At 53.0% G+C, this 107,396-nt stretch carries 101 protein-coding genes, 2 tRNA genes and 1 other RNA gene (1 of these 104 only partly in view); 64 read left to right on the forward strand and 40 right to left on the reverse strand.

The annotated features are described in order from the left end of the window. Positions 1–717 carry the 3' portion of a 3'-5' exonuclease gene (locus tag IEW52_RS05160; protein ID WP_188629002.1) on the forward strand. The gene continues 18 nt to the left of window position 1, outside the view, so 717 of the gene's 735 nt are visible here — the last part of the coding sequence; its start codon lies off the left edge, out of view; its stop codon occupies positions 715–717. 83 nt (positions 718–800) lie between these two features. On the opposite strand, the gene IEW52_RS05165 is transcribed toward IEW52_RS05160, so the two are convergent. After that, on the reverse strand, positions 801–1,427 hold the full coding sequence (locus IEW52_RS05165; protein WP_188629003.1) for a DUF2726 domain-containing protein: 627 nt from the start codon (positions 1,425–1,427) through the stop codon (positions 801–803). Between the two features lie 171 nt (positions 1,428–1,598). Here IEW52_RS05165 and IEW52_RS05170 point away from each other — a divergent pair, with 171 nt between their 5' ends. The 4 genes from IEW52_RS05170 to rlmM are packed head-to-tail and all read left to right on the forward strand — an operon-like array spanning position 1,599 to position 4,585. Beyond that, positions 1,599–2,510, forward strand: a complete 912-nt coding sequence (locus IEW52_RS05170) for a transcriptional regulator GcvA (protein ID WP_188629004.1) — start codon at positions 1,599–1,601, stop codon at positions 2,508–2,510. Then, positions 2,507–3,121, forward strand: a complete 615-nt coding sequence (locus IEW52_RS05175; RefSeq protein ID WP_188629005.1) for an alpha/beta fold hydrolase — start codon at positions 2,507–2,509, stop codon at positions 3,119–3,121. The genes IEW52_RS05170 and IEW52_RS05175 overlap by 4 nt, the downstream gene beginning before the upstream one ends. Further along, entirely contained in the window at positions 3,111–3,494 is a 384-nt protein-coding gene (locus tag IEW52_RS05180; RefSeq protein WP_188629006.1) for a DUF423 domain-containing protein, read from the forward strand. The genes IEW52_RS05175 and IEW52_RS05180 overlap by 11 nt, the downstream gene beginning before the upstream one ends. After that, positions 3,494–4,585 (forward strand): 23S rRNA (cytidine(2498)-2'-O)-methyltransferase RlmM, encoded by a 1,092-nt coding sequence (gene rlmM / locus IEW52_RS05185; protein WP_188629007.1) that lies wholly within the window; start codon positions 3,494–3,496, stop codon positions 4,583–4,585. Before IEW52_RS05180 ends, rlmM begins: the two co-directional genes overlap by 1 nt. 97 nt (positions 4,586–4,682) lie before the next feature. Here the strand turns inward: rlmM and IEW52_RS05190 are convergent, their stop codons facing one another. The 7 genes from IEW52_RS05190 to queF form a co-directional block, all read right to left on the reverse strand. Beyond that, entirely contained in the window at positions 4,683–5,183 is a 501-nt protein-coding gene (locus tag IEW52_RS05190) for a hypothetical protein (RefSeq protein ID WP_188629008.1), read from the reverse strand. Positions 5,184–5,406: 223 nt separating this feature from the next. Continuing rightward, a complete protein-coding gene (locus IEW52_RS05195) occupies positions 5,407–6,414 on the reverse strand; it encodes an isocitrate dehydrogenase (RefSeq protein ID WP_188629009.1) in 1,008 nt (335 codons plus the stop codon). A 79-nt stretch (positions 6,415–6,493) separates the two neighbouring features. Further along, positions 6,494–7,276, reverse strand: a complete 783-nt coding sequence (gene xni / locus IEW52_RS05200; protein WP_188629010.1) for a flap endonuclease Xni — start codon at positions 7,274–7,276, stop codon at positions 6,494–6,496. Between the two features lie 15 nt (positions 7,277–7,291). Then, positions 7,292–8,647, reverse strand: coding sequence for a nucleotide 5'-monophosphate nucleosidase PpnN (gene ppnN, locus IEW52_RS05205; protein WP_188629011.1), 1,356 nt, complete (start codon positions 8,645–8,647; stop codon positions 7,292–7,294). 28 nt (positions 8,648–8,675) lie between these two features. Then, positions 8,676–10,178 (reverse strand): GGDEF domain-containing protein, encoded by a 1,503-nt coding sequence (locus IEW52_RS05210; RefSeq protein ID WP_188629012.1) that lies wholly within the window; start codon positions 10,176–10,178, stop codon positions 8,676–8,678. A gap of 39 nt (positions 10,179–10,217) precedes the next feature. Then, the gene (locus tag IEW52_RS05215; RefSeq protein ID WP_229667804.1) at positions 10,218–12,425 is read right to left on the reverse strand and encodes a nucleotidyl cyclase domain-containing protein; all 2,208 of its coding nucleotides are present in this window, start codon (positions 12,423–12,425) and stop codon (positions 10,218–10,220) included. A 144-nt stretch (positions 12,426–12,569) separates the two neighbouring features. Beyond that, positions 12,570–13,421 (reverse strand): NADPH-dependent 7-cyano-7-deazaguanine reductase QueF, encoded by an 852-nt coding sequence (gene queF / locus IEW52_RS05220; protein ID WP_188629014.1) that lies wholly within the window; start codon positions 13,419–13,421, stop codon positions 12,570–12,572. 54 nt (positions 13,422–13,475) lie between these two features. Here queF and IEW52_RS05225 point away from each other — a divergent pair, with 54 nt between their 5' ends. After that, positions 13,476–14,006 (forward strand): SecY-interacting protein Syd, encoded by a 531-nt coding sequence (locus tag IEW52_RS05225; protein ID WP_188629015.1) that lies wholly within the window; start codon positions 13,476–13,478, stop codon positions 14,004–14,006. Between the two features lie 97 nt (positions 14,007–14,103). Here the strand turns inward: IEW52_RS05225 and IEW52_RS05230 are convergent, their stop codons facing one another. From IEW52_RS05230 to IEW52_RS05250, 5 genes are all read right to left on the reverse strand, one after another. Next, complete coding sequence (locus tag IEW52_RS05230; RefSeq protein ID WP_188629016.1) at positions 14,104–14,877, reverse strand: Zn-ribbon-containing protein; 774 nt, start codon at positions 14,875–14,877, stop codon at positions 14,104–14,106. After that, positions 14,877–15,191: a hypothetical protein gene (locus IEW52_RS05235; RefSeq protein WP_188629017.1), complete on the reverse strand. Its 315-nt coding sequence runs from the start codon at positions 15,189–15,191 to the stop codon at positions 14,877–14,879. Before IEW52_RS05235 ends, IEW52_RS05230 begins: the two co-directional genes overlap by 1 nt. Before the next feature lie 14 nt (positions 15,192–15,205). Continuing rightward, on the reverse strand, positions 15,206–15,436 hold the full coding sequence (locus IEW52_RS05240) for a DUF2789 domain-containing protein (protein ID WP_229667805.1): 231 nt from the start codon (positions 15,434–15,436) through the stop codon (positions 15,206–15,208). Between the two features lie 102 nt (positions 15,437–15,538). Further along, positions 15,539–15,841: a DUF3301 domain-containing protein gene (locus tag IEW52_RS05245; RefSeq protein ID WP_188629018.1), complete on the reverse strand. Its 303-nt coding sequence runs from the start codon at positions 15,839–15,841 to the stop codon at positions 15,539–15,541. Continuing rightward, positions 15,838–16,872, reverse strand: a complete 1,035-nt coding sequence (locus IEW52_RS05250) for a DUF3549 family protein (protein ID WP_188629019.1) — start codon at positions 16,870–16,872, stop codon at positions 15,838–15,840. Before IEW52_RS05250 ends, IEW52_RS05245 begins: the two co-directional genes overlap by 4 nt. Before the next feature lie 87 nt (positions 16,873–16,959). Here IEW52_RS05250 and IEW52_RS05255 point away from each other — a divergent pair, with 87 nt between their 5' ends. The 3 genes from IEW52_RS05255 (at position 16,960) to IEW52_RS05265 (ending at position 18,606) form a co-directional block, all read left to right on the forward strand. Then, positions 16,960–17,295, forward strand: a complete 336-nt coding sequence (locus IEW52_RS05255) for a YqcC family protein (RefSeq protein WP_188629020.1) — start codon at positions 16,960–16,962, stop codon at positions 17,293–17,295. Continuing rightward, the gene (truC, locus tag IEW52_RS05260) at positions 17,292–18,035 is read left to right on the forward strand and encodes a tRNA pseudouridine(65) synthase TruC (protein ID WP_188629021.1); all 744 of its coding nucleotides are present in this window, start codon (positions 17,292–17,294) and stop codon (positions 18,033–18,035) included. The genes IEW52_RS05255 and truC overlap by 4 nt, the downstream gene beginning before the upstream one ends. Positions 18,036–18,165: 130 nt before the next feature. Beyond that, positions 18,166–18,606, forward strand: coding sequence for a flavodoxin (locus tag IEW52_RS05265; protein WP_188629022.1), 441 nt, complete (start codon positions 18,166–18,168; stop codon positions 18,604–18,606). Positions 18,607–18,726: 120 nt separating this feature from the next. On the opposite strand, the gene IEW52_RS05270 is transcribed toward IEW52_RS05265, so the two are convergent. Together IEW52_RS05270 and IEW52_RS05275 are read right to left on the reverse strand one after the other, a co-directional pair. Continuing rightward, positions 18,727–19,713 (reverse strand): diaminopimelate dehydrogenase, encoded by a 987-nt coding sequence (locus IEW52_RS05270; RefSeq protein WP_229667806.1) that lies wholly within the window; start codon positions 19,711–19,713, stop codon positions 18,727–18,729. Between the two features lie 231 nt (positions 19,714–19,944). Continuing rightward, the gene (locus IEW52_RS05275; protein ID WP_188629024.1) at positions 19,945–20,778 is read right to left on the reverse strand and encodes a CvfB family protein; all 834 of its coding nucleotides are present in this window, start codon (positions 20,776–20,778) and stop codon (positions 19,945–19,947) included. Positions 20,779–21,092: 314 nt separating this feature from the next. Here IEW52_RS05275 and IEW52_RS05280 point away from each other — a divergent pair, with 314 nt between their 5' ends. Both IEW52_RS05280 and IEW52_RS05285 read left to right on the forward strand, forming a co-directional pair. Further along, positions 21,093–22,976 carry an SLC13 family permease gene (locus IEW52_RS05280; protein WP_188629025.1) on the forward strand — a complete coding sequence of 628 codons (1,884 nt, stop codon included), beginning with the start codon at positions 21,093–21,095 and terminating at the stop codon, positions 22,974–22,976. A gap of 54 nt (positions 22,977–23,030) precedes the next feature. Next, entirely contained in the window at positions 23,031–23,312 is a 282-nt protein-coding gene (locus IEW52_RS05285; RefSeq protein WP_188629026.1) for a DUF3081 domain-containing protein, read from the forward strand. A gap of 141 nt (positions 23,313–23,453) precedes the next feature. Here IEW52_RS05285 and dbpA read toward each other — a convergent pair whose 3' ends face one another. The 3 genes from dbpA to glnD all read right to left on the reverse strand — a co-directional run bounded on the left by dbpA (position 23,454) and on the right by glnD (position 28,911). Further along, the gene (gene dbpA / locus IEW52_RS05290; protein ID WP_188629027.1) at positions 23,454–24,830 is read right to left on the reverse strand and encodes an ATP-dependent RNA helicase DbpA; all 1,377 of its coding nucleotides are present in this window, start codon (positions 24,828–24,830) and stop codon (positions 23,454–23,456) included. Positions 24,831–25,033: 203 nt separating this feature from the next. Then, positions 25,034–26,065 carry a 2,3,4,5-tetrahydropyridine-2,6-dicarboxylate N-succinyltransferase gene (dapD, locus tag IEW52_RS05295; RefSeq protein WP_188629028.1) on the reverse strand — a complete coding sequence of 344 codons (1,032 nt, stop codon included), beginning with the start codon at positions 26,063–26,065 and terminating at the stop codon, positions 25,034–25,036. Positions 26,066–26,259: 194 nt separating this feature from the next. Beyond that, positions 26,260–28,911 carry a bifunctional uridylyltransferase/uridylyl-removing protein GlnD gene (glnD, locus tag IEW52_RS05300; RefSeq protein WP_188629029.1) on the reverse strand — a complete coding sequence of 884 codons (2,652 nt, stop codon included), beginning with the start codon at positions 28,909–28,911 and terminating at the stop codon, positions 26,260–26,262. 182 nt (positions 28,912–29,093) lie between these two features. Here glnD and IEW52_RS05305 point away from each other — a divergent pair, with 182 nt between their 5' ends. Continuing rightward, a complete protein-coding gene (locus tag IEW52_RS05305; RefSeq protein ID WP_188629030.1) occupies positions 29,094–29,699 on the forward strand; it encodes a YqaA family protein in 606 nt (201 codons plus the stop codon). A 97-nt stretch (positions 29,700–29,796) separates the two neighbouring features. On the opposite strand, the gene cspD is transcribed toward IEW52_RS05305, so the two are convergent. Then, positions 29,797–30,006, reverse strand: coding sequence for a cold shock domain-containing protein CspD (gene cspD / locus IEW52_RS05310; protein ID WP_188629031.1), 210 nt, complete (start codon positions 30,004–30,006; stop codon positions 29,797–29,799). Positions 30,007–30,408: 402 nt separating this feature from the next. Between cspD and clpS the strand changes: the two genes are divergently transcribed. Together clpS and clpA are read left to right on the forward strand one after the other, a co-directional pair. Then, positions 30,409–30,726, forward strand: a complete 318-nt coding sequence (gene clpS / locus IEW52_RS05315; RefSeq protein WP_188629032.1) for an ATP-dependent Clp protease adapter ClpS — start codon at positions 30,409–30,411, stop codon at positions 30,724–30,726. 48 nt (positions 30,727–30,774) lie between these two features. Continuing rightward, positions 30,775–33,027: an ATP-dependent Clp protease ATP-binding subunit ClpA gene (clpA, locus tag IEW52_RS05320; protein WP_188629033.1), complete on the forward strand. Its 2,253-nt coding sequence runs from the start codon at positions 30,775–30,777 to the stop codon at positions 33,025–33,027. A gap of 168 nt (positions 33,028–33,195) precedes the next feature. Here the strand turns inward: clpA and infA are convergent, their stop codons facing one another. From infA to aat, 3 genes are all read right to left on the reverse strand, one after another. Continuing rightward, positions 33,196–33,414 carry a translation initiation factor IF-1 gene (gene infA, locus IEW52_RS05325; RefSeq protein WP_007419779.1) on the reverse strand — a complete coding sequence of 73 codons (219 nt, stop codon included), beginning with the start codon at positions 33,412–33,414 and terminating at the stop codon, positions 33,196–33,198. Between the two features lie 76 nt (positions 33,415–33,490). Further along, positions 33,491–34,198 (reverse strand): arginyltransferase, encoded by a 708-nt coding sequence (locus IEW52_RS05330; protein WP_188629104.1) that lies wholly within the window; start codon positions 34,196–34,198, stop codon positions 33,491–33,493. Further along, positions 34,183–34,887 carry a leucyl/phenylalanyl-tRNA--protein transferase gene (gene aat / locus IEW52_RS05335; RefSeq protein WP_188629034.1) on the reverse strand — a complete coding sequence of 235 codons (705 nt, stop codon included), beginning with the start codon at positions 34,885–34,887 and terminating at the stop codon, positions 34,183–34,185. The genes IEW52_RS05330 and aat overlap by 16 nt, the downstream gene beginning before the upstream one ends. Positions 34,888–35,155: 268 nt before the next feature. Here aat and dauA point away from each other — a divergent pair, with 268 nt between their 5' ends. Continuing rightward, positions 35,156–36,913, forward strand: a complete 1,758-nt coding sequence (dauA, locus tag IEW52_RS05340) for a C4-dicarboxylic acid transporter DauA (protein ID WP_188629035.1) — start codon at positions 35,156–35,158, stop codon at positions 36,911–36,913. Positions 36,914–37,103: 190 nt separating this feature from the next. Here dauA and trxB read toward each other — a convergent pair whose 3' ends face one another. Further along, complete coding sequence (trxB, locus tag IEW52_RS05345) at positions 37,104–38,057, reverse strand: thioredoxin-disulfide reductase (RefSeq protein ID WP_188629036.1); 954 nt, start codon at positions 38,055–38,057, stop codon at positions 37,104–37,106. A gap of 617 nt (positions 38,058–38,674) precedes the next feature. Between trxB and lrp the strand changes: the two genes are divergently transcribed. The 7 genes from lrp to purF all read left to right on the forward strand — a co-directional run bounded on the left by lrp (position 38,675) and on the right by purF (position 47,761). After that, positions 38,675–39,178 (forward strand): leucine-responsive transcriptional regulator Lrp, encoded by a 504-nt coding sequence (gene lrp, locus IEW52_RS05350; protein WP_239552505.1) that lies wholly within the window; start codon positions 38,675–38,677, stop codon positions 39,176–39,178. A 175-nt stretch (positions 39,179–39,353) separates the two neighbouring features. Continuing rightward, positions 39,354–41,942 (forward strand): DNA translocase FtsK 4TM domain-containing protein, encoded by a 2,589-nt coding sequence (locus tag IEW52_RS05355; protein ID WP_188629037.1) that lies wholly within the window; start codon positions 39,354–39,356, stop codon positions 41,940–41,942. Beyond that, complete coding sequence (gene lolA / locus IEW52_RS05360) at positions 41,943–42,551, forward strand: outer membrane lipoprotein periplasmic chaperone LolA (RefSeq protein ID WP_188629038.1); 609 nt, start codon at positions 41,943–41,945, stop codon at positions 42,549–42,551. Positions 42,552–42,766: 215 nt separating this feature from the next. Further along, positions 42,767–44,092 (forward strand): replication-associated recombination protein A, encoded by a 1,326-nt coding sequence (locus tag IEW52_RS05365; protein ID WP_188629039.1) that lies wholly within the window; start codon positions 42,767–42,769, stop codon positions 44,090–44,092. A gap of 108 nt (positions 44,093–44,200) precedes the next feature. Next, a complete protein-coding gene (serS, locus tag IEW52_RS05370) occupies positions 44,201–45,499 on the forward strand; it encodes a serine--tRNA ligase (protein WP_188629040.1) in 1,299 nt (432 codons plus the stop codon). Positions 45,500–45,731: 232 nt separating this feature from the next. Then, complete coding sequence (locus IEW52_RS05375; protein ID WP_188629105.1) at positions 45,732–46,220, forward strand: CvpA family protein; 489 nt, start codon at positions 45,732–45,734, stop codon at positions 46,218–46,220. Positions 46,221–46,240: 20 nt separating this feature from the next. Next, entirely contained in the window at positions 46,241–47,761 is a 1,521-nt protein-coding gene (gene purF / locus IEW52_RS05380) for an amidophosphoribosyltransferase (protein WP_188629041.1), read from the forward strand. Positions 47,762–47,821: 60 nt separating this feature from the next. On the opposite strand, the gene IEW52_RS05385 is transcribed toward purF, so the two are convergent. Beyond that, a complete protein-coding gene (locus tag IEW52_RS05385) occupies positions 47,822–48,427 on the reverse strand; it encodes a Yip1 family protein (protein WP_188629042.1) in 606 nt (201 codons plus the stop codon). A gap of 397 nt (positions 48,428–48,824) precedes the next feature. Between IEW52_RS05385 and IEW52_RS05390 the strand changes: the two genes are divergently transcribed. Further along, entirely contained in the window at positions 48,825–51,467 is a 2,643-nt protein-coding gene (locus IEW52_RS05390; protein ID WP_188629043.1) for an EAL domain-containing protein, read from the forward strand. 108 nt (positions 51,468–51,575) lie between these two features. Here the strand turns inward: IEW52_RS05390 and IEW52_RS05395 are convergent, their stop codons facing one another. The 3 genes from IEW52_RS05395 to smpB form a co-directional block, all read right to left on the reverse strand. Further along, positions 51,576–53,144, reverse strand: coding sequence for a sensor domain-containing diguanylate cyclase (locus IEW52_RS05395; RefSeq protein WP_188629044.1), 1,569 nt, complete (start codon positions 53,142–53,144; stop codon positions 51,576–51,578). 104 nt (positions 53,145–53,248) lie between these two features. Then, positions 53,249–53,608: a transfer-messenger RNA gene (ssrA, locus tag IEW52_RS05400) on the reverse strand. A 42-nt stretch (positions 53,609–53,650) separates the two neighbouring features. Beyond that, positions 53,651–54,136 (reverse strand): SsrA-binding protein SmpB, encoded by a 486-nt coding sequence (gene smpB, locus IEW52_RS05405; protein WP_188629045.1) that lies wholly within the window; start codon positions 54,134–54,136, stop codon positions 53,651–53,653. 174 nt (positions 54,137–54,310) lie between these two features. Between smpB and IEW52_RS05410 the strand changes: the two genes are divergently transcribed. Continuing rightward, positions 54,311–54,760, forward strand: a complete 450-nt coding sequence (locus IEW52_RS05410; protein WP_188629046.1) for an SRPBCC family protein — start codon at positions 54,311–54,313, stop codon at positions 54,758–54,760. Then, positions 54,741–55,088, forward strand: a complete 348-nt coding sequence (locus tag IEW52_RS05415; RefSeq protein ID WP_373286216.1) for an RnfH family protein — start codon at positions 54,741–54,743, stop codon at positions 55,086–55,088. The genes IEW52_RS05410 and IEW52_RS05415 overlap by 20 nt, the downstream gene beginning before the upstream one ends. A 39-nt stretch (positions 55,089–55,127) precedes the next feature. Here the strand turns inward: IEW52_RS05415 and IEW52_RS05420 are convergent, their stop codons facing one another. Continuing rightward, positions 55,128–55,466: an outer membrane protein assembly factor BamE gene (locus tag IEW52_RS05420; protein ID WP_188629048.1), complete on the reverse strand. Its 339-nt coding sequence runs from the start codon at positions 55,464–55,466 to the stop codon at positions 55,128–55,130. A 227-nt stretch (positions 55,467–55,693) separates the two neighbouring features. Between IEW52_RS05420 and udp the strand changes: the two genes are divergently transcribed. Beyond that, positions 55,694–56,452, forward strand: coding sequence for a uridine phosphorylase (gene udp, locus IEW52_RS05425; RefSeq protein WP_188629049.1), 759 nt, complete (start codon positions 55,694–55,696; stop codon positions 56,450–56,452). A gap of 51 nt (positions 56,453–56,503) precedes the next feature. On the opposite strand, the gene recN is transcribed toward udp, so the two are convergent. Both recN and nadK read right to left on the reverse strand, forming a co-directional pair. Continuing rightward, positions 56,504–58,174, reverse strand: coding sequence for a DNA repair protein RecN (recN, locus tag IEW52_RS05430; RefSeq protein WP_188629050.1), 1,671 nt, complete (start codon positions 58,172–58,174; stop codon positions 56,504–56,506). Positions 58,175–58,376: 202 nt separating this feature from the next. Next, on the reverse strand, positions 58,377–59,261 hold the full coding sequence (gene nadK / locus IEW52_RS05435; protein ID WP_188629051.1) for an NAD(+) kinase: 885 nt from the start codon (positions 59,259–59,261) through the stop codon (positions 58,377–58,379). A gap of 192 nt (positions 59,262–59,453) precedes the next feature. Between nadK and grpE the strand changes: the two genes are divergently transcribed. The 4 genes from grpE (at position 59,454) to greA (ending at position 63,964) form a co-directional block, all read left to right on the forward strand. Then, complete coding sequence (gene grpE, locus IEW52_RS05440) at positions 59,454–60,062, forward strand: nucleotide exchange factor GrpE (protein ID WP_188629052.1); 609 nt, start codon at positions 59,454–59,456, stop codon at positions 60,060–60,062. Between the two features lie 140 nt (positions 60,063–60,202). Next, positions 60,203–62,131: a molecular chaperone DnaK gene (dnaK, locus tag IEW52_RS05445; protein WP_188629053.1), complete on the forward strand. Its 1,929-nt coding sequence runs from the start codon at positions 60,203–60,205 to the stop codon at positions 62,129–62,131. Between the two features lie 91 nt (positions 62,132–62,222). Further along, the gene (dnaJ, locus tag IEW52_RS05450) at positions 62,223–63,356 is read left to right on the forward strand and encodes a molecular chaperone DnaJ (protein ID WP_188629054.1); all 1,134 of its coding nucleotides are present in this window, start codon (positions 62,223–62,225) and stop codon (positions 63,354–63,356) included. Positions 63,357–63,487: 131 nt separating this feature from the next. Next, positions 63,488–63,964, forward strand: coding sequence for a transcription elongation factor GreA (gene greA / locus IEW52_RS05455; RefSeq protein ID WP_188629055.1), 477 nt, complete (start codon positions 63,488–63,490; stop codon positions 63,962–63,964). Between the two features lie 46 nt (positions 63,965–64,010). Here the strand turns inward: greA and IEW52_RS05460 are convergent, their stop codons facing one another. Together IEW52_RS05460 and yhbY are read right to left on the reverse strand one after the other, a co-directional pair. Continuing rightward, positions 64,011–64,622: a PilZ domain-containing protein gene (locus IEW52_RS05460; protein ID WP_188629056.1), complete on the reverse strand. Its 612-nt coding sequence runs from the start codon at positions 64,620–64,622 to the stop codon at positions 64,011–64,013. A gap of 107 nt (positions 64,623–64,729) precedes the next feature. Then, positions 64,730–65,026, reverse strand: coding sequence for a ribosome assembly RNA-binding protein YhbY (yhbY, locus tag IEW52_RS05465; protein WP_188629057.1), 297 nt, complete (start codon positions 65,024–65,026; stop codon positions 64,730–64,732). Positions 65,027–65,110: 84 nt separating this feature from the next. Here yhbY and rlmE point away from each other — a divergent pair, with 84 nt between their 5' ends. From rlmE to pnp, 14 genes are all read left to right on the forward strand, one after another. Beyond that, complete coding sequence (gene rlmE / locus IEW52_RS05470) at positions 65,111–65,740, forward strand: 23S rRNA (uridine(2552)-2'-O)-methyltransferase RlmE (RefSeq protein ID WP_188629058.1); 630 nt, start codon at positions 65,111–65,113, stop codon at positions 65,738–65,740. Between the two features lie 42 nt (positions 65,741–65,782). Further along, positions 65,783–67,735 carry an ATP-dependent zinc metalloprotease FtsH gene (gene ftsH, locus IEW52_RS05475; protein WP_188629059.1) on the forward strand — a complete coding sequence of 651 codons (1,953 nt, stop codon included), beginning with the start codon at positions 65,783–65,785 and terminating at the stop codon, positions 67,733–67,735. 69 nt (positions 67,736–67,804) lie between these two features. Further along, complete coding sequence (gene folP, locus IEW52_RS05480) at positions 67,805–68,638, forward strand: dihydropteroate synthase (RefSeq protein WP_188629060.1); 834 nt, start codon at positions 67,805–67,807, stop codon at positions 68,636–68,638. Positions 68,639–68,642: 4 nt separating this feature from the next. After that, entirely contained in the window at positions 68,643–69,986 is a 1,344-nt protein-coding gene (gene glmM, locus IEW52_RS05485; protein WP_188629061.1) for a phosphoglucosamine mutase, read from the forward strand. 178 nt (positions 69,987–70,164) lie between these two features. Further along, entirely contained in the window at positions 70,165–70,512 is a 348-nt protein-coding gene (secG, locus tag IEW52_RS05490; RefSeq protein WP_188629062.1) for a preprotein translocase subunit SecG, read from the forward strand. A gap of 10 nt (positions 70,513–70,522) precedes the next feature. After that, a tRNA-Leu gene (locus IEW52_RS05495) sits at positions 70,523–70,609 on the forward strand. 58 nt (positions 70,610–70,667) lie between these two features. Then, positions 70,668–70,744, forward strand: a tRNA-Met gene (locus IEW52_RS05500). A 208-nt stretch (positions 70,745–70,952) separates the two neighbouring features. Beyond that, entirely contained in the window at positions 70,953–71,411 is a 459-nt protein-coding gene (gene rimP / locus IEW52_RS05505) for a ribosome maturation factor RimP (protein WP_188629063.1), read from the forward strand. Between the two features lie 14 nt (positions 71,412–71,425). Continuing rightward, complete coding sequence (gene nusA, locus IEW52_RS05510; protein WP_188629064.1) at positions 71,426–72,928, forward strand: transcription termination factor NusA; 1,503 nt, start codon at positions 71,426–71,428, stop codon at positions 72,926–72,928. 19 nt (positions 72,929–72,947) lie between these two features. Then, positions 72,948–75,638, forward strand: coding sequence for a translation initiation factor IF-2 (infB, locus tag IEW52_RS05515; protein WP_188629065.1), 2,691 nt, complete (start codon positions 72,948–72,950; stop codon positions 75,636–75,638). A 133-nt stretch (positions 75,639–75,771) separates the two neighbouring features. Further along, positions 75,772–76,188: a 30S ribosome-binding factor RbfA gene (rbfA, locus tag IEW52_RS05520; protein WP_188629066.1), complete on the forward strand. Its 417-nt coding sequence runs from the start codon at positions 75,772–75,774 to the stop codon at positions 76,186–76,188. A gap of 2 nt (positions 76,189–76,190) precedes the next feature. Then, the gene (truB, locus tag IEW52_RS05525) at positions 76,191–77,126 is read left to right on the forward strand and encodes a tRNA pseudouridine(55) synthase TruB (protein ID WP_188629067.1); all 936 of its coding nucleotides are present in this window, start codon (positions 76,191–76,193) and stop codon (positions 77,124–77,126) included. A 158-nt stretch (positions 77,127–77,284) separates the two neighbouring features. Continuing rightward, entirely contained in the window at positions 77,285–77,554 is a 270-nt protein-coding gene (gene rpsO / locus IEW52_RS05530) for a 30S ribosomal protein S15 (protein WP_188629068.1), read from the forward strand. 243 nt (positions 77,555–77,797) lie between these two features. Further along, entirely contained in the window at positions 77,798–79,978 is a 2,181-nt protein-coding gene (gene pnp, locus IEW52_RS05535; RefSeq protein ID WP_188629069.1) for a polyribonucleotide nucleotidyltransferase, read from the forward strand. Positions 79,979–80,132: 154 nt separating this feature from the next. Here the strand turns inward: pnp and trhP are convergent, their stop codons facing one another. From trhP to IEW52_RS05555, 4 genes are all read right to left on the reverse strand, one after another. Then, positions 80,133–81,503: a prephenate-dependent tRNA uridine(34) hydroxylase TrhP gene (gene trhP / locus IEW52_RS05540; RefSeq protein WP_188629070.1), complete on the reverse strand. Its 1,371-nt coding sequence runs from the start codon at positions 81,501–81,503 to the stop codon at positions 80,133–80,135. 150 nt (positions 81,504–81,653) lie between these two features. Further along, positions 81,654–82,001, reverse strand: coding sequence for a YgiW/YdeI family stress tolerance OB fold protein (locus IEW52_RS05545; RefSeq protein WP_188629071.1), 348 nt, complete (start codon positions 81,999–82,001; stop codon positions 81,654–81,656). Between the two features lie 191 nt (positions 82,002–82,192). Beyond that, positions 82,193–83,188 carry a type I glyceraldehyde-3-phosphate dehydrogenase gene (gene gap, locus IEW52_RS05550; protein ID WP_188629072.1) on the reverse strand — a complete coding sequence of 332 codons (996 nt, stop codon included), beginning with the start codon at positions 83,186–83,188 and terminating at the stop codon, positions 82,193–82,195. 164 nt (positions 83,189–83,352) lie between these two features. After that, positions 83,353–84,150, reverse strand: coding sequence for a DUF2989 domain-containing protein (locus tag IEW52_RS05555; RefSeq protein ID WP_188629073.1), 798 nt, complete (start codon positions 84,148–84,150; stop codon positions 83,353–83,355). A gap of 159 nt (positions 84,151–84,309) precedes the next feature. Here IEW52_RS05555 and IEW52_RS05560 point away from each other — a divergent pair, with 159 nt between their 5' ends. The 13 genes from IEW52_RS05560 to IEW52_RS05620 all read left to right on the forward strand — a co-directional run bounded on the left by IEW52_RS05560 (position 84,310) and on the right by IEW52_RS05620 (position 95,460). Then, positions 84,310–85,740 (forward strand): glyceraldehyde-3-phosphate dehydrogenase, encoded by a 1,431-nt coding sequence (locus tag IEW52_RS05560; RefSeq protein WP_188629074.1) that lies wholly within the window; start codon positions 84,310–84,312, stop codon positions 85,738–85,740. A 131-nt stretch (positions 85,741–85,871) separates the two neighbouring features. Continuing rightward, positions 85,872–86,150: a YeaC family protein gene (locus tag IEW52_RS05565; protein ID WP_188629075.1), complete on the forward strand. Its 279-nt coding sequence runs from the start codon at positions 85,872–85,874 to the stop codon at positions 86,148–86,150. 242 nt (positions 86,151–86,392) lie between these two features. Then, positions 86,393–87,346 carry a YbgA family protein gene (locus tag IEW52_RS05570; RefSeq protein WP_188629076.1) on the forward strand — a complete coding sequence of 318 codons (954 nt, stop codon included), beginning with the start codon at positions 86,393–86,395 and terminating at the stop codon, positions 87,344–87,346. Further along, the gene (locus tag IEW52_RS05575; protein ID WP_188629077.1) at positions 87,336–88,199 is read left to right on the forward strand and encodes a MerR family transcriptional regulator; all 864 of its coding nucleotides are present in this window, start codon (positions 87,336–87,338) and stop codon (positions 88,197–88,199) included. Before IEW52_RS05570 ends, IEW52_RS05575 begins: the two co-directional genes overlap by 11 nt. Continuing rightward, positions 88,177–89,592: a deoxyribodipyrimidine photo-lyase gene (gene phrB / locus IEW52_RS05580; RefSeq protein ID WP_188629078.1), complete on the forward strand. Its 1,416-nt coding sequence runs from the start codon at positions 88,177–88,179 to the stop codon at positions 89,590–89,592. The genes IEW52_RS05575 and phrB overlap by 23 nt, the downstream gene beginning before the upstream one ends. Continuing rightward, the gene (locus tag IEW52_RS05585) at positions 89,589–90,011 is read left to right on the forward strand and encodes a nuclear transport factor 2 family protein (RefSeq protein ID WP_188629079.1); all 423 of its coding nucleotides are present in this window, start codon (positions 89,589–89,591) and stop codon (positions 90,009–90,011) included. The genes phrB and IEW52_RS05585 overlap by 4 nt, the downstream gene beginning before the upstream one ends. Beyond that, on the forward strand, positions 90,008–90,736 hold the full coding sequence (locus tag IEW52_RS05590; protein ID WP_188629080.1) for an SDR family NAD(P)-dependent oxidoreductase: 729 nt from the start codon (positions 90,008–90,010) through the stop codon (positions 90,734–90,736). Before IEW52_RS05585 ends, IEW52_RS05590 begins: the two co-directional genes overlap by 4 nt. After that, positions 90,733–91,980: an NAD(P)/FAD-dependent oxidoreductase gene (locus IEW52_RS05595; RefSeq protein ID WP_188629081.1), complete on the forward strand. Its 1,248-nt coding sequence runs from the start codon at positions 90,733–90,735 to the stop codon at positions 91,978–91,980. Before IEW52_RS05590 ends, IEW52_RS05595 begins: the two co-directional genes overlap by 4 nt. After that, the gene (locus IEW52_RS05600; protein WP_188629082.1) at positions 91,977–92,696 is read left to right on the forward strand and encodes a DUF1365 domain-containing protein; all 720 of its coding nucleotides are present in this window, start codon (positions 91,977–91,979) and stop codon (positions 92,694–92,696) included. Before IEW52_RS05595 ends, IEW52_RS05600 begins: the two co-directional genes overlap by 4 nt. Positions 92,697–92,707: 11 nt before the next feature. Then, positions 92,708–93,961: an SAM-dependent methyltransferase gene (locus IEW52_RS05605; protein WP_188629083.1), complete on the forward strand. Its 1,254-nt coding sequence runs from the start codon at positions 92,708–92,710 to the stop codon at positions 93,959–93,961. Further along, entirely contained in the window at positions 93,931–94,419 is a 489-nt protein-coding gene (locus IEW52_RS05610; RefSeq protein ID WP_188629084.1) for a DUF2878 domain-containing protein, read from the forward strand. The genes IEW52_RS05605 and IEW52_RS05610 overlap by 31 nt, the downstream gene beginning before the upstream one ends. After that, entirely contained in the window at positions 94,416–94,928 is a 513-nt protein-coding gene (locus IEW52_RS05615) for a chalcone isomerase family protein (RefSeq protein WP_188629085.1), read from the forward strand. The genes IEW52_RS05610 and IEW52_RS05615 overlap by 4 nt, the downstream gene beginning before the upstream one ends. Before the next feature lies 1 nt (position 94,929). Next, positions 94,930–95,460 carry a DUF3833 domain-containing protein gene (locus IEW52_RS05620; RefSeq protein WP_188629086.1) on the forward strand — a complete coding sequence of 177 codons (531 nt, stop codon included), beginning with the start codon at positions 94,930–94,932 and terminating at the stop codon, positions 95,458–95,460. 73 nt (positions 95,461–95,533) lie between these two features. Here the strand turns inward: IEW52_RS05620 and yfbR are convergent, their stop codons facing one another. Continuing rightward, positions 95,534–96,127: a 5'-deoxynucleotidase gene (gene yfbR / locus IEW52_RS05625; RefSeq protein WP_188629106.1), complete on the reverse strand. Its 594-nt coding sequence runs from the start codon at positions 96,125–96,127 to the stop codon at positions 95,534–95,536. 100 nt (positions 96,128–96,227) lie between these two features. Between yfbR and IEW52_RS05630 the strand changes: the two genes are divergently transcribed. Next, complete coding sequence (locus IEW52_RS05630) at positions 96,228–96,524, forward strand: DUF1244 domain-containing protein (RefSeq protein WP_188629087.1); 297 nt, start codon at positions 96,228–96,230, stop codon at positions 96,522–96,524. 88 nt (positions 96,525–96,612) lie between these two features. Here IEW52_RS05630 and purU read toward each other — a convergent pair whose 3' ends face one another. From purU to IEW52_RS05645, 3 genes are all read right to left on the reverse strand, one after another. Continuing rightward, positions 96,613–97,449 (reverse strand): formyltetrahydrofolate deformylase, encoded by an 837-nt coding sequence (gene purU / locus IEW52_RS05635; protein ID WP_188629088.1) that lies wholly within the window; start codon positions 97,447–97,449, stop codon positions 96,613–96,615. 46 nt (positions 97,450–97,495) lie between these two features. Next, entirely contained in the window at positions 97,496–97,972 is a 477-nt protein-coding gene (locus IEW52_RS05640; protein WP_188629089.1) for a YchJ family protein, read from the reverse strand. 116 nt (positions 97,973–98,088) lie between these two features. Continuing rightward, positions 98,089–99,042: an OmpA family protein gene (locus IEW52_RS05645; protein ID WP_188629090.1), complete on the reverse strand. Its 954-nt coding sequence runs from the start codon at positions 99,040–99,042 to the stop codon at positions 98,089–98,091. Positions 99,043–99,455: 413 nt separating this feature from the next. Between IEW52_RS05645 and IEW52_RS05650 the strand changes: the two genes are divergently transcribed. From IEW52_RS05650 to carB, 6 genes are all read left to right on the forward strand, one after another. Continuing rightward, positions 99,456–99,716: a helix-turn-helix domain-containing protein gene (locus tag IEW52_RS05650; RefSeq protein ID WP_188629091.1), complete on the forward strand. Its 261-nt coding sequence runs from the start codon at positions 99,456–99,458 to the stop codon at positions 99,714–99,716. A gap of 207 nt (positions 99,717–99,923) precedes the next feature. Continuing rightward, positions 99,924–100,844, forward strand: a complete 921-nt coding sequence (locus IEW52_RS05655; RefSeq protein WP_188629092.1) for an ROK family protein — start codon at positions 99,924–99,926, stop codon at positions 100,842–100,844. Between the two features lie 62 nt (positions 100,845–100,906). Then, positions 100,907–101,518, forward strand: a complete 612-nt coding sequence (bamJ, locus tag IEW52_RS05660; RefSeq protein ID WP_188629093.1) for a BamJ family beta-barrel-assembly machinery protein — start codon at positions 100,907–100,909, stop codon at positions 101,516–101,518. 120 nt (positions 101,519–101,638) lie between these two features. After that, on the forward strand, positions 101,639–102,451 hold the full coding sequence (gene dapB, locus IEW52_RS05665; RefSeq protein ID WP_188629094.1) for a 4-hydroxy-tetrahydrodipicolinate reductase: 813 nt from the start codon (positions 101,639–101,641) through the stop codon (positions 102,449–102,451). A 402-nt stretch (positions 102,452–102,853) separates the two neighbouring features. Next, positions 102,854–103,990, forward strand: a complete 1,137-nt coding sequence (gene carA / locus IEW52_RS05670) for a glutamine-hydrolyzing carbamoyl-phosphate synthase small subunit (protein ID WP_188629095.1) — start codon at positions 102,854–102,856, stop codon at positions 103,988–103,990. A 17-nt stretch (positions 103,991–104,007) separates the two neighbouring features. Beyond that, positions 104,008–107,235 (forward strand): carbamoyl-phosphate synthase large subunit, encoded by a 3,228-nt coding sequence (gene carB / locus IEW52_RS05675; protein ID WP_188629096.1) that lies wholly within the window; start codon positions 104,008–104,010, stop codon positions 107,233–107,235. Positions 107,236–107,396 lie beyond the last annotated feature (161 nt).

A 107,396-nucleotide genomic window follows, 5' to 3' on the forward strand; every position in this document is an offset into this window, starting at 1 on the left:
CAGGATATACAGCACTCAGAACAGGTACCGCTATGGCCGGAGTTGTTCGGCGAACTGGCCCGTCATGCCCGAGACTACCGACTGGAGCGGTTTTATCGGGCCGGTGCCGTTGATGCCACTACGCCTCTGGCCCAGGTGCCGTTTGTGGCGATGGACTTTGAAACCACAGGATTAAACCAGAAAAAAGATGCCATTGTCAGCATTGGTCTGGTGCCTTTCAATGTGCAGCGTATTCGTTGCAAGGAAGCCAGACACTGGATTGTGAATCCCCATAAGCCGATGGCCGACGAAGCTGTGGTGATCCACGGCATTACCCACTCGGAGGTGCAGTCTGCCCCCGATTTGCTATTGGTGCTGGATGAATTGCTGACGGCGCTGGCCGGTTGTGTGGTGGTGGTGCACCATAAAGACATAGAGCGCGGGTTTCTGGCCGCGGCACTCAAGGCTAGGCTCAACGAGAGTATTGTGTTTCCGGTGGTGGATACCATGGAGTTGGAAGCCCGCCTGCACCGAGCCAGGCCCCTGGGGTTATGGTCTCGGCTACGCGGTAAAAAGCCGGTGTCTATTCGCCTGGCCGACAGCCGGGACCGATATCATCTGCCTTTTTATCAGCCTCACCATGCGCTGACCGATGCTCTGGCCACCGCCGAGTTGTTGCAGGCGCAAATTGCGCACCATTACTCACCCGATACCCCCATTGGCGATATCTGGGGGTAATACAAAAGACAGCGATACGCCATACGCCGTCCGTAAAGAGACGGGGTTTGTCTGTTTTTAACGTACGGCGGTTAGCGTACGGCTTACAGCTTTATTCGGGGTTCGTTGTCCGGTTCGTCGGTTTGCTCTTCGTCCGGCAAGTTGAGCACCGGCTCGACGCGGCCCTGACCGCTGGTCAGGCGCTGGGGAGCGGCAGCGGGTTTGCAGGCGGCAATAATGTCGTCTTGCAGCGCCCGGGCATCCGGCCATGCTTTTGGCGATAATTGAATAACCGGCAGGCCTGCATCTTGGATCTGCTGCAAGAGCTGTTGCTGTTTTTTGCCGTCGGTCTTGCTCAGGCTATCGTCGGCCAACACCACGGCGGCTCTGGGCTTCAGATCTTTGGGCGAGCAAAGCACAAAGTCCAGCGTTTCGCCGTAAATGGCGTGCCAGGCTTGTTCGCGCTGACTTTTTTTCAATTTGGGATTGAGTGTGATCAACTCGCTGATATTCACGGCCGCAAATATCCGCAATTGTTTGCCAATGGCGTGATCCAGCAGCCGCAGAGCGGTGGCGCCTTCCGGGCTGAATAGCAGCTTTTGCTGGTAGGGTTGTTTGGGTTTTCCACGCCATAGCTTGCGTAGCAAACTTAACAGCACCAGCAGTACCAGTAACAGCACTATGCTGAACACCAGCCAGTCGAGCATGGAAACGGGAAGCATCTTGATCATCACACGCCTGAAGAGTAGGAAATAAATCGGTGCTTAGTGTATCAGAGGCCAGGACATAAAATGAATATATGCCATCATCACAGCCAGGAGCATTCTCTGGCTTGATGGAGCTGGCTTGTGATTCGTGAGCCATTTATAATTGCGCCATTAGAAAAGCTTATCGAGGTTACTATGTCTCGGCGTCTTCCCCCGCTTAATGCATTGAAAGCGTTTGAAGCCGCTGCCCGCAATTTGAGTTTTACCCGGGCGGCAGAAGAGCTGTTTGTTACTCAGGCGGCCATAAGCCATCAAATCAAGGCGCTTGAAGAGTATCTGGGGATCAAGCTGTTTCGTCGGCGTCATCGTTCTTTGTTGCTGAGCGAAGAAGGGCAACGCTATTTTTTGGATATGAAAGATATTTTTTCTAATATAGCCGACGCCACCGAACGGGTGCTGGCGCTGAGTGCCAAGGGTGCCTTGACGGTGAGTCTGCCGCCCAGCTTTGCCATTCAGTGGCTGGTGCCGCGCCTGGTTCGCTTTAGCGAAGCCTGCCCCGAGATTGATGTGCGGATCAAGGCCGTGGATCTGGACGAGGGCTCGCTGACCGATGATGTGGATGTGGCCATTTATTACGGCAAAGATAACTGGCCTGGGTTGCGAGCCGACAAGCTGCACGCGGAATATCTTATCCCGGTATGTTCGCCCTTGTTGTTGCATGGGGCCAAGCCCCTGGTTACGCCCGAAGATCTCACGCGTCATACGCTATTGCACGATACCTCGCGACGGGACTGGAAAGCCTGGTTCAAACAGCAGGGCATAGTGGCGGCCAATGTCAATCAAGGGGCTATATTCAGTCATTCGTCCATGGTGATTCAGGCGGCAATTCATGGCCAGGGAGTGGCGTTGGGCCACAGTGTACTGGCCCAGCCCGAGATTGAAGCCGGGCGCCTGGTGTGTCCGTTCGAGCAGGTGTTGATGTCGAACAATGCCTATTATCTGGTGTGTCATGAATCTCAGGCGGCATTGGGTAAAATAGCCGCCTTTCGCGAATGGATGTTGGCCCTGGTGGCAAAAGAAGAACAGCAAAAGGCGTTAACCCTATGACCCGAATATTAAGCAACGGAGCCGATAATGCTCCCAATCGCGTACTGCTCGCCCACGGTGCCGGTGCAGGCATGGAGCATGCGGTGATGGAGAGTCTGGCGCTGGGCTTGGCCGATGAGCAAATTCAGGTGATACGCTTTGAATTTCCGTTTATGCAGAAAACACGACTCGACGGACGTCGTCGCCCACCGGATCGTGAACCGGCGTTACTGGCATGCTGGCGGGAAGTGGCCGCAGAGTTTGCCCATCCGCGTCTGTTTCTGGCGGGCAAGTCGATGGGCGGGCGCATGGCCTCTTTGGTGGCCGACGACCTGGCACCGGCCGGACTCATTTTGCTGGGTTTTCCCTTTACGCCACCGGGCAAGCCGGATCGGTTTCGTGGACAGCATTTGGCCACACTGGCCACGCCGGGGTTATTGATACAGGGTGAGCGAGATAATTTTGGTAATAAAGAAGCGGTACTCGGTTATGATCTGGCGCCCGGCATGCAGACTTTATGGGTGAAGGACGGCGATCATGGTTTTAGTCCGCGCAAGGCGTCAGGCACCACGCTCGATCGTAATTTGTCGGCCATCGTTGCGGGTATGAGGAGGTTTATTCTTGCTGGTTAATATCTGGTTTTATGTAGCGGCCCTGTTGGGGCTGACCGGCACTGGGCTGGGCGCCTATGGCGCTCATGGTCTGGCTGCCAGTGGTGTGTCTGCGACGCAGGTCAGCGCCTTTAATACCGGGGTACAGTATCAGTTTTATCATGCACTGGCGTTATTGCTGATGGTACTGGCATTACGAGTCAAGCCGGTAAAAACGCTGCATCTGGCTGCCGCTTTCTTTACACTGGGCACTTTGCTGTTCAGTGGCAGTATTTATGCCTTGGTGCTTTTGGGCACCAAGGGTATTGGCTTTATTACTCCCCTTGGGGGAGTCTGTTTTATGGCGGGATGGTTGAGCTTGTTGCTGGCCGGTCGCACTTGGTTGAGGTCTTGATGAAACACTTATTACTATATTGTCGCCCCGGATTCGAGAAAGAGGCGGCTGCGGAAATTCAGGACAGAGCAGGGCAGTTTGGCTGCCCCGGGTTTGCTCGCACCAAGGACGACAGCGGCTTTGTTATTTATGAATGCTTTCAGCCGGACGATGCAGATTTAATGGCGCGAAAATTGTTGTTTAGAGAGCTGATTTTTGCCCGGCAAATGGTGGTGGTGTATGCCGAAGTAAAAGATTTGCCGCTGGATGACCGCATTACCCCCTTGCTGGCTGCAGCCGAGGGCATGGAGCTGTGTGGGGATATTCGCGTAGAAACGCCAGATACCAATGACGGAAAAGAGCTGTCGCGTTTTTGTCGCAAGTTTACCGTTCCCATGCGCCAGGCCCTGCGTGGCAAGGGCTTGCTGACGCGTAACGAGTCGCACACCAAGCCGGTGCTGCACTTGTTTTTTATGGCCAATAATCACGCCATACTGGGATATTCCTATACCTTCAATAATTCGCCTTTTCACATGGGGATCCCGCGGCTGCGTTTTCCTGCCGATGCGCCCAGTCGTTCGAGCCTGAAACTGGAAGAAGCATTTCATGTGTTTATTCCCCGCTATGAATGGGATATGCGGCTGACATCGGGGCTGCGTGCGGTCGATCTGGGCGCGGCGCCCGGCGGCTGGACCTATCAGCTGGTAAGCCGCGGCATGATGGTGACCGCCATCGATAACGGCCCCATGGCTCAGACCTTGATGGATACCGGGCAGGTAAAGCATTATCGCGAAGACGGTTTTACCTGGCGTCCGGCACGTAAAAATACCTATTGGCTGGTGTGCGACATGGTTGAAAAGCCGGCACGGGTGGTGGCGACCATGGCCGCCTGGTTGGTGGATGAAGACTGCCAGGAAGCCATGTTCAACCTTAAGCTGCCAATGAAAAAGCGCTACGGCGAAGCGGTGCATAACCTGCAACAGTTAAAAGACAAGCTCGCCGAACTGGGTGGGTTTGAAGTTCAGGCCAAGCAGCTTTATCATGATCGGGAAGAAATTACCGTGCATGTGTATCGGCCGCACAAAGTGGCCAAGTTACAGCCAAAAGAATAAAGAAAGCTTTAAACCGTCAGCTAGAAGCTTGAAGAAAAGCACCGATCCTGCCAGGTTCGGTGCTTTTCTGTTATGTAAGCCTCCAGTTTATAGTGGCTCAATACCGGTAGGTTAGATCGAGTCGGGATTCGTCGTCGGTAATTTTTATATCAAACTCCAGACGGTTAGTGGGATCGGCAGGGCGTATGTTGAGCTTGATACCATTGCCTCGCAGCCGCATCGAGGTTTTAAAGCCGCCTCCTTCAAAGTCGAATCGTGGCCGGAAGTTTTTTAATGAAAATCCGACCGAACTTTGTGGCGTGAGTTTCAAAAGGGGATAGGCGTTCAGCCCTGATGTGCCGTCAGGAGTGGACTGCCATTCAAAATTAAGGCCATAACGTTTGGGTATGTCGCCAAAAATAGCAGGTGGGGCGAAGGTAAAACGCAGCGGTTGGGCACTGCTTACATTGGGTGGGAAGTAATTGGCGTTTGTCTTTGTCTGGTATTGGCGCTCGGGTAGCGTGCTGATGGCTTCTTCATAGGCAAAACTGACATTGATATGAAGCAACAACAGCAATAAAACACGGCTGCCTTGGTGCAGTATGAGTCGACCATCCATAGCCCATCCTCCCTCGTTTCACTAACTATAGTTGCTCTGTTGTGAGCCAAACTGCATTTTTTATACGAATTTATTAGTCATACTCTAACTAAATCGGTATTCAGTTATTGAACGTCTACGCTTGACTCCTAATTTTTCGTGATTGGGTATAAAGCGATCAAAAAAGGGCCAAATGGCCCTTGTTGCTAGACTGATGCGGGTAGCAATACCAGAGATGCCCGCCTTACAGATTGGCAATAATGGCTTGCGCAAACTCTGTGGTGCTGGCGTTGCCACCCAGATCACGGGTCACCGTTTTGCCCTCGGCAATGGTTTTGCGTACGGCATTGCGGATTTGATGGGCTTTATCCTGCATCCCCAAATGCTCAAGCATTTGAATTGAGGCCAGAATGACCGAACAGGGGTTGGCAATATTCTGGCCGGCAATGTCGGGAGCCGAGCCGTGTACCGCTTCGAAAATAGCCACCTCTTTGCCAATGTTGGCACCAGGAGCCATCCCCAGGCCACCGATCAGACCGGCACACAAGTCCGAGATAATATCGCCAAACAGGTTGGTGGTAACGATAATATCGAATCGCTCGGGATACATGACCAGGTTCATGCATACCGCATCCACGATCATTTCGTTGGTTTCAATATCCGGATAGCGCAGCGCGACTTCACGGGCCACTTCTAAAAACAGCCCGGAAGTGGACTTCAGAATGTTGGCCTTGTGCACTATGGTGACTTTTTTACGGCCTTCGGAGCGGGCCAGTTGATAGGCAAACTCGGTAATGCGCTCGGCCCCTTCGCGGGTAATAATACTCATGGCTTCGGCGCTGTTGTTGTCGTCTGAACGCTTTTGCCCGGCACCGGAATACATGCCTTCGGTATTTTCGCGAATGGTAATGATATCTATGTTTTCAAAGCGGCTCTTGGTACCTTCAAACGACACTACTGGGCGCAGGTTGGCATAGAGATTGAAGTGCTTGCGCAATGAAACGTTAATGGAAGTAAAACCGCCGCCAATGGGCGTGGTAAGCGGGCCTTTCAGGGTAATCTTGTTTTTTTCTATCAAGTCCAGTGTGGACTTGGGAAGAAGCTCGCCGTGTTTTTCGAGTGCCAACAGGCCTGCATCTGCGTAGTCGTAATGAAAATCACAACCGGCGTGATCGAGAATGGTCAGGGCGGCATCGACAATGCTTGGGCCGATACCATCGCCTGGGATCACGGTAATACTGCGTTTGTTCATGAGCGGCGTTCCGTTATTTATGATAATGATATAGAGACACAATTTCCTTGCTGGTTATACCACTTTCAGATCGTGTATTCTATGATCCGGTCTTCAAACTGTGATAGCGAAGATCCTGTAAATTAACGCCCAGTTCGATATCATCGACTAATTTAACCAGCTGTCTCGCCAGTAGCGCCTGGTATTTATGTTTTATTACAGTGTTTTCTTCTTTGCTCTCGCCCGGGGCGGACAGCAGCTGATCGAGGGTTTTCCAGCGCTGCAGCAAGGCTTGCGCACGTTTGGGACCTATGCCGGGAACGCCTTTTATCTGACTGCCCGATACACCGGTCAGTGCCCAGTAATCCACCAGCTGTGTCACCTGTAATCCATATTGCTGCTGTACGTGCTGCGCATCTATATGGCGCTGCTTGAAATGGTCCCATAACTGAATGTGCGGGCTCAGTAACTGGCAAAACCCCTTGTCGGTAGAGACGATGGTACTGGGCTTGCCATGGCGACTCAGGGTGCGAGCCAGGGTCGCAATCAGATCATCCGCTTCATCGGTATCCGACAGCAAGGCATCAATACCCAGCTGCCACAAGTCTTGTTGCAACTGGGTGAGGTAGTGCGCCAAAGCCGTCGGCATCGGCTTGCGTCCGGCTTTATAGTCTGGATAAAGATGATGGCGAAATCCGACGGGAGCCCCATCGAATACTGCCACCACATGACTGGGCTTGAACTGAAACAGCAATCGCCTGGCGGCATTAACAAGGGCGACGCTGGTGGCTGCCAGCGCCGCTTGTTCTTCTTGATGCCGTTGCTCTTGCACCGCATACAGGCGGCGGATCAGGTTCAAGGCATCAATGATCAATAACTGCATTAATATGAGGTCTTGTTAACGGTTGATGCGATAGCAGGGTACATAGGTTGAGCCGGGCAGCTTCATACGCTGTTGCTCAACAAATTGTTGCAGTAGTTTGTCCATCATTTTCATCATTTCGGGTTCTCCATTAAGCAAAAAAGGCCCCTTTTCTTCGATGGCTTTAATGCCGCCTTCTTTTACGTTACCGGCCACTATGCCCGAAAAGGCTCGGCGCAGGTTGGCCGCCAGTTGTTGCGGTGGCTGATCGCGGTTGAGATTAAGGCTGGCCATGTTTTCATGGTTGGGAATAAAGGGCAGCTGGAATTCCGGCTCTATGTGCAATGACCAGTTAAAGGAATAGGCGTCGCCAACGGACTTGCGATAATCCCGTACCAGCGGCATGGCGTTTTTAATGCGTCTTGCCACCTCTGCCGGATCATCGATAATGATTTGATACAGGGATTGCGCATCCGGGCCCAGAGTATTACCGATAAATTCATCCACACTGCGAAAGTAGTCGGCACTTTCTTTGGGACCGGTCAAAATAATCGGCATCGGCTGATTGCGGTTTTCCGGATGCATCATGATGCCCAGAATATACAGAATCTCTTCTGCCGTTCCCACGCCACCAGGAAAGACGATAATACCGTGCCCCATGCGCACAAAGGCTTCGAGACGTTTTTCGATGTCAGGCAGTATGACCAGCTCGTTCACTATGGGGTTGGGCGGCTCGGCGGCAATAATAGAAGGCTCGGTGAGACCGATGTAACGGCTACCGGTTACTCGCTGCTTGGCGTGGCCAACGGCGGCGCCTTTCATGGGGCCTTCCATGGCGCCCGGGCCACAACCGGTGCAGATATTCATCTCTCTCAAGCCGAGTTCGTTGCCGACCTCGCGGGTATATTGATACTCGTATGGCGCAATGGAATGCCCGCCCCAGCACACCGCCAGGTTGGGTTCGGCACCCGGATGAACCGTATTGGCATTGCGCAGAATGGAGAAGACCAGGTCGGTCAGATGCTGAGGTGAATTCTGGGTTAGCACATCATTGTTTTGCAGCTTGCTGTTCACATAGATGATGTCGCGCAATACGGAAAACAGATGATCCTGAATGCCGCGAATAATTTCACCATCGACAAAGGCATGCACCGGAGGATTGAACAGCTCGAGTTTGACGCCGCGCTCGCGTCGGATCACATTGATATCAAATGAAGTGTAGCGTTCGAGAATTTCTTTGGAACTGTCGGTCTGGCTGCCGGAATTAAGCACCGCAAGCGCACAGTTGCGAAATAGTTGATACAAGGCGCCGGAGGCGGATTGCTTAAGATTATCGACTTCAACTTGTGACAGCAGATTCATGCTGCCAACCGGATTAATATGGGTGATCATAGTCACTCCTTTGAATATTGTTATAAGGTCAGTCCATGACTATCTGATCTCGGCCTGCATGCTTGGCGCGATACAGTGCCTGGTCTGCTCGCTCCAGAGCCGATTGAATGCTATCTCCCTGTTTTAACAGGGTGGCTCCAAGGGAAATGGTGATGGTCACGGGCTCTTCTTTAAAGCGAAACGGAATATTTTTAATTCTGTCACACAATTTTTGCAGTGGTTTTTCGATATCTTTCTGATCGGTATTGCTTAATAACACCATGAATTCTTCACCGCCGAAGCGAGCCACAAAATCGGTTTCTCTTAATGATTGCTGCATGGTTTTTGCGATGAGACGTAAGGCTTTATCGCCGGCCAGGTGGCCATATTTATCATTTATTTCTTTAAAATAATCGACATCCAGTAGAGCGATGCACAAAGGTTTTTCATAACGCAACCATTGGCGGTATTCAAGATCCAGACGCTGATCCATGCCTGCCCGGTTATGGATTTGGGTCAGACTGTCTATAAACAGCTTATCATTTTGTGCATTGAGTTGTAGCTTGAAATTCTCGGCTTCTGCTTTCAGCGTGTGAATTTGTTGATCCATTTCACTCATTCGCTGGAGCAGAGCATGTTCACGCTCCTGCAGTCGTTCATGTTGTACCAGAATATGATTGATGCTGCGCATTCTCAGTTCGATATCGGCAGTAAGCTGGACGTTGCTCTGGCTAAACAGATGTTCGCCTATGGCTCTGAGTTCACCGGCAATATGGTGGCCATGATGAGTGCGGGCATCGACAATGGATTGGCCTTCGCTCAGGGTGATGGCAAAGTGACGATGCACTTCTTCCAGGTGGGCGTTCAGATTGGTGAGAAACCGGGTGGCGTTTTTACGCTCGAACCGACAGCCTTCAATGGTCAAGTCAATCAGTTTAAGGCAGACGCTGGGTAATTCGGTTTTCTCAACCCGTTGTTGTAGCTGATGGCGCAGCTTGGCGAGCTCTGTGGCCACCGGGCCGGAAAAGTGCAGCTCGTCAATCAGTTGCAGCAGACGGGTACATAACTCATGTTGATGATCGTGTGAGTGTGCGTGATGGGTGATGCTGCTTGCCAGCGCAGCCTGGTAGTGGTCGAGCAATTGCAGTAATTGGCCGTGATGCTGGTGATTGAACTGTCCCTGGGTCAGTAGAGTGAGTAGCTCGGCCGCTTCCGGCGGGCTGAAGCCGGACTGCTGTAACTGCGTTGAGGCATGTTGCAGTTTTTTTTCACTTAACTGTTTAATGTGGCGCATGCGCACGTGTTCATTGCGTAAACGTTCAAGCTGCTGGGTCAGTTCGCTGGCAAGTTGCTGTTGTCGGGAGGTGTCGACGGCATTGGCGGCAACCTGATTCCCGGTAAAAATGCGGTGCCAGTGGCTGCTTAATCGACCGGCAGACGAATCATTGGCGGAAAGTGCGAGAGGTTGCTGTAAGCCGGATAATACTATTTCTAGCCGATCAATAACGGATGCCAGTTCTATTAACATTTGTCTATCGTCAAAGTCATTCATGTTTCACCATTGCAGCCTAACGCAGGCAACCCTGTAAAATTATATCGACATGACCAGCTCTGGAGCCAATGCATGCCAGTCAATGTGTTGTTTTTTATGTGAACTGTTTACTTTGACCAGTCCTTTGAGAATAGCCTGTATGCAGCAATGGCGAATGTCGCCATGAAAAAAAGCCGCTTGCTGACAGTCTACTGCCAGTAGCTCTACCCAGGCTTTGTCGCCGGTCTGGTTGGCAATTTGATGGGCGGCGGCCATGGCCAGATACAAGATGTCTCCCAGGCGCATATCGTCAAGGGCGTGGGGCGCCTTGGGCAGAAAAGGATGGCCGATAATACCGATGGCCAGGCGCTGATCCAGTTTGAACGGGCTGGGGAACTCGGCAAACATGCGCTCAAGGCTGGTGATGGTTTGCTGCAGCGAGTTGACCTGGCGTTGCGAAATAACATAAATGAATTGCCCTTCACGCAAGTCGTACAGTCGTGCCTCGGGATGAATACGGCTGTTGAGGTAGGTACCCAATTCTTTTTGTATGGCCGTTGCATGCATTAACCCCAGGCGCTCGCTCAAATCGACCATAAAAGGCACATGCAGTAGCAGGTAGTATATTTTATCGTTGAATGGCTGAGCTTCGGCTTCGTTCAAGTACCATTGTTCGGAGCGCAGCTGACTCTTGGCCATTTCCTGTGGCAGACGATGCATCAGTTGCCGCCAGTTGGGCAGCCCGGTTCTGGATTCTGTCAACAAGGAGTGATGTAGCTCTTTATTTTGCTGCTGCAGGCGCCGGCTGCGGGCGTGATTGCGCAACCAGCCATACAACAGCAGGGGCAGGATCAATCCCAGGCTGGAAGCCAGCAGGGTAAAACGCTGTTTTTCGTGCAAAGCCTGTTCGTTGGCCTGGCGCAACCCGGCCAGTTCTCGTTCTTGCTGCAGTTGTTGATCACTGTCTTGTACCAGGCTTTGCGTCAGCAGACGATTAAGCTGACTGACGCGGGCATAATAATCGTGATAGGCCTTGTGATGCGCCAAGGCTTGGGTTGGATTATCACTGAGCTCAAAGAGCTCGGCCAGCAGTCGGTGGCATTCAATCAGGCGTGGCACGTCGTTCAGTTTTTCTGCCAGTGTTTGTGCCTGTTCAAACTGCAGCAATGCCAGACCATTTTCGTCTTGTGCCATGTAAAGCTGGCCGAGTTGCAGTAAGGCATCTATCTGGCGAGGCACATCCTGGCTGCGTTCGAAACTGGTGCGAGCCAGGGTGAGGTAATGCCGAGCCTCTGCGTCGATCTGCAATACCCGATAGCTATGACCAATTTCCAAGTATAGCTGGGCTATGTGGTCGGTGTCGGCCATGTTTTTTGCCAGATCAAGGGCGTTGAAAAAGTAAACCAGGGCCAGGCTGGCGTCATGGCTGCTGGTGCGGGTTACTCGTCCCAGATTCAAGAGTGAGCTGATCAACAGGTTGGGGTTGCCCAGCAGCTCAAACTCGCTGCTCGCCAGATTGGCGTAGTGAATGGCTTGTTCGCCCGAGCCTAATGCGGCATTGATGTTGGCGGCTTTCTCTGCGGCCATGGCTTTAAGGTAGTACTGACGACGTTTGCCCAGCAGGTTCAGGGTTTCTACATAGTGAGACAGCGCCAGCTCATCCTGTTGCAACAGTTGATAATATTCTGCCAGCAGGTAGTTGGCCCAGGCTTGCAGTATGGGCTGATTATTTTCCTGGGCCTGAACCCGTATTTTTTCGAAGGCCAGCCGGGCTTCATCTGTTTTATGTCGATGCAGCAAGGTGCTGGCCTGCAACAGATGCAGGGCTTCTTGCAGATTGCGTGAACTGTTGTTGGTCAGTTGCTCATCGGCATCATCAAGCAGGGTGCTGGCAAGGTTGGGGTTTTGCTGGGCGAGTGCCAGCTTGGCCTTGATCATCAGGCTGGCTGCTTCTGTGTCCGGCTGTCGGTATTTTTTGGCCAGTGTGATGGCTCGGTTGATGCTGACATCGGCGGGTAACATCAGGCCTTCGTTGGCCTGACACAGCGCCTGTATTTGCCAGGCTGCCTGGCTTTGTTCTCGAGTACGATAATGCTTGGCCATCTCTTGATGATCGAAGTCTTGTCGCGAGTTAACCAGCTTGGCGGGATCTATTTCTTTGCGCTGCAAGAAAAAATTGGTGAGTGCAACACATTCGCCAGGTCGGCTCAGCATAAGCTGACGAGCCCGTTGTAGTTCAACAGGCTCGGGTTGATATGGCGACAGCACAGGCGTGCCCGCCAGATGTGAAACCAGAACGGCGACAGACAAAATCACAATAACGGATACCGATGTAATGCGGGTGACGCACCAGTTTACGGAGCAGACCGGACGGAGTCCAGTTTCTGACGTTATCTGTTCATGATCTCGCCTTTATTGGCGCTGCAGACGCACGTTTGCGGCTTTACCGGCTACATTACTGCGATAAGGGTTGATATCCAGTCCGCCGCGGCGGGTATAACGAGCGTATACCGTCAATTCTTTAGGCTGACAATGCTGCATGATATCCATGAAAATGCGCTCTACACATTGCTCATGAAACTCGTTGTGCTGGCGAAACGACACCAGATAACGCAACAGGGCGTCACGGCGAATACGCGGTCCCTGATAGCGGATCATCAGGCTGCCCCAATCTGGCTGGCCGGTGACCAGACAGTTGGATTTCAATAGATGGGAATGCAGCGTTTCGGTGACATTCTCGGAGTCGGTGGCATGGTGTAACAAATCCGCCACCGGTTGATAATGTTCTATCGTGATATCCTGCCCGTCAATACAGTCGCCAGGCAAGATACCAAATTGACTGGGTGCTGCTTTTAGCTCAAACAGTGTTACCTTGACGGCTCCCTCTGCGCACAAGCTCAAATCCTTGGTCAGTATCGCCTCTACTTCGTCGATACTGTCGAAGCGGCTTTGATTGAAACTGTTCAAATACAGCTTGAACGATTTTGACTCAATCAGGTTCAGGCTATTGACCGGCACGCGCACCTCGCCCATGGCTACCATGGGCTTGCCCTTGTTGTTCAACCAGGACAATTCATACACATTCCATAAGTCTTCGCCGGCAAAGGGCAGGGCATCGGCCTTAAGGCCCAGGTCGTCCCGGTTCAACGTCCGTGGCACCCCTTGCAATTGGCTGGCATCGTATTCGCAGACGTAGCTGCTCTGTTTGCCCAGAGGCAAGGCATCGAGGGCATTGCTGGCATGGTATTTTTGCTCTGGTGTCATTTCGGGATCCAGTTGGTAGAATGAAGAGTTCTGACCTTATTGTGAGACTTTAGTATGCAAGATCAAGTGGTGATGGCGCTCGATGAGCTATTTGCTCGCCAACGGCGGCTGGGCGGTATCCCGCTGGTCGAATACGATGCGGCATTTTCTTCTCCGGCCGAGTTGTTACCTCCTCAGGCCGGCAAGGTAGGCTGGCAAGCCTGGCTGCGACCCGAACCGGGCAGTTTTGATAATCTGGCCAATGCGTTGGACATGCCGATACATGGGGATATAAGCGCGGTGTTTGGTCATTATTACGCGGGTAATATTCCTGCCTGCTTCAAAGGGCTGTTCTTGACCCTGCTGCAGCCCTGGAACGAACAGGATTTCGAGCGATTGCAGCAAAACCAGATTGCCCATCAGTTGATGATGAAAAAGCTTAAATTACCCGCCAGCTGGTTTTTGGCCACCGGTAAGGAGGAGCAAAAGCTGGTCACGCTGAACAACGCCAGCGGCGAAGTGCAGCTGGAGCGCTTGGGCAAGGGCTGCATAGGCGTACTGGCGCCCAACCTGAGCCACTTTCTACGCCGTCTGGAGCCCTGTTAACACAGCCGGGAGCTGGAAGCTGTAAGTAAAATATTAAAGATAGCGTTAAGCCTGAAGCTGAAAAAACATCCAGCTTGCAGGTTTCACCCTTAACTCTTTACTTTTTAAAATCCCAGGACAGGTTGGACACCAGGCGACAGGGCTCACACATGAAATCAAAGATCTCGTGTATGGGCTCTGGCAAACGCCAGGGCTCACCGCAGCCCGGGCAGGGGCGGTTTAGCTCGGCGTCCAGACTTTCGCCGCCCACTCGATACAAATAGTAAAAGGTGGGTATGTGCGTCAGGTACTCGATGCGCTTGCCCAGATCCCGGCCTCGGCGGCTTAATCGACTGTCATGGGTGCTGATTTCAACCACGGCTCCGTGCTCAAGTATGGAGCCGTTCATTTGCAGCTGATCGCAGGCCTCCCAGTCTTCTTGCCACTTGAGTACCTGTTTGCAGTCCCCGTTGGCTACCGGCGGTATCTTGTATAAAGGTATTGGTGAAAAGTGCTCGCCACAGCGCAAGGGTGAACAAGAGTGCAGGTAGGTCGTATACAACAGCTGCCAGGGCCGCGATGGGCAATCATCCGTGGTGTCCGAATTCAGATCCTGGCCTTTTACCGTCGTCTTGGGGCTGGTCAAGCCGGCCTGATGCAGCCGGGTGATGGCCAGCTCGACCTGACGATTGTAATAGCGTGGGTGCAGACTGTCTTGCTCGGGGCAGACCACGCGGCAATTCAGCCACCCTTGATGAATAGAGGTGGGAAACTCCCGACCTATAATCTGGCCGTTATAACGCAATGCATCAATAAACTGGCGGATGGCCGGTTCAACCTCGGCCATCTGTGCGTCCTGATAACAATCAAAGTGCAGTTCACATACCCACATCAGTTACGCGGCTCCTGTGCCTGAATCGATATCGAGGCTAGCAATTGCTCCAGCCGCACCACCCTGGCTTCCAGCTCGGTTACCCGATCAGTCAGTGCGCGCTCGGTTGAAGACGCGTCAGGGGTGGCAGATGCCATCGCCTCTGGCTCTGTTGCCAACAGCGTGTGCGGTGATTGTTTGTAACGGCTGATTAACGCCAGCAAAGTGGGCAAGTCCACCGAGCCATTCAATCGCGCCTTCACGGTGGCGGTGCTAATACTCTTGCCTTCTTTAACCAGACTACGTATGGCGTTAATGATGTCCTGTTGGGGCATGCGTTTGAGTTACCTTATCTGAGGCTGATATTGAGTTGGTCGATGACTTCAGCCCAGTCGGAGTCGTCTTGCAGACCTTCTTTTAAAAAGCCGGCCTGTGCCGCACTCCAGAATGGTGCTTCTATCAGCTCTATATTTGCGGGTAGCTTGTGGGTTGCAATGAAGTGTTTAATGCCGTCGTTACTGGCATCCAGGCCTAACTGTTCGAACAGTTCGGAAAAAGGGTGAATCATGTGTTCCATCATATATTTCATCTCCTTACAGAAAAGATGTGAGGTGAAGCCTGAGCTTGCGTATCAAGCCTCTTTTACTTCGTCTGCTTCCAGCTGACGGCTTACTGTCATGTATTAAAGCATAGGTGACGGTGACTCGCGCAAGACGGGTACCGACACATTCAGCACTTTTACATGATGCAACCACAGCTTGCCTTCACTATGTTGCAGCCCATCGTGACTGAATTCAAAGCGAAATTCTGCCAGCAGGCGCCCTTTTTTCCATTGATAGCGATAACGATACACGCTCAGCAGCTGAAATTGCTGCTGACGGCAATAGCGCTCCAGCCAAAGCCGGGCAAACTCGCTCTGGCGCCGCACCTGCCAGTATCCGGCCCCCAGCAGAAACAGCAATAACAGCCCCAGCAGCTCGGTCATGATGTGCCGCTGAACAAAGAACCCAGGGCGTTTTTCAAACGGGCAGACAAGGCTGTATTGTGCAGGTTGCCAAGAATAAGCGGCCGCAGCGCAGGCAGAGAAACCAACTCGGCAAACAGGCCGTTAAACAGCTCGCCATGATGTTCGGCCAGTTGTTCCAGATAATTCAACAGCAGCGTTTCGTCCGTCAAATCCTGCCACAGTCGTGCCGCCAGGCTCAGCATCAGCGGTTGGCTTGGGGCCAAGGCCAGCAAGGTGGCAATTTTTTGCTGTCGCTCGCCAGAGGTTGGGCTGCCAGCGGTGGCACGCAGCAGCTGGGCAATGCGCTCCTGATTAGGTTGCTGACGCTCAAGCTCGGTGGTAATGGCACCCAGCAGCCGTTCGATCACGACCGAAGGCAACGGCTGATGTTCACACTGGGTCAGCAGGGCATCCTGTACTGGCTGCGGTAGCTCAAGCAGGCGATCGGCCAGCGGTTGGCTTAATGCATTATCTTGCTGCAGGCGCGCCGTTACATCGGCCAGCCCCTGTAGCCCTAGCTGTTGCCAGTCGTGTTGCTCGGGAGCCTGAATATAATCCCGTACTCCCTGAAAAAAGACCGAGGGGGGGAGAGTCAAATCCAGGCCCAGTCGTGCATGAAACGCGGCCAGTTTGTCTTGGGTGGGTTGAAAGGTAAACGGCGTTTGCGCCAGTCGCTGTTGCTGCTCGTCGGTCAGCTCGGCGGTAACGTCCTGACCCAGCTGTTCAACCAAGGCGGCTAAAAAGTGCTTGATGGCGCCATTGTTGAACAGACCGCGCTCATCCAGCGGTAATTTAAGAAACCACACATAAGGCTGGGCCTTGTGTTGTTGCTGCCAGTAGCACACCGCCAGCCAGGCATGCCGCTGCAAAGGCCAGGGATAGGGCCTTTGGTTGGCTTCAATGGCGGCAAAATCGTCATGATTTAATGGCTGCAGACGACGACCCAGATCATAAAGGCGAAACTCGGTGCCTGCCTGGGTTAAAAATTCACTCAAGGTATTTATTTGCATCGGTTTCTCCTGTCGAACAGCCGCCGATTATAGGGAGTCAAACGCCAAGATGGTATAGTAGGCGCGTGTTTTAAGAGGAGCAAATAGATGTCAGCCGAGGTTGAAAAGCGGTTATATGCCATTGAACGAGAATTGAAAGCCTTGTCCTGGTGGCAAAGCGAGCCCCCCAGCGCCGCCGCACTCGCCAGCACAGAGCCTTTTTGTCTGGATACCCTGACCTTTAGCCAGTGGCTGCAATTTGTGCTCCTGGTACGGCTGCAGGCGATGCTGGAGGCGGGAGTGCCCTTGCCGAATAACATTTCGATTTATCCCATGGCGACCGAAAGTTTTAAACCTCTGGCGGTAGACACCCGCGCCCTTGAGGAGGCGATTGCCGGGCTTGATGAAACCTTGTCGGGCCAAGCGGTAGTACGTGAAGCATGAGCGTCGATATTATTTATGAAGATGAATCTTTGGTGGCCATCAATAAAGAAGCGGGGCTCCTGGTGCATCGCAGTTGGTTGGATAAAGGCGAAACGCGCTTTGCCATGCAGCTCACCCGGGACGCGGTGGGTTGCCATGTGTTTCCGGTACATCGGCTGGACAGACCCACGTCGGGGGTATTGCTGTTTGCCAAGAGTGCCGCCGTGGCGCGTAGCTTGACCGAGGCGTTTACCGAACATAAGGTCAGCAAGCAATATCTGGCGGTGGTGCGCGGTTATCTACCCGAGCAGGGCACCCTGGATTATGCCTTGAGCTTTCAGCCCGATGCCATTGCCGATAAATTTGCCGATCTCGACAAGCCCCCGCAAGAGGCCATTACCCATTGGCAGAATCTGGCGCAGGTGGAGCTGCCGTTCGCGGTCTCGAAAAAGCATCCCAGTACCCGTTACAGTCTGGTGCGGTTGACGCCACAAACCGGGCGCAAGCATCAATTGCGCCGACACATGGCGCATTTATTTCATCCCATAGTGGGTGACACCACCCATGGAGAGGGGCGTCATAATCGTTTTTTTCGTCAGCAATATGACTGCCATCGCATGCTGCTGCATGCTGATCGCTTGTCGTTACTCCATCCGGTCACTCAGGCGCCCCTGCAACTGAACGCGTCGCTGGATGCCGATTGGCAGCATATTGTTGAAGAATTTAATTGGCAGGCAGTAACAGCAAGCTATCAGCGATAAGCTTTCAGCTGTCAGAAAAAGCAGGCTCGTTTTTTACGCTGGAGGATGGCGCGAAGGCATATGAAACGCTGGCGTCTCGGGTTATGCTATTTTTCAATAGCTTAGCAACGAAGTATTAACAGGAGTAACCATGGCGGCAGTAGATATTATAGTGGGTAGCGTGTATGGCTCGGCCTTCTCGGTTGCCGAAACGCTGGAAGAAGCCCTGGTGGGTGCCGGCCACGAGGTCACGCTGCATGAAGAGGCCGAGTTATCGGATCTGGATACTGGCCATTTCTGGCTGTGGGTAACCTCAACCACGGGTCAGGGAGAGCTGCCACCCAACTTGTTGCCGTTATTTGAAGAAATGCGCGAACGTTGTCCCCCCATGCCCCAGTTGCGGTATGCGCTGGCCACCCTGGGTGACAGTAGTTATGAAGATTTTTGCGGGGCCGGCGTACAAGTGGACGCGCTGTTACAAGAACTGCAGGCACAAGCGGTGACCGACGGTCTGGAGGTAGATGCCAGCGAGACCCTGGATCCGGAAGAGCCGGCTCTGATATGGCTCAGCAGCTGGATAGAGAAGATTTAATCCAGCACCAGGAAAACAAAAATAAAAAGCACCGTTCCCAAAGGCTCGGTGCTTTTTTATGTTTAGCTGACAGCTGACAGCTGACAGCTGACAGCTTATCGCTGATGGCTTACCGCTTTTTTAAAGCATTTCTTTGCGCAGTTGTGCCGGGGTTTTAGGCGACAGCAAGCCCGGGGCTACGTCGAACACGGTTTTGGCACCGGTTTCGCCAGCCTGGCTCAGTTTGTACACTGCGCGGGCATAGGCCACCAATACGCTGGAAGTGAACTCCGGGTTGCTGCCCAGCTTCAGTGAAAACTCCAGCACCTGTTTGGTGTTGTCGCTACCGCTTTCACCGCTGCGGATCACAAAGCCGCCGTGGGGCATGCTGCTGTGCTGCTCGGCAAAAGTGTGTTGATCGATGAAGTTGACCGTGGTGTCGTAGTCGGCGAAATAGTCCGGCATGGTGACGATGGTATTACGCACGGTGTCGGCATCGGCGCCGTCTTCCAGCACGATAAAACATTCACGGGTATGTTTTTCTCGGGTGGTTAACTGAGGCAGCTCGCCATTGCGCACCCGGGCCATGGCCGGTTCGGAAGGCAGGGTATATTGCACACCGGATTTAACGCCCGCCACGCGGCGCACCGCATCCGAGTGACCCTGGCTCAAACCCTTGCCCCAGAAGGTATAGGTTTCGCCCTGGGGCAAAATGGCTTCACCAAACAGGCGATTCAGCGAAAACAGGCCAGGATCCCAGCCCACAGACAGCAGGGCAACCTTGCCGGCAGCCTGTGCAGGCTGGTCCAGTGCGGCGAAGTATTCCGGAATTTTGGCATGGGTATCAAAGCTGTCAACGATGTTGAACATGCCAGCCAGGTCGGGGCCTTGCTCGGGAAGGTCGGATTTGGAGCCGCCACACAAAATCAGCACATCGATATCGTTCTGAAACTGTTCTATATCGGCCATCGCATGAACGGGTACCGAGCTGTCGAGCAATTCTACGCTGGCGGGGTCGCGGCGGCTGAATACGGCAACCAGACGCATGTCGGGACTTTGTTGGATCGCGGCTTCGGCACCACGGCCGAGATTGCCATAGCCGGCGATGGCGATGTTTATTTGTGTCATCAATCAACCTTATGTTTCTAGCTAGCAGTATTTGTATGTATTTGTGGTAGTGAACCAAGGCTACAAATGCAGTGTCGAGACAGCCAATCAAGGCGTAAAGATGCTTAAACCTGTTACGTTTCCATTGCTTATCAGGCGGTTGCAGTGGTTGAACCGCCTATTTATGCCATTTGGCTGCATTTGTAACAGGGGGATATTATCATTGAAACCGCGTTACTGCATACCGGCGCCTTAGTGTTTGGTGCTGCGAATACCGCCTGCTTCAATCACTATATGGCCTTGCTTGTACAAGCCGCCAATGGCTTTCTTGAAGGTGCCCTTGCTGATGCCAAACAAACGGAAAATGGTATCCGGGTCTGTTTTATCGTTTACCTGCATGGTGCCACCGGCACGCTCCAGCTTGTCGAGTACCGCCTGGGCGGCATCATCAACCTTGCCTGGGCCGGGTTTGAACAGAACCAGATCGATTTTTCCGTCGTCACGAACCTGTTTGACATAGCCCTTGGTGCTCAGGCCCATGGGGATGCGACCCGAAATATCCGAGCGGAACAACATGCCCCAAAACCGGTTTTCTACCACAGCCTTGAACCCCAGGGGAGTTTGCTCGGCGACCAGCAAATCCACTTCTTGGCCTGGTTGGTAGGTGGGAAACTCGCGGCTGAGAAAGCTGTCCAGTTTGCTGCTGGCGACCATGCGACCTTCGTGATCCAGATACAGGTACACCACATAGTGGCGACCGGTCTCCATGGGTCTGGCCTGGCTGCGTTGCGGCACAAAAATATCTTTCTTCATGCCCCAGTCAAGAAACGCACCCAGACGATTGGTGGTCACCACTTTTAATGAGGCAAACTGCTTCACTCGGGCTTTGGGTGTTTCCGTGGTAATGACCGGCTCTTGATCCGAGTCCAGATAGATGAAAACGGCTATCTCATCACCAGGCTGACAATCGGTTGGCAACTGGCGCCGCGGCAAAAATGTCTCGCCGTATTCTCCCGCATCCAGCCAGCCGCCTTTATCGTCTAATCGTAACAGGGGCAGGGTATTGTTATCGCCAAGCTTGATCATGAGTACTACCGTATTTATAAAAAAACGATTTTAGCCCGAGCTGCCGCTAAAGGCCACCATTGTGCGCCTAAACATGTTTGGTGAATGAGAATGGATCCGAACGCCTAATCTTTAGGGTTAATCGTTTTAATTCAACTGATTATGCCTCTTTTTTGCCCTTGTGATTCTTGATTTTTTATTGTCGAATCGCCCATGAATACTGCTACACTCGACAGGCCGCACTTGAGTATTAAGCGAGCAGCTGATGTGTGATTCTCTTTGGGAAAACACCGCCTTGAAGTATCCCTCCGTCCTTGAGCAGGAGCGACCATTAAATGAATCACGAACAGATCATCATTATTGTCATTCTGATCAGCACAGTGCTGATGTTTTTATGGGGTCGCTGGCGTCACGACATGGTGGCGGCGGGCTCTTTGCTGGCCTGTATTTTAACCGGACTGGTGCCGGCCGAGGTGGCTTTTGATGGCTTCAGCCATCCTGCGGTGGTGACTGTGGCCTGCGTGCTGGTATTAAGCAAGGGCCTGCAAAGCTCGGGGGCCGTCGATGTGCTGACGCGCTGGTTGCTGCCCTCGAACGCGGGAGCGACCCTGTCGATTGCGGCCCTGACGGCACTGGGTGCCGTGTTGTCTGCCTTTATGAATAACGTGGGTGCCTTGGCGCTGTTGATGCCGGTGGCGGTACAGATGGCGCGGCGCCAGCAGATCCCAACCGGCAAGGTGTTAATGCCGCTGTCTTTTGGCACCATACTCGGTGGCATGACGACCCTGATTGGTACGCCGCCCAACCTGATCGTCTCGGGTTTTCGCCAGGCCAGTGGTGAGGGCATGTTCGGCATGTTTGACTTTACGCCAGTGGGACTGGTGGTAGCGACGGTAGGGGTGAGTTTTGTGGCGCTGATAGGCTGGCGCATCGTGCCGGGGCGAAAGCAGGGCGGTGCCGACAGCTTTGACTCGGGCGCCTATACCACAGAGGCAAGAGTACCAGCGGGATGCAAGGCCGAAGGCATGACGCTGCGCGAAATAGAGCAGGCTCTGGTTGAAGCGGATGCTCAGGTATTGGGGCTGGTACGTAATGAGGTACGGGTGACCACCCCCAGCCCCCGTCGTCGTGCGCGAGCCGGTGATATTCTGATGCTGGAAGCGGAAGCCGAAACCCTGGCCAGTGCCTTGTCCAGTCTGGGTCTGAAACTGGAAGAAGCCAAGGCAACCCGGGATGAAAAAGAAAAGGAAAAAGCCAGGGAAGACGGAAAAAATGGCACTCAGAACGCCGTTGCCGCGGCTCAGGAAATCGAAGCCGATAAAAGTGATAAAGCGGCGGATGACACCAGCAGTGACGCGAATGACGAAGTGGTGCTGATGGAGCTGGTGGTATTGCCCAGTTCCGGCTTGCTGGGGCGAAACGCCACCGGCATTCAGCTGAGAACCAGTTATGGTATTAACCTGCTGGCCATATCGCGCCAGGGCAAGCGTTCGGTCAAGCGACTGCGGGCCCAGCCTTTTCGAGCCGGTGATCTGTTGATGATGCAGGGCGGGCCGGAAGCCATTGCCGAGTTTGCTTCCAGCACCGGCTGTGTGCCGCTGGCCGAGCGTGAACTGCGCATTCCCGACAAACGCATGGCGTTGCTGGCCACCGTGATTATGGCGGCGTCGGTATTGGCGGCGGCGGTTGGTTTGTTACCGGCCGCCGTGTCGTTTGCCGCCGGGGTGCTGCTATCCATGGTGGTGCGTACCGTGCCGCCGCGTTCGGTTTATAGTGCCATCGACTGGCCGGTGATCGTGCTGTTGGGCGCATTGATCCCGGTGGCGCAGGCCATGGAGTCGAGTGGTACGGCCGAGTTGATTGCCAACCTGTTATTGAATGGCGTCGCTCAGGGGCATGCCACCATAGCACTGGCGCTGATCCTGGTGGTCACCATGAACCTGTCGGACTTGATGAATAATGCGGCAACGGCGGCGGTCATGTGCCCCATTGCCATTGGTACCGCCAACCAGCTGGGAGTGAGCATGGATCCCTTTTTAATGGCGGTGGCCATTGGTGGTTCCTGTGCCTTTTTAACACCGATTGGCCATCAGAATAACACCCTGATACTGGGCCCTGGCGGGTTTCGCTTTGGCGATTACTGGCGGTTGGGATTACCGCTGGATATCCTGGTGATACTGGTCACCATACCTATGTTACTCTGGGTCTGGCCGCTGTAATGTGTGGGTTGTAACGCTTAAGGCGTAAGCACCAGGTAAATTGAGGAGGCAAACATGCAGAATGAGTTGAATAACAAGGTAGTGCTGGAAGTGTTTGATAAAATCCGCCGTTTTGGCGAACCCTACGAAGAAGGACACATGCTGGATGGCGTAGTGGCCAGCAGCGACTTTGACGGTTACAGCGTGGTGTTGTCCGGCAGTGGCGTGACCTTGCAGCTGAATTTCCATCAAAGCTACCAGTTTGACTACAGCAGCGAAAAGCTGAAAAGCCAGTTTATGGACAAGATTGACTATATTCACCGTCATTACAATGACCGCGAACGAGGCGAGGAATAAGCCCTGCTTTAGAGTGCCGGTAATCTTGAAGTGTTTGGCAGATAAGGCTAACCGATCAAAAAAGCACCGAACCTGCCAGTTCGGTGCTTTTTTAGTGTGTTAGCCAGGCGCCAGCATGGTCTGGTGGTGCTTCACTGGCTCTTAAATCAGTCGTACCTTGACGGTGCGGCCCTTGATTTTACCCTGCTGCAGATGCTTGAGTGCCTTGTTGGCGACATCTCTGTGCACGGCCACGTAAGACTGCATTTCTGAAATATCGATTTTGCCGACTTCGGCACCCTGGATGCCTGCCTCGCCGGTCAAGGCGCCCAGAATATCGCCGGCGCGGATCTTGCTCTTGCGGCCACCGGCAATGTTCAGGGTAACCATGTCGGGTTGCAGCGCCGGTATATTGCCGTTCAAATCGGCCAGCGAGCCCTGAACGATGGGCGCGCGCTGATATTCTTCAATCATGTTGACGCGATAGGCTTCCTGAGCGCTGTACAGGCTCAATGCCAGGCCTTGCTGGCCAGCACGTCCGGTACGACCCACGCGGTGCACGTGGACTTCCGGATCCTGGGTGATGTCGTAGTTGATCACCGCCGCCAGCTCTTTGATGTCGAGGCCGCGGGCAGCCACGTCGGTGGCGACCAGAATATTGGCACTGCCGTTGGCAAAGCGAATCAATACCTGATCCCGTTCCCGCTGCTCCAGATCGCCATTGAGTGCCAGCGCGGCAAAACCCAGATTGGTCAGGTGGTCGGCCACTTCCTGACAGGCGCGTTTGGTGTTGCAGAATACCACGGCCGAGCGGGGCGCATAGTGAGCCAGCAAGGTGGCCAGCGCCTGCTTGCGCAGATTGGGCACCACTTCAAACAGCAACTGTACTATGGTGTCGGCTCTGTTTTCGTCCGCAACGGACACCCGCTCTGGTGCTTGCTGCAAACCCCGGCTGAGATCGGCAATGCCTTCCGGATACGTCGCCGAAAACAGCAGCGTCTGACGTTCTCGGGGGGCAAACGCCACTACACGCTCGATATCGTCGGCAAAGCCCATGTCGAGCATGCGGTCGGCTTCATCCAGCACCAGAGTATTCAGATCGTCCAGCACCAGGCTGCCTTGCTCCAGATGTTTGAGCATGCGCCCCGGGGTACCCACCACTATGTGGGCTCCAAATTCCAGAGACGCCGTCTGTGCCGCGGTAGGCGAGCCCCCGCACAGCACCACCAGCTTGACGTTGGCCATGGCGCGAGCCAGACGGCGCAGTTCGCGCGCTACCTGATCGGCAAGCTCGCGAGTGGGGCAAATCACCATGGTCTGCACGCCCAGACGATTGACATCGAGTCGTGCCAGCAATGCCAGGCCAAAGGCCACGGTTTTACCGCTACCTGTGCTGGCCTGGGCGATCACATCTTTGCCGTTCAGCATCAGCGGCAGGCTCTGAGCCTGAATGGGCGTCATGCGGGTATATTCAAGGCTGGTCAGGTTGGCGATCAGCGCAGGGTCCAGAGACAGGGTGGAAAATTCGGTGTTGTTCACGGTAAAACTCTTGAGGTCAGAAAAAGGAGGTGCACAAAGGCGGACCGATATAATAGCAGAAAAGCATTGCCTGTGGTGATTTTTGACTATTTGGCGAGCACAGTCTTAGTCAATACTTTCAGCCAATAAAAACGGCGCTGTATCAAACAGCGCCGTTTTGCCGGTTGCATGCCGCTCATGATGAACGACAGAGACTAGCCTGATTAGTTGTGCTTGTGCAGCTCGGCGTTCAGCTCGATGGCAGACTGGTTGGTTTTCACCTCGATGCGGCCGCTCTGGGAATTGCGACGGAACATCAGATCGGGTTTTCCTGCCAGTTCTGCGGCTTTAACCGTTTGCACTTCCTGGTTCTTGTCGTCCAGTACCGTCACTTTTGAGCCGGCGGTGATGTACAGACCCGACTCTATGGTACAGCGATCGCCCAGCGGAATGCCCAGGCCGGCATTGGCGCCCAGCAGGCTGCCTTCGCCTACGGAAATGACGATATTGCCGCCACCGGACAGGGTGCCCATGGTGGAACAGCCGCCACCCAGATCGGAGCCGTTACCGACTACCACGCCGGCAGAAATACGGCCCTCAACCATGCTGACACCCAGGGTACCTGCGTTAAAGTTGATAAAACCTTCGTGCATAACGGTGGTGCCTTCGCCTACGTGCGCCCCGAGGCGGATACGGGATGCATCGCCGATACGTACGCCGGTCGGCACCACGTAGTCGGTCATTTTCGGGAACTTGTCGACCGAATCAACGCTGATGGTACGACCCTGGGCGCGGGCGGACAGCTGACGCTTGGCCAGCTCGTCTACCGCTATGGCGCCTTCGGAGGTCCAGGCCACGTTGGGCAGCAAGCCGAACATACCGGACAGGTCTATACCGTGGGGCTTAACCAGGCGATGAGAGAGCAATGCCAGCTTCAGATATACCTCGGCGGTGCTTGCGGGGGCGGCGTCGGTATCCAGAATGGTCACTACCAGTGGCTGGCTGGTGCCGTCCAGGATGCTGGCGATCTCGGCCTGCTCTTCGGCACCTGCAGAGCGGAACGCCGCTTGCAGGGAGTTCAGCTGTGTGTTGTCGATTTCGATGGCCGCGTTGCCGCCCTGATAGCCGATTGTTTCGGCTACTGCGTTAACCAGTGTGTCATCGGCTTTGTGCAGCGGCAGGTTGTAATAGACTTCTAGCCATTCACCCTTGGCGGACTTGGTGCCCACACCCAGTCCGAAAGCAAAATTTGCCATCCAGGTAACTCCGTTTATTTGATTTGAATGTGTCATCGGCCGACGGTAAAGGCCGCCAGCCGTATGTTGGTCAGTCGCAGGCGGTGCCTGGCTGGTTGTTGAGCCCTTTAATGGCGAATGATTCTGCCTGGCTCAAAGGCGGCGTCGAGAATGGCTTGCAGAGTGCCATTTCGATACCTTACCGATGTGTTGCATCAATTTAAGGTGTTTTTTATCACACTTTTTCCGTCCTGCGCGAGCTCTTCCACCAGTTTTTCGCGCAGCAAAGCTTGTTCCTGCTCGTTTAATGGCCGGTTATGCCGGTTGGTCAGGCTGAAAAAATCTTCTACCCGTTCGCCAATGGTGGTGATCTTGGCGGCGTGCAGATTGAGCTTCAACTGGCTGAATACGTTGCCGACTCTGGCCAGCAAGCCGGGCGTATCGAGGGCGACCAGTTCCATCAGCGTGCGCTTGGTGGGCTGCCGGGGGCGCAGAAAGTTGACCTGGGTGGTGACGGTAAACTCCCGATGCCGGCGCGACGGGGGACGAATGCGGATTCTGGGTGCAGCCGAGCGGATCAGGACCTCGCTCAGACGCTGGCACAAATCGCTGAGTCGATCGCCGCTGACCGGCTGGCCATCGGGCTCGAGTACGATAAAGGTGTCGAGGGCATAACCGTCTTTCGAGGTCATGATCTGGGCGTCGTGTATGTTCAGGTTTTTCTGATCCAGCGCCGCGGCCACCCGGCCGAACAGATTCGGCGAATCGGGACAGTAGATAAACAGTTCGCTGCCTCCGCGACCCGGCTGCTGGCTGATTTGCACCAGCGGGCGCTGGCTGTTGCCATGAGCGATAATATGTCGGCTATGCCAGGCGATTTGCTCTGGGGTATGGCGGAGAAAATAATTGGCGGTAAACCGGGACCACAGCGGCTTGATTTGCTCCTCGGAAGTATCCAGCTGGGTCAGTATTTGCCTCGCCTGGCGTTGATTTTCTCGAATGCGCAAGCGCAGATCCGGCGGGTTTTCCAGGCCGCGACGCAGGGCTTTCTGGGTGGCAAAATACAGCTCGCGCAGCAGGCTGCCTTTCCAGTCGTTCCACAGGTGGTCGTTGGTAGCGCAAATATCGGCCACGGTAAGTGCATATAAAAAATCGAGCCGTAATTCGTCTCTGACCAGACCGGCAAACTCGCTGATCACGTCGGGATCGTAAATATCACGCCGTTGTGCCGTTACCGACATCAACAGATGCTGGCGAACCAGCCAGGACACCAGGCGGGCGTCGGATTTGTCGAGATTGTGCTGCAGGCAAAAGGCCAGCGCGTCTTCGGCACCCAGCTCGGAATGATCGCCGCCACGCCCCTTGGCAATGTCATGAAACAGCCCGGCCAGATTAAGCAACTCGGGTTTGCGCAGCCGACTGCAAATATCAAAGCACAGCGGATGGCTGCGTTTGGCTTCGGGTTTGCGAAAACGATACATGTTTTTCAGCAGTCGGTGGGTATGCTCGTCGACCGGATAGGCATGAAACATATCAAACTGCATCTGCCCGACAATCTTATTCCACTGGGGCAGGTAGGCGGCAAGAATGCCATAGCGATGCATCAGCGTCAGGGCCAGACCACAGCCGTGGCGATGACGCATCAGCATCATGAACAGCTGTCGACAATCGGCCCGTTCACATAAAAAATCAGGCAATAGCCGGCGTGCATCACGCAGCTGGCGCAGCGTGGTGGAATAGATTCCGGTCGCCTGGGGCTGGGCTGCGACTTGATAGAACAGCCGTAAAATGGCGGCCGGTTGCTCAATAAATAGGTCGGGATCGATGGCATCCACCAGGGTGCCGCGTAAACGAAACTCCGGGGTCAGTGCTTTTACATCCATGGCGATGTGACCCAGAATGGCTTCGTCAAACAGCTGCAACAGCATCTCGTTGAGTTCGGCCACCCGTCGCACCGTTTGATAAAACCGCTTCATCATCTGTTCTATCGGCTCGTTGCCCTCACCGGCAAACCCCAGGGCCGTGGCCACGGCCCGTTGCCGGTCAAAGAGCAGGCGGTTGTCGGATTTGTGGATGGCCATGTGCAGGGCAAAGCGCAGCTTCCACAAAAAATTCTGACAATCGAGCAGCTCTACGTATTCGTCCTGACTTAGAAAATCGTGACTGACCATTTCGTGCAGCGTGGTAGCACCAAAGTGTCGGCGTGTTACCCAGCTGATGGTTTGAATATCCCGCAGGCCACCGGGGCTGTTTTTAATATCGGGCTCGAGTTTGTAGTTGGTGTCTTGATACTGAAGGTGGCGTTGAGTCTGCTCTTCCCGCTTGGCTTCAAAAAAGGCCTGGCTTGGCCAGAAGGTGTCCGGCTCGGTCGCGTGAGTTAATGCGGCAAAGGTGTGATAGCAACCGGTGATCAGGCGCGCCTCTATCAGGTTGGTGGCAATGGTAAGATCCTGCTCTCCCTGCTGGATGCATTCCTTTACCGAGCGTACGCTGTGACCCACTTCGAGTCGTAAGTCCCACAGCAGGGTCACAAAGCGGCTGATGTGCTCATTGATGGCAGGGTTGGCGTCACCTTCATACAAAATAAGCAAGTCGATATCGGAGTAGGGATGTAATTCACCGCGGCCATAACCGCCTACGGCTACCAGAGCCAGCTGCGGGTCCTGTGCCAGGCCAAAGTGCTGCCACAGGCCGGTCAGCAGTTGATCCATGTGCTGAGAGCGGGTGACCACCAGCTCCATGATGTCGTCGCCGGCATTAAAGCGCTGCTCTAGCCATTGCTGCAGGCGGGCCAGTATTTCTTTGCACTTGGGCAGGGTGAGTTCGGCCGGGTCGAGCAGGGCCGGAGCAAGCAGGCTGGCATCCATAGGGCAACGATATCCTCTGAGTCTGGAGTGGGGCTGGGGTTAGCTGCACTAAGTTAGCATATATCGATATCAACCAAGGGTGAACTGTGCAGCGTCTCTGTCAAAAGGCATGTTTGTTGAGATTAGACGCCGCCAGCAAGCTTGATAAGATAAGAGTCTGCGTTTGTGTGGAGCTGATGTATATGCCAAATACCGAAGTGGGCAACAATGAATTACCTGGCTGGATACGCCGTGCCATGGCGTCGGGGTACTTATTGCCGGTACTGTTTATGGCGTCCTTGCTGGAAGCCATTATTGTGCCTATTCCGTTGGAGCTTATTTTAATTCCGTTGTTGTTGTTGCAACCACAGCGCCGCTGGCTGCTGGCCTCGGTTGCTCTGGCCGGCTGTCTGTGTGGTGCCTTGCTGGGATATTGGTTTGGAGGCTGGTTATTCGACAGTTTGGGGCAATGGTTGTTAACGACCCTGGGGGCGCAGGATGCCTTTGCCGATTTTGAAAACACCTTGGCGGAACAGGGTTTTATGGCAATAGTGGTGGTGGGAGTCACTCCGGTGCCGTTTCAGGTTGCCATGCTGGCGGCCGGTGCGGCGAGTTATCCACTATGGATGTTCATGCTGGCGGCGGCAGTGGCAAGAGGCATACGCTATTTTGGATTGGCGCTCTTGGTTCACCTGTTTGGCGAGCAGGCCATGGGCTTGTTTAAGCGCCGGGGTAAACCGGTAGGTTTTGCGATATTGATACTTGCCATTCTCGGCTTTGGCGTGCAGTGGTGGCTGGAAGGGAAATAAGACTGCGGTATTTATTTCACGGCTGGCGATGGGAGATAAAATAACAAAGGCGCCGTAGCGCCTTGATTATCAGATACCAGGTATCCGTGCTTTATTATTATTCGCCCGCGGGTCTGATGCTGGTTGCATGATTCCCTTTGGGGCCTTGTTCAATTTTATATTGTACCAACTGGCCCGCCTTCAGGGTTCTATATCCATCCATCTCAATGGTGGAGAAATGTGCGAACACATCATCACCGCCGTCCTGTGGGCAGATAAAGCCAAATCCCTTAGCATTGTTAAACCACTTCACCGTACCGGTTGTCATACTTGTGCATCCCTTATGCTCAAACATCCTAAACAACATTGAATTATCAGCCACGGCTATATTGAGCCTGGCCAATGATTACTACAGGCGATTCTTCGCCGGATGCGGCAATCATTAAAACAGGTCCGACACGCAGCCAATCTAATGATTACCAAGACTCCACTCTAGCCAAACAGCGAGATGAGTCAAGCCTTTGTTTATTACTTCACAACCTGAAACCAAGGCTATTGACAGCCCCAATCCAGGCAGTAGGGTGAAGGAAAAGACACTCTGGAGAGTTCCTGATATCCTGACAGTCAAGAAGCGGCTTATGCCATGATTTTGAAGGACGCCACTCACAGATGTCTAATATTTGGCATCTCTGGTGTAGCGAGATCTGGAACGGTGATTTAGAGTAGGTATATGAGCAGGAGAACACGGCAGGCCGATGGTGATCAGTTAAAAGAGGTGGAAGAAATAGCGCTGCAACCCCCTCCTATGTATAAGGTCATCTTGAATAACGACGATTATACCCCCATGGATTTTGTGGTGGAGGTGCTGCAAACTTTCTTTTCCATGGATGAGGACAAGGCAACACAAGTGATGATGGCAGTGCATTATCAAGGCAAAGGGGTCTGTGGCCTGTTTACTGCAGAAATCGCAGAAACCAAGGTAGCGCAAGTGAATAATTATGCTCGACTACACGAACACCCGTTGTTATGTAGCATGGAGCAGGAATGAGATAGTACCCGCCGCAACGGGACACCGAAGTTTTTAGGGGAGGTGCCTATGTTGAACAAAGATCTTGAGAGCACGCTGAACGACGCTTTCAACGAAGCGCGTCGTGCTCGCCACGAGTTCATGACGGTGGAGCACCTGCTACTCGCGTTGTTGAATAATCCGGCTGCCAAAGAGGCATTAACTGCCTGTGGTGCCGATCTTGAACAATTACGTCGTGAAACCCACCTTTTTATCGAGCAGACCACACCCTTGCTGCCAGCGGGAGACGAGGAGATTGAAACCCAACCGACCCTCGGTTTTCAGCGCGTACTGCAGCGAGCGGTGTTTCACGTACAGTCTTCCGGCAACGCCGAAGTCACCGGTGCCAATGTGCTGGTGGCCATTTTCAGCGAGCAGGAGTCTCAGGCTGCGTATCTGTTGAAAAAAATCCAGATCAGTCGTTTGGATGTGGTCAACTTTCTGTCTCACGGTGTACGCAAAGATGGTGAGCAGGAAGATGCGCCCTCCGTGCAACCGGAAGACAGCGAAGAAGCCGTGAGCAATCAGGCCGAAGGCTTTGTGACCAACCTTAACCAGTGGGTGAAGGAAGGCCGTATCGATCCGCTCATCGGGCGAGATCATGAAGTGAGCCGGGCGATTCAGGTATTGTGCCGTCGCCGCAAGAACAACCCGCTGCTGGTGGGTGAAGCCGGGGTGGGTAAAACCGCGATTGCCGAAGGTCTGGCCTATCGTATCGTGCATGGCGAAGTACCGGAAATCATCGCCGACAGCGTGATTTACTCCCTCGACATGGGGTCCTTGCTGGCCGGTACCAAATACCGGGGTGACTTCGAAAAGCGGTTCAAGGCGCTGCTGAAACAGTTTGAAAAGCAGAAAGGCGCCATCCTGTTTATTGATGAGATCCATACCATTATTGGTGCGGGGGCGGCCTCTGGTGGCCAGCTGGATGCGGCCAATCTGCTTAAACCCATGCTGTCCAGCGGGCAAATCCGTTGTGTAGGCTCGACCACCTATCAGGAATATAGTCAGGTATTTGAAAAAGATCGTGCTCTGGCGCGACGCTTTCAGAAGATCGATATTCCCGAGCCATCGGTGGAGGACACTACCAAGATACTGATGGGGTTGAAGAGTCGTTACGAGTCTCATCATGATGTGCGTTATACCAACAAGGCGATGAAGGCTGCCGCCGAGTTGTCGGCCAAATACATCAACGATCGTCATCTGCCGGACAAGGCCATTGACGTCATAGACGAGGCGGGCGCCAAAATTCGCATGATGCCGCCGTCCAAGCGCAAGAAGACCATAGGAGTGGGCGATATTGAGGCCATAGTGGCCAAAATTGCGCGTATTCCGGAAAAGTCCGTTTCCAGCTCCGATACCGAAGCCCTGAAAACCCTGGAGTCCAAGCTGAAAATGGTGGTCTTCGGTCAGGACAAGGCCATAGAGGTGTTGACCGACTCCATTCGCTTGAGTCGTTCTGGCCTGGGTAACGAGAATCGGCCGATTGGCTCTTTCCTGTTTGCAGGCCCGACCGGGGTGGGTAAAACGGAGGTCACGCAGCAGCTGTCCCGAGTATTGGGCATCGAGCTGGTACGCTTCGATATGTCCGAGTACATGGAGTCTCATACGGTGTCGCGCTTGATTGGTGCACCACCTGGCTATGTGGGCTTTGACCAGGGCGGGCTGCTGACTGATGCGGTGATCAAGCATCCTCATGCGGTGATACTGCTTGATGAAATCGAGAAGGCACACCAGGACGTGTTCAACCTGTTACTGCAGGTAATGGACAACGGTACCCTGACCGATAACAACGGACGCAAGGCAGACTTTCGTAATGTGATTTTGGTGATGACCACCAACGCCGGGGTGCAAGAGACGGTTCGCAAGTCGATTGGCTTCCAGCAGCAGGATCATAGCCATGATGCGATGAGCGAAATCAACCGTACCTTTTCGCCTGAATTCCGCAACCGGTTAGACCATATAATCTGGTTCAACAACTTGGATATGGCGGTGATTCATCAGGTAGTAGACAAGTTTATTGTCGAACTGCAGGCGCAATTGGATGCCAAAGGCGTATCGATGGAAGTGAGCGAGCCAGCTCGTCATTGGTTGGCCGAGCAGGGATACGACAGGTCGATGGGGGCGCGACCCATGGGGCGGGTGATTCAGGAGCAACTGAAAAAGCCGCTGGCCAACGAGCTGCTGTTTGGCGAACTGGTTGGTGGCGGCTCGGTCAAAGTCACCCTTAAGGACAACAAACTGCATTTTGATTATCAGTCGGAAGCCTCTTTGGCCCACTAACATGTCACTGAGTACATAATGCCACTATGCCCGGCTCCCTTTCAGAGAGCCGGGCATTTTTATTCAAGAGGCAAATGCCTGGCAGAACACAAGCAAGCAAAGCACCCAAAATACAGCGAGCAACAGAAAATGCTGTTTACTCTCCTTCGGGTGTGACTGGCAAACGAATTAACGAGCGCGGAAGACGATACGTCCTTTCGACAAATCGTAAGGAGTCAGTTGAACGGTGACCTTGTCGCCGGTCAGAATACGAATGTAGTTCTTGCGCATTTTTCCGGAGATATGAGCAGTTACCACGTGGCCATTTTCCAGCTCAACGCGAAACATGGTGTTCGGCAGGGTGTCCAGAATGGTCCCTTGCATTTCAATACTGTCTTCTTTAGCCATTGAGTCCTCTTGTTAACGCAGGCAATAAAAGCGGCGTAGATCATGCCGGATTTCGCCCTGAGTGTAAAGTTTCCGCTCAGTCTTTCATCGCTTGCCAATGTCCGGCTACGAGTCGCTGATGAGGGCGGAAGTGTTGTTTATAATTCATTTTCTGACAATCATCTACCTGATAGCCCAGATAAAGCCATTTCTTGTGTTGTTCTTTTGCTATCGCCACCTGGCTCATAATGGCAAAAGAGCCTAACGATCTGTGTTCAACATCGGGTTCATAGAAGGTGTACAGGGCGCTAAGAGACTGTTCAAGCTGATCGGTGACCGCTACGGCTATCAGCCGTTGCTCAAGCCTGAATTCGATAAAAAGCGGCGGCAGCCAGTCACACAGCAAGAACCCCTTGTACTGATCCTGGTTGGCCGGATACATGCTACCGTCCTGATGGCGCTGGCTGATGTAGCGAGCATATAAATCAAAGTATTCAGGTTTGTCCCGCTCGCTCAGTATGATGTCTAGATCGCGGTTAAGTCGCGCAATGCGCTTTTGACTGCGGCTGGGCGCAAACCGATCCACATCGATGCGCAACGATTCACAGGCACTGCACAGCTGACAGTGAGGCCGGTAGATATCGGATCCGCTGCGGCGAAACCCCGCGCTAAGCAGTTGTTCGTAGCCGTCGGGGCACAACAATCGCTTGTCGAGCAGCACCAGCAACTGTTCTTTTTGCCCGGGCAAATAACTGCACGGATGTTTGGGGGTCAGCCCTACCTTCAGATTTACTTCTCGCATAATACCAACTCGCCTGATTGCCAGCATCCCGATATGAGCGGCTCTTGCTGTAGCTTTTTTAGTTTATGCAAAAAACGGGAGCGGGGCCAAGTTTGCACGCCCAGACTCATCAGATGAGGGTTGGGCAGCTGACAGTCGACCAGCTCGCCGCCATAACGTCTGAAATGCCGACACAGGCCGAGCATGGCGAGTTTGGAGCCATTATCGACTCGATGAAACATGGACTCACCACAAAATAGCGTACCCAGACTGATGCCATAAAGCCCTGCCACCAGCTGGTTTTCTTGCCACACCTCAACCGAGTGGGCATGCCCTTGCCGATGCAGCTGGCAATAAGCCCGTTCGATGTCGGCGGTAATCCAGGTGCCTTCTTTATGCTCTCTTAGTGAGCGACAGGCATGAATTACCTGTTCAAAGGCGGTGTTGATGGTGAGCCGGTAATGCTTGCGCCGTGCCAGTTTGGCCAGGCTGCGACTGACATGGAGCTGGTCTGGTGCAACAATCGCGCGCGGGTCGGGTGACCACCACAACATGGGTTGATCTTGCTCAAACCAGGGAAAAATCCCCATCTGGTAGGCAAGCAGCAGTCGCGCCGGGCTTAAATCACCGCCCACGGCCAGCAAGCCGTTTGGCTCTTGCAGTGCCTGCGTGGGTGGCGGAAACCAAAGTTGATTATCGAGTAAGGTCAGCATGATGAGTTATATCGCTACAGAGGGTTAAGCGTAAAGAGTGAAGGGGGAAATGTGGACCAACACCTGAGCCTTAAAGACTAGACACATTTTCGTCACGGGTTTCGGGCTACCAGTTGGTGTGTTTTAGTTATCTTGACCACTTCATTATTTACCCACCACTCTTACGTTTCGCTGTCCGAATGACCTTATATTAACATTAATTGAATGAATAACTAATGAGCATATAATCAATGGCATAAGATAAATATAAGGTCACCGGGAGAAAAACATGCCGCACCGGGCACATTTGTTTTCGCTACGCATTGGCCACGCACTGCGTGAGAGTTGTTTTCAGGAGCACTACGGTCGCCAGCGATTATTAAAAGATGTGCTGGCTGGTATCACTGTGGGCATTATTGCCATTCCTCTGGCCATGGCGCTGGCCATTGCCAGTGGTGTTGCCCCACAATACGGTCTTTATACTGCTATTATTGCCGGTTTTGTGATTGCCCTGACCGGCGGCTCGCGTTTCAGTATCTCTGGCCCCACCGCCGCCTTTGTGGTCATTCTGTTTCCGGTGGCCCAGCAATACGGACTGGGAGGCCTGCTGCTGGCGACCGTGATGTCGGGCATCATACTGATTGCCATGGCGGTAGTACGGCTGGGCCGCCTGATTGAATATATCCCCGAGTCCGTTACCTTGGGGTTTACCGGTGGCATTGGCGTCGTGATTGCCACCTTGCAGATAAAAGACTTTTTGGGTCTGGATCTTGCGAATTTGCCTGAACATTATGTTGGCAAGGTGCAGGCTTTGGCTATGGCAGTGCCGGATTTATATTGGCCAAGCGTGCTGGTCGCCTTGTTGACGCTGGTCGTTATGCTGGGCTGGCCGAGGTTGAAAACCGGCATTCCGGCACATTTGCCGGCGGTACTGCTGGCCAGTGTTATTACCTGGCTGCTGAACAAGCAGGGCATGAATATTGCCACCATCAGCAGCCAGTTCAGTTATGTCTTGTCCGATGGCAGTACCGGGCAGGGTATTCCTCCTGTGTTGCCGGAATGGGTTTGGCCATGGTTGCAACCCGGGGCAAATGGGGAACCATTGTCGCTGGACTGGTCTTTATTGAGGGCCCTGTTACCGGCGGCCTTTGCCATTGCCATGCTGGGGGCTATTGAGTCTTTGTTGTGTGCCGTGGTGCTGGATGGCATGACCGGCAAGCGACACAGCGCCAACAGCGAGTTGCTGGGGCAGGGGATAGGCAACATATTGACCCCGTTTTTTGGGGGTATTACCGCCACCGCGGCCATTGCCCGCTCTGCGGCCAACGTCAAGGCGGGAGCTGAATCACCTGTGTCTGGCATGATGCATGCGCTGGTGGTGCTGGCGGCCCTGGTGTTGCTGGCGCCTATGCTGGCTTATTTACCCATGCCCGCCATGGCTGCCTTATTGATGGTGGTGGCCTGGAACATGAGCGAAGCGCACAAGTCGGTCACGTTGCTTAAAACCGCCCCCGCAGGCGATATTCTGGTGTTTTTAACCTGTTTTTCGCTCACCATTTTATTCGATATGGTACTGGCCATTACCGTGGGTATTCTGGTGGCGGCGGTATTGTTTGTGCGCGATATTGCCGAAATGACGCGGGTGTCCGATATCTCCACTCACCCGCGATTGCTGGCCACGCCACTGCCTGCTGGCTGGTCGGTGTTTAAAATCAACGGTCCCCTGTTTTTTGCCGCCGCCGATCGGGTGTTTAGTGAGCTGGCGACCTGGTGTGAGCGGCAAGCGGGCGTGATTTTGTACATGGACGCCGTGTCTATTCTGGATGCAGGGGGTCAGGCCGCGCTGAGTCGCTTTGTGCAGCAGTGCCGGCAGCGGCACATAGAAGTAGTGATTGCCGATTTGCAATTTCAGCCATTGAAAACTCTGGCTCGAGCCGGCGTGCAGCCGATCGCCAATCAGCTATCGTTTTATTCCACCCTGCAAGAAGCACTTGAGCAGGTCAGCAGGCGACACAATGAAACGGAAATGGTGAGATGTGAGGAGTAAAAGGTAGCGTCTGGCACCGAGCGAGATCCTGCTCGGCAGAATTTCGCAGCTGAAGCAGCGACGACAAGATAGGGGTTTATCTTTAGCTGAACGTTTAGTGCTAACGACTTATCGCTTTCTTCTGGCTTGGAAATCAAAAACGGCGCCGTATTAACAGCGCCGTTTGACTTACCGATTATGGTCTGACGTCTTACTTCAGACCGTCCAGATAGCGTTCGGCATCCAGCGCCGCCATACAGCCGGTACCGGCTGAAGTAATGGCCTGGCGATAGACATGATCCATCACATCACCGGCGGCAAACACACCTTCAATACTGGTTTGCGTGGCATTGCCATGCAGGCCGGACTGTACCTTGAGGTAGCCGTTTTCCATGTCCAGCTGACCTTCAAACATGCTGGTGTTGGGCTGATGACCGATGGCGATAAAGACGCCGGCCAAGGCCAGCTCTTCGGTGGCATCGCTCTGGGTATCTTTCAGACGAACACCGGTTACGCCCATGTTGTCGCCCAGCACTTCGTCCAGGGTACGATCGGTGTGCAGCACTATGTTGCCGTTGGCCACTTTATCCATCAGGCGGTCGATCAGAATTTTCTCGGAGCGGAAAGTGTCACGACGATGGACCAGGTGTACTTCGGCGGCAATGTTCGATAGATACAAGGCTTCTTCCACGGCGGTGTTGCCGCCGCCAATCACAGCGACTTTCTGGTTGCGATAGAAGAAACCGTCGCAGGTGGCGCAGGCAGAAACCCCACGGCCCTGAAACGCTTCTTCAGAAGGCAGACCCAGGTATTTGGCCGAGGCACCGGTGGCGATAATCAGGGCATCGCAGCTGTATTCACTGCTGTCACCCTTGAGGCGAAACGGACGCTGGCTGAAATCGACGCTGTTAATATGATCAAACAGTATTTCGGTTTCAAAGCGCTCGGCATGAGCCTGCATACGCTCCATTAACGCCGGGCCGGTTAGCCCTTCAGCATCACCTGGCCAGTTTTCCACTTCTGTGGTGGTGGTCAGCTGACCACCTTGCTGAATACCTGTCACCAATACGGGGTTGAGGTTAGCTCGGGCCGCATAGACGGCGGCAGTATATCCTGCAGGACCCGACCCCAGAATTAGCAGTTTGGCGTGTTTTGCTTGGCTCATTTGTTGCTCCAACCTTGGCAATGGGCAAATAAAAGTGGGCTCGATTGTAGGGGATAGACATCTGGGAATAAAGCATAACAGAGCAGGCGACCATGATCGGCGTTGCAAGCAAGAGCGAGACCGGATTGATGTGGTGTTGCCTGCTTAATATAACGAATAGTTATGCAATATAACCATATTGCAGGTAAAACAGTGAATACGAGTAAAAATCTGAAAAATCGTTTTGTGATAAATGCTTACCATAAAGGGGCTGCAGGGGAAGTAAGTGTTTAGTTTATAATCGCTTATCCGTGATAAATATCATTATGAATGTTGTTGTTGGTTTAAATGTCCAATCCTGACGTCAAAAATTATATTTAATGATGATTTAAGGGTAATATCAAACAGATGTGCTATCTGTTTGCGTTTCGCCATGCTAAGATAACTTTTATGGAACTGTATAGATAATCGTTTTTAGTGTGTATTTATTTGTTTTCTGCTTGCGGAATGACGGCGAGCTTAGGCATCAGAGCCGGTTGAAATGCGCATCAATCTAATACCGCTATTGCATTAGGGTGTGGTTTTATGCCATATAGGTTTAATCTTCACAGTGGAATGTACTGAAAATGAGTCAAAGGATGGATGAAGTGTTGGATTTGAACAGCAGGCCGGCTAAAGAACTTGACCGTATCGACCGCAATATACTGAATGAATTACAGCAAGATGGTCGAATTTCCAACGTCGAATTGTCGAAGCGGGTTGGTTTGAGCCCAACTCCTTGTCTGGAACGGGTGCGTCGTTTAGAGCGCCAGGGTTATATCGAAGGCTACACCGCTATTCTCAACCCCCAGTTTTTGGATGCCTCGTTACTGGTCTTCGTTGAAATTACCCTCAATCGCGGCACACCCGATGTGTTTGACGAGTTCAACGATGCGGTACAAAAGCTCGAAGAAATTCAAGAGTGTCACTTGGTGTCCGGCGATTTCGACTATTTGCTGAAAACTCGCGTAGCGGACATGTCGGCCTACCGTAAGCTGCTGGGTGAAACCCTGCTGCGTTTACCTGGCGTTAATGACACGCGCACCTATGTCGTGATGGAAGAAGTGAAGCAGAGTAATCGTCTGGTGATAAATACCCGATAAACTGTGCTAATGTGCTCGGCTCTGGTATTTTTATACGGGGCAGGGGCAGACCAACCTCCTGAACCTGCGAGCGGCCCCGGCCGCTCGTTTGTCGTTTGAGTGCTGGCGACTTTTATTGTCGCAGCCAGCTGCAGTTGTTATTGCGAAATCTAATCTAAAAGTGAGGAGCGGGCGTTTGGCGGAGAAAAAGCTGTTTACTCCCATGTCTGGTTTACAGCGTCTGTTTGAAGCCGGGCTGATCACCATTATCTTATTGGCGATCTTCATGATGTTGTCTCTGGTTTCTTACCACCCCTCTGATCCGGGCTGGTCACAGACGGCCTGGGGAGGCGATATTCGTAATGCGGCCGGCCCCGCAGGTGCCTGGCTGGCTGATATTCTGCTGTTTGTGTTTGGTTTTTCGGCTTATTTGGTGCCGATATTGATGGTGTTGGTCGGCTGGGGCACCTTGTGGCGCCCGCGAGCCCTGAGTGATATCTGCTATTTGACACTGAGCTTGCGCATTATCGGCTTCTTGATGTTACTGCTGAGCCTGCAGACCCTGGCCAGCATGAACCTGGGAAATATTTATTACTTCTCATCGGGTGGTCTGATTGGCGACATGCTGGCGTCGGCCATGAGTCCGGTGTTTGGTACCCTGGGAACCACCTTGCTGTTGCTATGCGCCTTTGCCACCGGGGTGACCTTTTTCACCGGTTGGTCCTGGTTGCTGATAGTCGAGCGACTGGGCGGCTGTGCCTTGAATGCCCCTCAGTGGTTTAGTCTGCTTCCTCAGCGTATTGCCGACTGGCAGGCGAACAAGTTGCCTCGCCGTCAGTCGGAGGTATTGCAACCTGCGGCACCCACTCCGGTTGAAGCTCCTGAATCTGAACCTGCGGCTGATAGCGGGTTTGCGGGATGGCGTCGTTTTAAAGAGCGCCTTGCCAGCCCTGATGACAACGAGCAGGAGTACGAGATTGAGCATGAGTTAACCGCCGAGCAGGATGATCCTCTGCTGGCTCCGTTACCTGCAGCCAGTGAAAAACGCCCGCCATTGCAGAAAAAAATGCCACCGGTCCGCAAAGAGCCGGTACTGGGGGATGTGGATGAGCCGGATAACGCCATGACGACCATTGCCGAAGCCAACGGGTGGGCAATGGATGATGAAGATGAAGACGATGATCTCGATTTACCCTGGCTGAAAGAAGAAGACGATACGCCTGTAACTGCACCTCCTGCACCGACTGCGGTGGCGACGCGCAGCTCGAACTCGCGCCGCGAGATGCTGCCTTTGCCATCGGTCGACTTGCTCGACCTGCCCAAGCCGCGCCAGCATACGGTTAGCGAGGCAGAGTTGGATCGTATTGCCCGTTTGGTGGAAGCCAAGCTGGCAGATTATAACGTGCAGGCCAATGTGGTGGGTGTGTATCCCGGCCCCGTGATCACGCGGTTTGAGCTGGACCTGGCCCCGGGCATCAAGGTAAGCAAGATCAGCCGACTGGATCGTGACCTGGCGCGTTCCTTGTCCGCCATCAGTGTACGGGTGGTGGAGGTGATACCGGGCAAGCCCTATGTGGGGCTGGAGTTGCCCAACACGCGCCGCGATACCGTGTATCTGCGCGAAGTCATGGACAGTCAGGCTTTTGCCGACAGCAAGCACCCGCTGACGCTGGTACTGGGGCAGGATATTGCCGGCGAGCCGGTAATCGTGAATCTGGCCAAGATGCCTCACGTACTGGTTGCCGGTACTACGGGTTCCGGTAAGTCGGTCGGCGTTAACGTGATGATACTGTCCATTTTGTATAAAGCGACGCCCGAAGAAGTACGCTTTATCATGATTGACCCCAAAATGCTGGAATTGTCGGTATATGAAGGTATTCCGCATTTGCTGACCGAAGTGGTCACCGACATGAAGGAAGCCGCCAATGCCTTGCGTTGGTGTGTAGGAGAGATGGAGCGGCGCTATAAATTGTTGTCGGCGGTGGGGGTGCGTAACCTGCATGGCTATAACACCAAGATACAAGCGGCAATAGACGCCGGAGAGCCCATTCGTGACCCGCTGTGGGATCCCACTCAGTCCATGGATACCTATCCGCCGGCGCTGGAGAAGCTGCCACACATAGTGGTGGTGATCGACGAATTTGCCGACATGATGATGATAGTGGGCAAGAAGGTAGAAGAGCTGATTGCCCGTATTGCGCAAAAGGCCCGTGCCGCCGGTATTCACCTGATTCTGGCTACCCAGCGGCCGTCGGTTGACGTGATAACCGGCCTGATTAAAGCCAATATTCCTACTCGTATGTCGTTTCAGGTATCGAGCAAGATTGACTCGCGTACCATTCTTGATCAGCAGGGCGCCGAGTCGTTGCTGGGCATGGGTGACATGCTGTATATGCCGGCGGGCGAGAGTACGCCTACCCGGGTACACGGCGCCTTTGTGGATGATCACGAAGTACATAAAGTGGTCGCCGCCTGGAAAGAGCGCGGCGAGCCGGATTATATCGAAGATATACTCAGTGGCGATGTAGGCGCAGAAGGCTTGCTACCCGGCGAAGTGGCAGAAGGAGGAGACCAGGAAGCCGATGCCTTGTTCGATGAAGCGGTAGCTTATGTCGTAGAGACGCGTCGCGGCTCTATCTCTGGGGTGCAACGTAAGTTTAAGATAGGGTACAACCGCGCCGCTCGTCTGATAGAGCAAATGGAAAAGCAAGGTATTGTCAGTGAAGCCATGGGCAGCGGCCAACGTGAAGTATTGGCACCTCCGCCAGTTAGGGAGCGTAATTAAATGAAAAAAGTAGCGGCCTTGGGTATTTTATTGTGGTCGGTCAGCGCCGTGGCGTTGGCCGATGCACGATCCGAGTTACAACAGAAATTAGCGTCCTTCGACCGTTTTTCTGCCGACTTCAGCCAGCAGGTGTTCGACGAGCAGGGTGAACCGATGCAAAACGCCAAAGGCACCATGCAACTGGCGCGCCCGGATCGTTTTCGCTGGCATACCGTCTCACCGGACGAAAGCGTGATAGTGTCCGATGGTAACAGCGTGTGGATGTACGACCCCTTTGTTGAACAAGTCAGCATAGCGCCACTGGAACAAGCGATTCAGAATACGCCCTTTTTGTTGATAGCCGGTGGTGATGGCAAGCGCTGGCAGCAATATGAGGTTTCACGTAAAGGTGATGCATATGTAGTGACCAGTAAAGATCCCGGCGAACTGATCAGCCAGTTCAGTCTGCGCTTTGATAATCGTAATCGTATTCAACGTTTTACCGTGCTGGAGTCGGGCGGACAGCGCAGCGAGTTTACTCTGAGCAAGGTGAATACTACCCCCAAATCAAGCAATAGCACCTTCACCTTTCTCCCCCCTGCGGGCGTGATGATCGACGACCAACGGTAAATCAAGCGATAAGCTTGCAGCTGGAAAAAACACCGAATCCACTGGGTTCGGTGTTTTTACTTTTATGGTGGCTACCCCATGCAGGGGCTGGGTCTTTACCCCTCCCGCAGCACCCTTTACACTTCACCACCATTGCAGAGGCCGCTTTAGTCCATCGGTTCAATTTCTTACTGATAGCTTTCAGCCTGCTGCCGTATTTGTGGAGATGAAATGACATGAGCACCTTGAGTCTCGACTTTGAACAAGATGATTTTCGCCCATTGGCGGCCCGCATGCGGCCACAACGGCTAGAGCAATATCTGGGGCAAGCCCATATTCTAGGGCCAGACAAGCCGCTGCGCCGTGCGCTGGAAGCGGGGCACTGTCATTCCATGATCCTGTGGGGGCCGCCAGGCACGGGAAAAACTACCCTCGCCGAGCTGATCGCGCATTATTGTGATGCTCAGGTGGAGCGAGTGTCTGCAGTGACCTCGGGGGTGAAAGAAATACGTGCCGCCATAGAGCGGGCCCGAGAGCACAAGCTGGCCGGCCGGCGCACCATCTTGTTTGTGGATGAGGTGCATCGCTTCAACAAGTCTCAGCAAGACGCGTTTTTACCTCACATAGAAGATGGCACCGTCACCTTTATTGGAGCCACCACCGAAAACCCCTCGTTCGAACTCAATAACGCCTTGTTGTCCCGGGCGCGGGTTTATTTGCTGAAACGCCTGGAGCCATCAGACATAGAGCAAATGATCGCGCAGGCGCTGAATGACGAACGGGGGCTGGCCGAGCAGGGCATTGAACTGGCCGAGGGCGTGCAGCGGGCCTTGGCCGAACTGGTAGACGGTGATGGCCGCAAGGCGCTTAACTATCTGGAGCTGCTGTCGGACATGGCCGAATTGCAGGGGGACGTACGCCGTATCGACAAAGCCTTGTTGGCCGAGGTGACCGGCGAGCGGCTGGCGCGCTTCGATAATCAGGGGGATCTCTATTACGATCTGATTTCGGCGATACACAAGTCGATTCGAGGCTCCAATCCCGATGCGGGACTTTACTGGTATGCCCGCATGATCAGTGCCGGTTGTGATCCTTTGTATATTGCGCGTCGGCTGCTGGCCATTGCCTCGGAAGACATTGGGCTTGCGGATCCCAAAGCCATGGAAGTGGCGTTGGCGGCCTGGGATTGCTTTGCTCGTGTAGGGCCGGCTGAAGGGGAGCGTGCCATTGCCCAGGCCATTGTGTATCTCGCCTGTGCGCCCAAGAGTAATGCGCTGTATACGGCCTGGAATGCGGCCCTGAAAGATGCGAAGGAGTTGCCCGATTACGAGGTGCCGATGCATTTGCGCAACGCGCCCACCAAACTGATGAAAGAACTGGGACACGGGGCCGAGTATCGCTATGCTCATCATGAACCCGGAGCCTATGCGGCCGGTGAAACCTACTTGCCCGAGGCGTTGGCACAACGGCGTTATTATCAGCCCAATGAGCGCGGTTTCGAGCAGAAAGTAAAAGCCAAGCTCGATTATCTGAAAAACCTTGATCAACAGGCCGGTGTCTAGTTGGCTCCGGGTCGGGTGGCTGTTAAACTTGACGCCAACTTAATGACGTTAACTCTGTGTGTTATACGTGAAAATGTAACGCGCACATGCATTCAAATAAGGTAACTCATGCTGGATTCCAAATACCTGCGCGGCGACATCGCCGACACGGCTGCTCGGCTGGCAAGCCGTGGCTTTACGCTCGATACTGCTTTGTTCAATCGTCTTGAAGAACAGCGCAAGTCTTTGCAATCCCGCACCCAGGAGTTACAGGCCGACCGTAATGCGCGTTCCAAAGCCATCGGCATGGCGGCGCGTAACGGTGAAGACATAGCGCCGCTGAAAGCGGCGGTTTCCACTATCAATGATGAGCTTGATGGCTGTAAAGTCGAGCTGGATCAATTACTTAATGAAATTGAAGCCTTTAATGCGGCGATTCCCAACCTGCCTCATGAGTCGGTGCCGGTTGGTAAAAATGAAGATGATAATCAGCAAGTTCGAGTGTGGGGCGAGCCCACGCGCTTTGAGTTCGAGGCCAAGGATCATGTGGCGCTGGGTGAAGCCCTTGCGGGGCTGGACTTTAAAGGCGCGGTCAAGGTATCCGGCTCTCGTTTTGTGATCATGCAGGGGCAGATTGCCCGCATGCACCGCGCCCTGGCGCAATATATGCTGGACTTGCACACCCTTGAGCACGGTTATACCGAGTGCTATGTGCCATATCTGGTCAACAGCGACAGCCTGTTTGGTACTGGCCAGTTACCCAAGTTTTCTGCCGATCTGTTTCATACCGCCATTGAAGGGGAAGGGGACGAAGCCGGCAAGGTGCGTCGCTTCTCGCTGATCCCTACCTCAGAAGTGCCGCTGACCAATATCGGCCGGGACGAGATCTTCGATGCCAAAGAGCTGCCCTTGAAATTCACCGCCCATACCCCGTGCTTCCGTTCCGAAGCCGGCTCTTATGGCCGTGATACCCGTGGCCTGGTGCGTATGCACCAGTTTGACAAGGTAGAAATGGTGCAGCTGGTACATCCCGACACCTCCTGGGACACGCTGGAAGAAATGGTCGGTCACGCCGAAAAGGTATTGCAGGGACTCAAGCTGCCTTATCGAGTAATGGCTCTGTGTACCGGCGACATGGGCTTTGGCGCCGCTAAAACCTACGATCTGGAAGTCTGGTTGCCGGCACAAGACACCTATCGGGAGATTTCGTCTGTGTCTAACTGCGGCGATTTTCAGGCGCGTCGCATGCAGGCTCGAGTACGCGGTGCCGATGGTAAACCCCAGCTGTTGCATACCTTGAATGGCTCTGGACTGGCCGTGGGCCGTACGCTGGTTGCCGTGCTGGAAAACTACCAGCAAGAAGACGGGCGAATTGCCGTTCCCGACATCTTGCAGCCTTACATGGGTGGCCTGCAATTTATCGGTTAACGACTTATCATGCTGGCTTGTAAACTGACTTTTAGACAGATTATTTTGGCGCAGTAATCGTGATAAGCACGATGAGGGGTTCGGCGCAGAACACTGCGCCGAACCTTTTTTATGCAGGATATCTATTTACGGGTACTTTTATGTTGAATGAAGTTTATCCGTTTTTCTTTCGCTTTTTGACATCCTCCTTTGATAGAATACGCGACATTAACGAGGTCCTCGGCAGTAGATGATGGTTTGGATAGACTATGTAATTCTGGGTATTATTGGCCTCTCGGCGGTCATTAGCCTGGTCAGGGGATTCGTAAAGGAAGCAATGTCACTGGTGACCTGGTTTGCCGCTTTTTTTGTTGCCAGTCAGTTCTACGCCGATCTCAGTGTATTGCTCGATATTTCCGATCCTCTGGTGCGTAATGGTACCGCCATTGCTATTCTGTTTGTATTAACCCTCATCCTGGGTGCCCTAATCAATTATGTCATCGGTGAACTGGTCACCAAAACCGGACTGTCCGGCACGGATCGCGTGCTTGGCGTGTGTTTTGGTGCAGTACGCGGCGTATTGATCGTGGCCGCCTTGTTATTTTTTATCGATACCATGACGGCTTTTTCCCAAAGTTTGTGGTGGCAGCAATCTCGGTTGATTCCGGAATTCGGTATCGTGATCCAGTGGTTCTTCAGCCTGGTGCAAAATTCATCCAGCTTTTTACCCCCCAAGCCATAATGAATTGAGGAAAGTAGGACATGTGTGGGATTGTCGGAATTCAAGGTACGACTCCAGTAAATCAGGCGCTATATGACGGCTTAACGGTACTGCAACACAGAGGCCAGGATGCGGCCGGTATCGTTACCATCGCTGGCGAGACATTGCGTCAGCGCAAGGCCAATGGTCTGGTGCGAGATGTGTTTGAAGAGCGTCACATGAAGCGTTTGATTGGTAACGTAGGCATTGGCCATGTGCGTTATCCTACCGCCGGCAGTAGCAGTGTGGCGCAGGCACAACCTTTTTATGTGAATTCCCCTTTCGGTATTGCCTTGGCACACAATGGCAATCTGACCAATGCGCGCGAGCTGAAAGAAGAGCAGTTTCGTGTTGCCCGCCGTCATATCAATACCAGCTCAGATTCTGAAATTTTGCTGAACGTGCTGGCTCACGAGCTGGATCAACAAACACAAACGCTGCACCTCGAACCCAGCCATGTGTTTGCTGCCATCAGCAAGGTCCATGAACAAGTAAGAGGGGCTTACGCCGCTGTGGCCGTGATTATTGGTCATGGCATGCTGGCGTTTCGTGACCCTAACGGTATTCGTCCACTGGTACTGGGCAAGCGTGACGACGAGCAGGGCGGTACCGAGTACATGGTGGCGTCGGAAAGTGTCGCGCTCAACGCCGTGGGCTTCAGCTTGATTAGAGACGTTGCGCCCGGTGAGGCTGTGTATATTACCCAGCAGGGTGAACTGTTTACCCAGCAGTGTGCCGCCGAACCCCAGCACCACTCCTGTATTTTTGAATATGTATATTTTGCCCGCCCGGATTCCTTTATCGACAAGGTATCGGTTTATGGTGCTCGCGCCAGAATGGGCCAGAAGCTGGGCGCTAAAATAGCACGGGAATGGGAAGACCTTGATATAGACGTTGTCATCCCCATCCCGGAAACCTCGTGTGATATTGCTCTGGAAATTGCACACGATCTGGACTTGCCTTACCGGCAGGGGTTTGTGAAAAACCGCTATATCGGTCGTACTTTTATCATGCCCGGCCAGCAGCAGCGTCGGCAGTCGGTGCGCCGCAAGCTGAATGCCATCCCGTCCGAGTTTGCCGGTAAAAATGTGCTGCTGGTGGATGACTCCATCGTACGCGGCACCACTTCCGAGCAGATTATTCAGATGGCTCGGGAAGCGGGCGCCAAAAAAGTATACTTTGCCTCGGCCGCACCTGAAATTCGTTTCCCGAATGTGTATGGCATCGACATGCCATCGGTTAACGAGCTAATAGCCTATGGCCGGGAAGTGGATGAAATCTGTCAGCTGATTGGTGCCGACGGTCTTATCTTTCAGGAACTTGAAGATCTGGAAGATGCGGTGCGTCATTTCAACCCTGAACTGCGCCGTTTTGAAACCTCGGTATTTACCGGTGAATATGTCACGCAAGACGTAAACCAGGCGTACCTGGACGAGTTGAATGCCCTGCGTAACGACAGCACCAAGCAATCCGACTGCAGTGACAACAGTCATCTGGCGATTTATAACGAAGGTCAGTCTTAACGCTTGAACTTGTAAATAAAAAGGGGCCTGAAGGCCCCTTTTTAGTGTCTGACAAAGGATCTAGTGAGTATAGACGGGGCCAAATCCTACGCTCCATACGATGACAGACCCAACCATAATGCACACCAGCAATACCAGGCCGACCGTGACCACCGAGCTGGAATAGATAAAACCTCGCTCTTCGGGAATGTGCATGATGATGGGAATGCCCGAATACAGCAGGTATACCGAGTAGGCGACACCTGCCAACCCCACTGCCATCAGAAAGATAGGCTCGGGATAGAACATGGCAAAGCCGGTCATGAACAAGGGCGTTGCGGTATAGGATGCCAGCTCTATGGTGTGGCTGAAGCTGGGATTCGCGCCAAAGGTTTTTGCCATCCAGAACATCATGTAGGCGAGGGCAAATACCCCGATAATCAGCGTAAAGTACATGCCGACCGCCATGGCCAGCGCACTTTCGTGCGTCAACATGGTGTTAGTGGTGTTGCTGTAACCCAGGTTCCAACCGATGAGAGTGGTTGAAAAATAGGCGCATACGGGCGGGATAAGCGCGATAAGCGCCAAGTGTACCAGACTGTAGCTAAAACTTTCGTGGTTACTGTCTATGGTATGCCATTCGGTTTTGGGATGCGCATACAAGCCCCAAATGTGATTTAAAATCATGGATTTATCCCCTTGATTATGACTGCCGCGTTGCGATTTCCCTTGGAGTAACACCCGATAGTGTTTGTTAACTCCGTTTGGTGTAGCTAACTAATAAACCGAGTCCCGTGTCTGTCGAATTAAACTAAGTATAAACCACATTTCCAGCTCTGCCCGATTACCTTTACCAAGCCATGAAAATGATCTAAACAGGATTAAAAAGCGAAGGTGTCTGGTCGTTATCATAAGTAAAGACTAGAGAATTAACCTTAATGCTCATCTGGATATATCAAAGGGCAGGGTGATACACTGCAATGCAATGAGTACCTGCTTGTCGGGGTAGTAGACCTCAATCATTTAGCATGCAGCGGATTCATTTCTACCTATTGGCCATAAAACAGAGCTACTGTCATTTTCTATGCTGATATCCATTATTGAACAGGCCATTCTTATCCTGGCTTCCGGTTGGCTGTTGACCATGAACGTAAGAAGCATGCAGCGCTTTCCTCGATTACTGCCGTTAACGACCGGTCTTTGGTTTGGCATTATTGCTATTGCCTGCATGTCGATGCCGTTCACCATTGGGCCAGGCGTATTGCTGGATGTAAGCGATGCGGTTATTTTTGTGGGGGGACTGCTGGGCGGTCTTCTTTCCGGCGGGGTCGCCTTTATTCTGGCTGCGGGATTTCGGTTGTGGGTTAATGAATCCGGTGCTTTTGTCAGTATCATCAGCATGGCGCTGGCATTGCTGATTGGTCTGGCTGGCCGTTATGGTTACCGCAATGGCTGGTTCAGGCTGGATATCAAAACACTCCTGCCTCTTACCCTGCTGTTGCATGGGGTGGGCATTGCCATACTCTACGTTACTATTGAACCGCAACTGAAACCGCATTTGTTGTCCATGATAGTCCCTTTTTTAGTGGTGGCGGTTCCGCTGACGCTGATGCTTATCTTTATTCTTACCGATGCCGAACACCGCCAGCAGCAACAGCTGGCGTTACGCAACAGTCAGGCTCACCTGCTCGCCATTACCAGTGCCCTGCCCGACATAATGAGCGTTATTGATGACCAGGGTAATTACCTGGATATCATGGCAGAAAACGCGGATTACCCCATTGATGGCGACGCCAGGCGCGTGGGCAAAAACGTGCGCGATATTTATCCTCCCGAGCAAGCAAAGCAACTCATGGCGTATATAGCACGCACCCTGGCAGAACAAAGAGTGACCACCCTGGTACTAGAACTGAATACAGACAGGGGGCCTCGCAGCTTTGAAAGTGTTGCCCAGGTACTGGATAGCGAAATAAACGGCCGACCGGCGGTGGTGATACTCAGTAGAGATATTAGTGAGCGTATTAAAGACGAAACGAATTTGCGCATCGCAGCCGTCGCCTTTGAAAGTTTTCAAGGGTTACTGGTGACGGATAAAGACAATCGTATCTTGCGTGTTAATCGTGCCTTTACCGAGGTAACCGGATATAGCCAGGAAGAAGTATTGGGGAAAACGCCAGCCATCTTCAGCTCGGGCCGACACGACAAGGCTTTTTATAAAGATATGTGGCACGACATTAACAGCTATGGCCACTGGCAAGGCGAGATTTATGACAAGCGTAAATCGGGGCAAATTTATCCTCAATGGCTGTCCATCAGCGAAGTAAAGGATAACGAGGATAAGGTAAGTCATTATATTGCCGGTATTACGGATATCAGTGCCCAGAAGGAGGACGCTAAAAAAATCCATCATCTGGCTTTTTACGACAACTTGACCGGGTTACCCAATCGCCGTTTGCTGCTTAACCGGATCAGGCAGATCCAACGAGGCAGTGCCAAGAAGGAGACGTTGGGTGCCGTTATCTTTATCGACCTGGACCACTTTAAAAACGTCAACGACTTATGGGGGCATGCGGTAGGCGATAAGCTGTTATTGCACGTGGCGACTCAATTACATAACAGCCTGAATAAAGAAGACAGCCTTGCCCGATTGGGAAGCGATCAGTTTGTGATAGTGCTGGGGGCGAGAGCCGAAAATGAAGCACAACTCATGACGCAACTGGATCATTACAGTCACGAATTGCTGAATCTGCTCGATCAGCCTTATACCCATGGTGAGCAAAGTCTGCGCAGCAGTGCTTGCTTGGGCATGGTGGTGTTAGAGGCGCATAGCCAGCCACCAGAAGAATTGCTGCGTCAGGCTGAATTGGCCATGTATGCAGCCAAAGCCAGCGGCAAACGTGAGCGACGTTTCTTTGAACCGCAAATGCAAGACGCCATATCCCAGCGCCTATTATTGGAAGAAGATATTAATCGCGGCCTGGGAGCACACGAGTTTGGTGTGTATTTTCAGCCGCAATTTAATCATGATGGCGATATGATCGGTGCCGAAGCTCTGGTGCGCTGGCATCATCCCACTCGAGGCCTGCTGGCACCAGGCGCTTTTATAGAGGTAGCCGAAGCCGCAGGCATCATGAGTAAAATCGATAAAGTGGTGCTGTTACGCTCTTGCGAACAAATGACCCGCTGGGCTCATAATCCGGCGTTTAAAGACATCACGGTGTCGGTAAATATCAGCTCGGCCCAATTGTATCAGCACGGCTTTGTGGAAGAGGTGCTCAAGACGGTACACAGCACGGGTGCAAACCCCTCGCTGCTCAAGCTGGAATTAACGGAATCTATACTGGTAACCGATATGCATCAGGCGATTGAACGCATGCGGCAGCTGAAACAATCCGGCATCCGTTTTGCCATTGATGATTTTGGTACCGGTTACTCATCACTGCATTACTTACAGCAACTCCCGCTTGACCAACTTAAAATAGATCAATCATTTGTTCGGCGGTTGCCTGAAGACGCCAACAGTCTGGCCATTATTCGCGCGGTGATCGCCATGGCCATCAGTCTGGAGCTGGAAGTCATTGCCGAAGGCGTGGAAACCGAGGCCCAGCGCGATATGTTGTTGGAAAATGGCTGTCGTTTGTTTCAGGGCTATTTATACGCCAAGCCACAACCGGCCGAGCAGATGAACCGCCTGTACTGTACCACTCATGCTCGGGCGCTGGGCTGAACAGAGACCAACGGCTTCGGCATATACGCGAGCGCATACCACGGCGGTAGAACTGCGCGCGTGGGTGTATCTGTCTACTGCCTACAACCCTCAGAATGGCTTAAAGCGTCATTTTTTCGTGGTGATAGTGCGGTTTCGTCCTTGTTGCTTAGCCAGATACAAGGCCTTGTCCGCTTGCTTGAGTACCGAGTTGATAGCTTCAGGTTCACCACTCCAGTGAGAAAGCCCCAGAGAAATGGTGATAAAACCTGCCGTGGGCATTTCAAATCCCTCAACCTGCAATCGCAGTCGCTCTGCTACTTTAAAAGCGGTACTCTGTTTGGTGTTGGGCAGGAAAATCATAAACTCCTCTCCACCGCTGCGACATAACGCATCTTCTTGGCGGGCATTGTTTCGCATCAGCTGGGCCAGTGCCTGAATAACCTTGTCTCCCACATCATGACCAAAGCTGTCATTGACCCGTTTGAAATGATCGATATCCAGGGTGATCACGGCAAAAGAGCACTGTTCTTTCTGATATTGATCCAGTACCTGCTGCATACCTCTGCGGTTGAGCAGACTCGTCATGGGATCGGTGTGACTATCGTTATGCAACTGACTGATTTTGTCATTGAGCAAGCTCATGGCTTTGATGATGGCTCGCTTGAGCTGGGCGGCTTCAAAATACCAGGAAGGAATATTGGAAATGTTCTCCTGCACCTCTTTTTTATCGATTAACGTGGTATCACGTGCCAACTGCCACAACGGCCTGGAGATAAATACAGCCGACACCCAGATACCCGCCAGCGTGAAAAACGCCACCGGCAGGCTTTTTATGAAGACACTGATAATGTGACCGTCGAGACCTGCCAGAGTGGCTTCTTTTGGTCGCTGCGCAATCACTCCCCAGCCCGCACGCTGAATGGGAGCAAAGCCTGCCAGCATTTCAATACCTTCAGAATTGAACAAGGTACGAGTATTTTCCCTGCCTGCGACGACTTCATCGATGGCAATATTGTTGAGAATTTTTTGGCCGACACGCTGCTCTTTCGGGTGATAAATGAGCGTCTTGTGACGATCGACCACATAAAGATAAGAGCCGTCATTGTAATAATGCTTACCGAGAATCGCGGCTAAAATATTATCTTGCTCTAAATAGATAGTGCCGGCGATATAACCCAGATAATCACCACTGGCGGAAAAAACAGGGTGTGACAGGCTAATCAGATAATTACCCGCAGGCGAGATAAAGGGATCCGTAATGAGTGGTTTTTTGGCTTTAAGGGATTGTTGGGCGTTGGGCGAGTCAATTGTGATCCCTTTAATCGCCAAGGTTTGCGGCGAGGTCGCTATGATCATCCCTTCTGCGTTGACGACAACCACAGAGTTAAAGGTGTCGGATTGTTGATGCAGCCGACGGGCCTCGTTCATCAGCATCTTGCTGTCACTCATGTGCGAGCTTAGCAAACTGGCACTGTAGGCGAGGTGGTCCTGGGTCATGTTGAGAAAAACGTCTGTCATCTCGGCCAGTTTGGCTGCATAAACCCGGTTCGCTTCCAGGGTATTATCAATCAACAGTGTTCGCTGCACCTTGTAGGTGGCATAAAAGCTGTTGCCCAAGGTGACTACAACACTGAAGATCGCCAGCGAAAGAATCAGAGTACGAAGATTGATTTTTAGAAATGAGCGAAAAAACATTGATGCATGAAAACCTATGAAAAGCCGTAGGGTAGGCTGTGGTGGTTATGGCGGTAATACTGCATATAAAAAAGGCCACCCTAAGGTGGCCTTTTCCAATCGATTGGTGGAGCTGGCGGGATTTGAACCCGCGTCCGAAAAACCTACATCGTCGGTACTACATGCTTAGTCAGTCATTGAATTCGCCACCTGCTGCGGACAGACACGCCACAGAATGACTAGCCTAAATTAGTTTTAACGCTTCCACCGTCAGGCTCGATTTCCACGCGATTCTGTGAATGATGACCTTCCAATTCCCTAAGTCACAGACAAGCTAGGGCAGAAGGGCTCTATCAGGTTATTAAGCTGCTAGTGCGTAGTTTTCGTCGTTTGCGACTATTTTTTTGCGATTTTTTAACGAGGCCTATCGCACCTCGGCATGCACCTAGGAGTTCGAGAATCTCGTCGAATCCAGAATCAGCCCCAAGTTCGTTTATGGTATGGCAATTTTAGCCAGATCACAAGGGTTAACGATTTTTATGTTTCATCATACGGTCTTTTTCGCGCTTCCAGTCACGCTCTTTGACGTCTTGGCGCTTATCGTGGCTCTTTTTCCCTTTTACCAGGCCAATTTCGATTTTAACCCAGGATTTTGACCAATACAGCGCCAGAGGCACGAGCGTATAGCCTTCACGTTCAATTTGACCGGTAAGACGATCCAGCTCTCGCCGCTTAAGCAGTAGCTTGCGCGAGCGCATGGGGTCGCACACTACATGAGTAGAGGCAACGTTAAGTGGCGTGATGGTTGCGGCAAACAAGAAAGCCTCACCATTGCGCATGAAAACGTAAGCATCGGCAATGTTGGCTTTGCCCGCCCGCATTGCTTTAACTTCCCATCCTTGCAGTTCAAGCCCGGCTTCAAATTTTTCTTCTACGAAATATTCGTGCCTTGCCTTCTTATTGAGGGCAATGGTGCTGGAACCGACTTTTTTCTTGGCTTTGTTTTTTGTCATAGTGCATCCATTATACGGGTCCTTGATTGCCTTGGGAATTACCAAGACGGCAATTGCGTTGTTTTTGTTCGATTTATTGTCAGTGAGACACGATTGTTTCGAGCCTGCCGTGTCAGCCGTGAGTCCCGCCGAGATTAGTGTTAAAATAAGGGCGTTTTGCTGCCAGGAGAAGTTATGCCGAGTATTACTCGCAGTGCGTTAGTGATGTTTAGCGCGCGACAAATGTATGAATTGGTTAATGATATCGACTCGTATCCGCAGTTTTTGCCTGGCTGTGTCGACAGTCGCATAGTCTCTGAGTCCGATAATACGATTACGGCGGCTTTGGATGTGTCTAAAGCCGGCATTCGTAAAACGTTTACCACGCGCAATGAACTGACTCCTCACCACCATATCAGAGTGGAGTTGGTTGATGGTCCTTTCAAGGCCTTGAATGGTGGTTGGACCTTTACGCCGTTAGATGATGACGCCTGCAAAGTCGAGTTGGATCTGTATTTCGAATTTACATCTCGTCTGGTCGAGTTGGCGTTTGGCGGTATATTCAAAGAACTGGCCAATGCCATGGTGCATTCCTTCAGTGAGCGGGCAAGAGAGGTTTACGGTCGTGAGTCTTATTCAGGTTGAAGTGGTATACGCATTGCCCAACAAGCAAACCGTATTGAGTCTCAAAGTGCCCGAGGGCGAGCAGGTGCGGCAGGTCATTGAGCAGTCCGGTATTTTGCAGCAATATCCCGAAATAGATTTAGACAGCAATATGGTCGGTGTTTTTGGGCGACAGGTGAAGCTGGATCAGGTTTTGCTGAATGGAGACAGAATTGAAATTTACCGCCCCTTGCTTGCCGATCCAAAAGAAATTCGCCGTCGACGTGCCGAACAGGCAAAAGAAGAAGGGCGTGCAGACAAGGTAACGGGAGGGCGCCCCTCTGAAAACCGAACCAAACAAAAAAACTGATAATGGCGACCAGGCAGCAGCCATGGTCGCCATGTGCTATCAAAGTCCCTGTGTAAACGCCGCAGGAGCCTGGTAATCACCACTGATAGAAACCAGTGCATCGTTACTGAAATCTAAAACAAGCTGTTTTTGTTCTACGTCACCGCGGCCGGGCTTGAAATAATAGAGATAAACCCAGCGGTCGTGATTGAAACTGTCCAGATTCATGGGATTACCCAGCAGGAAACGGACCTGCTCCTGGCTCATGCCCTGGCGAAGTTGCTCTACCTGTTTTGCTTCTATGTAGTTGCCTTGTGGAATGTCCACCTTGTAAACCAGACTGCAAGCGGTTAATGGTAGAGTAAACAACAAGGGTAAAATCAAGGTTTTGAGTTGCATATGTGCATTATATCCTGTGTGACTTGCAGCCATCATAGCGGCTGGCGTCGGCCTTGTAAAAGCCGATACTCAGCTATTATCTCGGCTCGCATCTGGGTTGTGGAGTTGACTAATATGAATGCAATGGCAATCTGACCCGTTAAGCACGGTGAGGTTCCGTGATGCAGGCCATCGCGCGTTGGCTATTTAATTCCCCCTTTTTTAATCTTGTTATTTGGGAGTCATCCATGGCTAGACACGTTTTTCATTTAGGAATAACCGACGAGGATTTGCAAGGCGCCACACTTGCGATTATTCCGGGAGATCCCGAACGGGTAGTACGTATTGCCAGCCAACTGATTAATGCGCGACGGTTGGCAAGCAAGCGGGAGTTTACTTCCTGGCTGGGCGAGCTCGACGGAAAACCGGTTGTCGTCTGTTCTACCGGCATTGGGGGCCCTTCTACATCGATTGCTGTCGAAGAGTTGGCGCAACTCGGGGTCAGGACTTTTTTACGTATTGGTACCACGGGTGCCATTCAGCCAGACATCAATGTTGGTGACATGATAGTGACTCAGGGAGCGGTGCGTCTGGATGGGGCCAGTGGTCATTTTGCGCCGTTGGCGTTTCCCGCCGTGGCCAATTTTGACTGTAGTTGTGCCTTGGTGGATGCGGCACGAGAGCTGGGCCTTAGCCCCCGTGTAGGGATTACGGCGTCGTCGGACACCTTTTATCCGGGCCAGGAGCGTTACGACACCTATTCAGCCCACGTGCCTCGCCACTTACAGGGCAGCATGAAAGAATGGCAGTCGTTGGGCGTACTGAATTACGAAATGGAATCGGCGACCCTGTTTACCATGTGTGCCAGTCTTGGTTTGAAGGCGGGGTGTGTTGCCGGGGTCATTGTAAACCGTACCCAGCAAGAAATTCCTGATGAAGTAACGATGCAAAATGCCGAACAGCAGGCCATTGATATTGTTATCGGTGCCGCCCGGCGTCTGGTTTAGAATCTTTTAAATGTAATTGGCCCAGTAGACGCTGGGCCAATTATGGACGCGTTACGCTTCACTCACCAACAATTCCCGGGCATTGGCCAGTGTGTTCTCGGTAATTTTATTACCGCCCAGCAAGCGGGCCAGTTCTTGTAGCCGACAGTTCTCATCCAGTTCTTGCATGCGGGTTTGCGTGTCATTTCCGGCACTGTCTTTGCTGACAAAGTAATGTTGATGACCATTGCCAGCAACCTGGGGTAGATGGGTGATCACCAATACCTGGGTCGAATCTCCCAGTTGTCGCAACAGCTTGCCGACGACCGCCGCCGTTGGTCCGCTGACACCCACGTCGACTTCGTCGAAGATCAAGGTCGGGGTTTCAACCTTTTGTGCCGTAATGACCTGAATGGCGAGACTGATACGGGACAGCTCACCGCCCGAGGCCACCTTGGCCAATGAGCTCATTGGTTGACCCGGGTTGGTGCTCACCAAAAACTCGACTTTGTCTATGCCCAGAGGTGAGTAGCCGGCGGTTTGATCTGGCGTCACTGTTATCTCAAACCGTCCATGCTCCATGCTGAGCTGGTGCAGGCTGTCAGTAATTTGCTGATTGAGAGAGTGGGCGTAACGCTGCCTGCTTTGGCTAAGCCGCTCGGCCGCCAGCAAAAACTGTTCTTTGGCCTGTTCTACTTCTTCTGCCAGTTCTTGAAGGCGGCTGTCATTGTGATCCATATCGGCAAGCTGGGTGCCAATCTGTTGATGAAAGCCATGCAGTTCCGTCGGTAATACATGATGCTTGCGTGCCAGCTCCATGACCTTTGCCATGCGTGACTCCACTTCATGCAGGCGCTCGGGGTCGAGTTCCAGGCGATCCAGATAACGACTCAATTCACCATGGCCTTCTTCCAGCTGAATCATGCTGCTTTCTATCATTTCCTGTACGGGTGCCAAGCGTGGGTCCATTTGACACAGCTCGGTCACCACTTTTAATCCGTGGCGGATTTGTTGCAAGGCATTACTTTCTTCGCCATCGGCCAATACATTCAGGGCCAATTGGCAGTCATTCAATAATTCGGCACCGTTTGCCAGCCGGGTATGCTCTGCCTCAAGGGTAGGAAACTCGTCGGCCTCGAGCGCGAGCTCGTCCAGTTCGGCAACCTGATATTCCAGTAATTGGCGTTGCGCCTGCCACTGGGCCTGATCGCTTTGCAGTTGCTTACGTTCGTTGGTGAGCTGACGCCACTGTTGATAATGCTTGCTTGTCTTCTGCATCAGCTGGTGATGGCCGGCGTAGGCATCCAGTAAGCCACGCTGATAATCGGTCTTCTGCAATGCCTGGTGAGCATGTTGACCATGAATGTTGATTAATAATGCTCCCAGAGATTTCAACTGGGACAGCGGGACGGGAGTGCCATTGATGTAGCCACGAGAACGACCTTCACGGCTCAGGGTACGGCGCAGTATACATTCGCCTTGTTCGTCCAGCTCCTGTTCGCTCAACCATGCTTTAACCCGAGGCAACTTGTCGATGCGAAAACGGGCGCTGATGTCGGCTTTATCGGCACCGGGTCTGACGGTATCGGCATCGGCTCGTTCGCCCAGAGCCAGGGCAAGGGCGTCGATTGCGATGGATTTACCGGCACCGGTTTCGCCGGTAATACTGGTCATGCCAGAACGCAAATCCAACTCAAGAAAAGAGACGATGGCAAAATTGTTGATGGTGAGCTGAAGCAACATGGTGGAACCCCTGCACAAAGAGATACTGTTTATAAAAACAGTATACTGTGGTTTTGTACAGTGGCAAGAATAAAGTGCAGGGCGAAAACAAAGCGGTACTATGTACGACAAAGGTACGACAAAGAAAACAGCCGAGCTTTAAGACGCGTAAGATGTAAAGAGGAAAAGCCACAAAGCCCTTCCTGATCCGTGCCTCAAGGAGTTAAAACAGCTTGCTACCCCAGCCCAGCTTGCTGCGCAAGACTTCAAAATAGTTGTGGCCGCGGGGATGCAGTAACTTCAGCTTGTGCGGGCTCTTGTTGATATGAATCTCGTCACCCGGCTGTACCGCGAGCGACACATGACCGTCGCAGCTGATCAGCATTTGTCCGGTTTTATTGTTGGGTGACAGCACCATTTTAATGTGAGAATCGGCGTCGATAACAATGGGCCGGCAACTCAGGGTGTGCGGAAACATCGGCACCAGCGTAATGGCGTTCAGGTTGGGCGTTACAATGGGGCCGCCGGCAGACAGCGAGTAGGCGGTAGAGCCGGTGGGCGTGGCGACAATCATGCCATCGGCACGTTGGCTATACATGAAGTGGCCATTGATATAGACCTCAAACTCGATCATGTGGGCGATTTTACCCGGATGTAATACTGCCTCGTTCATGGCGGTGTTGCTGGCCTTGAGCTGGCCGTGTCTATGTACTTGTGCCTCGAGTAGAAAACGGTGCTCGGCTTGATAGTCTCCGGCAAGCAAGCGCTCAAGGGGTTGTTCAAAGCTGTCGGGTGACAAATCCGTTAAAAAGCCCAGGTTACCCCGGTTAACGCCGACCACGGCTACATCGAAGCGGGCCAGCACGCGAGCGGCACCCAGCATATTGCCATCCCCACCTACGACGATGGCCAGATCGGCCCTTTCGCCGAGTTCAACCATTTCCAGCAGCTCAACATCCTCAAGCCCGAGCTGCTCGCCGACGCGACGCTCTATCACCACATTCAGACCCAGAGCGGCAATGTGCTTGTACAGGGCAACCAGCGTTTGGTTGGCGCCTTCGTGATCGGGTTTGCCGATGAGGGCTATGGTATTAAATTCGGTATCCATCGATATATAGACCTGGCTGAGAGATGAGATAGGCAAGGCGGTCATCTATTCTCTGACCGAGTAATGCCTCATTCTAATTAACCCAGTGCTTGAGTGCCACCAAGTGAACAAGAATCGTAAAAATATTCTCTTGAAATTTGAACCGGGGCCCCCATATAAGCTGCAAGCTAGCAAATATAACTGGGAGACAACATGAGCGACAAACAACATCAGGTTGATACAGAACAGGCTGCCGAGCAAGAGCCGCTGACCGTAGACACACATGACGAGGCGTCTGCAGAGGCCGAACAGCCTCAGTCGGATGCCGCTTATGTCGCTGAGCTGGAACAACAGCTGGCGGAGGCCACCAATCGCGCCCAGGCAGAAAAAGACAATGCCCTGCGCGCCCTGGCCGAAATGGAAAACCTGCGTCGTCGCGCCGCACAGGATGTAGAGAAGGCACAAAAATTTGCCCTGGAAAAATTTGCAGGCGAATTGTTGCCCGTTATCGACAGCCTGGAACGCGCGTTAGAGCATACCGATAAAGAAAGTGACGCCTTTCAGGCCGTGTATGAAGGGGTAGAGTTAACACTCAAGTCCTTGCTATCCACGGTTGAGAAGTTTGGCGTGTTGCAGATAGACCCAACGGGGACGCCGTTCGACCCAAACAAGCACCAGGCGCTGAGTATGGTAGAAAGCGACGAGGTTGCACCTAACTCGGTTGTGTCCGTCATGATGAAAGGCTACGAGCTGAATGGCCGGATCTTGCGTCCTGCCATGGTGATGGTCGCCAAAGGGCCTGCCATAGACACTCAGGCTTAAGAGACTCACGCGTAAAAGTTCGACTTTTATGTAAAAAATGTGAGCCATGCCTTGAAAGTCATCACTGGCAGCCACATATAGAACGTAAAGCAAAATACACACTGCTTACTGTTTAATTCAAGATATTGAGAGAGGATTTCATGGGTAGAATCATCGGCATCGATTTGGGTACCACTAACTCTTGCGTGGCTATTCTGGACGGAGATACTCCACGAGTAATAGAAAACGCCGAGGGTACTCGTACTACTCCTTCCATCATTGCATATGCTGATGATGGCGAAACTCTGGTAGGCCAGCCTGCCAAGCGTCAGGCGGTGACTAACCCGCACAACACTCTGTTCGCCATCAAGCGTCTGATTGGTCGCCGTTTTGAAGACGAAGAAGTTCAGCGTGATATTCAACTCATGCCGTTCAAAATTGTTAAGGCCGACAACGGTGATGCCTGGGTAGAAGCCAAAGACAAGAAAATGGCTCCCCCACAGGTGTCTGCCGAAGTATTGAAGAAAATGAAGAAAACCGCCGAAGACTATCTGGGCGAACCGGTAACAGAAGCGGTTATTACCGTACCGGCCTACTTCAACGATGCTCAGCGTCAGGCAACCAAAGACGCCGGCCGTATTGCCGGTCTGGACGTAAAGCGCATTATCAACGAGCCAACGGCGGCTGCGTTTGCCTACGGTGTTAACAAGGCTCAGGGCGACCGCAAGGTAGCGGTATACGATCTGGGTGGTGGTACTTTCGATATTTCCATTATCGAAATCGATGATATGGATGGTGAAAAAACCTTCGAAGTACTGGCAACCAATGGTGACACCCACCTGGGTGGCGAAGACTTCGATAACCGCCTGATCGGTTATCTGGTAGATGAATTCAAGCGCGAGCAGGGCTTCGATCTGCGTCAGGACATGCTGGCACTGCAGCGTTTGAAAGAAGCAGCCGAAAAAGCCAAGTGCGAGCTGTCTTCTGCACAACAGACCGAAGTCAACCTGCCGTACATTACTGCCGATGCATCAGGCCCGAAACACCTGAACATCAAGCTGACCCGCGCCAAGCTGGAGTCACTGGTAGACGATATGGTGAAGAAGTCCCTGGAGCCGGTGAAAACCGCCCTGAAAGACGCCGGTCTGTCTGTATCCGATATTGATGATGTGATCTTGGTGGGCGGACAAACCCGCATGCCACTGGTACAAAAAGCAGTAAGCGACTTCTTTGGTCAAGAGCCACGCAAAGACGTTAACCCCGACGAAGCGGTTGCCGTAGGCGCTGCCATTCAGGGTGCGGTATTGTCTGGCGACAAGACCGACGTTCTGCTGTTGGACGTAACCCCTCTGTCTTTGGGTATCGAGACCATGGGTGGCGTGATGACGGCGCTGATTGAGAAAAACACCACCATTCCAACGCGCAAGTCTCAGACGTTCTCGACTGCAGACGACAATCAGGCGGCCGTGACTATTCACGTGCTGCAAGGTGAGCGCAAGCGCTCTGGCGACAACAAGTCGCTGGGCCAGTTCAATCTGGAAGGTATTCGTCCGGCACCTCGTGGCTTGCCACAAATCGAAGTCACCTTCGATTTGGATGCTGACGGCATTCTGCACGTGTCTGCCGCCGATAAAGACACGGGTAAAGAGCAAAAAATCACTATCAAGGCCTCTTCCGGTTTGAGTGAAGAAGAAGTGGAAGCCATGGTACGTGCCGCCGAAGCCAACGCCGAAGACGACAAGAAGTTCGAAGAGCTGGTTGGCGCTCGTAACCAGGCTGATGGTCTGGTGCATGCGACTCGCAAGCAGTTGGAAGAAGCTGGCGATGCCCTGGCTGCCGACGATAAAACCGCTATTGAAACGGCGCTGACCGAGCTGGAAACTGCCGCTCGTGGTGAAGACAAAGCCGACATTGAAGCCAAGCAGCAAACGTTGATGGAAGTGTCACAAAAGCTGATGGAAGTGGCTCAGGCCAAGGCCCAGGCTGATGCTTCACAAGCGGCTGGTAGCGAGTCACAAGACGCGTCAGCCAAGGGCGACGATGATGTGGTTGATGCCGAGTTTGAAGAAGTTAAAGACGACAAAAAGTAAGCTAAACCCAGCGTATTAACGCGCACAGTGCGGGCGTTGGGATTCCAACGCCCGCCTTTGTATTAACAGGACTCAGGTAAGTAATCAGCCTATGTCAAAACGAGATTATTATGAAGTGCTTGGCGTCGCCAAAGACGCCGACGAGCGCGAGATAAAAAAAGCTTATAAGCGGATGGCGATGAAATATCATCCCGACCGTAATAAGACAGATGCTGACGCCGGCGATAAGTTCAAAGAAGCCTCCGAGGCCTACGAAGTATTGACCGATGCGCAAAAGCGCGCCGCCTATGATCAGTTTGGTCATGATGCGGTAAACGGTCAGCAGGGCGGTCATGGCTTTGGCGGTGGCGGCGCCGACTTTGGCGATATTTTTGGCGATGTATTCGGCGATATCTTCGGTGGCGGTCAGCGTCGTCAGCAGCGCTCGGCCCGTGGGTCTGACTTGCGCTATAACATGGAGCTGACGCTGGAAGAAGCCGTGCGGGGCGTGACCAAAGAGATCAAGGTACCCACGCTGGTAGGGTGTGATGTCTGTGATGGCAGTGGTGCAAAAGCGGGCACTAAAGCCAGCACCTGCTCTACCTGTCATGGGCACGGCCAGGTGCAAATGCGCCAGGGTTTCTTCACCGTGCAGCAGCCTTGCCCGCATTGTCGTGGTAAAGGCAAGATCATTACCGATCCGTGCCACAAGTGTCATGGTGAAGGTCGTTATCAAAAAACCAAGACACTGTCGGTGAAAATTCCGGCAGGCGTGGATACCGGCGATCGCATCCGTCTATCCGGCGAAGGCGAAGCCGGAGAAGCGGGCGCGCCGGCCGGCGATTTGTATGTACAGATGCACGTACGCGACCATGAAATTTTTGTTCGCGACGGTAATAATCTGTATTGCGAAGTACCGATTGGCTTTACTGCCGCCGCCTTGGGTGGCGAGGTAGAAGTGCCAACGCTGGACGGGCGGGTCAAGCTGAAAATTCCGGCTGAAACTCAAACCGGGCGTATGTTCCGCCTCAAGGGCAAAGGGGTGCGTTCGGCTCGTAATGGCCAAACAGGCGATTTGGTATGCAAAGCGTATATTGAAACACCCGTCAGCCTGACCGAGGAGCAAAAAGCATTATTGCGTCAACTTGAAGATTCTTGTGGTGGTGTGGCGGCGAACAAGCATCAACCCAAGACCGAAGGTTTTCTCAAGGGCGTTAAACGCTTCTTCGACGATTTGACCCGCTAAGTCGGCTGTATTAATCTGGGTCGACCATGTCACAGCCCAGCGGCTGACGCGAAATGTATAATATGAGCCCTGTGCCGATGTTCGGCAGGGCTCTTGTTGTTTTATTGTCTGAAAGGAACTGGGTTTTCATTATGGCACAAACTCCTATGACTGTTCGTGGTGCACAGCAACTGCGAGAAGAACTGGATCACCTCAAGTCGGTGTTACGTCCACAAATTATTGCCTCCATCGCCGATGCGCGCGAGCACGGTGATTTGAAAGAAAATGCCGAATATCACGCCGCGCGTGAAGAGCAGGGTTTTTGCGAGGGACGCATCCAGGAAATTGAAGCCAAGCTTTCCAATGCCCAGGTAATAGATGTGACCAAGCTGCCGAATAACGGCAAGGTTATCTTTGGTGCAACGGTAGAGTTGTTCAAGGTGGATGACGAAAAAGAAATCACTTATCAAATCGTGGGTGATGACGAAGCAAACATCAAAGCCAACATGATCTCGGTCAATTCGCCCATTGCTCGCGCACTCATCGGCAAGGAAGTAGACGATGTCGCTGTAGTAAAGACGCCGGGCGGCGAAGTGGAATACGAAGTTATCAAGGTGCAGTACCTGTAAGCTCTGCTCCAGCAGTAAGCTTTACCGGTTACTCAAACAGCAGGCGCTACGGCTCCTGCTGTTTGTTTATTCGCGCTAAAAAACCCTGAAACACAAAATCGGACAAGGCAGCCTTGTCGCCAGGAGCCAGCTCGAACTGCACTGCCGATAGCCAAAAATGAGGCCCTTTTCGTTGGCGCACCAGTGAGAGTTGCAGCCCCAGCTGTTGTTCCTGCCCCAGCTCCAGCAGAATTTTCTTGTGTACTTGTCGAGAAGGAGACGGCTTGAACAAGGGGCGAGCAGATAACAGTCGCATGCCATTGATAGACAAATCGCGAATTTCCGCCATCAAGGGTTGGCCGTTAGGGCGATAGAGTTTGATGTTCTGCGGGTGCGGCAGGCGCCAGGCGCGAGGATGGCCACCGTTGGTAATGATATTGGGCGGGCTGAGTTCGACAGGCTCCTGACTTGCCGCCGGGTGACTGAGGGCGACGGGAAAGCTCAATTTTATCTTGCCGATCTCGAGTTTCAGTTCGAGGGTTGCCGCTTGTTCCAGTAATGGCCCTATATTGGCATCCATCATCAAGGGCAGTGTCATCAGTGCGCTTGAGCCGCTGTCCTGATACAGCTGGTTGAGCATCGCGAGCTCTTCGTCGGTCAGATAATGGTGGCTGGGCATGATGATCCCATGGCAGATAGTATTATCTAACCATAGCGCAAAGCCTGTTTGTGGGGGAATATGAAATAGGGGCCAGGGAGCTCAAAAACCGGCTGTGGCCCTGAGGTTCAGGCGCGGGGCAGGCTGATTTTTTTCTCTTCACTTGCACGATACAGCGTCAGCATGTGGCCGATGTTTTGCACCTTGAAGGCGCCGGTTTCACGGACGATGGTATCCATGATCATCGCTTTGACTTCCCTGTCTTCGGCGGCCACTTTAACCTTGATCAGTTCGTGAAAATTAAGGGCTAAATCGATCTCGGCTAACACGCCTTCGGTCAGGCCATGCTGGCCAAGCAATACCACCGGCTTAAGGCTGTGGGCCAATCCTTTGAGGTATTGTCTTTGCTTATTAGTCAGGGTCATTGCAAAATGCTTCAGTTAATAGGTTGAAAGGGGACTATTGTACCCCCATCTAGACTTTAATGGTAATAGCAGAGCGATAATTTAATGACGAAGAAAAAACGCTCAGCCAGCTCAACACGCTGGCTCAAGGAGCATTTTGACGACAAATATGTACAACAGGCGCAAAAAAAAGGCCTGCGCTCGCGAGCCGTATTTAAACTTGAAGAATTACAAGGGCGCGACCGACTGCTGAAACATGGCATGACGGTGGTGGATCTGGGAGCGGCCCCGGGGGGCTGGAGCCAGTACTCTGTGGAACAGGTAGGGTTAAAAGGCAAGGTGATTGCTTGCGATCTGCTGCCCATGGATCCGATTGCAGGAGTCGACTTTCTGCAAGGGGATTTTCGTGACGAAGATGTGCTGAATGCCCTGCTGGAGCGGGTAGGGGAAGACAAGGTTGACGTCTTGCTGTCAGACATGGCGCCCAATATGAGTGGCACCCCCGAGGTTGATCAGCCCAGATCCATGTATCTGGTGGAATTGGCACTGGATATGTGTCGTCAGGTGTTGGCGCCTAAAGGCAGCTTTGTTGTAAAAGTATTTCAGGGGGCCGGCTTCGATGAATTTTTACTGGACGTGCGTCGGTCCTTTAGTTCAGTGAAGGTGAGAAAGCCTGATTCATCGCGACCGCGTTCGCGAGAAGTGTACATTGTAGCTACGGGTTTTAAACTGTAGTACTCTCAGAGTCATAAACTGTCAGCCGGTGAGGTTAGTAATTTGAGTGACATGGCGAAAAATTTGATCCTGTGGTTGGTCATAGCCGTGGTGTTGATGTCGGTATTCCAGAGCTTTAGCCCAAGCGAGCCGAGTGGACGCCAGGTGGACTACACCACTTTTGTACAGGAAGTAGCCCAAGGGCAAATTCGTGAAGTACGCATGGACGGTAAAACCGTTAACGGTGTCAAGCGCAGTGGTGATCGATTCACGACCATTCTGCCAGCACAAGATCCGCAGCTGCTGAACGATTTGTTGAATAATAACGTGCGAGTGGTGGGTGAAAAGCCAGAAGAACCCAGCCTGCTGACGTCCATCTTTATTTCATGGTTCCCCATGCTGTTGCTGATTGGCGTGTGGATATTCTTCATGCGTCAAATGCAAGGCGGTGGTGGCGGTAAAGGCGCCATGAGCTTTGGCAAGAGCAAGGCTCGCTTGATGGGCGAAGACCAGATCAAGACCACGTTTGCCGATGTAGCGGGTTGTGATGAAGCCAAGGAAGACGTGGCCGAGCTGGTTGATTACCTGCGCGACCCCAGCCACTTCCAGAAGCTGGGTGGCCGTATTCCTACGGGTATTTTGCTGGTAGGCCCTCCGGGTACCGGTAAAACCCTGCTGGCCAAGGCCATTGCCGGTGAAGCCAAGGTGCCTTTCTTTACCATTTCCGGCTCCGATTTCGTGGAAATGTTTGTCGGTGTGGGTGCTTCCCGTGTGCGTGACATGTTCGAGCAGGCGAAGAAGTCGGCCCCTTGTATTATTTTTATCGATGAAATAGATGCGGTCGGCCGTCAGCGTGGTGCCGGTTTGGGCGGTGGTCACGATGAACGTGAGCAAACCCTGAACCAGATGCTGGTGGAAATGGACGGCTTTGAAGGTAACGAAGGTGTGATCGTGGTGGCGGCAACCAACCGTCCCGACGTATTGGACCCTGCGTTATTGCGTCCGGGTCGTTTTGACCGCCAGGTCGTGGTAGGCCTGCCCGATGTGCGGGGTCGTGAACAGATCCTTAAAGTGCACATGCGTCGCGTACCGCTGGGAGACGACGTTCAGGCCAGTGTTATTGCCCGTGGTACCCCGGGTTTCAGTGGTGCCGATCTGGCCAACCTGGTAAACGAGGCTGCCTTGTTTGCTGCTCGTTCATCGCGCCGCCTGGTGTCGATGGAAGAGTTTGAAAAAGCGAAAGACAAGATCATGATGGGTGCCGAGCGCCGCTCCATGGTGATGTCCGAGGAAGAGAAAGCCATGACCGCCTATCACGAAGCGGGCCATGCCATCGTGGGGCGGGTCGTTCCCGAGCACGATCCTGTATACAAGGTCTCTATCATTCCTCGCGGCCGCGCCCTGGGTGTTACCATGTACTTGCCAGAGCGCGACCGTTTCAGCTACAGCAAGCAGCATCTGGAGTCCATGATTTCCAGCTTGTATGGCGGTCGTCTGGCAGAAGAAATCATTTATGGTTTCGACAAGGTTACCACGGGAGCTTCCAACGACATCGAGCGTGCTACCGACATTGCGCACAAGATGGTTACTCAATGGGGTCTGTCGGAAAAGCTGGGTCCTTTGCTGTATGCGGATGAAGAAGGCGAAGTCTTCCTCGGTCGCACGGCGGCCAAGGTCAAGCATATGTCCGACGAAACCGCCAAGTTGATTGATGAGGAAGTAAAAGGTCTCATCGAGCGTAACTTCCAGCGCGCCAAGCAGATACTGATGGACAACATCGATATTCTGCATGCCATGAAAGACGCACTGATGAAGTACGAGACTATCGATGCCAAGCAAATCGATGATTTGATGGCACGCCGCCAGGTACGGGCGCCGGCAGACTGGGTAGAAGAGTCTGACGACAAACCTAAAGGCCCAACCGCCAGTACCGGTGACCAGGACGAAAACAAAGCCGATGAGCCCAAGGCTGGCGCAGCGGATTTGAATAAGCCGGGTGATGTCACCAACAACTAATATTTTATGATAAATTAAGCCCCGAACATCCTCTGTTCGGGGCTTTTTATTTTGTGGGAACCTGCCGTTATGCTGTTATCGAGTGCATCCAGAAGTTTGGACCTGTCTTCTCCCTGTATCATGGGGATCTTGAATCTGACCCCCGATTCTTTCTCGGACGGCGGGCAATTCGTTGGTAAAGACCTTGGCTTGCATCATGCCGTGCAGATGGTTAAAGACGGCGCCACCCTGATTGATGTCGGTGGTGAGTCGACCCGTCCGGGGGCCGATGCGGTCAGCGAACAACAAGAGCTGGACAGAGTCATCCCCGTGATAGAATTGCTGCGCCAGGAATTGGACTGCTGGATATCGATTGATACCAGCAAGGCGACAGTGATGCGCGAAGCGGTCAAGGCCGGGGCCGACTTGATTAACGATATCAGGGCACTGCGGGAGCCCAACGCCCTGCAGGCTGCGGCCGAAAGCGGCGCGGCTATTTGTCTGATGCACATGCAGGGGCAGCCCAGAACCATGCAGCAGGCGCCGGATTATAACGACGTGACGGCGGAGGTCATGGCATTTTTGCAACAACGGCTGCAGGTGTGTGAGCAAGCAGGTATTCCGCGCGAACGAATTTGCCTGGATCCGGGTTATGGTTTTGGTAAACAACTGGAACACAACTATGAATTGCTGGGCAAGGTGGGGCAGTTACATCAGCTGGGTCTGCCTTTGCTGGCGGGAATGTCGCGCAAGTCGATGCTGGGGCAATTGCTGGGTCGGGAAGTAGACCAACGTCTGGCGGGAGGCCTGGCTGCGCATTTATTTGCGCTGAGTCAGGGTGTACACATACTGCGGGTGCATGATGTAAAAGAAATGGCGGATGCCATGAGAGTATGGCAACAGGCCAGGCACTATCAGGGATAATATAATGAGCAGAAAATATTTTGGTACCGACGGCATACGCGGCCGGGTAGGGGACTATCCGATTACGCCAGAATTTGTCATGAAGTTGGGTTGGGCCGCCGGCAAGGTGTTGTCCAAAACCGGCACAAAAAAAGTATTGATTGGTAAAGACACCCGAATTTCCGGTTACATGCTGGAGTCGGCCCTGGAAGCTGGCTTGTCTGCGGCAGGCTTGCAAGCGGCCTTGCTGGGCCCTATGCCCACGCCGGCCATTGCCTATTTGACCCGTACCTTCCGGGCCGAAGCCGGTATCGTGATCAGCGCATCACACAATCCTTATTACGATAACGGCATCAAGTTTTTCTCTCACGACGGCACCAAGCTGCCCGATGAGGTTGAGCTGGCCATAGAAGCCATGCTGGATCAGCCGATGGACTGCGTGCCTTCCGAGCAACTGGGCAAAGCTAGCCGCATCAATGATGCCGCCGGTCGTTACATCGAATTTTGCAAAAGCACCTTTCCGTCCGAAATGCACCTGGATGGTCTGACCATGGTGATCGACTGTGCTCATGGCGCCACCTATCACATAGCGCCGGCGGTATTTGAAGAGCTGGGTGCCAAGGTGATCCGCATCGGCGGGCAACCCAACGGCATCAATATTAACGACAAGGTGGGCTCTACCGCCCCCGAGGCTTTGATTGCCGCGGTGCAAGAACATGGCGCCGATCTGGGTATCGCCTTTGACGGCGATGGTGATCGTTTGGCCATGGTCGATCACACCGGCGCCTTGTTGGACGGCGACCAGCTGCTATACATAATGGCGCAGGATGCGGTCAAGCGGGGCGCGCTGGGTGGCGGCGTGGTCGGTACCTTGATGACCAATATGGCGCTGGAATTGGCGCTGGCAAAGCAGGATATTCAGTTTGTGCGCGCCAAGGTCGGGGATCGCTATGTGCTGGAACAATTGAAGCTGCACGGCTGGAAGCTGGGCGGTGAAAACTCGGGCCATATTATCAGTCTGGATCACAACACCACCGGAGACGGCATAGTGGCGGCATTGCAGGTGCTGCGTGTAATGGTGGATGGCAATCACAGCTTGCAAAGCCTGGGTCAATTGCTGCCTCTCTACCCCCAGGTGCTGAATAATGTGCGTTTTCAGGCGGGTACCGATCCCCTCAATAACAGCGAAGTAAAACGCCGAGTGGTGATTGCCGAGCAGGAACTGGCTGGCGAAGGCCGGGTATTGCTGCGTAAATCGGGTACCGAACCCTTGATCCGGGTGATGGTGGAAGGTGCCGAGTTGGAACAGGTAAGCCGTTTGGCGCAATATATTGCCGATGCCATACCAGCAGCAAAGGCCGTAAGCTGACAGGTTACGGCTTCCAGCTTTAAAAACGGTTGTAGAATCATCTTATTGCTGTCTTTTCGCTCACTCGCACGGTTTTTTGAAAATTGCGCTTGTATCCGATGAACCGTATGGCTAGTATTAGCCCCGCTCCGGACAGTAGTCTGATGCGGGGCTCAGACGTCAAGCAAAGGTATAGCTGATGTACGAAATTCTTTTAGTGGTGTATCTGCTTATCGCATTGACCTTAATCGGTCTGGTGTTGATTCAGCAAGGCAAGGGTGCCGATATGGGCGCTTCCTTCGGAGCAGGTGCTTCCAATACAGTTTTTGGCTCTAGTGGCTCTGGTAACTTCTTAACGAAAGCAACCACGCTACTTGCAGCTGGCTTCTTTGTGGTTAGTCTGGCTCTGGGTAACTTATCCAGCAACAGCACCAAACAAGGAAGTGAATGGGAAGACCTTTCTGTACCTACAGTGGAAGAAAGTGTTATCCCGGGTGATGTACCTGTTAACGCGACTCATAACGATAACAGCGACGTACCCGAATAAAATAGTTTTTGCCGAGGTGGTGGAATTGGTAGACACGCTATCTTGAGGGGGTAGTGCCTGTATGGGCGTGCGGGTTCAAGTCCCGCTCTCGGCACCATGATTAAGTTAAGTTGTACTTTAAGTTCAAATTAACTATAATTTTGTACGTTTTCGGACGCGGGATGGAGCAGTCTGGTAGCTCGTCGGGCTCATAACCCGAAGGTCGTCGGTTCAAATCCGGCTCCCGCAACCAAATCCTCACGGTTATTGCATTTGTTATAATAATCAAGGTTATATAACAATAAATGCGATAAACGGTTGTCGAAAGACAACAGTCAGGGTACAGATGAATAGCCCCGATTTGAAGATCGGGGCTTTTTGTTATCTGCACTTCAGCGCCAATTGCATTGGTGCACATTCACTGGGCTGCGAGCCCTTTTTTTGTTTTCGGAGGGGTAGCTTTGGCTACATTGGAACAACGATTGACCGAGATGCTGACAGAGCCGGTAGAGGCTCTGGGCTTTGAATTGCTGGGGCTCGAGTTCGTGCGCGCCGGCCGGCATTCGACCTTGCGTTTGTATATCGACCATGAAAACGGTATTGAAGTAACTGATTGTGCCGAGGTAAGTCGGCAAGTAAGTGCCGTGTTAGATGTGGAAGATCCCATTTCTACCGAATATGATCTGGAAGTGTCTTCTCCGGGTATGGCTCGCCCCCTGTTCAAGCCGGCTCATTATCAGGCCATTATTGGCCAGCAGGTAGAATTATCCCTGCGTATGGCGGTGAACAACCGTCGTAAACTGAGCGGACTTCTGGTGGCGGTAGACGACACCATGATCAGTCTGGAGGTGGAAGGAACCGTGTTTCCCGTCGCCTTCGCTAATATCCAAAAAGCACATCTGGTTCCGAACTTTGACTAACGAGGCGGTCGGACATGAATAAAGAAATATTGCTGGTGGTTGATGCCGTTTCTAACGAAAAGGCTGTGCCTCGCGAAAAGATTTTTGAGGCGCTGGAAACCGCGCTGGCTACGGCCACAAAAAAGAAATATGAAGGTGAGATACTGGTACGAGTCGAAATTGATCGTAAGAGTGGCAACTTTGAAACCTTCCGTCGCTGGCAAGTCGTGGCTGATCAGGACTCCCTGACCAACCCCTACGGCGAAATCACGCTAGAGGCAGCTCAGATTGATGAGCCCGAGATTCAGATTGGCGATTTTGTCGAAGATGAAATCGACTCGGTCACCTTCGACAGGATCACCACCCAAACGGCCAAGCAGGTTATCGTACAGAAAGTACGTGAAGCCGAGCGCATGCAGGTGGTGGAGCAGTTCAAGGATCAGGAAGGCGAAATTATTACCGGTGTGGTGAAAAAGGCCACTCGTGATAACGTCATTCTGGATCTGGGCAATAACGCCGAGGCCGTTATCTTCCGTGAAGATATGCTGCCCCGGGAAACGTTCCGCAGCGGCGACCGTGTACGTGGTTTGTTGTATGCCGTTCGCCCGGAAGCTCGTGGTGCTCAGCTGTTCGTCAGCCGCAGCAACCCCGATTTCCTGAAAGAACTGTTTCGCATCGAAGTGCCGGAAATCGGTGAAGAGATTATCGAAATCATGGGTGCCGCCCGTGATCCAAGCAGCCGTGCCAAAATTGCGGTTAAAACCAACGACAGACGTATCGATCCTATCGGTGCCTGTGTGGGTATGCGCGGTGCGCGAGTGCAGGCCGTATCGGGTGAACTGAACGGTGAGCGTGTTGATATCGTGCTGTGGGATGATAATCCTGCGCAGTTTGTGATCAACGCCATGGCACCGGCAGACGTGGCCTCTATCATCGTCGATGAAGATGCTCACTCCATGGATATTGCCGTGGAATCAGGCAATCTGGCACAAGCTATCGGCCGTAATGGTCAAAACGTACGTTTGGCGGCTCAGCTGACTGGCTGGGAACTGAACGTCATGACGGTAGAAGATTTGCAGAGCAAGCATCAGGTCGAAAGTGACAAGATCATCAATCTCTTTATCCAGCACCTGGATGTCGACGATGATTTTGCCGCGCTACTGATGGAAGAAGGCTTTTCCTCACTGGAAGAAATTGCCTATGTGCCTGTCAGCGAGCTGTTGAGCGTGGAAGGCCTGGATGAAGACATGGTGGAGGAGCTGCGTAATCGTGCCAAGGATGCCCTGACCACTCGGGCGTTAGCGCAAGAAGAATCATTCGAAGGGGTTGAGCCGGCAGAGGATCTGCTCGCACTGCCCTCCATGACCCGGGAGCTGGCGTATTCGCTTGCCGCCCGAGGTGTTGCGGATCTGGAACAACTGGCAGAGCAGGGCATTGACGACCTTGAAGGAATTGAAGGTCTTGATGAAGCCCTGGCAGGGGAGCTGATTATGGCGGCCCGTAATATCTGTTGGTTTGGAGACCAGACCGAAGAATAAGATCAGCGGAGGTAAATGAATGGCAGAAGTTACATTATCGCAGCTCGCCAGCGACATAGACACATCGGTTGACCGTCTCGTTCAGCAGTTTCGCGAAGCCGGCATGGAAAAATCAACCGGTGATACCGTATCGGAATCCGAAAAGGCCGATTTGCTGACATATTTAAAGAAGCAGCACGGCGCTGAGGGAAAAGAACCCAAGCGGATGACGCTGCAGCGTAAAACCATGAGCACCTTGAACGTGCCCGTGGTAGGTGGTAAGAGCAAGGCTGTTCAGGTTGAAGTGCGCAAGAAGCGTACCTACGTAAGACGCGACACGGCTGAAGAGCTGGAGCGTCAGCAAGCAGAAGAGCAGGCCCGTCTGGAAGCAGAAGCGCAGGCTCGTCGTGAGACCGAAGAGCAAGTTAAGCGTGAAGCCGAAGAAAAGGCCAAGCGTGAGGCGCAAGAAAAAGCCAAGCGTGACGCGGAAGAAAAAGTCCGCCAGGCTCAGCTGCAAGCTCAGAACACCAAAGAGCAGGGGGCAACCCCCAAAAGCAAAGAGCAGAAAAAGGTGGACGATATGGCCAAGAGCGAAGCAGAAAAGTTGAAGCAGCAGCGTGAGCAAGAAGTCTTGCGCAAGGCCGAGCTGGATGCACAGAAAAAAGCGGAAGAAGTACGCAAGCTGGCAGAAGAGAACGAAAAGCGCTGGGCAGAAGAAGCCGCAGCGAAGAAGCCGGAAGATGCCGACTATCATGTAATGACCAATGCTCACGCCAAGGCCGCAGAAGACGAAGCGGATAAAAGCGAAGAGCAGAAAGCGCGCCGCAGCACTGGCGGCAAGAAGCGCAAGGGCGGCAAGAACAAAGAAGATCGCGAAAATCGCGAAAGCCGCAACGAGCGTCTGCGTAAAGGCAAGCGCGCCAAGGTGATGATGCCCAACTCAATGAAGCACGGCTTCCAGAAGCCGGCGCAAGTGGTTAACCGCGACGTTGAGATTGGTGAAACCGTGACCGTGGCCGAACTGGCCAATAAAATGGCCGTCAAGGGTGCCGCCGTCATCAAGGTGATGATGAAAATGGGTGCCATGGCGACTATCAACCAGGTGATTGACCAGGAAACTGCCCAACTGGTAGCGGAAGAAATGGGTCACAAGGTGATTCTGCGTCGTGAAAACGAGCTGGAGCAGCACGTGCTGTCAGACCGTGATACCGATGCCGAACGTCAGACTCGTGCTCCTGTCGTAACCATCATGGGTCACGTTGACCACGGTAAAACCTCGACGCTGGATTATATCCGCCGCGCCAAGGTGGCCTCTGGTGAAGCCGGTGGTATTACCCAGCACATAGGTGCTTATCACGTAGAAACCGAGAACGGTATTATTACCTTCCTGGATACCCCTGGACACGCGGCCTTTACTTCCATGCGTGCTCGTGGTGCCAGTGCGACCGACATCGTGATTCTGGTGGTGGCTGCGGACGATGGCGTTATGCCACAGACCGTAGAAGCGATTCAACACGCAAAAGCGGCGAATGTGCCCCTGATTGTTGCCGTCAACAAGATGGACAAGCCGGAAGCGGATATCGATCGCGTCAAGAGCGAGCTGTCTCAGCACGGCGTGATGTCCGAAGATTGGGGTGGCGAAAACATGTTCACCTTTATTTCGGCCAAAACCGGCCAGGGCATTGATGAACTGCTGGAAGCCATTCTGCTGCAGGCGGAAATACTGGAGCTGAAAGCAATCTACGACGGTATGGCGTCAGGTGTGGTTATCGAGTCTCGCCTCGACAAGGGCCGTGGTCCGGTTGCTACCGTACTGGTACAGGAAGGTACCTTGAACCAGGGCGATATCGTGCTCTGTGGTCTTGAGTATGGCCGAGTACGTGCCATGCGTGACGAGCTGGGCCGTGACATCAAGTCAGCCGGTCCGTCTATTCCGGTAGAAATACTGGGGCTGTCCGGCGTGCCCGCTGCAGGCGATGAAGCCACAGTGGTACGTGACGAGAAAAAGGCCCGTGAAGTGGCACTTTATCGTCAAGGCAAGTTCCGTGATGTGAAATTGGCCCGTCAACAGACTGCCAAGCTTGAAAACATGTTTGCCAACATGGAAGAGGGCGAAGTTGCCGAAGTGAACCTGGTACTGAAAGCCGATGTACAGGGTTCCATTGAAGCGATTTCCGACTCCTTGCAAAAGCTGTCTACCGACGAAGTCAAGGTCAAGATCATCGGCTCTGGTGTGGGTGGAATTACCGAAACCGACGCCAGCCTGGCGGCGGCATCCAATGCCATCATTCTTGGCTTTAACGTGCGTGCCGATGCCTCTGCTCGCAAGATGATTGAATCAGAAGATATCGATCTGCGTTACTACAGCGTTATCTATGAATTGCTGGACGAAGTGAAGCAGGCCATGACCGGCATGCTGGCACCGGAATTCAAGCAGGAAATCATCGGTCTGGCCGAAGTTCGTGACGTGTTCCGCTCGCCCAAATTTGGTGCAGTGGCAGGTTGTATGGTCACCGAAGGTAACGTCAAGCGTAGCAACCCAATCCGGGTATTGCGTGACAACGTGGTTATTTACGAAGGCGAGCTGGAATCATTGCGCCGCTTTAAAGACGACATGCAAGAAGTGCGTAACGGCATGGAATGCGGTATCGCCGTGAAGAACTATAATGACGTACGTGTGGGTGACCAGATAGAAGTCTTCCAGATTATAGAAGTACAGCGCACCCTGTAAGGGCGACGCCGACCCAGGCTCTGGCCTGGGTCGAAAGAACGGCAGCTCCCATAGGCGAGCCGCTGCTCTTTTGTCACCTGATTTGATTTATTAAGGGGCCTGAAGGCTCCTTTTTTATTGGGATAACAGCATTATGGCTAGAGAATTCAGCCGCGCCCGCCGGGTTGGGCAGGAATTGCAAAAAGAAATTGCGATGATACTGCAGCGGGAAATTAAAGATGATCGTCTGAAGCTGGTCACCGTATCCGGTGTCGAGTTAACCAAGGATCTGAGCACGGCCAAGGTGTTCGTCACCTTTTTGGAAAACGATCCGGAAAAAGTGAAGCAAGGCATGAAGGTATTGAAGGATGCCAGCGGCTTTATTCGCAGTCTGGTGGGTAAAGCCATGCGATTGCGTGTCACGCCCGAATTGCGCTTTGTTTACGATCAGAGCCTGGTGGAAGGCGTGCGTATTTCTACCTTGGTTTCCAGCACCATTGCCGAAGACAATCGTCGACTACAAGAAAGTGGTCGCAGCGAAGAAGACCAAGATCAAGAGAAGAAGGATTAATCATGGGGCGTCAGCGTCGATTTCGTGGTCGTGAAGTAGACGGCATACTCTTGTTGGACAAGCCTGCGGGCATTACCTCTAACGATGCGTTGCAGCAGGTGAAGCGTATATATGCCGCTGCCAAAGCCGGGCACACCGGAGCCCTGGATCCACTGGCTACCGGCATGCTGCCCATTTGTCTGGGCGAAGCGACCAAGTTTTCCCAGTTTTTGCTGGAAGCGGACAAGCGCTATCGGGTGGTGGCCAAGCTTGGGCTGCGTACCGATACCAGTGATGCCGATGGCGAAGTCGTTGAAACGCGACCGGTCAATGTCGCCACCGGGGATTTGATTGAGGCACTGGACCGTTTTCGTGGCCAGAGCGATCAAATACCGTCCATGTACTCCGCACTCAAGTATCAAGGCAAGCCCTTGTATCACTATGCCCGTGAAGGCATAGAAGTACCGCGAGAGTCTCGTCCCATCACAGTGTATGAGTTGACCCTGATACGTTTTGAAGGGGACGAAGTGGAGCTGGAAGTGCATTGCAGCAAAGGCACCTACATTCGTACCATAGTCGACGATCTGGGCGAAGTGCTGGGGTGTGGGGCTCACGTGACTGTGCTGCGTCGTTTGGCGGTAGCCAGTTATCCGGCCGAGCGCATGCTGACCCTGGAGCAGCTGGAATGTATTCTTGAAAACTGCCGAGCGCAGGAGATAGCACCACGACTGGAGCTGGATCCCTTGCTGTTGCCCATGGATACCGCCGTGGCCAGCCTGCCGGAAGTCAATATGTCCGAACTGGTCGCCGGTTACATCAACCAGGGGCAGGCGGTACAGGTCTCGGGTGCACCGACTGATGGCCAGGTCAGAATGACCGTCGGCGAACAGCGCCTGTTTATTGGTGTCGGCGAAATTGACGATGACGGTAAAGTGGCACCCAAACGACTGGTGCGTTAATGGCCCGTGCGCAGTTTGACCGGCGTTGAGCGACTCTTTTGCTGGCAGTGCCATTTTGTGGTTGCCAACACTCGCTTAACTGGTAGAATGCGCAGCTCGCTTTCCGGCTGAATTAGTGATCGGCTGGAAAAAACATTCATCTCTTTGGAGTACAAAAGATGTCACTAAATGCTGAAACTAAAGCCCAAATTGTTGCTGACCATGCACGCGGCGAAGGCGACACAGGTTCACCTGAAGTTCAGGTTGCCCTGCTGAGCGCGCAAATCAACCACCTGCAAGGTCACTTTAAGCAGCACATCCATGATCATCACAGCCGTCGTGGTCTGCTGCGCATGGTATCCCAGCGTCGTAGCCTGCTGGACTACCTGAAGCGTAAAGACGTTGCTCGTTACAGTGCACTGATCGCTAAACTGGGTCTGCGTCGTTAATCGACACAGTCAGTTTAACAAAAAGGGGCTTAGGCCCCTTTTTTGTTGCCTGATTTTCAAGATCAGGCAGAAGGTGTGCAGAGAAAAAAGCGGCGGCTGCGAATTCCGTTTTTCGAGGTTTTACTCCTGATATTTATCCCCGTGCCGCTCGCGGTTTTCCCTTTGCAATTCTGTCCTTTAACCAATAATCAAGTATACTGTGGCGGTAAATTAAAAGACCAAACATATTAAGGAATCTACAACGTGAATCCTATCGTGAAAACCTTCCAGTATGGCCAACATACAGTAACACTTGAAACGGGCGTCATTGCGCGCCAGGCGAGTGGTGCTGTGATGGCCAGCATTGATGATACCGCCGTATTAGTGACTGTCGTTGGCAAGCGTGAAGCCGATGAAAGCAAAGACTTCTTTCCGCTCACCGTTAACTATCAAGAGCGCACCTACGCTGCAGGCCGTATTCCAGGCAGCTTTTTCAAGCGTGAAGGCCGTCCAACGGAAGGCGAAACACTGACCTCGCGATTGATTGACCGCCCGATCCGTCCGTTGTTTCCCGAAGGGTTCAAAAACGAAGTTCAGGTTATTGCCACCGTAGTCTCGGTTAACCCTGAAATTGCTCCCGATATTATTGCCATGCTGGGTACTTCAGCGGCCCTAGCTATTTCCGGTATTCCGTTCGCCGGCCCGATTGGTGCCGCCCGAGTAGGTTACATGAATGGCGAATATGTACTGAACCCAAGCATCAGCGAGCTGGAAAACAGCGAACTGGATCTGGTGGTCGCCGGTACGGCCAATGCGGTACTCATGGTGGAGTCTGAAGCCAATATTTTGCCGGAAGACATCATGCTGGGTGCGGTTGTTTATGGTCATGAGCAGCTGAACACTGCGGTACAAGCCATTAACGAGTTTGCTGCCGAAGTGAGCGCCACTCCCTGGGACTGGAAGCCTAAAGCAGAAAATGAAGGCTTGAAAGCACAGGTTGGCGAACTGGCGAGCACCGAGTTGGGCGAAGCCTATCGCATTACCGACAAGACCGCCCGTCGTGATGCCATCAGCGCCATTAAAGCCAACGTATTATCCGCCGTGCTGGCGGCTAATCCCGAGCAAAACATTAAAGAAGTTCAAGAGCAGTTAGGCAAGCTTGAGAAGCACATCGTTCGTGGTCGTGTGGTGCGTGGCGAGCCGCGTATCGATGGTCGTGAACCGGACATGATCCGTGCGCTTAACGTGGCGACCGGCCTGTTGCCGCGTACCCACGGTTCAGCCTTGTTCACCCGCGGTGAAACGCAGGCGCTGGTTGCTGCCACTCTGGGTACCGAGCGTGACGCTCAGATGATCGACGAGCTGACAGGTGCACGCACCAACCGCTTTATGCTGCATTACAACTTCCCTCCTTACTGTGTTGGCGAAACCGGTATGGTGGGCAGTCCCAAGCGTCGTGAAATTGGTCACGGTCGTCTGGCCAAGCGTGGTGTTGCGGCTGTAATGCCAAGCGCCGACGTGTTCCCATATACGGTGCGTATCGTATCGGAAATTACCGAGTCTAACGGTTCATCCTCCATGGCGTCGGTATGCGGCACCTCACTGGCATTGATGGATGCCGGTGTACCGATTAAGGGCTCCGTGGCCGGTATTGCCATGGGTCTGGTAAAAGAAGACGAAAACTTCGTGGTTCTGTCCGATATTCTGGGTGACGAAGATCATCTGGGTGATATGGACTTTAAAGTAGCCGGTACCACTCAGGGTATTACCGCGCTGCAGATGGACATCAAGATCGAAGGTATTACCAAAGAAATCATGGAGCAGGCGCTCAAGCAGGCACGCAATGCCCGTTTGCACATCCTGAAAGTGATGGACGACGCGCTGCAGGCACCACGTGAAGAGATTTCCGATTTTGCTCCGCGTATTCACATTATCAAGATCAACCCAGAGAAGATCCGTGATGTGATTGGCAAGGGCGGTGCGACCATTCGTGCCCTGACCGAAGAAACCGGCACGACCATTGAGCTGGATGATAACGGTACCGTTAAAATTGCCGCAGTAGACGGCGAAGCGGCCAAACTGGCCATCAGCCGTATTCAACAGCTGACCGCAGAAGTGGAAGCCGGCACTATTTATGAAGGTCAGGTCGTGCGTTTGGCCGACTTCGGCGCTTTCGTTAATATCTTGCCTGGCAAAGATGGTCTGGTACACATTTCTCAAATTACCGAAGAGCGCGTTAAAAACGTCTCGGATCATTTGACTGTGGGCGATACCGTCAAGGTGAAGGTATTGGAAGTGGACCGTCAGGGTCGTATTCGCTTGTCTATTAAAGAAGCGAAAGAGCCTGAAGCAGCAGCCGAAGCGCCAGCTGAAGCACAAACCGCAGCTCCAGCCCAGCCCGAAGCCGCCGCTCCTGCCAACAATGACGAAAAACCGGCCGAGTAATCAGCCTGTCGTTATTGTAGATTGCAGCTAGCAAGCAAAAAGCCGAGACACAGTCTCGGCTTTTTTAATGGCTGACGTTCAGACAGATAACATCCTGATGTGTTTTGCTGTTATCTGATGGCTGAAAGCTTATCGCTGACGGCTAATAACGCTGTTATTTAAGGTGGCGCAGCAAGATCGCGTAATCGGCATCGATAGATTGTGCCAGTGGTATATAGACCACATGGCCGCTACCGGGGGCCACTTCAACCTGCTCACCTTTACGGTTTTTTATCTGTTCCAGGGTAAAGGTAATATTACCGGCCGGGGTCATCAATTCCAGCTGATCACCCACGCTGAATTTGTTTTTCACGTCTACCTGAACCCAGTCGCCATCGCGCCGGGTGATGTCACCTACAAACTGCTGGCGGGTAGAGACCGAATGGCCGGTTTCGTAGTTCTGATAATCGCTGTGGGCATGACGCTTGAGAAAGCCTTCGGTATAGCCGCGATGAGCAAGGTTTTCCAGGGTGTTCATCAAGGTGGCATCAAAGGGCTTGCCGGCGACGGCATCATCAATGGCCTTGCGATACACCTGAGCGGTGCGGGCCACGTAATAGAATGATTTGGTGCGACCTTCAATTTTTAACGAATGCACGCCCATCTGCGTCAGGCGCTCCACATACTGCACCGCACGCAAGTCCTTCGAATTCATGATGTAGGTGCCATGCTCGTCTTCGTAAGCGGCCATGTATTCGCCCGGGCGATTGCTTTCTTCCAGCAGCACCGGCTGGTCGTAAGGCGCACCGGCACCCAGGGTAGGAGCAGCGGCCTCCAGTGCCGGATCGACCTTTTGTACGACAATCGGCTCTTGTTTATGCACGATTTGGCCGGCGTCGTCTTCTTTGGCATCGTGAACTTTATATTCCCAGCGGCAGGCGTTGGTACAGGTGCCCTGGTTGGGATCGCGCTTGTTGATGTAGCCAGACAGCAGGCAACGGCCGGAATAGGCCATGCACAAGGCGCCATGCACGAATACTTCCAGTTCGACACTGGGGCAATTGGCGCGAATTTCTTCTATTTCTTCCAGTGATAACTCGCGAGACAAAATGACCCGTTCGATACCGTAATCCTGCCAGAACTTGACCGAGGCCCAGTTGACCGCATTGGCCTGTACCGACAAATGGATAGTGACTTCGGGAAAGTGCTCGCGCACCAGCATAATCAAACCCGGGTCGGACATGATCAGCGCATCGGGGCCCATCTCTACCACCGGCTTCATGTCGCGAATAAAGGTCTTCAGCTTGGCGTTATGAGGTTGAATATTCACCACCACATAGAATTTCTTGCCCAGCGCATGGGCTTCGTCTATGCCGATTTTAAGGTTTTCGTGATTGAACTCATTATTACGCACCCGCAGTGAGTAGCGAGGTTGGCCGGCATACACGGCATCCGCACCATAGGCGAAAGCATAACGCATGTTTTTCAGCGTTCCGGCCGGCGAAAGCAGTTCGGGAGTAAACTTGGGAGTAGAAGAGTCGGACATTAATATAAATCTCTGATATCAGGTCAGCAGGCCACCACCTGATGGCGGCCGAATTCGGCATTTTACTCTTCTGGCTGGCTAATTTCGAGACTGGGAGGGAAAGTACTGCCTTAAGAAGGAGAAGCTGGCTGCGAAGACTGACGAATACACTTAATACGCCAGTTCGAGATGGTCGACTTCCAGCTCGGGGCCATCGTCATCCTGGTCCAGCTCTCCCCAAATGGTCAATCGAGTGCGAGAGCTGGCCTGAATACCGCGCCACTCATCGTCATCAATTTCCACCATCAGGGTACCGGTACCATCTTGAAACAGGTATTTTTCATCATCTATTTGTTCCACCACATAGCCGGTAAGGCGGATATTGCGGTCATCTTCCATATACAGTGCCTGAGCCACACTGACTCCGGGATAACGGTAAATCTGGTTATCACCGGCTTGAACCGGGGCGGTTAACACAGCCAGCCCTAACGCGGTGGCAACGAGTATCTTGTGCATCATTCAATCCTTTTGCAGGCGGTCATCTGGCAGCAAGATACGTGTGGCAGTCTGGTTAAGCCAGCCTCCAAAGGATTCAATCAGACAGGTTTGGACATGTGAGTCAGATATGACGTAAAGAAAGAGTGGGGCCTGGAGTCAATAGGTGAGGCATAAGGGGACTTGTGTCTTGCCCCTTATGCCTCAGGGTCTGGTTATTTCGAAATGTGTGCAATCAGGTCTAATGTTTTGTGCGAATAGCCCATTTCGTTGTCATACCAGGCCACCAACTTAACGAAGTTGTCATTAAGGGCGATACCGGCCGAGGCATCAAACACACAGGTGCAGGCTTCCCCTACAAAGTCGGTGGAAACCACTGCATCTTCGGTATAACCCAGAATGCCTGCCAGTTCGCCTTCGGCGGCGGCCTTGAGGGCGGCACAAATTTCTGTGTAACTGGCTGATTTTTTCAGACGTACCGTGAGATCGACTACCGACACATTGGGTGTAGGCACCCGGAATGCCATGCCGGTCAGCTTGCCGTTCAGCTCGGGAATCACCTTGCCGACCGCCTTGGCCGCACCGGTGGAGGAGGGGATGATGTTCTGGCCAGCCCCGCGGCCGCCGCGCCAATCTTTTTGCGAGGGGCCGTCAACCGTGTTCTGGGTGGCGGTTGTCGCGTGTACCGTGGTCATCAATCCTTCTTCGATACCAAAGTTATCATGAATGACCTTGGCCAGAGGGGCCAGACAGTTGGTGGTGCAAGAGGCGTTGGACACTATGTCTTCACCCGCATAGCCGTGCTGATTCACACCCATCACAAACATGGGAGTATCATCTTTTGAAGGACCGGTAAGTACCACTTTTTTGGCGCCGGCCTGAATATGCGCCCGGGCTTTTTCGTCGGTCATGAAAATACCGGTCGCCTCTGCCACCACATCCACGTCCAGCTCGCCCCATTTCAATGCACCAGGGTCACGCTCGGCACTCACGCGCACCGGCTTGCCATTGACAATTAAATGACCCTCTTCAACGTGAACGTTTCCCTTGAAGCGGCCATGGGTCGAGTCATACTTCAGCATGTACGCCATGTAGTCCACGTCTTGCAAGTCGTTGATGGCCACCACTTCCATATCGTTGCGATCGCAGGCGGCGCGAAACATCAACCGGCCTATGCGACCAAAACCGTTAATAGCTACCTTGATTGTCATATGTGTACTCTATGCTGAGACGTATAAAACGAGGATCTGTTGACCCTAACGTTACAAAAAAAAGGCGAAGCGTCAATCTGCTTGTGAACAGAACCCGCATGACATTGTGCGAGATCATGAACTGACGAGATAGAAACCCGTAATGCGTGGTGATACATGACCAGCTACTGCTTACGGTGATAGGTTCCTGCCGCCAATTGTTCCAGAATATCTTCGACTTGCTGTTGCATCTGCTGTTGTTGACTGGCATTGAAATGCGCATAGACATTCATGCGATCCAGACTCACCGGCTCTTCGTGCCCCAGTTGGTTAAGCACTCGCGACCATACCCAAACCTCCTGATAACGTTTTTCGCGAATATACAGGGTCAGCAGATTGGCAATAATATCCGTATCGATGTCGGCATCTTTATCGTACAGGGCAAGAGCATGGTGCAGGGCCTGTTCTGCGGCCTGGCTATCGCGCAGCGTCAATAATTCCGCCAGTGCTTTTTGCAGATCCGGCTGCTGCATTTCTGGGCGGTTTGCCAGTTTGATAAATCGCGCTTTGGCTCGCTGGCTGCCCTGGTACTGCCAGTGCCACAGTAACAGATGGGGATAATCCGACTGCGCCGTGCTGGCGGTCAATTGGCTGATGGCATCCCTGGCATGAATAACGGCCTCCAGTTTGTCGTTTTTACGCTCTTTTCGTCGGGTATATTCGATGGCCAGCAGAGGTTCCAGGCAGTCATGATACTGCTGGAGAGTCTGCATTAAATGGTAGTCACTTTCGTCACCCGGAACAGTGGCTTGCTGCCTGCGTGCACGAATAAGGGCCGTACGTTCAAAGCGACACCAGCTATCATGGTGCAGCTCTACGCAGTACTGTGGTGTATCTTCACATATGGCAGTGATGCGATCTTGCTCACAGGCTGCTAAAAAGAGGGGTGCCAATAGTAGTAAAAAAACGCGTTTAATATTCATATGAGTATCTTGCTGGCCGTCCTTGGTCTGGTAATCATACCCCCTATCAACTAAAATGGGCGCACTTAAATAGAGCTGAAGCGGCATTTATGGATTCGTTTCAAAATCTATGCTCGCGTCAATACTCATGATAGTTACCTGAAAAAAAGGATCCGGTCGATGACCCACGAGAGTTACCTGTCCGCCTGGCAGCAAAGCCAGGAGCTGGCGGAGTCTATGCAGCCCCTGATCGGCAAACTGTACCGTAATCAGGGCGTGGAAATTAGCGTCCATGCTCGCCCTCTGCTGAATGCCTCTACCATTGAGATCATCAAGGCTCACCGTGTAGTAAGTCGTCACGAAGGCAAGGCGTTGTCAGTGACCCAGAGTCACCCGGTATTAAAAGCCCTGAGTGAACTGGACCTGGCTCCGGCCAGCATCGATCTGGGTAAATTAACGGTACGTTACTGGCAGACTCATCAAGACGAGTCTGGCCTGAGCGATTTCTTGCAGAAGGAACTGGCTCCAGCCCTCGATACCGATCACGACAGCCAGCCTACCGATGTGGTGCTGTACGGTTTTGGCCGTATCGGCCGTTTACTGGCGCGTTTGTTGATTGAGCGTTCGGGTGGTAACCATGGCATGCGCCTGCGCGGCATAGTTGTACGTGGCTCGGCCGACGATCTGGAAAAGCGTGCCAGCCTGCTGCGTCGTGACTCTGTACACGGTCCGTTCAATGGCTCGATTGAAGTGGACATGGAAAATCATGCCATTATTGCCAACGGCACCTACATTCAGGTGATTTACGCCAATAGCCCGGCCGAAATCGACTATACCCAATACGGTATCGATAATGCCCTGATTGTTGATAACACCGGTATCTGGCGCGATGAAGATGGCCTGGGTCAGCACCTTAAAGCCAAGGGCGCGGCCAAAGTGCTGCTGACCGCACCGGGCAAAGGCGACATCAAGAACATCGTCTTTGGTGTGAACGACAACATGATACTGCCAGAAGATCGCATCATGTCGGCAGCCTCTTGTACCACCAATGCCATCACTCCGGTACTGAAAGCCGTGAGTGATAAATACGGCATCAAGAATGGCCACGTAGAAACCGTGCATTCCTATACCAACGATCAAAACCTGATTGATAACTTCCATAAAGGTGATCGCCGTGGTCGCAGTGCGGCACTGAACATGGTGTTAACCAGCACCGGAGCGGCTTCTGCGGTTGCCAAGGCGCTGCCCGAGCTGAAAGGCAAGCTGACCGGTAACGCGATTCGTGTTCCCACGCCCAACGTGTCGATGGCCGTGATTAACCTGAATCTGGACAAGCCGACCAACGCCGACGAGCTGAATGACTACCTGCTGGCGATGTCACTGGACTCACCACTGCATCAGCAGATTGATTTCAGCACTAGCAGCGAGCTGGTATCGACCGACATGGTTGGTTCTCGTTTTGCCGGTATTGTCGACTCGTTGGCGACGATTGCCGAAGATGACCGAGCCGTACTGTACGTATGGTATGACAACGAGTTTGGTTACAGCTGCCAGGTGGTGCGAGTCATGCAAAAAATGGCCGGTATCGAACTGGCGGATTTGCCTCGGTAACGGTGAGCATCAGGCATTGTTAGTGTGCCGAGAGTATAAGGGCGGCCATGGGCCGCCCTTTTTATTACAGCGGTGCTTATAGCGTGATTCATATAGATGGTCATAGAGCATTCACCGACAGGAGAAACACCATGTCATCATTTCAACAAGCGATAGCCCAGATGCCGGAAGACGTGTATTTGCGTCTGAAAACCGCGGTGGAACTGGGAAAGTGGCCCGACGGCTCTGTGCTGACGGCCGAGCAGAAAGAAAACAGTATGCAGGCAGTATTAATGTGGCAGGCGCTGCATAACGACAACCCCGAGCACATGACTATTGGCAAGGGCGGCGAGTTGATGATGAAAAGCAAGTCCGAGCTGCGCCGCCAGTTCAGCGATGAAGTGGAAATTACCCGCCAAAAAGTGAATTAACAGCAACGCCGAGCGCCAGGCCCGACAAAAACGGTGCTTCTCTTTAGCTCGGCGCCATTGCTGACCCATTTGAAAAAAGTCGAATACATTCGATCCCCTGTCCCACATTCCCAACTCCTTGCAATATCCATTTCATTCATTACGTATTTCTTCTGCTGTCCTGAAATTTTTCTTATACAAACTTGATCTTCTTGTACAACACCAGCTATGTTTACTCATATAGTTATACAAGAGGGGTGTTCATGTACAAGTTTGATCCTGAGATTATCCGTGTTGGTATCAGTGGTTGTCTGGTCGGACAAAAAGTACGGTTTGATGGCGGACATAAGCGATCGGACTTTTGTACCGAGCAGCTGGCCAAGTTTGTCGAATTTGTACCCGTGTGCCCGGAAATGGCGATTGGTTTAGGCACGCCCAGACCCAGTATTCGACTGATCCATCAAGGCGGGCATGTCATTGCACAAACGGCCAAAGGGGAAGACGTTACAACGGCATTGCGTGATTATGGGCGTACCATGGCGCCACAGTTTGATGGTCTGAGTGGCTATATTCTGTGTGCCAAATCGCCCAGTTGTGGCATGGAGCGAGTGCGGGTTTACCATGAAAGCAACAAGGGAAACGCCAAGGAAGGTGTGGGTATTTACACCCAGGAGCTCATGCAGGCTCAGCCGTTGTTGCCGCTGGAAGAAGACGGTCGACTTAACGATCCACTGCTACGAGAAAGTTTCGTCACTCGCGTGTTTGCCCTGCACGATTGGCAAACTCTGTGCCACGAAGGCATTACTGCCGCCAGGTTAATCGCCTTTCACAGCCGCTATAAATACCTGCTGATGGCGCATCACAGAGAAAGTTATCAAGAGCTGGGTGCCTTGCTCTCCGACTTGTCGGTGGAAGTAATGGCAAAAGCGGACAAGTATATTCAAGGCCTGATGCTGGCGCTGGCCAAGCCGGTCACTCGAAAAAATCATACCAATGTGCTGCAGCATCTGCAGGGCTACTTCAAGCTCATGCTTAATGCGAGTCAACGCCAGGAGCTGGCTCACACCATAGCCCAATACCATCAGGGTATCTTGCCGTTGTTGGCCCCCATTACCTTGCTTCGCCATTATCTCAACGAGTTTCCCAATGAATATCTGCACCAGCAGGTGTATTTAAATCCCCATCCGGAGGCGTTACGACTGCGTTATGGCATCTGAACCCGACTCTACTTCCAACTCTATTCCTAAATATCCGATTAGAGACGTCGCCCGCCTCACCGGGATTAATCCGGTGACCTTGCGTGCCTGGCAACGTCGCTATGGTTTGTTAAAGCCGGCACGTACCGAAAAAGGCCACCGTTTATATTGTGAAAATGACATTGCCCTGATCCGCCATATTCTGCATTGGCTGGAACAAGGCGTGAGTATCGGGCAGGTCAAAGGCCTGCTGGATGAACCCAGCCCCGAAATCACGGGCTCAAACTGGGAACAGGCCCAGAGTCAGTTAATGAGCTCGGCGCAGGCGCTTAACCTGGGGCGGCTGGAAGCGCAGTTGCTGGAGCTGGTCAACCTGTATCCTGCCGAGTTGGTACTGCGCCGAGTCATAGAGCCCTGGTTGCTGGCATTGGCGCAGTTACACCGAGCCGATGCCCAGCTGATAGAGCAAAGTGCGCGTGCGCTGTTAATGCGGTTACTGCATCAGGTGTTGACCATTAAAACCGGGCCCGTGATTGCGGTGGCAAGGGTGGGGCAGGTGCGGGAACAGCAGGCCTTGTTAACGCAGTTTGAACTGCAGGGGCTGGAATGTCGCAGTGTGGATCTTGGCGTGTTGGATCCACAAACCCTGCCGCTGGCCGATGGGCGGCTCAAGTTTGATGCACTGGTGCTGATCCTGGGGGCCGGTTTAAGCCAGAGCTGGTTTAACGATATGGACGCCTATTTACCCAAACGCTGTTTCTTCGTCGGCGAGCTGGGCACCTTGTACCAGCAACAGGGGTGGTTGAATCGTCCATTTTCAGTGCGCGTGAGCAATATCACTAGGGAGCATGATGCGTCATTTAGTCTGGTTTAGAGCCGATCTTAGAATCGCAGATAATCCTGCCTTGCATGAAGCGATGACGGATGCTGCCACCGTATCGGCCATTTATATCGATAGCCCCGGCCAGTGGCAACAACACGGCCGTAGCGCCATGCAAAGAGACTTCTTAAGTCGTAATTTGCAGGCCCTGGCGGAACAATTAGCCACACTGGGTATCCCGCTAACCATATTAACGGCAGACAGCTTTACCGAGGTGCCCACTGTGTTGTCAACCTGGTTGCAACAGCACCCACAGGATGCGCTGTATGCCAATCGCGAATTGGGTATTGATGAACGCAGGCGTGACAAGGCGGTGCAACAGGCGCTCTCAGATCAGATGGCGATCCGGGTATTCAATGGCGACTGTGTTTTTCAGCACGGCAGTCTGACCACGCGCAGCGGTGACATGTACAAGGTGTTTACCCCCTTTGCCAAAACCTGGCTGGCACAGCTGCGGGCCTACAGTTACCGACTCTTGCCGTCCCCGGCCGCTCAGGGCAAGCCCCTGAAGGTCGAGAAGATTGAACTCGATGGTGAGCAAGTGTCCAGTGCCCACTGGCCGGCGGGAGAAGCGGCGGCCGCCAAGCGTTTGAGCGAGTTTTGTCAGTGTCATCTTCGTCACTATGGCGAGCAACGTGATTATCCGGCCGTTAATGGTACCAGCAGCCTGTCGCCTTATCTGGCCCTGGGCGTGTTATCGCCTAATCAGTGTCTGGCCGCCATCGAAAACGAGTTGGAAGGGCTGCCGATGAGCCGAGGCGAGCCGGGCTTTGTGTGGTTGAACGAGCTGATTTGGCGTGAGTTTTATCGTCATTTAATGGTGGAGTTTCCGCGGTTGTCCATGTCGCGGGCCTTCAAACCCGACACGGAAGCCTTGCAGTGGAGCCAGGATAGCGAAGCCTTTGCCGCCTGGTGTGCCGGCCAAACCGGATATCCGATCGTGGATGCGGCCATGCGTTGCCTGAATGAAACCGGCTGGATGCATAACCGACTGCGCATGATAGTCGCCAGCTTTTTAACCAAGGATCTGCATCTTGATTGGCGCAAGGGTGAAGCCTATTTTATGTCGCGTCTGATTGACGGCGAATTGGCGGCCAACAATGGCGGCTGGCAGTGGGCGGCAGGCACCGGCGCCGATGCGGCCCCTTACTTTCGGGTATTCAATCCCACCACCCAGGGGGAGCGTTTCGATTCGCAAGGCGACTTCATTCGCCGCTGGCTGCCCGAGCTGGCCGAGGTACCCGCCAGGCACATCCACAGCCCCCACGACTGGCTGGATAATCAACAGCCAGGTCACGGTTACCCCAAGCCGATAGTGGATCACAAGCGGGCTCGCTTGCATGCCATCGCCATGTTTGATGCGCTCAAAGATCAGGAGGCGCTATGAGCCCGGCTCTGGCGGTATTTTGTCGTGAATATCAAGCTCTGTCCGGTGCCAACCTGCAGGTATTAACCGATATTTATGCCCCCGACATCTTCTTTCGCGACCCTGCTCATCATATTCAGGGGATCACGGATTTAGTCAGTTACTTCGAGGGGTTGTTCAGCCAGGTGCAGCATTGTCACTTTGCTATCGAGCAGGTGATGGAGCAAGAGGGCGAAGCCTTCGTGCGCTGGCAAATGACCTTTTCCCATCCCCGGCTGAATGGCGGGCGCGAAGTCGTCGTGCCTGGTGTGAGTCACCTGCGTTTTACCGAACAAATCGATTTTCATCAGGATTACTTCGATCTGGGTGCCATGCTTTATGAGCAGATCCCGTTGCTGGGCGGCATTATCAAAACACTGAAACGGAGGCTTAGCCAATGAAGCGGATATTCATTACCGGTGCCAGCTCTGGCATGGGCCTGCAACTGGCGCGGGACTATGCAGCCGACGGCTGGCAAGTGGTGGCCTGTGGCCGTGATCGTGAAAAGCTGATGCATGCATTGGCTGGCATCGAGTTTGAACCCTGTATTTTTGATATGCAACAGCCCAAAGACATACAAACCGCCGTGGCCTCATTGGCGCCGTTCGACCTGGTGCTGCTCAATGCAGGCAACTGTGAATATATAGACGATGCCCACCAGTTTGATGCCGAGCTGTTTGCCCGGGTGGTAAAGGTTAATTTGCTGGGCACGGCCAATTGTTTATCTGCCTTGATACCGCGCATCAAACGGGGCGGGCGTCTGGCCGTGGTTAGCTCTTCGGTCAGTTTTGTGCCCCTGACCCGTGCCGAAGCCTACGGTGCTTCCAAGGCCGGGCTGGACTATCTGGTGCGTACACTGGCGATTGATCTGGCACCCCACCATATTGCGGTGAGCTTGATCCGCCCGGGTTTTGTCGACACGCCACTAACGCAAAAAAATGATTTCCCCATGCCGGGCAAAGTGAGCCCAGAGCAGGCCAGCCGGGCCATTCGTAACGGCTTGGCGAAAGGCCGCGCCGAAATCAGTTTTCCTTTCGGTTTGATAAGCGTGCTGCGCCTGTTGTCCTGGTTACCCCATGGCCTGTGGCGCCGGTTGTCGCAGCGTATGGTGAGGAGTGGTTCATGAGTAAAATTGCCATCGTCGGCAGTGGTATTTCAGGCCTCACCAGCGCCTGGTTACTGAGTCAACAACATGACATTACCGTATTTGAAGCCAATGATTATCTCGGGGGCCACACGGCCACCGTAAATGTTGACGTTGCGGGCAAGACGCTGGCGGTAGATACCGGTTTTATCGTGTTTAACGACCGAACCTATCCGCTGTTTCAGCAGCTGTTGTCCCGCATCGGTGTGGGGGCCAGCCCCACCGAAATGAGCTTTAGCGTGCATCAGGCACAGACCGGGCTGGAATATAACGGCCATACCCTAGGCTCGATGTTTGCCCAGCGGTCGAATCTGTTTAATCCCGGATTTTATGGTTTTCTGGCGGAAATAGTGCGCTTTAACCTGTTGTGCAAAAAGGTACTTAAAGAAGGCGAACTCAGCGATCAGCATACCCTGGGCGACTTTGTGGATCGTTACGGCTTTTCCGAATTTTTTACCGGTCACTATATCCTGCCCATGGTGGCGGCCATCTGGTCGTCATCATTGGCCGATAGCCGGGATTTTCCGCTGGCGTTTTTTCTGCGTTTTTTCAATCACCACGGCCTGCTCAACCTGATAGACAGGCCTCAGTGGTATGTAGTGAAAGGCGGATCGCGCAGTTATATTCCCGCCTTGACGGCGCCGCTCAAGGATATTCGGCTCAACACGCCTGTGCTCGGTATTCGCCGGCATCTTACCGGCGTTGTCATCACCACCCAGGCCGGTGAAGAGACGTTTGATGAGGTGGTTCTGGCCTGTCATTCCGATCAGGCGCTGCGTCTGTTAACGGATGCCAGTGCCAAAGAGCAAGAGGTGCTGGCGGGTCTGGAATACCGGGATAACGAGGTGGTGCTGCACACGGATACCCGCCTGTTGCCCAAAGAGCCGCGCGCCTGGGCCAGCTGGAATTATTGGCTGGACGGAACAGAAAATGCGCTCCCTGCGGTCACCTACAATATGAATATTCTGCAAGGCATAACGTCATCCGAAACCCTGTGCGTCACCCTGAACCGAAGTGATGCCATTGCCCCCGATAAAATACTGCGCCGTTTTAACTATGCCCATCCGGTGTATAACCGGGCGGCTATTACGGCACAGGGGCGGCGGCTCGAGATCTGTGGCCAGCAGCGGACCCACTTTTGTGGCGCCTATTGGTACAACGGCTTTCATGAAGACGGTGTAAAAAGCGCACTCGATGTGTGTGCCCGTTTTGGTATCAGCCTATGAGCCTGCAAAGCGCCATTTATCACGGTCAGGTACGTCATCGCCGGTACGCGCCCCGGGCGCATCATTTCAGCTATGGCCTTTATATGCTGGCGCTGGATCTCGATGAACTGGCCGAGCTGTCGGCACAGAGTCGCCTGTTTGCCTGCGAGCGTTTTGCACCGTTAAGTTTTCGCCGCCGCGATTACCTGGGCGACCCCGCGCAACCCTTGAAAAGCGCCGTGTTGCAGGAAGTGACGCGCCTGGGGGGAGCAGCCGAGCCTCTGGATCGGGTGGTGATGCTGGGGCAAGTGCGCTGCTTTGGCATCTACTTCAGCCCGATCAACGTGTTTTTTTGCTATCAGGGTGAGCTGGCGCGCTATGCCCTGATGGAAGTGCATAACACCCCCTGGAATGAGCGCCATTGTTATTTGGTGGATCTGGCACAGGCCGCCCCCACCGACAAAGCCTTTCATGTGTCGCCTTTTATGGGAATGGATATGCAGTATCACTGGCGCATTCAACCGCCCCGTGAGCGGGTGCTGGTGCACATCGAAAATCGCAACCCGGATCTGTTGTTTGATGCCACTCTGAGTCTGCGCCGCCATGGCTTTCATCAACAGGCACTCAAAACCGCCTTGCTGCAATGGCCCATGATGACGCTGACCATAGTGCGCGGCATTTACTGGCAGGCATTACGATTATTTTTAAAACGCGTCCCTTATCACCCACATTCTTGAAGGAAGCTCATATGGACACGACGTTGAGCAGGTCGGAACCACGACGCCTGGATCGCTGGGCTCGCCGACTGGCATTCTCTCTGTTATCCGGCTTGAAAGACGCCCACCTGGTGGTTAAAGAAGGGCAGGAAGTGTTTGAGTTCGGTGACCAGCACGCCAGCTTGCAGGCGCATATACAGGTACATGATCCCCGCTTTTATCGGCGACTGATGGCCGGTGGCAGCATAGGCGCCGCCGAAGCCTGGGTGGATGGCAGCTGGCATAGTTCGGATCTCAGCGCGGTGATTCAGTTATTTGCCCGCAACATGGCGGTGCTGGACAGATTCGAGCGTCGTTTGGCGTGGATCAGCTATCCATGGCATAAACTAAAACACAGATTCAACCGCAACTCTCTAACCGGGAGTCGCGCCAATATCGCCGCTCATTACGATCTGGGTAATGAGATGTATCGTTTATTTCTGGATCCCTTGATGCAGTATTCCTCGGCGGTTTTTCCTTCGGTCGAGAGCTCGCTGGAAGCGGCACAAGAGCACAAGCTGCATCTGATCTGCCAGCAGCTGGATTTGCAACCGAGTGATCATCTGTTGGAAATTGGCACCGGCTGGGGCGGCCTGGCCTGTTTTGCTGCCCAGCATTACGGTTGTCGCGTTACCTCCACCACGCTGTCTGCGGAGCAGCTAAAGCATGCCGAACTGCGCGTCGAGCAAGCGGGCTTAAGCGATAAAGTCACCTTGTTGCTGCAGGATTATCGCGATCTGGGCGGCCAGTACGACAAGCTGGTATCGGTGGAAATGATCGAAGCGGTGGGACATGAATATTTGCCCACCTACTTTCAATCCTTGAATCGACTGCTCAAACCGGAAGGCAAGCTACTGATCCAGGCGATTACCATTGCCGATCAACGTTACGACTTGTATCGCAAGGGAGTGGACTTTATTCAGCGTTATATCTTCCCCGGTGGCTGTCTGCCCTCGGTCAGTGAAATGTGTCGGCATCTGAAAGAGCAAACCGACATGACGCTGACCCGATTACAGGATTACGGCCAGCACTATGCACACACCCTCAATATCTGGGCCAGCCGCTTTCAGCAATTAGAGCCGGCGTTAAAAGAGCTGGGTTATAGCCGGGACTTTCATCGACTGTGGGCTTTTTACTTCGCCTATTGTGAAGGGGCCTTTCGCGAGGGCAGTATCGGACTGGTACATTTTGAGGCGGTCAAGCCGGGAGCACGTAGATGTCTAAATGGCAATGGGCTCAACTGTTAGTCTTTGAAGGATTCTGGTTGCTGGCGGTGATAGGGCAAAATACCACCGCCTGGTTGTTAGGCTTGCTGTTACTGGGGCATTTCATTTTTACCCCCAGCCGCACCAAGGACGTGCGGGTATTGAGCCTGGCGTTGGTCGGACTGATGATGGACGGCCTGCTGACCTGGAGTGGCGTCTTTGTGTTTGCACAATGGCCCTGGTGGCTGGTGTTGCTGTGGTGTGGCTTTGTACTGACCCTGGGACACAGCATGCGCTGGCTGGCACGTTTACCCTGGTGGGGGCTGGTATTGGCTGGCGCCATTGCCGGACCCAGCTCGTATTTGGCTGGTTGGCGACTGGAGGCGGTGACACTGCCGCTGGGCGTGAGCCTCAGTCTCTTGATACTGGTCCCGTTATGGGCACTGCTGTTGCCCCTGTTAGTGCAGCTCGATAAGCGAGTGCGCAAGGAGATATCATGAAAAGACCATTCGCATTACCCCGTGTACTGGGTGTGTTGAGCCTGCTGGTATGTTGTGCGTCATTTTCGCTGCAGGCCAGTCCGACCACCAATTTGTCGTTGGTGGGGCAGGGGAAAATGAGCTGGCTGTTTTTCGATCTCTATCAGGCGCGTTTCTACAGTGTCGATGGTCGCTATAACGCCAATCAGTATCCCCAAGCCTTGAGTCTGCGCTATCAGCGAAATATCGACAAAGAAGACTTGGTGGAGGCGACCATTACCGAGTGGCAGCGGCTGGGCATTGACTGGAAAACCAGTTGGCAGCAACAGCTGGCGGCATTCTGGCCATCGGTCAGCAAAGGGGACGAACTGGCATTAAGAGTAGAAGCCAACGGCGTAAGTCGATTTTACTTCAATAACTCGGAGTTAACCGAGATTAGTGACCCTGCATTCGGGCCGGCTTTTCTGGCCATCTGGTTATCGCCCAACAGCCGAAACCCGGGTTTAACTCGTCAATTAAAAGGAAATTAAGATGCGTACTTTAGTCTTAAGCGTAACGGTCGCCTTGAGTTTGCTGCTGATGTCGTGCAGCAGCAATATTGAGGATTATGCCGATACCCACCCGCGCTTTGCGTTAGAGGAATACTTTAATGGCGAGTTGACGGCGCACGGTATGGTGCAAGACAGATCCGGCAAGGTGCTGCGTCGCTTCACGGTCGCCATGGTGGGCAGCTGGCAAGGCAATAAAGGCACCCTGGAAGAAGACTTCGTCTATGACGACGGTGAGCAACAGCGCCGAGTGTGGCATATAGAAAAAGCCGCCGACGGCCATTATACCGGTACCGCCAGTGATGTGGTGGTGCCGGCCAAGGGACAGACCCAGGGTTTTGCTCTTAACTGGCGCTACACGCTGGCGGTGCCGGTAGAAGGTAAGATTTGGAACATCGATTTCAACGACTGGATGTATCAGCTGGATGAAAAACGAGTACTCAATCGCGCCGAGATGACCAAATGGGGTTTCAAGGTCGGCGAAGTGACCCTCTGGATAGAGCGTCACATTTAGCGCCAAGCCCAACAAAATAGGATGTTTTCCTTTTAGCTGGTCGCCTGGTGCGGGGCGTTCGGCGCTGTGGTCATCAAAATTCGGGGCTGGAAATATCGTCGAGTGATAGCGAAAAGCTGGGCACGAACACCTCGAGAAAATAGCGGATTTCATCGTTCATGCGGGCATCCAGCATGGTGGCCAGGCGTTTTTGGGCGGCGGCAAACTCCTTGTTGCCGGCACTGAGTTCTTCGGCACACTTCAAGTAGGCACACAGAATATCTGCAGACTTGATCAGGTGCGTGTACTCGTCCTGGGGGTGGCCGCAGAGCAAGGGGGCGTAGGCGGCTTGCAGCTCGGCGGGCAGCATGCCGAGCAGGCTTTGTTCGGCATTGCTTTCTATTTCTTTATAAGCCCTTGAAATATCCTCATTGAAATATTTGACCGGCGTCGGTAAGTCACCGGTCAATACCTCACTAGCATCATGAAACAGCGCCTGCATGGCGGCTTTGGCAGGATCCAGCTCGCCCTGATAAAAGGTGTTTTTGATCACCGCCAGGGCGTGTGCCACCATGGCCACCTGCAAGCTGTGCTCGGCAACGTTTTCCTGCGCTATGCTGCGCATCAGGGGCCAGCGCTGAATCAGCTTCATGCGCGCCATATGGGCGAAAAAATGGCTGCGTTTCATATGTTCGTGTGTCATCTACACCTACCTGTGTGTCGAGAGATGGGTTGTTGCAAACGATATCGCTATAATGGCATCAATCGTCCCTAATGGAGAAGGTAAAATGGATAAGCAAACTCAAACCGAACTGGAAGCCGCAGCCTTTCGTACACTGCTGGCGCATCTGGACAAGCGTAAAGACGTGCAAAATATCGATCTGATGAATCTGGCCGGATTTTGCCGTAACTGCTTAAGCAAGTGGTATCTGGCGGCGGCACAAGAACAGGATGTCGTCATGGATTATGACCAGGCCCGCGAGCATGTTTACGGCATGCCCTATGAAGAGTGGAAAGCGAAATATCAGCAGGAAGCCACAGCAGAGCAGAAGGCAGCCTTCGAGAAAAGCCACCAGCACGGCTGACGCCGCGGGATTGGGGAGCAGGGGCTGGTGATCCAATGTCCCCATTCCCCATTCCCCATTCCCCATTCCCCATTCCCCATTCCCCGAATTACTTAAACACCACCGTCTTGTTACCGTAGACAAATACCTTTTCTTCCAGCACCAGATTCAGTGCACGGCTCAGTACCGATCTTTCCACATCGCGGCCGGCTTTGGCCATATCTTCGGCGCTAAACACATGGTTTACGTGGATCACGTCCTGCTCGATGATCGGGCCCTCATCCAGCTCGTTGGTGACAAAGTGCGCGGTGGCGCCAATCATTTTCACGCCGCGCTCGTAGGCCTGACGATAGGGGCTGGCACCGATAAAGGCCGGTAAAAATGAGTGATGAATATTGATCAGACGTTGCTCGTAACGGGCCACAAAGTCGGGACTCAAAATGCGCATATATTTGGCCAGAATCACATAATCGGGTTGATACTCATCAATGATTTCGACCATCTTCTGCTCGTGCTCAACACGATTGAGGCCTTCATGAGACACGCTGTGAAAGGGAATATCGAACTTTTCGGTAAGATCTTCCAGGGCATCGTAGTTGCCGATCACGGCGGCAATATCCAGCTGCATGGCGCCAGAAAACTGCTTGATTAGAATATCTCCCAGGCAATGCGCTTCTTTGGTGACCATTATCACCACTCGCTTATTACCGGCCGGCACCAGGCGGCGCTCGCTGCCTGCGGGCAGGGCATCGTCCAGATCTGCCAGCAAGGTGTGATCGTTAAAGTAGCCTTCCAGCTCGGTGCGCATAAAAAAGTGACCATTATCATAATCAACAAACTCATCATTACGCATGATATTCAGCTGGTGCTTATAGCAGATATTGGTGATTTTAGAGATCAGTCCCTTCGCGTCGGGGCAGTGAGTCAGCAGTATTTTTCGTTCCATTATATTGTTCTATCAGTAGTTAAAAGAATAAAAAGTGAAGTGTGCCTTAGCGCGTGGCACAACAATGTTTGTATTTCTTAGCGGTGCCGCCCTTGGTTGCGCCACAAGGGCACGCCTGGTTGGCACCAATTTTGGGCGGATTCAGCTGACCGTCACGGTACAGCCAGCGTTCGTTCAGTCGCTCAAACGTAGAACGTTCATGCAGGGTGACGACACGACCTTTTTCACGGTAGCGTGCCTTGAACTCGACTACCCCGACCAGATCTGTTGCGTTACCACGGGCAAATACAATGGTCAGTCCAAGCCACTCGGTATTCAGCCCCAGATTTGTTAATTCGTCAGCCGTCAAATTGCCCTTGGTCTCAGGGTGCCAGCTGTGCAGCAGGTATTCACCCAACCCCAATACAAAGGCACTGTAGCGGGAGCGCATCAGCGTCAGGGGAGTTGGGGGGGGTTGAACGCCGTCGAGGTAGGGTTGGCAGCATTGGGAAAATGGCTGTTGGCTGTAACAATGGCAAAGCATGATGAATCCTGAGCAACCGCAATAAAAGAGGCACAGTATGCCATGGAGGCGAACAGGTAAAATAAAAAAAACGGCTCCAAAGAGCCGTTTTTTAACACAATTGTCTATCAAGGATGTTATTCGATGATTTCAACCTGAATAGTGGCTTGTGCTTTTGCATCTACGCGACGGTCGAACTGACGTTCTTCTTCCGTTACGCCTTCAGCCAGCTCGCTACCGTACCAGGCGGTCTGGATGTTTTGCGCAGCAACACCGCGCTGTACCAGATAGTCTTTGGCAGCCAGAGCTCGACGCTCAGACAACTTGCGGTTGTATTCGGCGCTGCCTAAACGGTCGGCATAACCGGCCAGTTCAACCTGGTAGTCAGGGTTTTCTTGAGAGAAGCGCGCAACTTCGTCCAGGGTGGCACGAGAGTCAGCAGACAAGTCAGACTTGTCGAAGGCAAAGTAGATAGAGCCATCTGCGGTAACGGTACGCGTTTCGTAGGTGACTTCAGGTGCTGGCTGCTGTACTACTGGCGCTACCGGAGGAGGAGTGGCATCACCGCGATTTGGGTGCAGTACCAGTTCCAGCATGAAGTTGTTTACGTCGGTTTCAAAGCCATTTTTGGCCAAATCGCCCATGTCTTCGATACGGCGATAGCGTGCTTGTACGTCAACCAGGTCGGACGCGCGGTAGGTTAAACCCAGGCCAGCCAGGGGAGAAACACCGTCATCACCGGCGCCAGCATCGGTATCCCAACCCAGGGCACCCAACTCACCAAACAGAGAAACGCGCTCGCTCAAAGGCAAACGACCAATCGCGGACAGGTTCAGCGCTTTGGTATCTGCACTTTTACCAAAATAGTTGAAACCCAGCTCGGCACCGAAATAATCATTGAAGTTATAACCGGCGAAAGCATTAAGAGCTTGACTTTCATCATTCAGATCAGAGTTTTTTTTATCGATGTCTTCATGATGTGCATAACCTGCACCACCACCCAGGTACCAGTCGTTAGCCTGTACTGTGGTAGAAATGCCCGCGGCAGCGATCGCCATTGCAATTAAAGAAGGAGCCACTGTCTTTTTCATGTTGTCTTCCTCATCTTATGAGATTTCGACTTTGAGTCGAAATGAATGTATCACCTTGGTGGTAACGAAAACGGAATTCATTGCCGGTGATGTGCGGAAGTCCTTTTTATTTTTTATCCAGAATACATTCTTGTTGAACGTTTTATCCTGCTGAGTATGCCCGCACGAATCCAGCCTAGCGCTTTTTGTGGGCGCTCACAAGATGCTGATTAGACTAAAGGGCTAAAATTGTCGCAACTTTCGCAATAGATTATCCAGATTTAACTCCTGATGAGCGTTAGGTGAGTCTTTTTTGGTTTTTTTTTGGTTAAAATAAGACAAGAGCACAACGAGTCTATTTTGTGGTGTTAAACTCAGGTTACCAAGGATGGGATTATTTGTTATCGAAAGACTTCGATAGGAGTAGCAAAGCGATGAATCCAGATACCAGCTTAGTCGGTAAAAAAATCCGGCAAATCCGAGAAGTAATGGGACTTAGCCGCCCTAAATTTGCGGAATTGCTTCAGGTGCCACCCACAACGTTAAAGAACTACGAGTTAGGCTATCGGGAAGTTGGCGGTGCCTTCTTGGTGGCATTGGCCCAGCATCCCGAACTGCATAAATACACGCTGTGGCTCTTGACCGGCCAGACCATAGAAAGTGTGGGTCAGATAGCGCCAGAGCAGGACGGCTGACAACACGGTTGTTACTACAGGCAGGTAAGGCAGGCGCCGGACTTGCAAACAGTCGTACTCGCAAACACAAGCCACACAGAGTATGGCTGGCATCATGGTGCCTTAAGATCGGTAGTTTATTTCCATTTGACACTATAATAGCGGCTCATGGCGCGGTACGTTACTGGCCGCCGCACGCTGAGAGTAGCCCAGAGTCAGGATAATGTAATGTATTATGGTGTCGATATTGGCGGCAGCAAAATTGCCATGGCCGCGTTTGACGAGCAAGGCCAGGAGCAAGAACGTTTTGTATATGCAACGCCGCAGAACTCTTATTCCGGATTAATGGGATTATTGTGCGAATGGATAACGCAAGCCGACCTGCGCTGGCAAGCACGGGGTAGTGTGGGGGTGGGTTTTCCCGGCATAAAGGATGCTCAGGGCCGCTTGCTTGCTGCCAATGTGCCGGCCATTCACGGCCAACATCTGCAACAGGACTTACAACAGCAGTTAGCGAGACCCGTTTATGCGGACAACGACGCCAACTGCTTTTTGTTGTCTGAATATCATGGTGGCGCGGCGCACAACTGTGATTTGGCGCTGGCGCTCACACTGGGAACCGGTCTGGGCGGTGCCTTGATACATCAGGGGCTGTTGGTGAACAGCCGTCGTGGCGGTAGTGCCGAATTTGGTCACGGCCCCGTGAATGCCGGCGTGCTGGCGCGTTATCCCGATTTACCCTTGTTTGCCTGTGGCTGCGGGTTACGGGGTTGCCTGGAAACCTATGTTTCGGGCACCGGCCTGGCCCGACTCTATCAGCACGTGAGTCAGCATCCCCCCGAGATCGCTCTGTCTGGCCCCGCTATTATTGCGGCGTGGCAGCAAGGCGATGCTCACGCCACGCACACCTTGTCACTGTATCTGGATATTCTGGCCTCTGGTCTGGGTTGCCTGATGACGCAGCTGGATCCCGATATGGTGGTGCTCGGCGGCGGTTTGAGTGAGCATGCCTGGTTATATAAAGAGCTGAATGCCCGGCTGCCACACTATCTGATGCGAGATGTGGAGCCCGCCCCCGTTATGCCCGCAGTATTCGGCGGCAGCGGCGGGGTAAGGGGTGCTGCATTATTGGCCAAGCGTGCCATCTGACCATTTTGCTGACCGTCATATTTTGTTAGCATGCCTTTTTTACCCAACTATTAGGGAATGTCATGTCGTCATATGAGACAGTAGAGCTAAAGGCCAGCTACGGTGTTGGTCGTCAAATCGGTGATCAACTGACCCAACAGTCATTTGATGGTCTGGAAGTGTCTGCCGTACAACAAGGTCTGGCTGATGCCATCGCCGGTGTAGACTTCGCCGTGTCTCGCGAAGACATTAACAGTGCGTTTCAGGTTATTACCCAGCGCATGCAAGAAAAGCAGGCTGCCGAGTCTGCCAAAGCAAAAGAAGCCGAAGACAACTTCCTGAACGCCAACGGCGAACGCGCAGAAGTAGAGCAAACCGAATCTGGTCTGCAATACGAAGTATTGGTAAAAGGCGAGGGCGCTGTGCCTGCCGCTACCGATACCGTTAGCGTGCACTATCACGGTACCTTCATTGACGGTTCTGTATTCGACAGCTCTGTCATGCGCGGTGAGCCGGCTCAGTTCCCGGTTAACGGTGTTATCAAGGGTTGGGTTGAAGCACTGCAGCTGATGCCTGTTGGTTCTAAATGGAAGCTGTACGTCCCGCACAACCTTGCCTACGGCGAGCAGGGCGCTGGCGCCATCCCACCGTGTGCCACTCTGGTGTTCGAAGTCGAACTACTGGAAATTGCATAACAGATTAAAAAAACCGGCACTAGCCGGTTTTTTTATGTCCGCAAATATCTTTTGAAAGCCGATACTTATCTGGCAAACTTCAGCTTTACCCATGAATAAGCACAAGAAAGGAAGAGCAGCATGACAAATCCGGTTCGCATTGCCGTAGCTGGTTGCAATGGACGTATGGGCAAGGTGTTGGTGGAATCAGTGACCCAGACCAAGGGCGTGACCTTAACGGCCGCCATCGAGCATTCCGGCTCGAGCATGTTGGGGGTTGATGCCGGTGAGCTGGCCAATGTGGGCCGCCTGGGCGTCATGGTTACCGATGATCTGGCCGCCGTTATCGACCAGGTCGATGTGATTATCGACTTCACCCGCCCCGAGGCTACTCTGGCCAATATTGCGCTGGCGCAACAGCATGGCAAGCGTCTGGTTATTGGAACGACCGGTTTTGACGACGCGCAAAAAGCGCAGATTCAGGCCGCCATTGCCGACACCGCCATGGTCATCGCCTCCAATTACAGCGTGGGCGTCAACCTGGTATTCAAGTTGCTGGAGCAGGCCGCCAAGGTGATGGGCGATTATACCGATATTGAAATTATTGAAGCCCATCATCGCCACAAGGTGGATGCGCCATCCGGCACCGCTCTGAGCATGGGTGAGGTGATAGCCGATACCCTGGGCCGTGATCTGAAAACCTGCGCCGTATACGGCCGTGAAGGTATTACCGACGAGCGTGATCCCAATACCATTGGCTTTGCCACCATACGGGCCGGCGACATCGTCGGTGAGCATACCGTGATGTTTGCCGACATTGGTGAGCGGGTAGAAATCACACACAAAGCCTCCAATCGACTGACGTTTGCAAATGGCGCTGTACGGGCTGCAGCCTGGATAGCACAGCAAGACGCTGGTTTATACGATATGCAGGATGTACTGAACCTGAAATAAGGCTGAGTGATGATAAATTGACCTGAAAGATTGATCCTTTATGATTTTCAGGTCAATTTATTTTGTTTTTATTTTTTTAAGTTACTGATTTTTATTGTATTTTTTTTGATTGATTCATTTTATTGTAGTTTTTTACCCTAATTGTCACGAAGCTTTCATTTAATGTGGTTATCCGGTGTGTGTTTACCATTTTCTCAGTTTTTATCGATTTTATGGTGCTTTTTGTGACGCTGAACCCACTAAAAAGGATTTTTTATAAAATAGTTTGTCGAAAATGGCGAGTTTATATAAGGTAGTTGGAATTTGCCCAGTATTAGCCAGAATGTGGCTATAATCGATTTATGCCCATTCTGTGACAGCCAGGTAAATTGTTGATTTATATGAATTAACTTGGAGGTTGTCTTGACAAACACAGCGTTGCTCGTGCTAGAGGACGGAAGCGTCTTTCATGGTACAGCCATTGGTTCCAACGGAAGTTCTGTTGGCGAAGTGGTTTTTAATACGTCCATGACGGGATATCAGGAAATACTTACCGACCCGTCTTATTCCCGCCAAATCGTTACCCTTACTTATCCCCATATAGGCAATACCGGTACTAATCCAGAAGATGAAGAATCCAACCGAGTTCATGCTCAGGGTTTGATTATTCGAGACCTCCCCCTTATCGCTTCCAACTTCCGCAATCAAAATTCTCTTTCCGACTACCTCAAAGCCCATAACATAGTGGGTATTGCCGATATAGATACCCGCAAGCTGACGCGTATTTTGCGTGAAAAAGGCGCTCAGGCGGGATGCATTGTGGCCGGAGCCAACCTGGATGAAGTAAAGGCGCTGGCCGCCGCCAGGGGATTTCCCGGTCTTAAAGGCATGGACCTGGCCAAAGAAGTAAGCACCACCGAGGCTTACCACTGGCAGCAGGGGAGCTGGAGTCTGGGCCAGGGCCATAGCCAGCCAGATGAAGCCGACTTGCCCTACCACGTGGTGGCCTACGACTATGGCGTTAAGCGCAATATCTTGCGCATGCTGGTTGACCGGGGTTGTCGCCTGACCGTGGTGCCGGCGCAAACCCCCGCCGCCGACGTGCTGGCTTTGAAGCCCGATGGTATTTTTCTGTCGAATGGCCCAGGTGACCCCGAGCCTTGTGATTACGCCATTAGCGCCATCAAGACGCTGCTGGAAACCCATATCCCGATATTTGGTATTTGTCTCGGTCATCAGTTACTGGGCCTGGCCAGCGGCGCCAAAACAATGAAGATGAAGTTTGGTCATCATGGTGCCAACCATCCGGTGAAGGATCTCGAACAAAATACCGTGTTGATCACCAGTCAGAACCACGGTTTTGCGGTTGACGAGGCGAGCCTGCCAGCCACCATTCGCGTGACGCATAGCTCGCTGTTTGATGGCACAGTGCAAGGCTTTCACCGTACCGACAAGCCGGCGTTCAGTTTTCAGGGGCATCCCGAAGCCAGCCCCGGCCCGGGCGAGGCGGCAAGCCTGTTCGACCATTTTATCGATTTGATGAAGCAGCACAACGCGTAAAGGAGTAGGGAAGAGTCATGGCAAAACGTACAGACATACAAAGCATTCTGATTCTGGGCGCCGGCCCCATAGTGATCGGACAGGCCTGTGAATTCGACTACTCCGGTGCTCAGGCCTGTAAAGCCCTGCGCGAAGAAGGCTATCGCGTTATTCTGGTGAACTCCAACCCCGCAACCATAATGACGGATCCGGAGATGGCCGATGCCACTTACATCGAGCCGATTCACTGGGAAGTGGTGCGGCGTATCATCGAAAAAGAACGTCCCGATGCCGTGCTGCCGACCATGGGTGGACAAACCGCACTTAACTGTGCCCTGGATCTGGAAAAACACGGCGTGCTGGCCGAATTCGGCGTAGAAATGATTGGCGCCACCGCCGATGCCATTGATAAGGCCGAAGACCGTAGCCGTTTCGATACCGCCATGAAGAGCATAGGACTGGCCTGCCCACGGGCCGGCATTGCGCGCACCATGGAAGAAGCCCATCAGGTGCAGGCCGAGGTGGGCTTTCCCTGCATTATTCGCCCTTCGTTTACCATGGGCGGCACCGGCGGCGGCATTGCCTATAACCGTGAAGAATTTGAAGAAATCTGTACCCGCGGCCTGGATTTATCACCGACCAACGAACTCTTGATTGATGAATCCCTGATCGGCTGGAAAGAATACGAAATGGAAGTGGTACGCGACAAAAATGATAACTGCATCATCGTCTGCGCCATTGAAAATTTCGATGCCATGGGCGTGCACACGGGAGATTCCATTACCGTGGCGCCGGCACAAACCCTGACCGATAAAGAATATCAGTTGATGCGTAACGCCTCCCTGGCCATCTTGCGCGAAATCGGCGTGGAAACCGGCGGCTCCAACGTACAGTTTGGTATTGAACCCGATACCGGACGTATGGTGGTCATCGAAATGAACCCGCGGGTATCCCGTTCATCGGCCCTGGCCTCAAAGGCGACCGGCTTTCCGATTGCCAAAATAGCCGCCAAGCTGGCGGTGGGCTATACCCTGGATGAACTGCAAAACGACATCACAGGGGGCCGCACCCCTGCGTCGTTCGAGCCGGCTCTCGATTATGTGGTGACCAAGATCCCGCGCTTCAACTTCGAAAAGTTTGCCGGTGCCAACGATCGTTTAACCACCCAGATGAAATCGGTGGGCGAAGTGATGTCCATTGGCCGCAACTTTCAGGAATCGCTGCAAAAAGCATTGCGCAGCCTGGAAACCGGACAGCACGGTCTGGATCCTGTGGTTGATCTGCACGATGCCGACAGCCTGGCACGTATTCGCCATGAACTGAAAGAGCCAGGTCCCGAGCGTATCTGGTACATAGGCGATGCCTTCCGCGCCGGTATGAGCATGGATGACGTGTTCAAGCTGACCAACGTCGACCCCTGGTTTCTGGTGCAGTTGCAGGATTTGATCAGGCTGGAGGGGCAGGTGAGCGAGCTGGCCATTACCGACCTTACACCTGAGTTGCTGCGCAGCCTCAAGCGCAAAGGCTTTGCCGATGTTCGTCTGGGCAAGCTGCTGGGACTGTCGGAAGATGAAGTGCGCAAGCTGCGTCACCGCTTTGATATTTTCCCCGTCTACAAGCGGGTCGATACCTGTGCCGCCGAGTTTTCGACCGATACCGCCTACCTGTATTCGTCTTATGATGAAGAGTGCGAGGCCAGGCCGTCCGACAAAGACAAGATCATGATCCTGGGCGGTGGCCCCAACCGTATCGGTCAGGGCATCGAGTTTGATTACTGCTGTGTGCATGCCGCTTTGGCGCTGCGTGAAGACGGCTTTGAAACCATCATGGTCAACTGTAATCCGGAAACCGTGTCTACCGACTACGACACCTCGGATCGCCTCTACTTTGAGCCGGTCACGCTGGAAGATGTGCTGGAAATTGTACGTATCGAGCAGCCCAAGGGCGTGATAGTGCAATACGGTGGCCAAACGCCACTCAAGCTGGCGCGTGCGTTGGAGGCCGCGGGTGTCCCTATTATCGGTACCAGCCCGGATGCCATTGACCGCGCCGAAGATCGTGAGCGTTTTCAGCAGGCCATTGAGCGCCTGGGCTTGAAGCAACCGGAAAACGGCACTGTCACGGCCATGGAACAAGCCGTGGTGGTGGCCGAGCGCATCGGTTATCCGCTGGTGGTGCGCCCGTCTTACGTGCTGGGTGGCCGCGCCATGGAAATCGTCTACGACGAGCAAGACCTGCGCCGCTACTTCAATGAAGCGGTCACAGTGTCCAACGAATCCCCGGTATTGCTCGACCACTTCCTGGATGATGCGATAGAAGTGGACGTGGATGCCATTTGCGACGGTAAAGATGTGGTCATCGGCGGCATTATGGAGCACATAGAGCAAGCCGGTGTGCACTCCGGTGACTCTGGTTGTTCATTGCCTCCTTATACCTTAAGCCAAGCAGTACAGGACGAGATGCGTGAACAAACGCGCAAACTGGCCCTGGAGCTGGGTGTCGTTGGTTTGATGAACATTCAATTTGCGGTCAAGGGTAACGAGATTTACCTGATTGAGGTCAATCCGCGTGCCGCGCGTACCGTGCCGTTTGTTTCCAAAGCCACCGGTATTCCACTGGCCAAGGTGGCCGCGCGCGTGATGGCGGGCAAGACACTGGCCGAGCTGGGGGTGAGCAAGGAAGTCATTCCACCGTATTTCTCGGTAAAAGAAGTGGTGCTGCCGTTTAACAAGTTTCCGGGAGTAGACCCCTTGTTGGGGCCGGAAATGCGCTCGACCGGTGAAGTGATGGGCGTAGGGGAAACCTTTGCCGAAGCCTTCGGCAAGGCGCACCTGGGGGCCGGCAAGGCGGTGCCGACCAGTGGTCGTGCCTTGCTATCGGTTCGCGAGAGCGACAAGAAGCGGGTAGTCGAGCTGGCAAAAGCCTTGCTGGCCGCCGGATTTGAACTGGATGCCACACACGGTACTGCGGTGGTGTTGGGCGAAGCCGGGATTTATCCACGACTGGTCAACAAGGTACATGAAGGCCGTCCTCATATTCTGGATCGTATCAAGAACAATGAGTACAGCTACATAGTGAACACGGCCGAAGGGCGCCAGGCCATTGAAGATTCACGGCAACTGCGCCGGGGCGCTCTGGCGCAAAAGCTGGCATATACCACCACCCTGAATGGCGGTATTGCCACCTGCATGGCGATGGCGTTTGATGCCACCGCGTCGGTGACTTCGGTTCAGGATATGCACGCCCGCATCGCCAATCGCCAATAAGCGATACCTGGCAGCTTATTGCCAACGAATCTCCTCTCAACACAAGGGCGCCGAAAGGCTAACACCATTCAGTTAAGCGTGTTTAGACTGAATGGTGTACCGAGTTTTTGATATCCGAACGGTCCTACTCTTGGGCCGTTTTCTTTTTTCAGGCAGAATAT

It is taken from the genome of Oceanisphaera marina (genome assembly GCF_014643915.1).
Taxonomy (GTDB): Bacteria; Pseudomonadota; Gammaproteobacteria; order Enterobacterales; family Aeromonadaceae; genus Oceanimonas; species Oceanimonas marina.

Coding starts and splice junctions, on each gene's coding strand:
- IEW52_RS05165 (WP_188629003.1), bottom strand. CDS start 1,427: ATGATCAAGATGCTTCCCGTTTCCATGCTCGACTGGCTGGTGTTCAGC.
- IEW52_RS05170 (WP_188629004.1), top strand. CDS start 1,599: ATGTCTCGGCGTCTTCCCCCGCTTAATGCATTGAAAGCGTTTGAAGCC.
- IEW52_RS05175 (WP_188629005.1), top strand. CDS start 2,507: ATGACCCGAATATTAAGCAACGGAGCCGATAATGCTCCCAATCGCGTA.
- rlmM (WP_188629007.1), top strand. CDS start 3,494: ATGAAACACTTATTACTATATTGTCGCCCCGGATTCGAGAAAGAGGCG.
- IEW52_RS05190 (WP_188629008.1), bottom strand. CDS start 5,183: ATGGATGGTCGACTCATACTGCACCAAGGCAGCCGTGTTTTATTGCTG.
- IEW52_RS05195 (WP_188629009.1), bottom strand. CDS start 6,414: ATGAACAAACGCAGTATTACCGTGATCCCAGGCGATGGTATCGGCCCA.
- xni (WP_188629010.1), bottom strand. CDS start 7,276: ATGCAGTTATTGATCATTGATGCCTTGAACCTGATCCGCCGCCTGTAT.
- ppnN (WP_188629011.1), bottom strand. CDS start 8,647: ATGATCACCCATATTAATCCGGTTGGCAGCATGAATCTGCTGTCACAA.
- IEW52_RS05210 (WP_188629012.1), bottom strand. CDS start 10,178: ATGAATGACTTTGACGATAGACAAATGTTAATAGAACTGGCATCCGTT.
- queF (WP_188629014.1), bottom strand. CDS start 13,421: ATGACACCAGAGCAAAAATACCATGCCAGCAATGCCCTCGATGCCTTG.
- IEW52_RS05225 (WP_188629015.1), top strand. CDS start 13,476: ATGCAAGATCAAGTGGTGATGGCGCTCGATGAGCTATTTGCTCGCCAA.
- IEW52_RS05230 (WP_188629016.1), bottom strand. CDS start 14,877: ATGTGGGTATGTGAACTGCACTTTGATTGTTATCAGGACGCACAGATG.
- IEW52_RS05235 (WP_188629017.1), bottom strand. CDS start 15,191: ATGCCCCAACAGGACATCATTAACGCCATACGTAGTCTGGTTAAAGAA.
- IEW52_RS05240 (WP_229667805.1), bottom strand. CDS start 15,436: ATGATGGAACACATGATTCACCCTTTTTCCGAACTGTTCGAACAGTTA.
- IEW52_RS05245 (WP_188629018.1), bottom strand. CDS start 15,841: ATGACCGAGCTGCTGGGGCTGTTATTGCTGTTTCTGCTGGGGGCCGGA.
- IEW52_RS05250 (WP_188629019.1), bottom strand. CDS start 16,872: ATGCAAATAAATACCTTGAGTGAATTTTTAACCCAGGCAGGCACCGAG.
- IEW52_RS05255 (WP_188629020.1), top strand. CDS start 16,960: ATGTCAGCCGAGGTTGAAAAGCGGTTATATGCCATTGAACGAGAATTG.
- truC (WP_188629021.1), top strand. CDS start 17,292: ATGAGCGTCGATATTATTTATGAAGATGAATCTTTGGTGGCCATCAAT.
- IEW52_RS05265 (WP_188629022.1), top strand. CDS start 18,166: ATGGCGGCAGTAGATATTATAGTGGGTAGCGTGTATGGCTCGGCCTTC.
- IEW52_RS05270 (WP_229667806.1), bottom strand. CDS start 19,713: ATGACACAAATAAACATCGCCATCGCCGGCTATGGCAATCTCGGCCGT.
- IEW52_RS05275 (WP_188629024.1), bottom strand. CDS start 20,778: ATGATCAAGCTTGGCGATAACAATACCCTGCCCCTGTTACGATTAGAC.
- IEW52_RS05280 (WP_188629025.1), top strand. CDS start 21,093: ATGAATCACGAACAGATCATCATTATTGTCATTCTGATCAGCACAGTG.
- IEW52_RS05285 (WP_188629026.1), top strand. CDS start 23,031: ATGCAGAATGAGTTGAATAACAAGGTAGTGCTGGAAGTGTTTGATAAA.
- dapD (WP_188629028.1), bottom strand. CDS start 26,065: ATGGCAAATTTTGCTTTCGGACTGGGTGTGGGCACCAAGTCCGCCAAG.
- glnD (WP_188629029.1), bottom strand. CDS start 28,911: ATGGATGCCAGCCTGCTTGCTCCGGCCCTGCTCGACCCGGCCGAACTC.
- IEW52_RS05305 (WP_188629030.1), top strand. CDS start 29,094: ATGCCAAATACCGAAGTGGGCAACAATGAATTACCTGGCTGGATACGC.
- cspD (WP_188629031.1), bottom strand. CDS start 30,006: ATGACAACCGGTACGGTGAAGTGGTTTAACAATGCTAAGGGATTTGGC.
- clpS (WP_188629032.1), top strand. CDS start 30,409: ATGAGCAGGAGAACACGGCAGGCCGATGGTGATCAGTTAAAAGAGGTG.
- clpA (WP_188629033.1), top strand. CDS start 30,775: ATGTTGAACAAAGATCTTGAGAGCACGCTGAACGACGCTTTCAACGAA.
- infA (WP_007419779.1), bottom strand. CDS start 33,414: ATGGCTAAAGAAGACAGTATTGAAATGCAAGGGACCATTCTGGACACC.
- aat (WP_188629034.1), bottom strand. CDS start 34,887: ATGCTGACCTTACTCGATAATCAACTTTGGTTTCCGCCACCCACGCAG.
- dauA (WP_188629035.1), top strand. CDS start 35,156: ATGCCGCACCGGGCACATTTGTTTTCGCTACGCATTGGCCACGCACTG.
- trxB (WP_188629036.1), bottom strand. CDS start 38,057: ATGAGCCAAGCAAAACACGCCAAACTGCTAATTCTGGGGTCGGGTCCT.
- lrp (WP_239552505.1), top strand. CDS start 38,675: ATGGATGAAGTGTTGGATTTGAACAGCAGGCCGGCTAAAGAACTTGAC.
- lolA (WP_188629038.1), top strand. CDS start 41,943: ATGAAAAAAGTAGCGGCCTTGGGTATTTTATTGTGGTCGGTCAGCGCC.
- IEW52_RS05365 (WP_188629039.1), top strand. CDS start 42,767: ATGAGCACCTTGAGTCTCGACTTTGAACAAGATGATTTTCGCCCATTG.
- serS (WP_188629040.1), top strand. CDS start 44,201: ATGCTGGATTCCAAATACCTGCGCGGCGACATCGCCGACACGGCTGCT.
- IEW52_RS05375 (WP_188629105.1), top strand. CDS start 45,732: ATGGTTTGGATAGACTATGTAATTCTGGGTATTATTGGCCTCTCGGCG.
- purF (WP_188629041.1), top strand. CDS start 46,241: ATGTGTGGGATTGTCGGAATTCAAGGTACGACTCCAGTAAATCAGGCG.
- IEW52_RS05385 (WP_188629042.1), bottom strand. CDS start 48,427: ATGATTTTAAATCACATTTGGGGCTTGTATGCGCATCCCAAAACCGAA.
- IEW52_RS05390 (WP_188629043.1), top strand. CDS start 48,825: ATGCTGATATCCATTATTGAACAGGCCATTCTTATCCTGGCTTCCGGT.
- IEW52_RS05395 (WP_188629044.1), bottom strand. CDS start 53,144: ATGTTTTTTCGCTCATTTCTAAAAATCAATCTTCGTACTCTGATTCTT.
- smpB (WP_188629045.1), bottom strand. CDS start 54,136: ATGACAAAAAACAAAGCCAAGAAAAAAGTCGGTTCCAGCACCATTGCC.
- IEW52_RS05410 (WP_188629046.1), top strand. CDS start 54,311: ATGCCGAGTATTACTCGCAGTGCGTTAGTGATGTTTAGCGCGCGACAA.
- IEW52_RS05420 (WP_188629048.1), bottom strand. CDS start 55,466: ATGCAACTCAAAACCTTGATTTTACCCTTGTTGTTTACTCTACCATTA.
- udp (WP_188629049.1), top strand. CDS start 55,694: ATGGCTAGACACGTTTTTCATTTAGGAATAACCGACGAGGATTTGCAA.
- recN (WP_188629050.1), bottom strand. CDS start 58,174: ATGTTGCTTCAGCTCACCATCAACAATTTTGCCATCGTCTCTTTTCTT.
- nadK (WP_188629051.1), bottom strand. CDS start 59,261: ATGGATACCGAATTTAATACCATAGCCCTCATCGGCAAACCCGATCAC.
- grpE (WP_188629052.1), top strand. CDS start 59,454: ATGAGCGACAAACAACATCAGGTTGATACAGAACAGGCTGCCGAGCAA.
- dnaK (WP_188629053.1), top strand. CDS start 60,203: ATGGGTAGAATCATCGGCATCGATTTGGGTACCACTAACTCTTGCGTG.
- dnaJ (WP_188629054.1), top strand. CDS start 62,223: ATGTCAAAACGAGATTATTATGAAGTGCTTGGCGTCGCCAAAGACGCC.
- greA (WP_188629055.1), top strand. CDS start 63,488: ATGGCACAAACTCCTATGACTGTTCGTGGTGCACAGCAACTGCGAGAA.
- IEW52_RS05460 (WP_188629056.1), bottom strand. CDS start 64,622: ATGCCCAGCCACCATTATCTGACCGACGAAGAGCTCGCGATGCTCAAC.
- yhbY (WP_188629057.1), bottom strand. CDS start 65,026: ATGACCCTGACTAATAAGCAAAGACAATACCTCAAAGGATTGGCCCAC.
- rlmE (WP_188629058.1), top strand. CDS start 65,111: ATGACGAAGAAAAAACGCTCAGCCAGCTCAACACGCTGGCTCAAGGAG.
- folP (WP_188629060.1), top strand. CDS start 67,805: ATGCTGTTATCGAGTGCATCCAGAAGTTTGGACCTGTCTTCTCCCTGT.
- glmM (WP_188629061.1), top strand. CDS start 68,643: ATGAGCAGAAAATATTTTGGTACCGACGGCATACGCGGCCGGGTAGGG.
- secG (WP_188629062.1), top strand. CDS start 70,165: ATGTACGAAATTCTTTTAGTGGTGTATCTGCTTATCGCATTGACCTTA.
- nusA (WP_188629064.1), top strand. CDS start 71,426: ATGAATAAAGAAATATTGCTGGTGGTTGATGCCGTTTCTAACGAAAAG.
- infB (WP_188629065.1), top strand. CDS start 72,948: ATGGCAGAAGTTACATTATCGCAGCTCGCCAGCGACATAGACACATCG.
- rbfA (WP_188629066.1), top strand. CDS start 75,772: ATGGCTAGAGAATTCAGCCGCGCCCGCCGGGTTGGGCAGGAATTGCAA.
- truB (WP_188629067.1), top strand. CDS start 76,191: ATGGGGCGTCAGCGTCGATTTCGTGGTCGTGAAGTAGACGGCATACTC.
- rpsO (WP_188629068.1), top strand. CDS start 77,285: ATGTCACTAAATGCTGAAACTAAAGCCCAAATTGTTGCTGACCATGCA.
- trhP (WP_188629070.1), bottom strand. CDS start 81,503: ATGTCCGACTCTTCTACTCCCAAGTTTACTCCCGAACTGCTTTCGCCG.
- IEW52_RS05545 (WP_188629071.1), bottom strand. CDS start 82,001: ATGATGCACAAGATACTCGTTGCCACCGCGTTAGGGCTGGCTGTGTTA.
- gap (WP_188629072.1), bottom strand. CDS start 83,188: ATGACAATCAAGGTAGCTATTAACGGTTTTGGTCGCATAGGCCGGTTG.
- IEW52_RS05555 (WP_188629073.1), bottom strand. CDS start 84,150: ATGAATATTAAACGCGTTTTTTTACTACTATTGGCACCCCTCTTTTTA.
- IEW52_RS05560 (WP_188629074.1), top strand. CDS start 84,310: ATGACCCACGAGAGTTACCTGTCCGCCTGGCAGCAAAGCCAGGAGCTG.
- IEW52_RS05565 (WP_188629075.1), top strand. CDS start 85,872: ATGTCATCATTTCAACAAGCGATAGCCCAGATGCCGGAAGACGTGTAT.
- IEW52_RS05570 (WP_188629076.1), top strand. CDS start 86,393: ATGTACAAGTTTGATCCTGAGATTATCCGTGTTGGTATCAGTGGTTGT.
- IEW52_RS05575 (WP_188629077.1), top strand. CDS start 87,336: ATGGCATCTGAACCCGACTCTACTTCCAACTCTATTCCTAAATATCCG.
- phrB (WP_188629078.1), top strand. CDS start 88,177: ATGCGTCATTTAGTCTGGTTTAGAGCCGATCTTAGAATCGCAGATAAT.
- IEW52_RS05585 (WP_188629079.1), top strand. CDS start 89,589: ATGAGCCCGGCTCTGGCGGTATTTTGTCGTGAATATCAAGCTCTGTCC.
- IEW52_RS05590 (WP_188629080.1), top strand. CDS start 90,008: ATGAAGCGGATATTCATTACCGGTGCCAGCTCTGGCATGGGCCTGCAA.
- IEW52_RS05595 (WP_188629081.1), top strand. CDS start 90,733: ATGAGTAAAATTGCCATCGTCGGCAGTGGTATTTCAGGCCTCACCAGC.
- IEW52_RS05600 (WP_188629082.1), top strand. CDS start 91,977: ATGAGCCTGCAAAGCGCCATTTATCACGGTCAGGTACGTCATCGCCGG.
- IEW52_RS05605 (WP_188629083.1), top strand. CDS start 92,708: ATGGACACGACGTTGAGCAGGTCGGAACCACGACGCCTGGATCGCTGG.
- IEW52_RS05610 (WP_188629084.1), top strand. CDS start 93,931: ATGTCTAAATGGCAATGGGCTCAACTGTTAGTCTTTGAAGGATTCTGG.
- IEW52_RS05615 (WP_188629085.1), top strand. CDS start 94,416: ATGAAAAGACCATTCGCATTACCCCGTGTACTGGGTGTGTTGAGCCTG.
- IEW52_RS05620 (WP_188629086.1), top strand. CDS start 94,930: ATGCGTACTTTAGTCTTAAGCGTAACGGTCGCCTTGAGTTTGCTGCTG.
- yfbR (WP_188629106.1), bottom strand. CDS start 96,127: ATGAAACGCAGCCATTTTTTCGCCCATATGGCGCGCATGAAGCTGATT.
- IEW52_RS05630 (WP_188629087.1), top strand. CDS start 96,228: ATGGATAAGCAAACTCAAACCGAACTGGAAGCCGCAGCCTTTCGTACA.
- purU (WP_188629088.1), bottom strand. CDS start 97,449: ATGGAACGAAAAATACTGCTGACTCACTGCCCCGACGCGAAGGGACTG.
- IEW52_RS05640 (WP_188629089.1), bottom strand. CDS start 97,972: ATGCTTTGCCATTGTTACAGCCAACAGCCATTTTCCCAATGCTGCCAA.
- IEW52_RS05645 (WP_188629090.1), bottom strand. CDS start 99,042: ATGAAAAAGACAGTGGCTCCTTCTTTAATTGCAATGGCGATCGCTGCC.
- IEW52_RS05650 (WP_188629091.1), top strand. CDS start 99,456: ATGAATCCAGATACCAGCTTAGTCGGTAAAAAAATCCGGCAAATCCGA.
- IEW52_RS05655 (WP_188629092.1), top strand. CDS start 99,924: ATGTATTATGGTGTCGATATTGGCGGCAGCAAAATTGCCATGGCCGCG.
- bamJ (WP_188629093.1), top strand. CDS start 100,907: ATGTCGTCATATGAGACAGTAGAGCTAAAGGCCAGCTACGGTGTTGGT.
- dapB (WP_188629094.1), top strand. CDS start 101,639: ATGACAAATCCGGTTCGCATTGCCGTAGCTGGTTGCAATGGACGTATG.
- carB (WP_188629096.1), top strand. CDS start 104,008: ATGGCAAAACGTACAGACATACAAAGCATTCTGATTCTGGGCGCCGGC.